The sequence below is a fragment of the Cohaesibacter sp. ES.047 genome (assembly GCF_900215505.1).
Classification (GTDB): Bacteria; Pseudomonadota; Alphaproteobacteria; order Rhizobiales; family Cohaesibacteraceae; genus Cohaesibacter.
In genome coordinates this window covers 2,819,316-2,925,000 of the sequence record NZ_LT907844.1, presented here as the reverse complement: position 1 = coordinate 2,925,000, position 105,685 = coordinate 2,819,316, and the positions used below count along the sequence as shown (strand labels likewise).

At 54.7% G+C, this 105,685-nt stretch carries 88 protein-coding genes and 10 pseudogenes (1 of these 98 running past the window's edge); 29 read left to right on the top strand and 69 right to left on the bottom strand.

The window, feature by feature from the left end:
• Positions 1-188 precede the first annotated feature (188 nt).
• Positions 189-677 carry a fasciclin domain-containing protein gene (locus CPH65_RS13370; RefSeq protein WP_096173900.1) on the top strand — a complete coding sequence of 163 codons (489 nt, stop codon included), beginning with the start codon at positions 189-191 and terminating at the stop codon, positions 675-677.
• A 116-nt stretch (positions 678-793) separates the two neighbouring features.
• On the opposite strand, the gene clpB is transcribed toward CPH65_RS13370, so the two are convergent.
• A complete protein-coding gene (clpB, locus tag CPH65_RS13365; protein WP_096173899.1) occupies positions 794-3,382 on the bottom strand; it encodes an ATP-dependent chaperone ClpB in 2,589 nt (862 codons plus the stop codon).
• A 235-nt stretch (positions 3,383-3,617) separates the two neighbouring features.
• On the opposite strand from clpB, the gene CPH65_RS13360 reads away from it, so the two are divergent.
• Entirely contained in the window at positions 3,618-4,391 is a 774-nt protein-coding gene (locus CPH65_RS13360; protein ID WP_096173898.1) for an MOSC domain-containing protein, read from the top strand.
• 118 nt (positions 4,392-4,509) lie between these two features.
• On the opposite strand, the gene CPH65_RS13355 is transcribed toward CPH65_RS13360, so the two are convergent.
• From CPH65_RS13355 to CPH65_RS13335, 5 genes are all read right to left on the bottom strand, one after another.
• Positions 4,510-5,196 (bottom strand): DUF4167 domain-containing protein, encoded by a 687-nt coding sequence (locus tag CPH65_RS13355; RefSeq protein WP_096173897.1) that lies wholly within the window; start codon positions 5,194-5,196, stop codon positions 4,510-4,512.
• A 380-nt stretch (positions 5,197-5,576) separates the two neighbouring features.
• Positions 5,577-6,443 carry a peptide chain release factor N(5)-glutamine methyltransferase gene (gene prmC / locus CPH65_RS13350; protein WP_096173896.1) on the bottom strand — a complete coding sequence of 289 codons (867 nt, stop codon included), beginning with the start codon at positions 6,441-6,443 and terminating at the stop codon, positions 5,577-5,579.
• Positions 6,444-6,449: 6 nt separating this feature from the next.
• Positions 6,450-7,541, bottom strand: coding sequence for a peptide chain release factor 1 (gene prfA / locus CPH65_RS13345; protein WP_096176401.1), 1,092 nt, complete (start codon positions 7,539-7,541; stop codon positions 6,450-6,452).
• A gap of 139 nt (positions 7,542-7,680) precedes the next feature.
• Positions 7,681-9,972, bottom strand: a complete 2,292-nt coding sequence (ptsP, locus tag CPH65_RS13340; protein WP_096173895.1) for a phosphoenolpyruvate--protein phosphotransferase — start codon at positions 9,970-9,972, stop codon at positions 7,681-7,683.
• A gap of 251 nt (positions 9,973-10,223) precedes the next feature.
• Positions 10,224-11,477 (bottom strand): aspartate kinase, encoded by a 1,254-nt coding sequence (locus CPH65_RS13335; RefSeq protein ID WP_096173894.1) that lies wholly within the window; start codon positions 11,475-11,477, stop codon positions 10,224-10,226.
• 244 nt (positions 11,478-11,721) lie between these two features.
• On the opposite strand from CPH65_RS13335, the gene ubiG reads away from it, so the two are divergent.
• Positions 11,722-12,474 (top strand): bifunctional 2-polyprenyl-6-hydroxyphenol methylase/3-demethylubiquinol 3-O-methyltransferase UbiG, encoded by a 753-nt coding sequence (gene ubiG, locus CPH65_RS13330; RefSeq protein ID WP_096176400.1) that lies wholly within the window; start codon positions 11,722-11,724, stop codon positions 12,472-12,474.
• A 345-nt stretch (positions 12,475-12,819) separates the two neighbouring features.
• Here the strand turns inward: ubiG and CPH65_RS13325 are convergent, their stop codons facing one another.
• From CPH65_RS13325 to CPH65_RS13310, 4 genes are all read right to left on the bottom strand, one after another.
• Positions 12,820-14,139: a short-chain fatty acid transporter gene (locus CPH65_RS13325; protein ID WP_096173893.1), complete on the bottom strand. Its 1,320-nt coding sequence runs from the start codon at positions 14,137-14,139 to the stop codon at positions 12,820-12,822.
• Positions 14,140-14,257: 118 nt separating this feature from the next.
• A complete protein-coding gene (gene pcaF / locus CPH65_RS13320) occupies positions 14,258-15,460 on the bottom strand; it encodes a 3-oxoadipyl-CoA thiolase (protein WP_096173892.1) in 1,203 nt (400 codons plus the stop codon).
• Positions 15,461-15,470: 10 nt separating this feature from the next.
• Entirely contained in the window at positions 15,471-16,148 is a 678-nt protein-coding gene (locus CPH65_RS13315; RefSeq protein ID WP_096173891.1) for a 3-oxoacid CoA-transferase subunit B, read from the bottom strand.
• Positions 16,145-16,852, bottom strand: coding sequence for a 3-oxoacid CoA-transferase subunit A (locus CPH65_RS13310; RefSeq protein ID WP_096173890.1), 708 nt, complete (start codon positions 16,850-16,852; stop codon positions 16,145-16,147). Before CPH65_RS13310 ends, CPH65_RS13315 begins: the two co-directional genes overlap by 4 nt.
• Before the next feature lie 123 nt (positions 16,853-16,975).
• Between CPH65_RS13310 and CPH65_RS13305 the strand changes: the two genes are divergently transcribed.
• Positions 16,976-17,737 carry an IclR family transcriptional regulator C-terminal domain-containing protein gene (locus tag CPH65_RS13305; RefSeq protein ID WP_096173889.1) on the top strand — a complete coding sequence of 254 codons (762 nt, stop codon included), beginning with the start codon at positions 16,976-16,978 and terminating at the stop codon, positions 17,735-17,737.
• Between the two features lie 162 nt (positions 17,738-17,899).
• Here CPH65_RS13305 and CPH65_RS13300 read toward each other — a convergent pair whose 3' ends face one another.
• The 8 genes and pseudogenes from CPH65_RS13300 to CPH65_RS13265 all read right to left on the bottom strand — a co-directional run.
• Positions 17,900-18,712, bottom strand: coding sequence for a DNA-binding transcriptional regulator (locus CPH65_RS13300; RefSeq protein WP_096173888.1), 813 nt, complete (start codon positions 18,710-18,712; stop codon positions 17,900-17,902).
• Between the two features lie 35 nt (positions 18,713-18,747).
• Entirely contained in the window at positions 18,748-19,590 is an 843-nt protein-coding gene (locus tag CPH65_RS13295; RefSeq protein WP_096173887.1) for a fumarylacetoacetate hydrolase family protein, read from the bottom strand.
• Between the two features lie 31 nt (positions 19,591-19,621).
• Positions 19,622-21,088: a bifunctional 3-(3-hydroxy-phenyl)propionate/3-hydroxycinnamic acid hydroxylase gene (locus CPH65_RS13290; RefSeq protein WP_096173886.1), complete on the bottom strand. Its 1,467-nt coding sequence runs from the start codon at positions 21,086-21,088 to the stop codon at positions 19,622-19,624.
• Positions 21,089-21,090: 2 nt separating this feature from the next.
• On the bottom strand, positions 21,091-22,071 hold the full coding sequence (locus tag CPH65_RS13285; protein WP_096173885.1) for a VOC family protein: 981 nt from the start codon (positions 22,069-22,071) through the stop codon (positions 21,091-21,093).
• A gap of 107 nt (positions 22,072-22,178) precedes the next feature.
• The gene (locus CPH65_RS13280; RefSeq protein ID WP_096173884.1) at positions 22,179-23,177 is read right to left on the bottom strand and encodes a TRAP transporter substrate-binding protein; all 999 of its coding nucleotides are present in this window, start codon (positions 23,175-23,177) and stop codon (positions 22,179-22,181) included.
• Positions 23,178-23,198: 21 nt separating this feature from the next.
• Positions 23,199-24,500 carry a TRAP transporter large permease gene (locus tag CPH65_RS13275; RefSeq protein ID WP_096173883.1) on the bottom strand — a complete coding sequence of 434 codons (1,302 nt, stop codon included), beginning with the start codon at positions 24,498-24,500 and terminating at the stop codon, positions 23,199-23,201.
• Positions 24,497-24,991, bottom strand: coding sequence for a TRAP transporter small permease (locus CPH65_RS13270; protein ID WP_096173882.1), 495 nt, complete (start codon positions 24,989-24,991; stop codon positions 24,497-24,499). Before CPH65_RS13270 ends, CPH65_RS13275 begins: the two co-directional genes overlap by 4 nt.
• A 277-nt stretch (positions 24,992-25,268) precedes the next feature.
• Positions 25,269-25,766 (bottom strand): annotated as a pseudogene (locus CPH65_RS13265) (IS630 family transposase); the annotation flags it as partial.
• Between the two features lie 62 nt (positions 25,767-25,828).
• Between CPH65_RS13265 and CPH65_RS13260 the strand changes: the two are divergent.
• Positions 25,829-26,140 carry a transposase gene (locus tag CPH65_RS13260; protein WP_096173881.1) on the top strand — a complete coding sequence of 104 codons (312 nt, stop codon included), beginning with the start codon at positions 25,829-25,831 and terminating at the stop codon, positions 26,138-26,140.
• Between the two features lie 265 nt (positions 26,141-26,405).
• On the opposite strand, the gene istB is transcribed toward CPH65_RS13260, so the two are convergent.
• Entirely contained in the window at positions 26,406-27,188 is a 783-nt protein-coding gene (gene istB / locus CPH65_RS13255; protein ID WP_096173880.1) for an IS21-like element helper ATPase IstB, read from the bottom strand.
• Between the two features lie 220 nt (positions 27,189-27,408).
• Positions 27,409-27,567 carry a hypothetical protein gene (locus tag CPH65_RS23915; protein ID WP_157747680.1) on the bottom strand — a complete coding sequence of 53 codons (159 nt, stop codon included), beginning with the start codon at positions 27,565-27,567 and terminating at the stop codon, positions 27,409-27,411.
• 121 nt (positions 27,568-27,688) lie between these two features.
• Here CPH65_RS23915 and CPH65_RS13250 point away from each other — a divergent pair, with 121 nt between their 5' ends.
• Positions 27,689-28,900 carry an IS256 family transposase gene (locus tag CPH65_RS13250; protein WP_096173879.1) on the top strand — a complete coding sequence of 404 codons (1,212 nt, stop codon included), beginning with the start codon at positions 27,689-27,691 and terminating at the stop codon, positions 28,898-28,900.
• Between the two features lie 61 nt (positions 28,901-28,961).
• On the opposite strand, the gene CPH65_RS13245 is transcribed toward CPH65_RS13250, so the two are convergent.
• Positions 28,962-30,059, bottom strand: a complete 1,098-nt coding sequence (locus tag CPH65_RS13245; RefSeq protein ID WP_244574398.1) for an IS110 family transposase — start codon at positions 30,057-30,059, stop codon at positions 28,962-28,964.
• A gap of 151 nt (positions 30,060-30,210) precedes the next feature.
• Between CPH65_RS13245 and CPH65_RS13240 the strand changes: the two are divergent.
• Together CPH65_RS13240 and CPH65_RS24300 are read left to right on the top strand one after the other, a co-directional pair.
• Positions 30,211-31,154 (top strand): annotated as a pseudogene (locus tag CPH65_RS13240) (IS481 family transposase); the annotation flags it as partial.
• 3 nt (positions 31,155-31,157) lie between these two features.
• A pseudogene (locus CPH65_RS24300) lies at positions 31,158-31,364 on the top strand (transposase); the annotation flags it as partial.
• Between the two features lie 311 nt (positions 31,365-31,675).
• Here the strand turns inward: CPH65_RS24300 and CPH65_RS13235 are convergent.
• The 9 genes and pseudogenes from CPH65_RS13235 to CPH65_RS13190 form a co-directional block, all read right to left on the bottom strand.
• Positions 31,676-33,637 (bottom strand): methyl-accepting chemotaxis protein, encoded by a 1,962-nt coding sequence (locus CPH65_RS13235; protein ID WP_096173878.1) that lies wholly within the window; start codon positions 33,635-33,637, stop codon positions 31,676-31,678.
• A protein-coding gene (locus CPH65_RS13230) for an IS630 family transposase (RefSeq protein WP_096171592.1) occupies positions 33,638-34,704 on the bottom strand; the annotation gives its coding sequence in 2 pieces (ribosomal slippage) (positions 33,638-34,200 and positions 34,200-34,704; 1,068 coding nt in all).
• Positions 34,705-35,495: 791 nt separating this feature from the next.
• A pseudogene (locus tag CPH65_RS13220) lies at positions 35,496-36,334 on the bottom strand (IS3 family transposase); the annotation flags it as partial.
• 125 nt (positions 36,335-36,459) lie between these two features.
• Complete coding sequence (locus CPH65_RS13215; RefSeq protein ID WP_096173877.1) at positions 36,460-37,911, bottom strand: FGGY-family carbohydrate kinase; 1,452 nt, start codon at positions 37,909-37,911, stop codon at positions 36,460-36,462.
• Positions 37,912-37,936: 25 nt separating this feature from the next.
• Positions 37,937-38,716, bottom strand: a complete 780-nt coding sequence (locus tag CPH65_RS13210) for an SDR family NAD(P)-dependent oxidoreductase (protein ID WP_096173876.1) — start codon at positions 38,714-38,716, stop codon at positions 37,937-37,939.
• Positions 38,703-39,665 carry an electron transfer flavoprotein subunit alpha/FixB family protein gene (locus tag CPH65_RS13205; RefSeq protein ID WP_096173875.1) on the bottom strand — a complete coding sequence of 321 codons (963 nt, stop codon included), beginning with the start codon at positions 39,663-39,665 and terminating at the stop codon, positions 38,703-38,705. Before CPH65_RS13205 ends, CPH65_RS13210 begins: the two co-directional genes overlap by 14 nt.
• A gap of 12 nt (positions 39,666-39,677) precedes the next feature.
• Positions 39,678-40,472, bottom strand: a complete 795-nt coding sequence (locus CPH65_RS13200) for a hypothetical protein (RefSeq protein ID WP_096173874.1) — start codon at positions 40,470-40,472, stop codon at positions 39,678-39,680.
• Positions 40,472-41,767, bottom strand: coding sequence for a nitrate/nitrite transporter (locus tag CPH65_RS13195; protein WP_096173873.1), 1,296 nt, complete (start codon positions 41,765-41,767; stop codon positions 40,472-40,474). Before CPH65_RS13195 ends, CPH65_RS13200 begins: the two co-directional genes overlap by 1 nt.
• Positions 41,768-41,871: 104 nt before the next feature.
• Entirely contained in the window at positions 41,872-43,368 is a 1,497-nt protein-coding gene (locus CPH65_RS13190; RefSeq protein WP_096173872.1) for an FAD-binding oxidoreductase, read from the bottom strand.
• 222 nt (positions 43,369-43,590) lie between these two features.
• Here CPH65_RS13190 and CPH65_RS13185 point away from each other — a divergent pair, with 222 nt between their 5' ends.
• Positions 43,591-44,295, top strand: a complete 705-nt coding sequence (locus tag CPH65_RS13185; protein ID WP_096173871.1) for a MurR/RpiR family transcriptional regulator — start codon at positions 43,591-43,593, stop codon at positions 44,293-44,295.
• Between the two features lie 338 nt (positions 44,296-44,633).
• Here the strand turns inward: CPH65_RS13185 and CPH65_RS25055 are convergent.
• Positions 44,634-45,585: pseudogene (locus CPH65_RS25055) on the bottom strand (IS630 family transposase).
• Positions 45,586-45,690: 105 nt separating this feature from the next.
• Here CPH65_RS25055 and CPH65_RS13170 point away from each other — a divergent pair.
• The 4 genes from CPH65_RS13170 to tnpB are packed head-to-tail and all read left to right on the top strand — an operon-like array spanning position 45,691 to position 47,333.
• A complete protein-coding gene (locus tag CPH65_RS13170; RefSeq protein ID WP_157747679.1) occupies positions 45,691-46,173 on the top strand; it encodes a helix-turn-helix domain-containing protein in 483 nt (160 codons plus the stop codon).
• Positions 46,170-46,775, top strand: a complete 606-nt coding sequence (locus CPH65_RS13165; protein WP_096173868.1) for an IS30 family transposase — start codon at positions 46,170-46,172, stop codon at positions 46,773-46,775. Before CPH65_RS13170 ends, CPH65_RS13165 begins: the two co-directional genes overlap by 4 nt.
• The gene (locus tag CPH65_RS13160; RefSeq protein WP_096171753.1) at positions 46,705-47,109 is read left to right on the top strand and encodes a transposase; all 405 of its coding nucleotides are present in this window, start codon (positions 46,705-46,707) and stop codon (positions 47,107-47,109) included. Before CPH65_RS13165 ends, CPH65_RS13160 begins: the two co-directional genes overlap by 71 nt.
• Positions 47,106-47,333 (top strand): IS66 family insertion sequence element accessory protein TnpB, encoded by a 228-nt coding sequence (gene tnpB / locus CPH65_RS13155; RefSeq protein WP_096171754.1) that lies wholly within the window; start codon positions 47,106-47,108, stop codon positions 47,331-47,333. The genes CPH65_RS13160 and tnpB overlap by 4 nt, the downstream gene beginning before the upstream one ends.
• A gap of 249 nt (positions 47,334-47,582) precedes the next feature.
• Here the strand turns inward: tnpB and CPH65_RS13150 are convergent.
• Positions 47,583-48,806, bottom strand: a pseudogene (locus tag CPH65_RS13150) (IS256 family transposase).
• Between the two features lie 285 nt (positions 48,807-49,091).
• Here CPH65_RS13150 and CPH65_RS24630 point away from each other — a divergent pair.
• Positions 49,092-49,241 (top strand): annotated as a pseudogene (locus CPH65_RS24630) (IS3 family transposase); the annotation flags it as partial.
• Between the two features lie 176 nt (positions 49,242-49,417).
• Here CPH65_RS24630 and CPH65_RS25050 read toward each other — a convergent pair.
• The 6 genes and pseudogenes from CPH65_RS25050 to CPH65_RS13110 form a co-directional block, all read right to left on the bottom strand.
• Positions 49,418-50,369, bottom strand: a pseudogene (locus CPH65_RS25050) (IS630 family transposase).
• A 232-nt stretch (positions 50,370-50,601) separates the two neighbouring features.
• Complete coding sequence (locus CPH65_RS13135) at positions 50,602-51,489, bottom strand: NAD(P)-dependent oxidoreductase (protein WP_096173866.1); 888 nt, start codon at positions 51,487-51,489, stop codon at positions 50,602-50,604.
• Between the two features lie 467 nt (positions 51,490-51,956).
• Positions 51,957-52,668: pseudogene (locus tag CPH65_RS13130) on the bottom strand (IS5/IS1182 family transposase); the annotation flags it as partial.
• Positions 52,669-53,097: 429 nt separating this feature from the next.
• Positions 53,098-53,346 (bottom strand): annotated as a pseudogene (locus CPH65_RS13120) (transposase); the annotation flags it as partial.
• A 143-nt stretch (positions 53,347-53,489) separates the two neighbouring features.
• Positions 53,490-54,824 (bottom strand): anaerobic sulfatase maturase, encoded by a 1,335-nt coding sequence (locus CPH65_RS24615; RefSeq protein WP_096173863.1) that lies wholly within the window; start codon positions 54,822-54,824, stop codon positions 53,490-53,492.
• Between the two features lie 444 nt (positions 54,825-55,268).
• Positions 55,269-56,192 carry a LysR family transcriptional regulator gene (locus tag CPH65_RS13110; RefSeq protein ID WP_096173862.1) on the bottom strand — a complete coding sequence of 308 codons (924 nt, stop codon included), beginning with the start codon at positions 56,190-56,192 and terminating at the stop codon, positions 55,269-55,271.
• A gap of 130 nt (positions 56,193-56,322) precedes the next feature.
• Here CPH65_RS13110 and CPH65_RS13105 point away from each other — a divergent pair, with 130 nt between their 5' ends.
• The 5 genes from CPH65_RS13105 (at position 56,323) to CPH65_RS13085 (ending at position 61,979) form a co-directional block, all read left to right on the top strand.
• Positions 56,323-57,903: a sulfatase gene (locus tag CPH65_RS13105; protein ID WP_096173861.1), complete on the top strand. Its 1,581-nt coding sequence runs from the start codon at positions 56,323-56,325 to the stop codon at positions 57,901-57,903.
• Between the two features lie 100 nt (positions 57,904-58,003).
• Positions 58,004-59,002 carry a tripartite tricarboxylate transporter substrate binding protein gene (locus CPH65_RS13100; protein WP_096173860.1) on the top strand — a complete coding sequence of 333 codons (999 nt, stop codon included), beginning with the start codon at positions 58,004-58,006 and terminating at the stop codon, positions 59,000-59,002.
• A gap of 27 nt (positions 59,003-59,029) precedes the next feature.
• Positions 59,030-59,572, top strand: a complete 543-nt coding sequence (locus tag CPH65_RS13095; protein ID WP_096173859.1) for a tripartite tricarboxylate transporter TctB family protein — start codon at positions 59,030-59,032, stop codon at positions 59,570-59,572.
• Between the two features lie 3 nt (positions 59,573-59,575).
• A complete protein-coding gene (locus tag CPH65_RS13090; protein ID WP_096173858.1) occupies positions 59,576-61,108 on the top strand; it encodes a tripartite tricarboxylate transporter permease in 1,533 nt (510 codons plus the stop codon).
• Positions 61,092-61,979: an SMP-30/gluconolactonase/LRE family protein gene (locus CPH65_RS13085; protein WP_096173857.1), complete on the top strand. Its 888-nt coding sequence runs from the start codon at positions 61,092-61,094 to the stop codon at positions 61,977-61,979. The genes CPH65_RS13090 and CPH65_RS13085 overlap by 17 nt, the downstream gene beginning before the upstream one ends.
• A 236-nt stretch (positions 61,980-62,215) precedes the next feature.
• On the opposite strand, the gene CPH65_RS13080 is transcribed toward CPH65_RS13085, so the two are convergent.
• The 8 genes from CPH65_RS13080 to CPH65_RS13045 form a co-directional block, all read right to left on the bottom strand.
• Positions 62,216-62,845 (bottom strand): class II aldolase/adducin family protein, encoded by a 630-nt coding sequence (locus CPH65_RS13080; protein ID WP_096173856.1) that lies wholly within the window; start codon positions 62,843-62,845, stop codon positions 62,216-62,218.
• 50 nt (positions 62,846-62,895) lie between these two features.
• On the bottom strand, positions 62,896-64,464 hold the full coding sequence (locus tag CPH65_RS13075) for an FGGY-family carbohydrate kinase (RefSeq protein ID WP_096173855.1): 1,569 nt from the start codon (positions 64,462-64,464) through the stop codon (positions 62,896-62,898).
• Positions 64,465-64,524: 60 nt separating this feature from the next.
• Entirely contained in the window at positions 64,525-65,559 is a 1,035-nt protein-coding gene (locus CPH65_RS13070) for an NAD(P)-dependent oxidoreductase (RefSeq protein ID WP_157747676.1), read from the bottom strand.
• A gap of 74 nt (positions 65,560-65,633) precedes the next feature.
• Positions 65,634-66,848: an S-methyl-5-thioribose kinase gene (gene mtnK, locus CPH65_RS13065; protein WP_096173853.1), complete on the bottom strand. Its 1,215-nt coding sequence runs from the start codon at positions 66,846-66,848 to the stop codon at positions 65,634-65,636.
• A 42-nt stretch (positions 66,849-66,890) separates the two neighbouring features.
• Positions 66,891-67,943, bottom strand: coding sequence for an S-methyl-5-thioribose-1-phosphate isomerase (locus tag CPH65_RS13060; RefSeq protein ID WP_096173852.1), 1,053 nt, complete (start codon positions 67,941-67,943; stop codon positions 66,891-66,893).
• 128 nt (positions 67,944-68,071) lie between these two features.
• Positions 68,072-69,385, bottom strand: coding sequence for a Na+/H+ antiporter NhaC family protein (locus CPH65_RS13055; RefSeq protein ID WP_096176399.1), 1,314 nt, complete (start codon positions 69,383-69,385; stop codon positions 68,072-68,074).
• Between the two features lie 172 nt (positions 69,386-69,557).
• A complete protein-coding gene (locus CPH65_RS13050) occupies positions 69,558-70,724 on the bottom strand; it encodes an iron-containing alcohol dehydrogenase (RefSeq protein ID WP_096173851.1) in 1,167 nt (388 codons plus the stop codon).
• 36 nt (positions 70,725-70,760) lie between these two features.
• The gene (locus CPH65_RS13045) at positions 70,761-71,546 is read right to left on the bottom strand and encodes a DeoR/GlpR family DNA-binding transcription regulator (protein WP_172891518.1); all 786 of its coding nucleotides are present in this window, start codon (positions 71,544-71,546) and stop codon (positions 70,761-70,763) included.
• 697 nt (positions 71,547-72,243) lie between these two features.
• Here CPH65_RS13045 and efeU point away from each other — a divergent pair.
• The 3 genes from efeU (at position 72,244) to CPH65_RS13030 (ending at position 76,394) form a co-directional block, all read left to right on the top strand.
• Positions 72,244-73,878, top strand: coding sequence for an iron uptake transporter permease EfeU (gene efeU, locus CPH65_RS13040; RefSeq protein ID WP_157747675.1), 1,635 nt, complete (start codon positions 72,244-72,246; stop codon positions 73,876-73,878).
• Entirely contained in the window at positions 73,868-75,064 is a 1,197-nt protein-coding gene (efeO, locus tag CPH65_RS13035; RefSeq protein ID WP_096173848.1) for an iron uptake system protein EfeO, read from the top strand. Before efeU ends, efeO begins: the two co-directional genes overlap by 11 nt.
• Positions 75,065-75,140: 76 nt before the next feature.
• Positions 75,141-76,394: a Dyp-type peroxidase gene (locus CPH65_RS13030; protein WP_096173847.1), complete on the top strand. Its 1,254-nt coding sequence runs from the start codon at positions 75,141-75,143 to the stop codon at positions 76,392-76,394.
• 330 nt (positions 76,395-76,724) lie between these two features.
• On the opposite strand, the gene CPH65_RS13025 is transcribed toward CPH65_RS13030, so the two are convergent.
• From CPH65_RS13025 to CPH65_RS12970, 12 genes are all read right to left on the bottom strand, one after another.
• The gene (locus CPH65_RS13025) at positions 76,725-77,747 is read right to left on the bottom strand and encodes a TRAP transporter substrate-binding protein (protein WP_197703844.1); all 1,023 of its coding nucleotides are present in this window, start codon (positions 77,745-77,747) and stop codon (positions 76,725-76,727) included.
• 312 nt (positions 77,748-78,059) lie between these two features.
• Positions 78,060-80,000, bottom strand: coding sequence for an FAD-dependent monooxygenase (locus CPH65_RS13020; protein WP_096173846.1), 1,941 nt, complete (start codon positions 79,998-80,000; stop codon positions 78,060-78,062).
• 399 nt (positions 80,001-80,399) lie between these two features.
• On the bottom strand, positions 80,400-81,254 hold the full coding sequence (hpaD, locus tag CPH65_RS13015) for a 3,4-dihydroxyphenylacetate 2,3-dioxygenase (protein ID WP_096173845.1): 855 nt from the start codon (positions 81,252-81,254) through the stop codon (positions 80,400-80,402).
• Positions 81,255-81,315: 61 nt separating this feature from the next.
• On the bottom strand, positions 81,316-82,629 hold the full coding sequence (locus CPH65_RS13010) for a TRAP transporter large permease (RefSeq protein WP_096173844.1): 1,314 nt from the start codon (positions 82,627-82,629) through the stop codon (positions 81,316-81,318).
• 1 nt (position 82,630) lies between these two features.
• Entirely contained in the window at positions 82,631-83,128 is a 498-nt protein-coding gene (locus CPH65_RS13005) for a TRAP transporter small permease (protein WP_157747674.1), read from the bottom strand.
• A 267-nt stretch (positions 83,129-83,395) separates the two neighbouring features.
• Positions 83,396-84,157: an aldolase/citrate lyase family protein gene (locus CPH65_RS13000; protein ID WP_096173842.1), complete on the bottom strand. Its 762-nt coding sequence runs from the start codon at positions 84,155-84,157 to the stop codon at positions 83,396-83,398.
• Positions 84,158-84,168: 11 nt separating this feature from the next.
• On the bottom strand, positions 84,169-84,969 hold the full coding sequence (hpaH, locus tag CPH65_RS12995) for a 2-oxo-hept-4-ene-1,7-dioate hydratase (RefSeq protein ID WP_096173841.1): 801 nt from the start codon (positions 84,967-84,969) through the stop codon (positions 84,169-84,171).
• Positions 84,963-85,841 carry a fumarylacetoacetate hydrolase family protein gene (locus CPH65_RS12990; protein WP_096173840.1) on the bottom strand — a complete coding sequence of 293 codons (879 nt, stop codon included), beginning with the start codon at positions 85,839-85,841 and terminating at the stop codon, positions 84,963-84,965. Before CPH65_RS12990 ends, hpaH begins: the two co-directional genes overlap by 7 nt.
• Positions 85,842-85,852: 11 nt before the next feature.
• Entirely contained in the window at positions 85,853-87,304 is a 1,452-nt protein-coding gene (locus tag CPH65_RS12985; RefSeq protein WP_096173839.1) for an NAD-dependent succinate-semialdehyde dehydrogenase, read from the bottom strand.
• Positions 87,305-87,364: 60 nt separating this feature from the next.
• Positions 87,365-88,345, bottom strand: coding sequence for a 3,4-dihydroxyphenylacetate 2,3-dioxygenase (gene hpaD / locus CPH65_RS12980; RefSeq protein ID WP_096173838.1), 981 nt, complete (start codon positions 88,343-88,345; stop codon positions 87,365-87,367).
• A 128-nt stretch (positions 88,346-88,473) separates the two neighbouring features.
• Positions 88,474-89,982, bottom strand: coding sequence for a 5-carboxymethyl-2-hydroxymuconate semialdehyde dehydrogenase (hpaE, locus tag CPH65_RS12975; RefSeq protein WP_096173837.1), 1,509 nt, complete (start codon positions 89,980-89,982; stop codon positions 88,474-88,476).
• Positions 89,983-89,992: 10 nt separating this feature from the next.
• Positions 89,993-90,382: a 5-carboxymethyl-2-hydroxymuconate Delta-isomerase gene (locus tag CPH65_RS12970; protein WP_096173836.1), complete on the bottom strand. Its 390-nt coding sequence runs from the start codon at positions 90,380-90,382 to the stop codon at positions 89,993-89,995.
• Between the two features lie 168 nt (positions 90,383-90,550).
• Between CPH65_RS12970 and hpaR the strand changes: the two genes are divergently transcribed.
• Positions 90,551-91,015, top strand: coding sequence for a homoprotocatechuate degradation operon regulator HpaR (hpaR, locus tag CPH65_RS12965; RefSeq protein ID WP_096173835.1), 465 nt, complete (start codon positions 90,551-90,553; stop codon positions 91,013-91,015).
• Between the two features lie 626 nt (positions 91,016-91,641).
• Positions 91,642-92,280 (top strand): hypothetical protein, encoded by a 639-nt coding sequence (locus tag CPH65_RS12960; RefSeq protein ID WP_096173834.1) that lies wholly within the window; start codon positions 91,642-91,644, stop codon positions 92,278-92,280.
• A gap of 8 nt (positions 92,281-92,288) precedes the next feature.
• On the opposite strand, the gene CPH65_RS23900 is transcribed toward CPH65_RS12960, so the two are convergent.
• From CPH65_RS23900 to CPH65_RS12940, 5 genes are all read right to left on the bottom strand, one after another.
• The gene (locus CPH65_RS23900; RefSeq protein WP_157747673.1) at positions 92,289-92,468 is read right to left on the bottom strand and encodes a hypothetical protein; all 180 of its coding nucleotides are present in this window, start codon (positions 92,466-92,468) and stop codon (positions 92,289-92,291) included.
• A 6-nt stretch (positions 92,469-92,474) separates the two neighbouring features.
• Positions 92,475-92,972, bottom strand: coding sequence for a DUF1178 family protein (locus CPH65_RS12955; RefSeq protein ID WP_096173833.1), 498 nt, complete (start codon positions 92,970-92,972; stop codon positions 92,475-92,477).
• A gap of 133 nt (positions 92,973-93,105) precedes the next feature.
• Complete coding sequence (locus CPH65_RS12950; RefSeq protein WP_096173832.1) at positions 93,106-93,951, bottom strand: carbon-nitrogen hydrolase family protein; 846 nt, start codon at positions 93,949-93,951, stop codon at positions 93,106-93,108.
• A gap of 4 nt (positions 93,952-93,955) precedes the next feature.
• A complete protein-coding gene (gene grxC / locus CPH65_RS12945; protein WP_096173831.1) occupies positions 93,956-94,210 on the bottom strand; it encodes a glutaredoxin 3 in 255 nt (84 codons plus the stop codon).
• 89 nt (positions 94,211-94,299) lie between these two features.
• Positions 94,300-95,127, bottom strand: a complete 828-nt coding sequence (locus tag CPH65_RS12940; protein ID WP_244574396.1) for a ComF family protein — start codon at positions 95,125-95,127, stop codon at positions 94,300-94,302.
• 35 nt (positions 95,128-95,162) lie between these two features.
• Between CPH65_RS12940 and CPH65_RS12935 the strand changes: the two genes are divergently transcribed.
• Complete coding sequence (locus tag CPH65_RS12935) at positions 95,163-96,101, top strand: methyltransferase domain-containing protein (protein ID WP_244574395.1); 939 nt, start codon at positions 95,163-95,165, stop codon at positions 96,099-96,101.
• 51 nt (positions 96,102-96,152) lie between these two features.
• Here CPH65_RS12935 and CPH65_RS12930 read toward each other — a convergent pair whose 3' ends face one another.
• Complete coding sequence (locus tag CPH65_RS12930) at positions 96,153-96,311, bottom strand: Flp family type IVb pilin (protein ID WP_244574394.1); 159 nt, start codon at positions 96,309-96,311, stop codon at positions 96,153-96,155.
• Between the two features lie 271 nt (positions 96,312-96,582).
• On the opposite strand from CPH65_RS12930, the gene CPH65_RS12925 reads away from it, so the two are divergent.
• Positions 96,583-97,533 carry an IS481 family transposase gene (locus tag CPH65_RS12925; protein WP_096172710.1) on the top strand — a complete coding sequence of 317 codons (951 nt, stop codon included), beginning with the start codon at positions 96,583-96,585 and terminating at the stop codon, positions 97,531-97,533.
• Here the strand turns inward: CPH65_RS12925 and CPH65_RS12920 are convergent.
• From CPH65_RS12920 to CPH65_RS12910, 3 genes are all read right to left on the bottom strand, one after another.
• Positions 97,530-97,958: a (deoxy)nucleoside triphosphate pyrophosphohydrolase gene (locus CPH65_RS12920; RefSeq protein WP_096176396.1), complete on the bottom strand. Its 429-nt coding sequence runs from the start codon at positions 97,956-97,958 to the stop codon at positions 97,530-97,532. The genes CPH65_RS12925 and CPH65_RS12920 overlap by 4 nt on opposite strands.
• Before the next feature lie 75 nt (positions 97,959-98,033).
• Positions 98,034-99,278 carry a bifunctional glutamate N-acetyltransferase/amino-acid acetyltransferase ArgJ gene (gene argJ, locus CPH65_RS12915; protein WP_096173828.1) on the bottom strand — a complete coding sequence of 415 codons (1,245 nt, stop codon included), beginning with the start codon at positions 99,276-99,278 and terminating at the stop codon, positions 98,034-98,036.
• A 142-nt stretch (positions 99,279-99,420) separates the two neighbouring features.
• Positions 99,421-100,245 carry a peptidylprolyl isomerase gene (locus CPH65_RS12910; RefSeq protein ID WP_096173827.1) on the bottom strand — a complete coding sequence of 275 codons (825 nt, stop codon included), beginning with the start codon at positions 100,243-100,245 and terminating at the stop codon, positions 99,421-99,423.
• A 275-nt stretch (positions 100,246-100,520) separates the two neighbouring features.
• Here CPH65_RS12910 and secA point away from each other — a divergent pair, with 275 nt between their 5' ends.
• Positions 100,521-103,199, top strand: coding sequence for a preprotein translocase subunit SecA (gene secA, locus CPH65_RS12905; RefSeq protein WP_096173826.1), 2,679 nt, complete (start codon positions 100,521-100,523; stop codon positions 103,197-103,199).
• 290 nt (positions 103,200-103,489) lie between these two features.
• Positions 103,490-104,185 carry an HAD family hydrolase gene (locus tag CPH65_RS12900; RefSeq protein WP_096173825.1) on the top strand — a complete coding sequence of 232 codons (696 nt, stop codon included), beginning with the start codon at positions 103,490-103,492 and terminating at the stop codon, positions 104,183-104,185.
• A gap of 13 nt (positions 104,186-104,198) precedes the next feature.
• Here the strand turns inward: CPH65_RS12900 and CPH65_RS12895 are convergent, their stop codons facing one another.
• Together CPH65_RS12895 and CPH65_RS12890 are read right to left on the bottom strand one after the other, a co-directional pair.
• Positions 104,199-104,882, bottom strand: a complete 684-nt coding sequence (locus CPH65_RS12895) for a GNAT family N-acetyltransferase (RefSeq protein ID WP_371359339.1) — start codon at positions 104,880-104,882, stop codon at positions 104,199-104,201.
• A gap of 66 nt (positions 104,883-104,948) precedes the next feature.
• Entirely contained in the window at positions 104,949-105,332 is a 384-nt protein-coding gene (locus CPH65_RS12890; RefSeq protein ID WP_096173824.1) for a GFA family protein, read from the bottom strand.
• 177 nt (positions 105,333-105,509) lie between these two features.
• On the opposite strand from CPH65_RS12890, the gene CPH65_RS12885 reads away from it, so the two are divergent.
• Positions 105,510-105,685, top strand: the 5' portion of a protein-coding gene (locus tag CPH65_RS12885) for an SLC13 family permease (protein WP_096173823.1). It continues 1,615 nt past the right edge of the window; 176 of the gene's 1,791 nt are visible here — the first part of the coding sequence; its start codon is at positions 105,510-105,512; its stop codon lies beyond the right edge, outside the window.

Here is a 105,685-nt window from a genome sequence, read left to right as displayed (position 1 = left end):
TAATCAATCGTTTTTTCTGATCCACGATCAGTTTAAATGCGTAGACAGAACATCAACAGCGCAACGGAAACCGTTTGTCTCTTGATCAAAAAAGTTTTGCGAGTGGGAAATCTCCCGCCGCTTGAAGCTTATATTTGATCAAACCGGCATCCCCTTGCCTTTTGACTGTCAAAACGAGGAGATTACTGATGAAACTTGCTTCTACACTGCTACTTGCATCCACTCTTGCTTTTTCTGCCCTGCCAGCATACGCCGACAATATCGTGGAGACGGCCAAGAAAGCAGGCACGTTCGAAACGCTCCTGACCGCTGCAACCGCCGCAGGTCTTGCGGGTGCCCTCGCTGATACGGAAAACCTCACTGTCTTCGCACCCACTGATGAGGCCTTTGCTGCCCTTCCTGCCGGCACCGTCGAATCTCTTCTCAAGCCGGAAAACAAGGATCAGCTTGTCGCGATCCTGAGCTATCACGTGGTGCCAAACCAGATTGCTGCATCGGACATCAAGATGGGCAGCACCGAAGTCCAGACGCTCAAGAGTTCCGGCGACCAGACCATTACCGTGAAAAAGTCCGGCATGGACGTGATGATTGACGACGCCAAAGTGATCAAGGCTGACATCAAAGCCGACAACGGCGTCATCCATGTCATCGACAAGGTCATCATGCCGTCGAGCTAACTGGCGCGCTTTGCAAGCACCCCAAAACAAATACTAGTCCCCCAAAGAAAGAAGCCCCGGCGCTGTCGCGTCGGGGCTTTTCGGTTTCCAAACCGGTTATCGGTCTCGAGAAGCCTTTAGAGGTCTTCGATGCCGAATGTCAGCGCGTCATCCTTGACGATCACATGTACCCGGCTGCCATCGAGAATATTCCCGGCCAGCAATTCCTCAGCCAGTGGATCCTGCATATATCGCTGGATCACCCGCTTGAGCGGGCGGGCACCGTAGGCTGGATCATAGCCCTTGTCCGCCAACCAGTTGAGCGCGTCCTCCTCGAGCACCAGTTCGATCTTGCGATCGGCCAAAAGGCGGGAGAGATAGCGCATCTGGATCTCGACAATCGAGGCCATATGCTCCCTGAGCAGCCGGTGGAAGATGATCACATCATCAATACGGTTGAGAAACTCGGGCCGGAAGGCCACCCGAACCACATCCATGACCTTTTCCTTGTCCGCCTCGCTTACATCTTCCTCGCCCTTGCCAAGCAGGAACTCGGCCCCAAGGTTCGAGGTCATGATGATGAGCGCGTTGCGGAAGTCGACAGTCCGCCCCTGCCCGTCGGTCAGCCGACCATCATCGAGCACCTGCAAAAGCACGTTGAAGACATCGGGATGCGCCTTTTCGATCTCGTCAAAAAGAATCACCTGATAGGGACGACGCCGGATGGCTTCGGTCAGAACGCCCCCTTCTTCGTATCCGACATAGCCGGGAGGGGCTCCGATCAGGCGAGCCACCGAGTGCTTCTCCATGAATTCCGACATATCAAGCCGCACCATGGCCTGTTCATCGTCGAACAGGAAATCGGCAAGCGTCTTGGTCAGCTCGGTCTTGCCCACCCCGGTGGGGCCAAGGAACATGAACGAGCCGATCGGCCGGTTCGGATCCTGAAGCCCTGCGCGCGATCGCCGCACGGCCTTGGAGACGGCTGCAACGGCATCCGCCTGACCGATGACACGGCGGGCAAGTTCATCCTCCATGCGCAATAGCTTGTCCCGTTCCCCTTCGAGCATCTTGTCGACGGGGATTCCTGTCCAGCGGGAGACCACATGGGCAACATGATCGGCGGTTACAGACCGCTCGACCATGGCAGTTGCTGACTGCGCACGTTCTTCCACTTCGGACAGGGCTGTCTCAAGCCGAGGGATTTCGCCATAGGCCAGCTGACCGGCCATGGCCAGATCACCCCGGCGCTGTGCCTGTTCAAGCTGCACCCGTGCTTCGTCGAGCTGCTCCTTGAGCTTTGTGGCATCGGAAAGCTTATCCTTTTCCGACTGCCAGCGCTGGGTCATCACAGCGGCGTCCTCTTCGAGCCCGGTCAGATCGTCTTCGATGTTGGCCAACCGGTCCTTCGAAGCGTCGTCTTCTTCCTTCAACAGGGCTTCGCGCTCAATCTTGAGCTGAATGATGCGGCGGTCCAGCTCATCGAGTTCTTCGGGTTTCGAATCCACCTGCATGCGTAGACGCGACGCTGCCTCGTCGACCAGATCAATGGCCTTATCGGGCAGGAAGCGGTCCGTGATGTAGCGATCCGAGAGCTTTGCGGCGGAAACAATTGCATTGTCACCGATGCGCACACCGTGGTGAAGCTCGTATTTTTCCTTGAGACCACGCAGGATCGAGATCGTGTCTGCCACCGTGGGCTCATTGACCATCACGGGCTGGAAACGCCGCGCAAGGGCTGCGTCCTTTTCAACATATTTGCGATATTCATCAAGGGTTGTTGCGCCAACACAGTGAAGCTCACCGCGTGCCAGAGCCGGTTTCAAGAGGTTGGAGGCATCCATGGCCCCGTCCGACTTGCCCGCACCAACAAGCGTGTGCATCTCATCGATAAACAGCACGATCTCGCCGGCCGCGTTTTCCACTTCCGACAGAACCGCTTTCAAACGTTCCTCGAACTCGCCGCGATATTTCGCCCCGGCAATCAGGGACCCCATGTCGAGGCCGAGCAGGCGCTTGTCCTTGAGTGACTCGGGTACGTCACCGTTGATGATGCGCAGGGCGAGCCCTTCGGCGATGGCGGTCTTGCCGACGCCAGGTTCCCCGATCAGCACCGGGTTGTTCTTGGTCCGGCGCGATAGCACCTGAATCGTGCGGCGAATCTCGTCGTCGCGACCAATGACCGGGTCTAGCTTGCCATCCCGTGCATCCTGTGTCAGATCGCGGGCATATTTCTTGAGGGCCTCGTAAGAATCCTCGGCAGACGCCGAGTCGGCCGTACGCCCTCCGCGCAGTTGCTCGATTGCGGAATTGAGGGCCTGCGGTGTGACGCTGGCCCGCTTGAGGATCTTGGCGGCTTCTGTGTCGCTGGTCAGGCTGAGCGCGAGCAACAGTCGCTCGGCAGTCACGTAGGAATCACCCGCCTTTTTTGCGACCTCTTCAGCCTTTTCGAACAACTTTGCCATTCCGGGGGACAGGTAAAGCTGTCCGGCTCCCGAGCCGGATACGGCAGGAATGGTTTGCAGATGCAGTTCCAGCAAACGCCGGACCTCATTGGACGAGCCACCCGCACGGTCGATCAGACCGGAGGCAAGCCCCTCCTTGTCGTCCATCAGTACTTTAAGGATGTGTTCTGGCAGGAAGGACTGATGCCCCTGCCCGATTGCATAGGTTTGCGCCGACTGCATGAAGCCGCGCGCCCGCTCTGTATAGCGTTCCAGATTCATGTTTACTCTCCTTGTGCCCGACCGGATCATCCATTTCGGCATGATCAAGACGTCACTTTTAAAAATCGACTATTACGCAGCCCCCGGTTTATCCAGCAAGCCTTGATAACAGCCCCTAATTTCAACCTCTTTAACACTTTGCCTAGAAACTGAAATTGGTTTCACATTGAATATAGTGTTGCATTTTGATCACAAAAGGGGCAGTGATGAAAAATAGTGAAGCCCCTTGGCAAAAATGATGAAGCGAGAGAGCATGACGATCCAGTTGCAAGCAATTTACCGATATCCGGTCAAAGGTTTCTCGCCTCAGCGGCTTGATGCTGCGGATGTGACGGCAGGAAAGCCCCTGCCCTGGGATCGGGCTTTCGCGATCGAAAACGGACCAAGCGGATTTGATGGCACGGCACCGGTTCATCTGGGCAAGATTCATTTTCTGATGTTGATGCGGCAGCCGGAACTGGCGGCGCTGCGGACCGATTTCGATCCGCAAACAGGCGCGCTGTGCGTTGTTCTTGCTGACAAGATGAAGGCAGAAGGAAATCTTTTTGAAGAGGGTGGAATGGAGGCTGTCTTTGCCTATCTCAAGACCTATCTAGCCAAGCCCATGCGCGGAGAGCCCAAGCTTCTGCACGCCAGCGGCCATGCCTTCACCGATGCCAAGACTCAGGATATCTCGCTGATCAATCTGGCGAGCGTCAGGGCAATCAGCGAGAAGGCGGGAGAAGAGCTTGACCCAATCCGGTTTCGCGGCAACTTCTATGTCGATGGCGCGCGCGGTTGGCAGGAGCATGACTGGGTCGGCAAGGAGATCACCATCGGAGATGTGAGCTTCATGGTGCGCAAACGCACGCAGCGGTGCGCGGCAACAAACGCCAATCCCGTAACCGGAGAACGGGACCAGCAGATCCCGAAGCTTCTGATGAGCCACTTTGAGCACATGGATTGCGGCATTCACCTGATGCCGCTCGGCTCCGGTGAGGTCAAACCGGGCGATGCGCTGTGCTTCTGATTCCGTTTCCTGCAAAAAGGTACCTCAAAGAAAAACCCGCCGGATGGCGGGTTTCTTCTGAGAAGCACTCGTCCTGAATGGGATGGCGCGACCCAATTTGCGTAGAAGTCCTCAGTCCTCAGTCCTCAGCGGCGACCTTGGCCACGTCTGCCTCGCCACCTTCAGACTTGCCGCCAGCGTCCTCATTTCCATCACCACCCGTCGTGCGTTTGCGTGAACGATAGGTCGTGCGACGACGACGACGCGGTGTCGGCGCTTCTTCATCATCAGAATCCTTGGTCGCCTTGGGCTCCTTGGTCTCTTTGGCGTCGCTGTCATTGGTCGCTTTGGCTTCCACATCGGGCTGCGGTTTGTCATCGCCGTAGGGCTTAATCACAGCGACTTCCATTTCAACGGCCGTATTGCTGAAGTCGACGTCCGGCTGAGGCTCATCGCCAGTGATGTCCTGCGGGGCCGAATTCTGATTGTTGCGGCGGTTGTTGTTGTTGCTGCGATCCTGAGATCCCTGCTCGTTGTTGCCATTGCCGTTGCCAGCAGGTTGGCGACCTTCTTCACGGCTGCTGGTCTGCGCTGCAGCAATGATGCGCAAATAATGCTCTGCGTGTTGGTAATAGTTTTCAGCCATCACGATGTCACCGGACGCCAAAGCATCGCGTGCCAGAGACTGATATTTCTCCGAAATGTGGCTGGCCGTTCCCCGAATTTTCACATCCGGCCCATTGCTGTCGAATGACCGTGTGAGCGGATTGGACGGCTTGCGGCCACGACTGCGGGGCCGGTTGTTGTTCTTTTGGCTCTGGCGCATTGCTTTTGTCTTTCGTAACAAGTGCATTTGATCTGCACGATCAGCAAAACTAACTGATTGGAATCCTGTCAACGGGAAGGCAAATCGGCCCGTTCCATCAGGCCATGGTTCCGCGTTGTCAACCTGTCTGAGAAGTCACGAGCGTTCCCATTCCGAAAGGACGGTCAACTGCTGGGACTAAAATAGTTTGAAATTCCGCTATTCGGGCGCCTTAAGCAGGCCCATCCGATAGTCATTTTCAAAACCGACCAAAATGTAATAAATCAGTCGGATTTCCATTGATGGGTATAACTTATCTTGTTGGTGAGCAAATTCAAGCCCATCGGACCGCTTTCTGTCAAAACCAGACAGCGCTTTCAACAGAAGTTTGACGAAATTGCTCAGATCTCCCGAAAATCAAGCATAAGAACCCGGTTTCGCCCTGCCAGATCCTGTAAAATTTCAGGATGCCCAGATGACGGACCAACCAAACCATGACGCGAAGCAAGCTCCAGAACGTCGTTTGACTGGGTGGAACCGAACTCAAGCGCCATCAGTCCGGGCTTTGTATGCCATGTGGCAACGCGTTCGAAGATCGCCTCATAGGCTTCCAGACCGGAGGGACCGGAGACCAGTGCCCTGTGCGGATCATAATGGGCGACGTCCGCATCAAGATCGGCCATCTCAGCTTCTGCAAGATAGGGCGGATTGGAGATCAAGATGTCGATAGGGTCGGTCAGCGGTTCCGCATAGTTGCCGATTTCAAAAGAAGCGCGGCTCATCAGCCCCAATGCCAACGCATTGGCCCGGGCAATGTCCAGCGTCGGCTCATGAATATCGATGCCGATCCCGCGCGCATTCGGCAATTCGGACAAGAGTGAAATCAGCAGACATCCACTTCCCGTCCCGATGTCGGCGATGACATGAGGGGCGGAGACATCCTTGATTGCTTCGAGCACGCCCGAGACCAGCGTCTCGCTATCAGGCCGTGGCACCAACACATCAGGCGATACCTTGATGGACAGGCCCCAGAATTCTCTCATGCCCAGAATGTGTGCCACCGGCTCACGCTTGAGGCGACGGGCAACAAGCGCCTCAAGGCACCGCATCTCATTTTCGCTTACCTGCCGGTCGAAGTGAAGGATGAGATCCGTCTCTGAGAGGGACAATCCATGGCCAGCAATCAGCCGTGCGTCCAGACGAGCCGTGTCGATCCCATCGGCTTCAAGCGTTCGGGCAATGTCTGCAATGACCTGATCGAGCCGCATCCGGTGCTAAACCACGTCAGCTTCAACAGCGGCAAGCAATTGTGCCTGACTTTCGGCGATCAAAGCATCGATCAATTCGCCCAGCGCTTCGCCCGTCAGAACCTTTTCGAGCTTGTAGAGGGTCAGGTTTATGCGATGGTCTGTGACGCGTCCTTGGGGGAAATTGTAGGTCCGGATGCGTTCGGAGCGATCGCCCGAGCCCACCTGCCCGCGGCGGGCATCAGCGCGCTCATTGTCGGCGCGGTCACGTTCCGCCTCAAGAAGGCGTGACTGCAGCACCTTCATCGCATTGGCACGGTTCTGGTGCTGGGATTTTTCGGACGATGTCACCACGATCCCGGTTGGTAGGTGCGTGATGCGCACCGCAGAGTCGGTGGTGTTGACGTGCTGGCCACCGGCACCGGATGCCCGCATGGTGTCAATGCGAATGTCGTCGGGGCGGATATCGATGTCGACTTCCTCGGCTTCGGGCAGCACCGCCACGGTCGCAGCAGAGGTGTGGATGCGCCCACCGGATTCGGTCTCCGGCACGCGCTGGACCCGGTGCACGCCGGATTCGAATTTCATCTTGGCAAACACACCCGTTCCGGAAATGCTGGCAATGATCTCCTTGTATCCGCCGACATCGCCTTCGCTGACCGACATCAGTGACACTTTCCAGCCGTTGTCCTCGGCATATCGCTGATACATGCGAAAGAGATCGCCCGCGAACAGCGCCGCTTCGTCACCACCTGTCCCGGCACGCACTTCCAGAATGGCGCTTTTATTGTCGGCGGCATCCTTGGGTAAGAGCAGGACCTGCAACTCTGAAGCAAGCGACTCAATCTTTTCCTCGACCGGCTTGTAATCCTCCTGCGCCAGCTCGCGCATGTCGGAATCCATTTCCGGATCTTCGAGGATTTCCTTGAGATCATCGAACTCCTTGAGAGCGTCGATATATTCCTGAGACTTTTTCGCGACCGGCTCCAGTTCCGCATAATCACGGCTGAGCTTGACGTAGACCTCCGGTTCCGGCCCAGCGGCCATCTCCGAGGAAATCGCGTCAAACCGCTGTATGAGGGCCTCAACCCGACCCAGTGGAATGGAAACACCTGCCATCTTGCTTGTCCTGCCTTGCAGCAACCCGGTCCTCTTTGAGGCAATCCCGCGCATGCATTCATTATGTGTTGATACCAGCATCAGCAAAACGTCCGGTCACAGCAGAGTGCATCTCTGTCGCACCGGTCCGTGAGCTTTGCTATACGTTGCCAGCTGGAACCTGAATATTGTGTTTTTCGGCGAAGTCCGCAAGGAAATCCTTGATTTCCTTGTCGTTGACCGCCGTGTCGAGTATGTCCCCGAAAACCGCCGACAATTCGCCCAATGGCAAGTCAAGCACCATGGCCTTGACCGGCCCGATCGCCGACGGGACCATCGACAAGCGTCGATAGCCGAGGGCAAGCATGGCCATTGCGCCAAAGGGTTTGCCCGCCAGTTCACCACAAATGGTGACCGGCACGCCTTTTTTGTCGCCTTTTCGGATCACATGACGCAGCGCCCTGAGGAAGGGAGGAGAAAGCGAGCTGTAACGCCCCGACAGTCGCGCATTGCCCCGGTCACTGGCCATCATGAACTGGTGCAGATCGTTCGTGCCGATGGACAGAAAATCCACCCGATCCATCAGTTCATCGAGTTCGAACAGCAACGACGGCACTTCCAGCATTGCACCAAGAAGGATGCTAGATGGCTTTTCATAGCCATGCCGTTCGAGATGGGTCATCTCGCGGTTGAACAGATCAATGGCCGCATCATATTCGCCGACGTTGGTGATCATCGGGAACATCAGCTTGAGGCTGCGTCCGGCAGCTGCATGCAGCAATGCCCGGATCTGGGTGCGCAGCAGTCCGGGACGATCCAGTCCCAGCCGCACGGCGCGCCATCCCATCGCGGGGTTTTCCTCAGCGGCCATCCTGAGGAAGGCAAGAACCTTGTCACCGCCTACATCAAGGGAGCGGAAGGTCACAGGCATGCCGTTGGTGCTGTCGAGCACCTTGCGATAGACATTTTCCTGTTCGCGCATCCGCGGGAAGTTCTCAGCCACCATGAATTGCAGCTCTGTGCGGAAAAGGCCAATCCCTTTGGCCCCTGCATCAGCCAGATTGGGCAGATCGACAAGAAGCCCGGCGTTCATCATCAGATCGACGTCGACCCCGTCCTTGGTGACCGCAGGTTTGTCGCGAAGCTTGCGATATTGTTCCTGACGCTTGGCACGGAATTTGACCTGATCCACATAGGAGGCTTCGACATCGGACGGCGGGCGCAGATGGACTTGCCCCATATCGCCATCAACGATGATGGAATCGCCATCCTCGCACAGGGACACGACCGCTTCTGCTTGCCCCACCGTGGGGATGCCAAGCGCTCGCGCAACGATGACCACGTGACTGGTGGGTGCGCCCTCTTCGAGCACCAGACCGCGCACATGATCCCGGCCATAGTCGAGCAGTTCGGCGGCACCCATGTTGCGCGCAACGATGATCGCATCGGATGGGACAGTGTCCTCTTGCCCGTCACCACTGCCCTGACGATTGCCGACCAACTGGCGCAGCAGGCGGTTGGCGAGATCATCAAAATCGTGCAGCCGGTCGCGCAGATAAGGATCCGTCGAGCGCAGCATACGGGCGCGCGTGTCGCTCTGAACGCGTTCGACCGCGGCTTCTGCCGTCAGGCCGCTGTGGATTGCCTCGACCATGCGGCGTACCCAGCCCCGGTCGTAGGCGAACATGCGGTAGGCTTCGAGAATTTCGCGGTGCTCACCGCCATGCGAAATGTCGTCGCGGCTCAAAAGGTCATCGACAGACAGGCGCAGTTGCTCGATCGCGGTTTCGAGGCGTTGTTCCTCGCCCGGCAGATCCTCGGCAATCAGATTGGTTACAACGATCCGGGGTTCGTGCAGGACAACGCGCCCAAGCCCCAGCCCCTCGGCCATGGACAGGCCATTGATCCGCATCGGCCGGACCAGATCGAGGTCGCCGCCGGGGCCAGACAATCCCTTCAGTTCACCAGAGGCGATCAGTTCGGCCAGAACCATCGCCGTGGTTTGCAGCGCTTCGACTTCCTCGTCGGAATAGATCCGCTGGGACTTGTTCTGAACCACCAGAACGCCGAGAACACGACCGGCGCGCAAGATTGGCACACCAAGGAACGCATGATAAATTTCTTCGCCCGTCTCGGGACGATAGGCAAAAGCAGGATGCTCCTGCGGCTCGGAGAGATTGAGGATGCGGGCTTCAAGGGCGATGTGACCGACAAGGCCCTCACCCACGTTGAGCTGGGTCTGGTGAACCGCATTCGGGTTCAGACCTTCGGTCGCATAAAGCTCGAGCAGATTATCGGCGCGCAGAACATAGACAGAGCAGACCTCGGCCACCATGTTGGCCGCGATCAATCGCACGATCTCGTTCAAACGCTCCTGCGCATCTGTCGGTTTTGCCATCGTCTCGCGAAGGCGTCGCAACAATATGCGCGGACCCCCCAGATTTCCCCGCATTAGGGATACTCCGATTTTCCGCTACAGCAAGCATGACCATTGACATAGGCGGTCGGCCACAGAACTCCCGATGCCAGATGGAAAAGGCCCGAACGTGCGGGACTCACCGGGTATGGAATCTTGTTTGTGGCACTATGGCACGAGGCTGACAGGCAGATCAATGATCCGCCACGCACTTGGGCAAAAACACATCGTCCATGCGCCGTGCCCGAAAAGCCGGCCCGAAACCGGGCCAGCAACCTTGGCAAACTCTATTTTCCATCAAGCCCATAAAGAGAGTGAAGGGTTCGTACCGCCAGTTCGGTATACTCGCTGTCGATCAGGATCGAGATCTTGATCTCCGAGGTCGTGATGGCACGGATGTTGATGCCGCGTTCAGCCAACGCCCGAAAGGCCTTGGCGGCAACGCCAGCATGACTGCGCATGCCGATGCCGATCACCGACACCTTGACCACGTCCGTCGAGCCTTGCAGCATCTCGTAATTGATATTGCCACGCGCGTCTTCAAGCACAGTATTGGCACGATCAAAGTCGCTTTTCGGCACGGTAAACGTCATGTCTGTGATCGTGCCATCTTCAGAGATGTTCTGCACGATCATGTCGACATTGATGTTGGCCTCTGCCAGAGGACCGAAAACATGCGCAGCAATGCCCGGCTTGTCTTCCACGCGGCGCAGAGAAATTTGCGATTCATCCCTAGAGAAGGCAATCCCGGTTACAACCTGTTTTTCCACAATCTCTTCCTCGTCACAGATCAAAGTTCCAATTGGCTGGTCACTATTGAGCAATTCCGGCGCATCGGGCTCTACAAAGGAAGAGCGAACGAAGGTGCGGACATTGTGAACCATTGCCATTTCGACCGAGCGGACCTGCATCACCTTGGCACCCAGCGAGGCCATTTCCAGCATTTCCTCATAGGAAATCTGTTCGAGCCGGCGGGCGTCGGGAACGATCCGCGGGTCTGTGGTATAGACCCCGTCAACGTCAGTGTAGATATCGCAGCGGTCAGCGTGGATCGCGGCTGCAATCGCAACAGCGCTGGTATCCGAGCCGCCACGCCCAAGGGTCGAGATCCGATGGTCAGGACCGATGCCCTGGAAACCGGCAACAACAGCAACCTGATTGAGCTCAAGGCGTTCGATCAGACGCGAGCCGTCGATTTCCTCAATCCGGGCTGCGCCATGTACGCCATTGGTTTTGAAGGGAATTTGCCACCCCAACCAAGACCTGGCATCGACGCCCATATTCTGAAGGGTGAGCGCCAACAACCCCGACGTCACCTGTTCACCAGATGAAACCACCGTGTCATATTCGCGTGCATCATAAAGGGGGGAGGCCTCCTGAACCCACCCAACCAGCTCATTGGTCTTGCCGGCCATTGCCGAGACGACCACAGCAACCTGATTGCCCGCATCCACTTCGCGCTTTACGTGGCGGGCCACACGCCTGATTCGATCAAGATCGGCAACAGACGTGCCCCCGAATTTCATGACAAGACGAGCCATCAAGTCTCTCTTTCTGCCATTATCCTGTTCTTTTCCAAACGGCGGGACAAAGTGCTTTTTTCGCCCTGCCGCGATTTCGGGCCTAGTCATACTCGGCAGACGCGCGGCTTGCAAGCATTCAAAGCCTTGACTTTTTCTCTTCAGCAGAGGAGCTATGGGAAAACCAACCGGGGGTCGTCCTGCGTATAGGTAGACATACAGAAAATTGACAGATCCCCATCAGGAAAACTTGGCAGGCACCATCATGACATCCCGTCCAACCTTCTCAGGCAGCACGATCGACGAGGCTGAAGTCGCACGCTTTTCAGCCATGGCCGCGGAATGGTGGAGCCCGACGGGCAAGTTCCGCCCCTTGCACAAGTTCAATCCGACACGGGTTGCCTATATTCGCGAAAAGCTGGTGGAGACCTTCGGGCTTGATGCCAAATCCATGCGCCCGCTTGAAGGCCTGCGCATCCTCGACATCGGCTGTGGCGGCGGTCTTCTTTGTGAACCACTGCATCGCATGGGTGCCGACGTCGTCGGCGTTGATGCGTCCGAGACCAACATCGCCATTGCCTCCACCCATGCTGCAGAAACCGGCCTTGAGATAGACTATCGCGCCGACACGGCCGAAGCTCTTGCCGAAGCGGGCGAGACCTTCGACGTGGTGCTGGCCATGGAAGTTGTCGAGCATGTCGCCGATATCGAGCTGTTTTTGCAGTCCAGCGCCAGCATGGTCAAGCCCGGCGGCCTGATGGTGGTCGCCACCCTGAACCGCACCCTCAAGTCTCACGCCCTTGCCATCATTGGCGCGGAGTATATCCTGCGCTGGCTGCCCGTGGGGACGCACTCCTGGGACAAGTTCGTCACCCCCGACGAACTCGAACGCGCCATGGCCCCATCGGGCCTAGACCTCGTCGAACGCGTCGGCGTAACCTACAATCCCCTGACCGGCAAATGGTCCAGATCAAAAGACCTCGATGTCAATTACATGGAATTGTTCAAGCGGGGATGATGGGCTGGTTGGCGGACGGAGGTGACATTAGCTTCACCGCAACTATGTTGAGAGCTTCGAAGGTTGGGCCCTAACGACGCCTCAATGCGTAAGTGGTTTGAACCTAAAGCATGTCGCAATTAATGAGATTCAGGGAGCAAATACATGTCAGGCAGTAAAGCGCAATACAATTAGCGATCCGGACATTCCGTGAAAAACAGCTTTGATGGGCGCTCAGAAAACTCAGGAAATTCAAAGATTAGAAGCAAATAGGGGTGATCCATGATTGATGGACCACCCCTGTCAAAACAGGATCTAGCGTAGATTAAGGCCCTTTTCGACTGCCCCCACTACCACTCTGTAGCCTCAGCCACTCATCGCAGCTACGAAGACGAAGGTGCCAGAGATGGCCAATCCCGATATCAGCAACCAGATCAGTAGATACCCCATGATGTCTCTGGCTGAAAGGCCCGCAACACCAAGCAAAGGCAGGGCCCAAAAGGGTTGAATCTGGTTGGTCCAGCCATCACCCCAGGTAAAGGCCATGATCGTCTGGGCCGGGTCAGCACCCAACGCATGAGCGGCTTCCATCATGATCGGCCCCTGAATGGCCCATTGCCCACCGCCTGAGGGAATGAAGAAATTCACCAAACCGGCGGACAGGAAGGTCAAAAGCGGGAAACTTGTCGGTGTGGCCACCGCAATGATCGCTTCGGAAAAATCCTGCACGAGGCCCGATTGCGTCATCATACCCGCAATACCGGCATAGAGCGGGAACTGCAGGATGATACCTCGCGCCGCACCAATCGCCTTGGCGGCAGCGCCCTGATAGGCGTGTGGGCTTTTGTGCAGCAAGAGTCCGAGACCAAGGAAGATCAGAATGACCGTGTTGAGGTTGATGCTGAAGCCTTTGGTGATGATCTGGCTGATCAGGAAGACCGCAACCAGAAGCCCAAGGAACAGGGTCGGGATACGGCTGTTCTCGATCCGGTCCGAAGGTGTCATCTGCGACCGGTCGATCTCCTCATCGGCACTGGCACCCTCCTCGGAACTCGTGAACAGATCAATCTTCTCTGGCTGCTTCTGGAACATGAAGAAAATGATCAGCAGCGCCAGCAGCAGAACGGTCAGAAAGATATTCCACGGTGCATAGAGCGTCTCGGTGACGGGCACAATACCAATCGCCTCTTCCATGAAATGCTTGGGCGTCGCAATGACCAGCGGGATGGAGGAAGATGGACCGCGCACCAACTCGCCGCCATAAGCAGCCGCCACGATGAGCGGGAAGTGAACCTTCACCCTCCGCCCCATTTCACGCGCCAGAATGGCACCGGCGACCATGCCGAAGCCCCAGTTCAGGTAATAGCATACGAAACTGGTAACGATGGTGATGATGATGGCCTGACGCCAATTGCCTGCCAATTTGGTCAGGCCCGTGAAAACCGTTTGCATGATCGGCGTCATCGCCAGAACATAGCCCGTCATCAGGACCAATGTCATCTGCATGCCGAATTTGAACAGTTTGGAAAAGCCGGTCCCCCAGTAATTGGCCATATCCAATGGTGAATGCCCTGTTGTGAGCATGCCAAAGAAAAACACAAATGCTGTCAGGATCAATGCCAGCACATAGGCACTGGGCAGGTAGCGTTGCACAACGCGTACCGAAAAATTGGTAATCGCTTCCATCTTTCTCCTCCTTAATTTCCTCGGCTGACGCTTTGGAAAAGCCGGTCAGATGACCGACACGGCAGGGCACTGTCTCCCCGGCGCCCTGAACCAGTCGCATGCTTGAGCAATAGAGCGGTCAGACCCTCTCAAGTGCGATGGCAATGCCTTGTCCAACACCGATGCACATGGTCGCCAGAGCCCGCTTGCCTCCCGTATTGGCCAGCTCCAGTGCCGCAGTTCCCGTTATCCGGGCGCCAGACATTCCCAACGGATGGCCAATAGCGATTGCCCCCCCGTTTTTGTTGACCCGGGGGTCGTTGTCGTCGATCCCCAGATCGCGCATGGTCGCCAGCCCCTGACTGGCAAAGGCTTCATTCAGTTCAATGACATCGAAATTGGATTGCTTGAGACCCAACCGCGCCATGAGTTTCTTTGACGCAGGCGCCGGACCAAAGCCCATGATGCGCGGCGGCACCCCGGCAGCAGCACCTCCGACGATCCTTGCGATCGGCACCAGACCATGGCGCGCAATCGCTTCCTCACTGGCGATCAACAGAGCCGCTGCGCCGTCATTGACGCCACTGGCGTTGCCTGCGGTCACGCTGCCCCCGTCTCGGAATGGCGCACGCAATTTTGCCAAGGCCTCCAGCGTCGTTGAAGGGCGAGGATGCTCGTCCTTGTCAACCACGATTGGCTCGCCTTTTCGCTGAGGGATGGTCACGGACGTGATTTCCTGCGCCAAGCGACCATTTTCCATGGCGGCTGCCGCTTTCTGCTGACTGTTGAAGGCAAACAGGTCCTGATCCTCGCGCCCGATGCCGAACTCATCGGCCACATTCTCGGCTGTCTCCGGCATGGAATCGACGCCATATTGGGCCTTCATCAGAGGATTGACGAACCGCCAGCCGATGGTGGTATCATGAATTTCGGCGGCACGGGAAAAAGCGGTTTCGGCCTTGGGTATCACCAACGGCGCACGGGACATGCTCTCCACACCACCGGCAATCATCAGGTCTGCCTCACCGGCTCGGATTGCCCGCGCCGCGCTGATGATAGCGTCCATGCCCGAGCCGCACAGGCGGTTGATGGTCGAGCCTGGGACAGTGTCGGGTAGTCCCGCCAGTAAGGATGCCATGCGAGCGACGTTGCGATTGTCCTCACCCGCCTGATTGGCGCACCCCAGCAGCACATCGTCGACCTCTGACCAATCGATGGCATGCTTTGCCATCAGAGCCCGAAGCGGGATGGCCGCAAGATCATCGGCCCGAACCGAAGAGAGAGCGCCGGCAAAACGGCCAATCGGCGTGCGTACGTAATCGCAAATAAAAGCTTCTGGCATGATCTTCCCCTTACAGGACCGGCACAGCGAGATCGGAGACATCCCCGTCAATGATGAGTGGCGCGCCCGTCATCGCTTGCAGATCATCAAAGGAAAGGGACGCAAGCTTTTCGCGCAGGATGAAATGCCCATCGCTAATGTCGACCACTGCGAGCGAGGTATAGATGCGCGTCACACAGCCCACCCCGGTAAGCGGCATGGTGCATTTGTCCACGAGCTTCGGGCTGCCATTCTTGGCAACGTGGTCGGTGACGACAGCCACCCGCTTGGCGCCATGCACCAGATCCATCGCGCCACCGACGGCGGGCACGCCTCCCTTGCCGGTCGACCAGTTGGCCAGATCACCAGTTTGCGCGACCTGATAGGCCCCCAGAACCGCAAGATCAAGATGACCACCACGCACCATGGCGAAGCTGTCGGCATGATGAAAGAAGGCAGAGCCCGGCTTCAGCGTGATCGCTTTCTTGCCAGCATTGATCAGATCCCAGTCTTCCTCGCCCTCGGGCGGCGCTTTGCCAAAGCCCAGTACGCCATTTTCAGTGTGGAAGACAACTTCACGATCCTCTGGTTTGAAGCGGGCGACCATTTCGGGGAAACCGATGCCGAGATTCACATAGGCACCATCTTCCATGTCTTGCGCTGCACGCCATGCGATTTGAGCGCTGGAAAGCTTGATATCGTCCATCATGGATAGACCGCCTCCATACGGTTGAGCATTTCTTCCTGAGCGGGATCGCTGATTTCGACGAGCGAATTCACGAAGATACCCGGCGTGATGACCTGTTCGGGATAGATCTCCCCGGCCGGAACCAGTCGGGTCACCTGCGCGATGCTGCAGCTCGCTGCCGAAGCCATCAGAGGATTAAAATTGCGCGCGGCCATGCGATAGGTGAGATTGCCCATGGGATCGCCCACCTCGGCCTTGATCAGAGCATAATCGGCTTTCAGGCACCGCTCCTGTACGTACATCCGGCCGTCAAACTCAGCCACCGGCTTGCCCTCGGCCAGTTCGGTTCCATAACTCGTGGGCGTGTAAAAAGCGGGAATGCCTGCACCACCGGCGCGGATGCGTTCGGCCAGCGTGCCTTGCGGGACCAGTTCCAGCTCGATCTCTCCGGCGAGATATCGCTCGGTAAAGGCTCTGGGATCGGCAGACCGGGGGAAAGAACAGACCATTTTCCGGACCATGCCCTGTTCGATCATCGCAGCAATCCCGACGTGACCATTGCCCGCGTTGTTGTTGATGATGATCAGGTTTTTTGGGCCATGGTCTACCAGGGCATGAATTAACTCAATGGGCGCACCCGCCCCCCCGAAGCCGCCCACCATGATGGTTGCCCCATCTGGAATGCCTGCGACGGCCGCAGACGCAGACGCACATGTCTTTTCCATTCTCTATCCTCCCTCGTCGCCATGGTTTGCTTGGCGCCATCAGGATAGGACTCGATTGAAAATCCTTTCAATAAATTTGTTCAACATTTGACATTTGTTCAAACTTGAAATAGATTTGTGCGCATGACAAACAAATCCACGGACTTTGTGACATCTCTGGCCAAGGGGCTGCAGGTCATCGAGGCTTTCAGCGCTGACTGCCCCCGATTGAGCATCACGGATGTGGCGCGACAGACTGGGCTTGATCGCGCCACAGCCCGGCGCTGTCTGTTGACCCTGCACACGCTGGGCTATGCCGATTATGACGGCAAGTATTTCACCTTGGCTGTCCGTTCCCTGCGCCTGGGGCTTGCCGGTCTGTCATCAATGCCTCTGCCGCATATTGTGCAGCCATGGCTCGACAAGCTCTCCGAGCGCATCGGCCAGTCCTGCTCCGTTTCCATTCTCGATGGCAATGAGATCGTTTATATAGCCCGCGCCGCCCAACGCCGGATCATGTCCATCGGGCTTATGCCCGGCTCCCGCCTTCCCGTCCATTGCACATCGATGGGGCGGGTCCTGTTGTCATCTCTGCCCGAGGATGAAGCCCGCGCCCTGATCGAAAGCTGCGAGCTGGTCCCGCGCACCCCCTTCAGCTTGACGGATACCGAATTGATCCTCGAGGAGTTGGCCCGCGTTCGTGAGCAAGGCTATGCCCTGCTCGATCAGGAGGTGGAAATCGGACTTCGCGCCATCGCCATCGGTCTGGTGGGACAGCGCGGCAAAGTCTGCGCTGCACTCAATGTCGCGGTCGCAGCCGTCCAGCCTGACGCCGCAGACCTGATCGATATCTATCTGCCAGAAATGCGGCGCGTTCAGAGCGGATTGGCGCGTGTATTACCCTAAAAGACTGATAACCGGTCGTCTTAGTTGGAGGCATCTTGGCATGCTGTCCGGGTTCTCAAGGCCACTTCTACCTCAAAAACCACTATCCGAAGTGTTCTGACAAATCTGGATAGACTGAAAAAACCTGCCCATGCAAGGCCTCAAACTTTGAAAGACCGTGGTTTATGCTATAGATCCCGGCAGGGAACTGCCCACTCGTTCTGCAATTTGCTGCAAGATTGGCCCGAAATCCAGCAGCGCAGTTTCTGTGTCCATTGCGCTTCTGATCCAAATAAGGGAAACACATCCCAGCAGCGTGCCTTCCGTTCGGACAGGAACAGCCAATGACGCCGTTCGAGACCGGAACTCTCCACCGTCCCTGACAGCGATGCCCCGCTGTCTTGTTTCGGCCAAGAGGCTATTCAGTCTGTTTGGCTCCAGAAAGGGTCTATCCTCTGGTGCATCCAGTCGACGCACGTGATCAAGAATAATTTGGCACTCTTCCTCAGGGCAAAAGCTGAGATAGGCTCTCCCTGCCGACGTGCGCAACACCGGCAAGCGATAGCCCGTCATGCCCCGATCAATGGACAAGGGAGAGCGATCGTGTGTCGTCTCCTGGATGATCATGGCCGCATTGTTGTAGACGGTCAGATCAAGCGGCCAAATAACTTTGTTCGCATATTCAGCAAAGAGCGGCCCTGCGATCTGACACAATTCTGATGTGATCACATAGCCGTCGCCAAGCGATGCAGCTAGTCGCGTGATACGAACTTGGCTCGTGGTTGCTGAGAACACGACATAACCAAGCTCTTCAAGCGTTTCAAGCATGCGATAGACGGTCGGGCGAGGAATTCCAATATCTCTGGCAATATCAGCAGGCCGCACCTCTCCCTCCCGGTTGATGTATCGCAGAATGGCAAGACCGCGCACCAAAGATCGCACGCCATTTGTCTTGTCATTCCCTTTGCGATTTTTGATTGTCAATGCGGTTGTCATTCTGCCACCTTTTCACGGGTCTTCAGCATACGCAATTAGACCTCTGCTCGAACCGGATTTCTCAGGATACCAATCCCCGAAACTTCGACTTCGCAGACATCGCCTTCCTTCATGAAGAGAGGAGGCGTACGTTTGCTGCCAACTCCGCCCGGGGTGCCCGATACAATAACATCACCCGGCAACAAGGGCAGGATGGTGGAGCAGTAGGCAATAAGTCGAGGGATCGACGTAACGAGCCTGGACACATACGTATCTTGCACGAGCTCGCCGTTGAGGCGGGTTTGCAAGTGCATTTGTTCAGGGTCAACGATCTCATCACTGGTCACCATCCATGGACCGAAGCTGCCCGTGTTCGCAAAAGTCTTGCCCGGCATAAACTGATGCGTGTGTTTCTGCCAATCCCGCACAGACCCGTCGTTGTAGCAGGCATACCCTGCGACATAGTCCAATGCATCAGCCTCTGGGATCCTGCGACCTTGTTTTCCGATGACGACAGCAACTTCGCCCTCATAATCAAACATGTCGGATTCCAGTGGTTTGATCAGTGGAGCTTCATGGCCGATCTGCGACCCAGCATAGCGCGCAAACAACACGGGATTGGTCGTTATCTCACGACCGGTTTCCTCGATATGTGCATGATAGTTCAGGCCGACGCAGATGATCTTGTCGGGGTTCGGGATTACTGGATCATGATCGACGTCGTCAAAGGCATAGTCTGCCTCTGCCGATACAAGAGTGTTTGCCTCTTCCATTTTGTTCGCTGCAAGAAAATCTCGCAGCGTTCGCGCTTCAAAGTGTTTGCCGAGATCAACGATTCCAGCATCGTTGACAAGACCGTATGAGGATTTACCATCCTTTGAGAATGAACACAGTTTCATGGGATTATACTACCTTCGCGTTTTTGTAAGTCTAGGGATTTGGGAATGTCAGACCGATCAGGGCTTCAAGTTCTGCAGACGTATTTGCCGCGCCGAGAGTATGCCGATCCGGACGCAGCAGAGTTGCTCGCGCACCAAGACGTGCGAGGTGTTCAGATGCGTTTGACATGTCCGTCGTCACAACGCCTATCGAGGCAGGAACAGTCAGATCACCTAGCAAGTCCGGCTCGGACACGATCACAAATTGGTGCCGAAATTGATCGTCCATCAGCGTACCATCCGAAAGGCGCGGTTGACCGAATAACCGCCCGGCTTTCTCGCCCTTACCAAGGCCCGGGCCAATGGGTGGAGCGATGCTTTCCATGCGGGCAGTGCCATCTGGTGCAGGCAGTGCGGAACGCAGGGCCTCCTCGGTTCCAGCTGTGTTGATCAAGCCACCCAACCTCACCGCGGTCTGAATATATTCACGTGCGTTGGGTTTGCGTTCACTTTCATAACTATCAAGAAGATGCTCGGCTTCGGTGCCTTGGACAAGGCCCTTGACGACCAGCGCCAGTTTCCAAAACAGGTTGGCGACATCGCGTGTGCCGGCACACATGCCCTGTCCCATGAAGGGCGGGGTTTGATGACAAGCATCTCCAGCTAGGAATAATCTGCCTTTCCGCCAGTGCTCGGCTACGAGAGAATGAAAAACATAGACCGCAGCTCGTTCGAGTTCCGCCTGTTCGGGCTTCAGCCAGTCCGAAATCAAGTCCCAAACGCGCTCGGGTTTGATAATTTCGTTGCTGTCTTCGTCTGGAAGAACTTTGATCTCCCAGCGCCTCCTGAGGCCCGGTGTCCTGACATAGGTAGCAGGCCGGTCCGGACGACAATACTGGATAGAATGATCGCCGAGTTCAGGCATGTCTTCGCGCAGAATGACATCGACCACAAGCCAACGCTCATGGAAGCCGTAGTCTTCCATGTCGCTTTCGATATAGCGCCGAATGAGGGAACGTGCGCCATCGCAACCGACAACAAAACCAGCTTCAATGCGGCGGATCTTCCCACAAGACATGTCCTCATAGCGAAGCTCTACCGAGTTGCCCTTTTCCTCAACATGAAAGACTTCGCATCGTGCGCGGATCGTCGCATTGGATCGTTCGGTCAGGCTCGAACGTAGCAGATCTTCAAGATCCGGCTGATGGAACCGATAGTTTGCTTGCCACCCCTGAGGGCCTTCCCCTTGAGGTCTTGGCCAGTCCAGGAGCAAATTGCCGTCGCCGTCAACAAACCGCATGCCCGGATGCCTGTGAGTCTTTGCTTCCATTGCATCGGCAATGCCGATCCATTGAAAGACACGCATGACTTCCGCGTCAAAATGCACGGCTCTTGGCAGGTGGTAGTGCGCTGCCTCCTTGTCTAAAACAAGGGTTTTCAGGCCGCACTGTGCCAGAAGATGGGCGAGCGTCGCCCCCGCGGGGCCATAACCCACGATCGCAACATCAAATTTTTCCATGTTTATTTTCCCTGTTTTGCCAGTTCAGCAAACAGCCAAGGGCAGTCCGCAACCTGAGGCGCTCGTTTCCCTCGCTGGGCCGCGTCCAATCGCATATCGCGCAGCCGCTTCCGGCCACCTTCTTCTGTGAGATAGAGTCGCTCGTGGCCCCAGAAACTTGGACCATCGTGCGTTTGGTGTGGTTCCCAGCTCTCAGGGTCGATGACCCGTCCACCCCAGCCATTCTCGACAAAGAAGCCGGAAGGGGAATGCGCATAATATGAAGTCATGTAGTCATTGGTATGCCGTCCGAGCGTGTAGGCGACGCGATCTTCTTCCTGACTGGCGAGGTCAAACCCCTGTCCAACATCGTCAAGATTCTGAAATTCGACCATGAAATGATGGAAACCCAATTGGCCGGACCCCACCATCGCAAAGCTGTGGTGTCGGCCGTTGACGTGGAAAAAATACAAACCATATGGCTCAAGCCCAAAATCGGAGACATGGAAGTCCAGAAGATCTCTGTAAAAAGGCAGCATTACTTCGATATTCTTGACATGTAGCACGGCATGGCCCATGCCCAACGGTCCTGTTTTAAAACCATCTATTGGTCGCCCCGGTATGAACGCGTCGTTTGCAATCATCGGGCCGTGAAAAAGCTCAATCCGGTTACCACCCGGATCCTCGAACCAGATCAGATCCGTCACGAAGCGACGGTCGCACAATTCGCCTGAACCTGTGTGCACCACGACGCCTGCACCGTCCAATCGGTTGGCATAGACCTGCAGATCATCGCGATGCTCGACTTCCCAGCCCATGAAGGCCAATGTTTCGCCTGGTTCATCTGAGACCAGAAGACGCTGTTGACGATCATCCATACGAAAGGCAACGGCCTTTCCGCCACGATCGATTTTTTGCATGCCCAACAATTTGCCTGCAAAATCGCCCCAATCATCAAGCTTGTCTGATCTTACGCCGAGATATCCTAGTGCATTGATTGCCATAGCACGCACTCTCCGTTTGATTTGTTCCTGCGTCGTCAGCCCTGCCGGACGAGGCATAAGAAGACTTGTCCGGTTCTGCTGCGGCAACGCCAAGTGACAAGCTTCGATTACTTTGTCGAAAGCTCGGAGGCGCGCTTGAGCACCGCTTCCGCCGCTGCGGCGTCTGGCTGTGCCTTGACCCACGCCTTGGGCGCTGCCAACAGCGCTGCTTCCCAAGCCGCTTTCGAATCGTCGTCGAGATCAACGAAACTCACCTTGTTGTCTGACCGGAAAGCCGCTTCCACTTCCGCATCCGTGGTATCGACGACGGAGGCAATCCACTCAGCAGTCTTGCGGCCTGACATGGCGTCAATCACGGCCTTGTCTTCATCGGACAACGCAGTGTAGGTGCGCTTGTTCATCAACACAGCCATCGGAGATGCCGTGAAGTGCGTCGACGTGATGTAGGGCGCTACCTCATTCAGTCGAAATGTGCGGTAGGCATCCATTACCCAAACGGCGCCTTGAACCACGCCTCGTTCCAGATTTTCGTAGACCTGAGGAGCCGGAATGCCGACAGCGGACGCGCCAACCATGTCAAACAAGGTTGAACCGAATTTCGAGGGAGAACGCAGCTTCAGGCCTGACAGATCCTCAGGTGCTTTTACGGCCTTGTCGGTCATAAAGAGCCGGTAGCCTGGTGTGGTAAACAGCGCAATGATTTTATAATCGGCATATTCGGCATCCAGCGCCCCGTCTTCGGAGAGGCTATTCAGGATGTTTGTACCCTTGCTTGACGTCTTTACCATTCCCGGGATTTCAACCACACCGGTCATTGGAAACAGACCGGGCGTGTAAGTGGGCACGACCAAAGCCATGTCGGCCACACCAGCCTTTACCAGCTCGGCCTGCGCTGGTGGAGCGCCCAGCATTGAGCCTGGATACAGTTTGAACTTGGCTCCCTCGGAAAGCTTTGGATTGATTTCGTCAATCCATGCCTGCAAGATTTTTGAAGAGTAAAAGCCTTGGGGCGGCTCGAAAGACGACACCCGCATTTCGCGCGCTTCAGCGCTTATTGCGAAGAGTGAGATAGCCACGGTGGTGGCCTTTATAATAGATTTGATCATTTCGTTTCCTCCCATGAACGATCAAAAAGCATTTTGTGGTAGCCAGATCACAATCGCGGGAACCGCGATGATCACTGCAACTCGAATGAGATCAGCGATGACAAAGGGGGTCACGCCCTTCCAAAGCTCAGCCAGTGTTATGTCGGCGTGAACACTCTTGAGTACGAAGAGATTCATGCCGATCGGAGGCGTGATGAGCCCCATTTCAACGACCATAACGGCAAAGATTCCGAACCATACCGGATCGATCCCGGCGGCATTGGCAATCGGTACAAACAATGGCACCGTCAGAAGCAGCATTGCCAGGCTATCCATCACTGTGCCAAGGCCCAGATAGATCACCAGCATCAAACCAATGACCATAAGCGGCTGATCAAGAATGCCCGAGAACATGGATGTCAGGGAAAAGGGCAGACCTGACAGGGCGAGAAAAAAATTGAAAAGATTGGCCCCAATCAACACCAGATAAAGCGCACCACAGGTCAACGCCGTGTCTTTGACCGCCGCTACAAACCCCCGTAAGGTGAGACGCCCTGAAAGGATGCCGTAGACAAGAACAACGCCGGCACCGATTGCCGCTGTCTCGTTGGCAGTAAACAATCCAGTGTAAAGCCCCCCCATGATAAGCCCGAAGATCCCGACAGGGGGAAGCAGTTCCTTGATTGCAAAGAACCGTTCGTGTTTGTCGGCTCGGCGGTTCTGCGGCGCGTGTGAAATCCCCAGCCAGATTGGGATCCAAATAGCGAGGCAATAAAGCGAGAGCGCTAGAAGGATTGGTCCTGCGGTGGCAAGAATGAGGTCCCGGATCGATTGTTCCGCAATGAAAGCATAGATCACCAACACAGTGGATGGGGGAATGAGAATTCCCAGAGTTCCACCCGCAGCAACCGAGCCTGCCGACAGAGACCGGGAATAGCCCGCTTCTTGCATCTCCGGCATCGCGATGCGCCCCATTGTGGCGGTGGTTGCAAGAGAGCTCCCCGAAATCATACCAAAGCCAGCCGATGCGCCGATTGTTGCCAGCGCAAGTCCTCCTTGCCGATGGCCTATGAGTGTCGACATGGAACGATATAGACGGGAGGATAAGCCACTTTGAACTGCCAAATTTCCCATCATTACGAAGAGTGGCAACATCGTCAGTGTATAGTTTGTGACACTGTCCCATATGGTCGTTGCACCGATCGCCAGAGCACCCGTCATGCCAATAATAAAGCCTGAACCGACAATGCCGACGAGACCCAACGCCACAGCGACAGGTATTTCCAGAAAGATCATGGCAAGGGCTGCAAAAAAGCCAACTCCACCGAGAAGTATCCCACTCATCGTTTGAGCTCCTTGCGACCTGAACGCCATTCGGACCTCAGGCCGATGAGCGCGCCCACAAACGAAATAGCAAGTGCGAAAGTCACGACCGACAGAGCGACGGGCATCGATAGGCCAAGGTCTGACGTGGTTTCAGGGGATCCCACTTTGGACGCGGTGTTTTCGCCCATAATGACCAGCAAAAGCAGGGCAAAACCAACAGAAACGACTGCACCCAGCAATCCCAAGGGACGACGGAAACGCCGTGGTGACATCTCCGACAAAAGTTTGGCGTTTACATGGGAGCGATTTGCGTAGCAGACCGGCATGGATAGCAGCGCGCCGAGACCTATAGAGAGCGACGTCAGCTCAATTGCCGCTGGCAAGTTGGTCCCTGTAACAGATCGCAGAAAAACGTCCGCAACGGTTACTGAGGTACCCAACAAAAAGCATGACCCGGCAGCAAAAAGCAAACCGTCTTGGACCGAGGTTCTTCGTCTCCGTTCCACCATCTCATTCTGCTCCAGACGACGTTACTCGTTGGGCTAGTGATGCGACTTGGCTGCGAGACCCCTGGCTTCTTTCCGACAAGAAAATATCAGCAACAGACTGCATTTCAACGCTCCTCCCCAACGCGACATGAGTATTGATACCTAGGTATCAGGCCGGTGCGCGACAAAAAAGCGCAGAAGAGGAATTGTCCGCTGTACGGACAGTGCTTTTATCGAGACCTAGAAAATCGGGTACAGGACGAAGAAAAAGCCAAGTTCTCATACCATCGAGCAGAATTCAGAACCGATATGCCCATTCTCGCAATCCGATGGACATGATGATCCAAGGTTGACCGACGAGTTTGTTCCAAGCTTCGCAACATATCGCGAGGATTTCCTCGTAGGATGAAAAGATCCGATTGGAAAGCCAGTTTTCCCGCATGAACTGCCATATATTCTCGAACGGGTTCAATTCGGGAGACCTTGGTGGTAGCGGGAGCAATGTGATGTTGTCCGTTACGTCGAGATTTTGCGTTGTGTGCCAGCCGGCCTGATCGAGAATGAGGATTGCGTGGGCTCCATCAGCGACTTGGCGGGAGATTTATTCCAGATGCCACTGCATGGCTTGGATGTTGCAAAAGGGCAGAACCAATCCTGCCCCGACACCACGGGCCGGGCAGATAGCCCCGAAGATATAGACTGACTTTGTCCCTTGATCTTTCGGTGCAACAGGGAGGGTTCCGCGCTATGCCCAACGACGTGTGATCTTGGTTTTCTGTCCGACACGCGCCTCGTCTTGTGGCATGGTTCGCCTCCTTCCTTGCGGATAGAATATCGGCTGAACATAGGAGGGAACAAATGACTATCAAACAGATCGGCATCGATATTGGGAAAATGAAATTTCACATGGTCGCACTCAGCGCAGGCAATGAGATTGTAATGCGTAAGCAGTTTAACAGAAGCCAGTTACTCGCGTTTTTCCAGAAGCAGAGCGACCTCAGAATGCAAATTGCTTTGGAGGCATGCTCTGGGTCCCATTGGTTGGCACATCAACTGGTCGCGATGGGACACGAAGTGACTTTGTTGACGCCTGAGAGCGTGAAGCCATTTGCCAAACCACAGAAGAACGGCTGGATATGCAGGCGTTGCATCGCGTGCGGCAAAGGCTAGTGACAGCCCGAACAGCATTTATCAATCAGATACGGGCCTCCTGCGAGAACGTGGCTTGGTTTTTCGATCTGGGCGGCTACAGTTCGAAGCCTTTATTCATGACAAACTATTGTCAGGTGATATCGAGCTAAACCCGGTCTGCCGAACATTGTTTGAGGCGCTCGTAGTGCGGATTTCAGAAATACCGGACAACGATTTCACAAAACCCGGACAGCGATTTCAGTAATTCGCGAACAGCTGAGTAATGGCTGATCCTTTACCTGGTTCAGGTTTGTGGATTGATGGTTTTCTGTTCTGTTTGTTGGGTCAAGTTCTGATTTTCTTCTGATCGCCTCATACTTTCCCCTTTGAGCTCTATTCGGTGCGCATTGTGAATAATTTGATCAAGGATGGCATCGGCAATTGTCGGCTCGCCGATCATCTCGTGCCATGCCGAAACGGGAAGTTGAGCCGTGATGATGGTTGATTTGCATTGGTATCTTTCCTCGAAGAGCTCGAGCAGATCGAGGCGCTGCTGGTCTGTGAGCGAATGGGTTCTCCAGTCATCCAGGATGAGCAACTGGACGCGAGCAAGTTTGTCGACCAGCCTTGGAAAGCGCCCATCGAGACGGGCCATGGCCATGTCCTCAAACAGGCGGGGCATTCTGACATAAAAGACGGAATAGTCGAGCCTGGCGGATTGGCGTCCGAAGGCGCAGGCGAGCCATGTTTTGCCGGTTCCGGTTTGCCCTGTGAGAATGATTTGTTCATGAGCCTTAATCCAGTCTCCTTGAGCGAGAGAAAGGATTTTGCTCTGATCAAGGCCACGATTGGCAGCGAAGCTGATGTCTTCGATGCATGCATCAGGAAAGCGCATTTTTGCATTGCGCAGCCTGTTGGCAAAACGCTTGTCGGCTCGGGATGCTACTTCCTGGTCGAGCATAAGGCCAAGCCATTCATTCCGATCTAGGGATTGCCCAGGATCTTGTTCATTCAGGCTCTTCCAAGCTTGTGCCATTCCGGTCATGCCGAGTGCGGCCATTTGGTTCAATGTCGGGTGTGTCAGCATTCTTTCTCTCCTGTTTTGATGTTTGTTGATTACTGGTAGTAGGTTGCGCCTCGGATATTGTCGTGGCTCGGTGCTGGAGGGGCGGCTTCCTGGTGCGCGGGTGCCTTGTCGAGACCGGATACCAGGATGGATTGAACGGATTTGTATCTGACCGTCTCGCATGTCAGAGCCCTTTGACAGGCTGCTTCCAGTCTGTCTGTTCCGAACCGGCGTTGTAGGCTCACCCCCCCCCCAGTGCCGAGCGGAAACCCTGCTCGGGGTGTGGCCGATCTCGCATCAGGCGTTCCACCAACAGGGCGGTGTGATATCCAATGCGGGCAGCCTGAGCGACGAGGGTTTGAGGCGTCATGCCTGCGTGACGCTGGTGGGCCTTGGGCATATGCTGTGTAATCGTGGAATGGCCACCCCGATCCCGCCTGCGCTGATGAACTGCAACCCGCTCGGGACTATGGAGAATTTTGTGCCCTGGCGTGGTAACTCTAATATGAGGAGACCCACGTATGAGCATCGACAAAGCCCTTTTGGATCATCTGATGGAAGGCCGCAAAGCGGGCGATCTGTTCGGAGAGGACGGGATTCTGCAAGAACTGACCAAGGCGCTGGCCGAACGAGCCCTGAGCGCCGAACTGGACGAGCATCTGACCGAAGAACGCGCCGATGCGCCGCCTGAAGGCGCGAACCAGGCGCCAAATCGTCGCAATGGCCGCAGCCAGAAGACGGTGACCACCGACAGCGGGAAGGTCATTCTCGACATTCCCCGTGACCGCAACGGCAGCTTTGATCCTCTGCTGATCGCCAAGTATCAGCGCCGCTTTCCCGAGTTCGACACCAAGATCATCAGCATGTACGCGCGCGGGATGACGACCCGCGAGATCCAGGGGCATATCGAGGATATCTATGGTATAGAGGCGTCCCCGAGCCTGATTTCGGCGATCACCGATGCCGTGATGGAGGAAGTGACCGCCTGGCAGAACCGCCCGCTGGAACCGTGTTATCCGATTGTGTTCATGGACGCGATCCGGGTCAAGATCCGCACCGACGGCGTGGTTCTGAACAAGGCGGTTTTTGTGGCCCTGGCTGTTCTCCCGGACGGCACCCGCGACGTTCTGGGGCTTTGGTTCCAGGCCAATGAGGGTGCCAAGTTCTGGGCTAAAGTTCTCAGCGATCTGCGCAACCGTGGCGTTCAGGACATTCTCATCGCCGTCGTGGACGGTCTGAAGGGCTTCCCCCAGGCCATCGAGGCAGCCTTTCCTCAGACCCAGGTCCAGACCTGTATCGTGCATCTGCTGCGCCATTCCATGAGCTTTGCCAGCTACAAGGATCGCAAGGCCGTCGCAGCGGCTCTTAAGGCTGTCTACACCGCTGTGGACGCGACTGCGCTGGCGGAGTTCGAAAACAACGACCTTGCCGCCAAATACCCGGCAATCGCGCCGAGTTGGCGCCGGGCTTGGAACGAGGTGATCCCGTTCCTCGACTATCCGCCCCAGGTGCGCAGGCTGATCTACACCACGAACGCCATTGAAGCACTGAACTCGAAAATCCGCCGGGCCGTTCGCTCCCGCGGGCATTTCCCCAGTGACGAGGCAGCTGCGAAATTGATTTATCTCGCCCTGAATGCTACTTCTGTGGAATGGAAACGCTCCGTGCGCGAATGGCACTCAGTGAAAAGCCAGTTCGCAATAATGTTCGAAGATCGTTTCCAAATGGCGTAATCAAAGCGCCAGGGCACAAAATTCTGCATAGTCCCGGGGCGTATTTTTCCGTTCCATGCAGTCAGTCTATCGCGAACTCCTTTGAGGCCGAAAATGGTTTCAGATTCCAATCTCGACCGCATTTCTTGGGCGCATCAAACGCCGTTTTGTGTCTGAGGATACTCCAAGCCATCCGGGCCAGTTTGTTGGCCAAAGCTATCGCCAGCTTGTTCTGGTTCATGCGTTCTGATGCCCTTATCAGCCATTCACCAAAACTGAAGTCTGGCCATCGATTGGATCGCATCAGAATAACCCTCGCCGCTTGCACAAAGAGCATCCGCAAATATCGGCTGCCCCGTTTCGATATGCGTCCAAGTATTGTTCGGCCCCCTGTGCTGTGTTGACGGGGAACCAAACCGACCCAGGCGGCAAAATCGCGCGCTCGATCAAAGGCTTCTCCAGTTCCGACAGCAGCAACCATCGCAGTCGAGATTACCGGACCAATGCCGGGGATCGTCATCACGTTGATGCAGTTTTCTTCCCTTTGGCTGATCTCTTCTATCTCCTTGGAGACAGCCTCAATCCTGTCATCAAGCCAGAGCCAGTCTCCATAGAGGCCAAACAGGATACTGCGCATTCGGGGCGATATCTCATCTTTGCGCTGTTCGAGAATGGTTTCGAAGGAATTTTTCAAAGCCCGCAGCCCCTTGCGAACCGTAATGCCCTGTTCAATCAAAAATGCACGGATCTGGTTTATCGTTGCTGTGCGACGGGACACCAAGCGGGACCTGACACGATGGAGTGCTTGCAGGTCGAGCTGGTCCTGGCTTTTCTCTGGCACTGTCGGCAAGTTCGGCCGCAAGGCTGCCTCCGCAATGGCCTCAGCATCATTGTAGTCATTCTTCTGGCCCTTGATGAAGGGCTTCACATAAATGGCAGGGATGATCCGAGGTTTGAACCCGAGTTTGCGCAAGCATCGACTGACAAAGTGGGCGCTGAGGCACGCCTCCATGCCGACAACGCATCTTGGAAGCTTGTCGAAAGTCTGCAGCAAGCCAAGTCGTTTTATCTTCTTGCGCAGAACAAGCTGGCCATCGGAATCAAAACCAACCAAATGGAACGTGTCCTTGCCGATATCGATGCCAATCGACATCAAGGTATCAATTGCTTTCTTCGTCATGCCGCTTCTCCTAATCTGCAGGTGAAACAGTCAAACTATAACCTGCTGAGTTGGGGGAAGCAGCCGGTACATCCCATTAGCCGACACTCGTCTAGGTGTTTGCTCCCAAGCTTTGATGGTGCCCTTTCTCATTTGAATGGAGGGAAGCACTATGGGCCGTGTTCTACACGGCAGCGCCACGACGACAGAGGCAGTCCGTCGAGCAATACAAAATAGTCAAGAGAGCCTGAGAGTGCTTTCCAAGCGATACGGCATCAATCAGAAAACGGTCGTCAAGTGGAAGAAGCGCACCTCACAAGCGGACTTAAGAACCGGACCGAAGGAGCCACGTTCGACGGTGCTTTCGCGGCAAGAAAAACGACCATTGTCGCCTTCCGCAGGCATACCTTGTTGCCTCTCGACGATTGCCTTTATGCATTCCAGCCGACAATCCCGCATCTGACGCGCTCTTCACTGCACAGATGCCTGCAACGACTCGGAATTTCGCGACTACCGAGTGTCGAAGGCGACAAGCAGCCAAAGAAGCGTTTCAAGAGCTATGCGATCGGCTATTTCCATATCGATATTGCCGAGGTACAGACAGCTGAAGGCAAGCTCTATCTCTTTGTGGCTATTGACCGGACTTCCAAGTATGCCTTCGTTGAACTCTATACCAAGGCAGGAAAGATGAATGCTGCACAGTTCCTGCGCAATCTGGTCGCCACGGTGCCCTATACTATCCATACTGTTCTGACCGACAATGGCATCCAGTTCACCAATCGGTCTCGCGATCTCCATGAGTTCCAGCACATCTTTGACCGGGTCTGCACTGGAAACGGCATTGAACACCGCCTGACAAAAGTGAAGCACCCAAGGACCAACGGTCAGGTCGAGAGGATGAACCGGACTATTAAGGATGCCACCGTCATACGGTTCCATTACGACGATCACGAGCAACTCCAGAAGCATCTGGCTGTTTTCATAGATGCCTACAACTTCGCTAGACGATTGAAGACGCTAAGGGGCCTGACCCCATACGAATTTATCTGCAAAAAGTGGACAGAGGATCCGGAAAGATTCAAAATGAATCCGATCCATCAAATCCCGGGACCGAACAAGACCCTCAAGGAGATGATCCCATCGCCCCTGGAGATGGCCAAGGCCGAATTCTCTACCATCCGGTTACGCCTTCTGAAAATTGCAGTCCGAGTGCAGGAATTTGCAAGTCGTATCGGTCTTGCATATGCAGCAGGCTGTCCCGAGGCCGACCTCTTCACAAACATTGCCAACAAACTCAGAGCACCCAGACAGTCGGCACCGCCCTGAAACCAAGGGCAGCAGGTGCCCTGATGAACCCGTAACTGTCAACTCTAACGCGTTCCAAAAGTACAAGCATTCTCAGCGCACTTGATCCGCAACCAATCAATGCGGCCAAAATCGGGGCTGGAAAATGGGAGGGCATCGTGAATAATACGGGCTAGGTCAATTTTTGTTCAGCGGTTATCATTGGTTGCTGCAAAAAACGCATAATCGTTCAAGCCTTCCGACATTCTTCACGATCAGTTGCCGCATCCCGTTCGCTCAACTATCGGAAAGATGAAAGAGGGAGTTGAACAACCTCAACTCCCTCTTTCAGTTCAAGCAGCCCTGACTTCTGCCAGGAATTTCTCGACCTGTGCCTTGAGCTGCTCTGACTTGTTGCTAAGCTCAGACGCGGTCGCTGTGACTTGAGATGCTGCGTCTCCTGTCTCACCGGCTGCGCGTGTTACTTCCTGAATGTTGGAAGTTACCTCCCCAGTTCCTGCTGCCGTATGTTCAACACTGATCGCAATTTCTTGAGTAGCAGCGGTCTGTTCCTCGACTGCCGATGCAATTCCGGAGGCAATTCCGTTGATGTCTGCAATCGTTTTACCGATATTCTGAATCTCAGCAACAGCACCTTCTGTCTCAGCCTGGATATTTGAGATCTGCTGACCGATTTCCTCCGTCGCCTTGCCGGTCTGGCTCGCAAGCTCTTTCACTTCAGATGCGACAACTGCAAAGCCCCTTCCAGCTTCACCAGCCCGGGCTGCCTCAATTGTTGCATTGAGCGCAAGCAGATTGGTTTGTTCTGCAATATCGGAGATCAGTTTGATGACATCTCCGATCTTCTGAGCAGCAACGGCAAGGCCCTGAACCTGCTGGTCCGTACTTGCAGCCTGTTCAACTGCCCTTTCAGCAATTTCCGCAGATTGGGATACCTGACGGGAGATTTCCTGAATTGAAGAGCTGAGCTCTTCGGTTGCGCTCGCCACAGTTTGAACGTTGGATGAAGCGTTTTCCGCAGCTTCGGCCACTGTCGAGGCTCGATTGTTTGTGTCACTGGCAATGTTCGACATGGATTGCGCAGTTGTTTCCATTTCTGTCGAAGCGCTGGCAACAGCGCCCAGCAAATCGGAAATGTTAGCGTCGAAGTCCTGTGTCAATTGCTCGATCAGACGGGAGCGCGTTTCCCGAGCCTCTGCATCTTTCGCTTCACGCTCGGCAAGTTCGTCGGTCCTGATCATATTTTCCTTGAAAACCTGCACAGCAGCAGCCATCAGGCCAACCTCGTCCTTGCGGTTCTGATCCGGAATCTCAGTCGCTTTGTTGCCTTCCGCCAGTGACTTCATGGAAAGGGTGATTGACTGGATGGGTTTGGAGATCCCCATACCGATAAACCAGACAGTAAGGGAACCCAGAAGTATGCTGATTGACACAATTGCAATCGTGATTTTCACTGCAGTTTCCAAGGCAGCTGTCGCTTCGGGACCTAAAGAGTCCTGCTCCTTCTGCACACCGAGCTTCAACTGCTCCATCTCGGAGGCAATTTTGGGCCCAATCGTATCAAGCGTGTCGGCAATGATCTTATTTCTCTGACGTATGGTTTCATGAACTTCTTTGAACGCAGACACATAATCAGTAAAGAGTTTCACAGCTTCTTGGGACCGCATTCTTCTCTCAGAGTTTTGCAATGAGGCGATCAGGGTTTCGTAATTTGCCCTGAATTCTTCAGATTCGCGCATTGCCCGTTCAAAGTCTGCCTGCTTGTTGGAAATCAGAAACTTGCCTGAGTACAAACGCATCAGCAAAAGATTGCGTTGTAAGTTACCCGCATAGTAGGCGGCAGTGGTATCGCTATCTTCGTAGGCACTTTTCATCACGGCCGTCAGATTTTGCTCAATCTGCGGCCCCAAGACATCCAGTGAATCATGAACAAGCTTGTTCCTAACCTCCTGCAAGGAGGTGACTGTACCAAACGCCTGAATATAAGTCCGCATTGCTTCTGAAGCGACCTCGACGGCCTTATTCTTCGCATCGGAGTCGACCTGCTCATCCAATTTTCCGGCAAGTTCAAGCGTACTGGACGCTCTCTTTTCGACCATCGCGATGGCTTCTTTAGAACCATTGAGAATGAAGTTCTTCACCGCAAGCCGCGTTTCCAAAAGATTGGCCTGGACGCGACCAGCCATAGTGGATTGCAAAGCGATTGAGCGATACCGTTTGAATTGATCGTTGCCATTGCTGAGGTTCAGCGCACCGGTTGCCCCGGTCACTACCAAGAGTAATACCAACGGCATTTAATTCTGACCTTCTTGAGCCCATTTTCTCATACCTATTGAATGGATGATGGTTGGGTTGGCGGAGAGGCTCTTCCATGCTTGGCAACCAGCATCAAGAATGGCGGCATAGTCTTCGAAGACCCGATTGGACAGGAAGGTACCGCGCAGATACTGCCAAATATTCTCAACTGGGTTCAGTTCCGGTGATTTGGAAGGCAACAGGAGGATGGTGATATTCTTGGGCACGTTGAGTCTGCTTGTCGTATGCCATCCGGCACGATCCATCAGCACCACGGCATGAGCGCCGCGCGCCACTGTCCTTGAGACTTCTTCGAGGTGCATTTGCATGGCCTGTGTATTTGCAAAAGGCATCATCAATCCCGCGCCAACGCCACGCGCTGGACATATTGCACCGAACAGATAGGCATTTTTATATCGCTGATCGGCTGGCAGACGTGGTCTGGTTCCCTTTTTTGCCCATAGTCGGGCCAGTCCATTCTTCTGACCAAGCCTAGCCTCATCTTGCCACCAAATCTCGATGGGCTTGTTCTTTGGCAAATGGCCTACATGCGCTGCCAACGTTGCGGAGAAGTTTTTTTGAAAGCATCAATGACTTCAGGCTTTTGTTCTGGATGTTGAGGTCGACCAGATATGCGCACATACCCCATGCGGCGCAAAAGATCCCGTACTCCACGTTCCTTGTAGGAGACCCCAAACCGCTCTTGGATCACACGCACCAGATCCTGGCTACGCCAGACAGAGACGCCGTCCTTCTCAGGATCAGGACCGGTTTCAACGATAGCAACAAACTCTTCGAGCTGTTCTGGGCTCAAGCGCATGGGAGCGCCGGTTGCTTTGATGTCGACAAGACCATCGGTGCCTTGCTCATTGAAGCGAAGAACCCAATCTCGCAAAGTCTGGCGGTCCATACCGCCGACTTTGGCGGCATCAGCACGGTTCATGCCGTCATAGACAGCCGCAATGGCCAGTAGGCGGCGGCTCTGTTTGGCATTGCGGCATCCTTTGGCAAGACGGCGCAAACTATCGGCGTCAAAAGCATCGCTAAGAATCAAAGCGGCAGACATGGCAAAATCTCCTTTGCCATGTTGAATCACGCCAGTGCTAAAAATGGAATCCCTAAAGAGTCAGAACTTCACGCCCTTGGTATAACAATATTATTCCTAAGCCGCCAAATATCTTCAGCGTGACAGGTATGTTCTTGAGCATGATTTTCCACCTTGGAATACAACAGTCTGAATAACGCACTCAGCGAAACGACATTGTTTATGGTTTTTCTTGTATCGTGTTCGAGCAAATAAGGTGGTAGGCGATTAAAAACTGATTAAAAACAAAACTAACCAATTTGTATATGAAATGACCTTTGGAAATATAGATAACAGACTAAATTGAGAAAGCTAGAAAGTACAGAATGCCTGTTAAGGAAAATTTCAGAGACTCCAATTTCGAATGCTTGAAGAATCCCGTTTCCTTGATGATGCCGTTTGAATTCGTAGGCTTAATAGCCTGTCTTTGCTGGCGTTCTTTCGTTTGGATTGTAGAAAATCTCGATGTAGTCGAACATCTTGCCTCTACCAAATAGAGGCAAAGCCCGTCGGGTAACCCTGGCGGGCACTGTCAGACAAACTTGAACTTGGCCAAAGAGGACCAACATCTTCGACGGTTATGCCGCACAAAGACCTCGCCACTCTGCGAGAGCGGCGTTACGGTTTAGCTTGAAATTTGGTCTGCTGTAGAGGCCTCGCTCCTGATTGAAATGGTTGTAAACTGATGCGTGAATGGAAACAAACTTCTGTAAAGTCCTCATACGCCTGAAGCGGATCTGAATTGCCCCTAGAATTGTAGACACCTTGGGGCTTCAAATTTTCTGTCGCTCGTACTCGGCTGGCGAGAGCATTTCGTTTGTAGCGTGTTTGCGTTTTGGATTGTAGAACATTTCGATGTAGTCGAAGATGTCCTGTCTGGCATCAGCCCTTGTTTTGTAGTCTCGTCGCCGGATGCGTTCTCTCTTGAGCAGGTTGAAAAAGCTTTCGGCAACAGCATTGTCATGGCAATTGCCCGCCTGCTCATGCTGTGCTCAAGATTATGCTGCCGCAGGAATGTCGCCCAATCAATGCTTGTAAATTGTGAGCCTTGATCGGAATGGATCAGAACCTTCTGTCTGGGTTTACGACGCCAGACCGCCATAAGCAGAGCTCTCAGCACAACATCCGTCGTCTGGCGCTGCTGTAGAGACCAACCGACAACCATGCGGGAGAACAGGTCAATCACGACTGCCAGATAGGCAAAGCCTTCCTGCGTCTTGATATATGTGATGTCCGTCACCCATACCATATTCGGAGCCTCGACTTCGAACTGCCAGTTCAAGTGATTGTCGACCACAAGGGACGGTTTGCCGCCATATTTTCCATGCTTCCGTTTATAGCCAATTTGAGCTCGGATCCCGGCCAAGCTGGCTAGCCGGGCAACACGATTGGGGCAGCTGCTCTCGCCCATATCCAGAAGATCATCATGGATCTTGCGATAACCATAGACTTTGCCACTATCATCCCAGACTTGCCGGATCAGATCCGTTTGCCTCTGGTCTTCAAGTGCTCTGTTGCTCGAGGGCTGCTTCAGCCAGGAATAGAAACCACTGGGATGAATGGACAGACACCGGCACATAGCACGGACTGAAAACACAGGCCGATGCTGGGCGACGACCACCTTTTTTTTGCGCTCGGTCATGAGATCCTCCCTTCAAATGCCAGCCCCGAATGCGAAGGATGCGGGGCCTGTTTGCCCCGCATCCACAGATGAGTTTTTGAACGCGTTTAAACGGCTCAGGCATCGCCATGAAAAATGGCGTGGGATTTGCGCAGCAAGTCCTCCATTGGAGTTCCGAGATGCCGGTAGACCGTCTCGTTGATCGACTTGTAGAGCGCGACATTTTCGGGAATTGGATCAAAGACATCCTTGCGGCGCACCATGTTGGTAATCGCCTCATCCTTGTCTTTGTAGACCCCGAGCGCCAGCGCCGTGCACATGGCCGCCCCCAGACTTGCCGATCCGTTCACCTCATTGCGGCAGGCGGGTACACCGAACACGTCGGCAAAGATCTGCATGAACAAATCCCCGTTGGAACCGCCTCCGCTGACAATGATACCGGTCAGATCGCATCCCCTTTCATCGACCATGGCCTGAACATTGTTCTTCATGGTCATGGCAATGCCCTCTAGCACCGACCGGAAGATATGGATGCCCTCGTGACCGCCATTGAAGCCGACAAACATCCCGCGTTCATAGGCGTGGGTGGGACGGGCCAACCAGTGAAGCAGCGTATAAAGCCCATCAGATCCGGGTGCGGTCTCTTGCTTTGCCTTCTCGTTGAGAAAGGCTTCCGGAGACATCCCTCGCCGTTCCGCTTCGCGAACGACATCACCACCCAGCAACTCCTTCACCCACGTTACTGTGGACATGCCGCGTCTTATGCCGTTGCTTTCATAAAGGAACTCTCCGGCAATGGCGCCCGGATTGCTCCAGTAGTCGACCGTATCAAGGCGGTTCTCGTCCCCGACCATCATCGAGGTGATGTAGGTACCCAGCGAGACAAGGGCTGTGCCGTTGTTAAGCAGCCCGGCGCCAAGTCCCTCAACCGCCTTGTCATTGGCCGTCGACACGACCGGGATACCTTGAGGGATTCCGGTCGCCAGTGAGGCTGCCTTGGTCACAGCCCCCAGAACGCTTGCAGGATCGACCAGATCAAACAGCATCTCTCGCGGCGTTGCGTAGGCATCAAATTGTCCCCGGTCTTCGAACCAGTCCAGAGTCACGGGATCAATGGGCCAGGGGCCGACATAGTTGGCACGGGTATCACGCGTCTCACCAGTCAGCCGATGGGTCAGATAACCGGTCGTGGTGGTCACATATCGAGCGGCTTCGTCCTCATGCTCATAGGGGCGGGAAAGACGGATATCCATCCAGCTCTGAACCGGAGAGGCAAGGGATCCGTCCGCCTTCATGATTGCACGACAGCAACGGATGGAGCCAAGCCCGACGCCGAGAATATCCGCCCGGTTGCCATCAAACTTGTCGAACATCTTATAGCAGGCTTCCTTGAGGCTGTCCCACAGATCGTCGTCAGGGTGCTCGGCCCGACCCTCTCCGTAGAGATGCATCGGGCGCAAGGCGACGCTGTGAGAACAGACTTCATGTCCGAGCAGATCGAACAGAACGACCTTCGTGCTTTGAGTGCCGCCATCAATGGCAAGTATGAGCTTGTCGTAGTTATTCATTGTCACATGTCCTTGTTCCTCAGGTTCAGCGCATCATGTATCCGCCATCCACGGTCAGAACGGTCCCGTTGATATAGTCCGAAGCTTGGCTCGCCAGAAAAACCGTGGCTCCCATCAGATCAGCCGTCCAGCCCCACCGGTTCGAAGGGATATGGGCAAGGATCTGCGCGTTGCGATTTTCATCCTTGCGGGTCATTTCCGTCAGAGGGGTGGCGAAATATCCCGGAGCAATGGCATTGACCTGGATGTTGAACTGGCCAAGTTCGTCGCACATGGATTTTGTCAGGCCCACGATGCCGTGCTTGGTGGCGGCGTAGGCCGGAGACCACTGCCCGCCAAGGAAGGAAAAGAGCGAGGCGATATTGATGATCTTGCCACTCTGTTGCGCGATCATGTGCGGACAAACCTCGTGGATCATCTCAAAAGCTGCGGTAAAATTGACCGAAACCATCTTGTCCCATTGAGCGCGCCCGAATTTGGTGACATCCCGCTCGTTGATGCTGATGCCGGCACAGTTAATGAGAATATCGACGCCTCCAAGCGCACGGGCGCATTCATCGACGATGTGCTTGCACTCGCCCTCTGCGGTGATATCCGCAAGCATGAACTGATATTTCGTGCCGCAGTCTTCAACCAGCTTGCGCGTGGAGCCATCGTCGTCAACGATGCTTGGCACAAAGACATTGGCACCCGCCTTTGCCAGTGCGGTGCAGAAAGCCTGCCCCAGCCCGCCATTGCCGCCCGTGACGATTGCGTTCTTCCCCGCAAGGGAAAAGAAGTTCATGTTGAAGTCAGACATTTCCATTGCCTTTTTCCTCCTTGATCATTTTGAGCAATGCGTCAACAAATGCGAATGCATCTCCCACGACGACAATGTCGGATAGGCTGCAAATTGGTGCATTCACATTGGTGTTGACGGAAATGAGATAATCAGCGCTGCTGATCGCGGTGACATGCTGGATCGCGCCGTGAATGCCAAGTGCGATGTAGAGGCGCGGCGCGACACGATTGCCCGACAGCCCCACCTGAATGCTTCTGGGCGCGAGCCCCCGATCCACGATGGCGCGACTGGCGGCCACGTCTCCGCCCAACGCGTCCGCCAAGGGGCGCAGAGCAGCGAAGTTGGCTGCAATACCACCTCCGCCAGCAACGAGCACCGCGCTTTTGCGAATGTCGGGATCGGTGACCTCGTGCCTTGCGCGTTTGCGCAGGCGTGCCGGCGCATCCGGGCAGGCGGCATCTGTGACCTCAACGATCCGGGTCTCCCTTACGGGCCTATTCTCTTGCGGGCTGAAGGCATCGGCTCGCACCGTGAGCAACGAAGGCGCATGCTTGCTCACTCCAATTCCGACCCTCGTGCTGCCACCATAGGCCAGCCGGAAACATGTGAGTTGCTCATCCTGCCATTTGATTTCATCTACATTGGTTACCAACCCGAAATCGCTGCGAACTGCAAGCCTTGGAGCCAACATGACGGCGGATGGAGTGGCTGCCATCACGATGCAATCGAAGTGAGTGTCTGCATGCAGCGCGCTGATCAGCGCAGCCATTGCAGCCGCATCAAATGGGTCAAGCCTCTCGCTGCGTGCATCAAATATGCAATCAAATGCGCCATAGAGGTGATCCGTGGGGCCTGCGGTGATCAGGGCACAGCTCTCAAAGGGAGCGTCCCCCAGCACTGCGCTTGCTGCCTGAAGCAGGCTCGGTCCCTGCTTATCATGTCCGTCTTCGATATAGATGAGTGCCCGTCGCATGTGACTAAAATCTCAAATGAAGTGCTTTTCTTTGAGGAAGGAGACGACGGTCTCTATCCCGTTCGGATCCACCGACACAACACTCCGTTGACGTGTGCGTGGCGGTAGGTCCCTTGTCTCGACCTGTCTGGTATGCCGTTCGGGTTGCCATCCATGAGCTCCGGCCAAAGCCGCATCAGTCGGCTCCATCAGGCGAACCTGATCACCCACGGACCGGCGTTTGTCTTTCAGGCGAATGTAGGGCAGCTTGTGCCCCCCCATTGCCGTGAAGCCCACCATTGCAGGGAGCTCGGCTTCATAGTCCGTCACCCATCGCTCATCGGCCAATTCAAAACGCGCGAGGCCTTTCTCGCCTTCAGGCAGCTCAAGCGATGAGGCGAAGGAAATCTGAGGCAACCCAAGCAGCTCCGCCAGCATCGGCGGCACGCAACCGGAGCCGCCGTCATGGCTCTGGCTGCCAGTCAGGATGCAATCGGCCTCTGCTTCTGACAGATACCGGCTCAGCAGCCCGACCGTTGTAAGCGCATCGTTGCCCATGGTTTCCCGATCTTGAATGACGGTCGCATGGTCAACTCCGAGCCGCACCGCGTCTTCAACCAGCGGACGAACAGCCTTCGTCGAGACGGTAAGCAGCTCCAGTGTGATGTCCGGCCTTTCCTTCTTCAGACCCAATGCAAAGGCTAGAGCACAGGCATCATCAGGATTGATCGTGAACCGCGTGGTCCCGTCGTCAGGGGCGGACTGTCCCGTCCCCGACGCGCTCCGATCACTTTCGGAAATATACTTGATGAGACAGACGAGCTTCATCAGCTTTCCAGAATGGTCTTCGGTTCAACATGACTGCTTCTGCCGTTGATGCGTCCGTAGATCAGGGCAAAGACCGCCCCGAGCAGTGCAAAACCGGCGCTAACCAGGAAGTAGGCGTCATACCCTCCCACTTCGCCAAAGGTCGCGGTGAGGTAGGTGTTTAGCTGCGGCAGGATGATGTCTGGCAGATAGCCGATGAAGGAGATGACCCCTATCGCCGTGCCCATGAGGACCGCGTCGATGCCGCACTGGCCCAGCAGCGACCAGTAGGTGCCCCGTATCGCATAAAGGAAGAAGCCGAGAAGCACGATCACCACATAAAAGGTCTTCACCGAGGTGATTGGCAGCATGGTGAGCAGGATGAGCAGAACCGCCGCACCAACCACCGCGCCTGCAACGGTTTGCGGTCGGCCAATGCGGTCGGCGAGGAAACCGCCAATGAAACCGCCAACTGGCCTCATCCACAAAACGATGGTCGTGATCGTGCCAACGGTCACGGCATCTACCCCGACCTTGGTCTGCAGGAAGCCGCCTAGATAATAGACGGTCCAAAAGGTTGCGTAGCCCATGAAGATGACGCTGCCCATGAGATAGACGTTGCCATTGATGAGCAATTTGCCAATGCTTCGGAAGTGGAATTTCTCAGCCTCGGAGCGTTCTCCCGCATGCTCTTCGTGCTCGGTCAGCTTTTGATCGCTGTCGACTAGAATGGCGATCAGAACAGCACATGCCATGACAATCGCGGAATAGAGATTGATCACCGAAACAAGGGCTGTAGTCTTGGTTGCCAGTGCCGTGCTGGAGCCAAGAATGGCAGCAAAGACAGCCAGCCCGATGGTTCCCATCAGAGCTTCGACAACACCTCTGCCGCCATCAAGAATGCCGAAAAACCGCCCTTCTTCGGACGACCTGGCCAGTATTTTGACCAGCTTCATATGAGCACTCCAGAAGGTGAAGACCGAAAAGAAACCCCACAGGAAGAAAATGATGCGCACCTGAGAGATATCGGGCACCGTTGCGAACCAGAAGCCGCAGAATGCGGTACCGGCAAGAGAAGTCGAGATCAGCCATTTGGCCGAAAAGCGGTCGCTCAGGATCCCGCTCGGGATATAGCCGATGACATAGGCCAGCCCCAAAAAGGAATAGAAGTTGTTGAGGTCGGACGATGTCAGACCAAACACTTCCAGAATAGTCACCTGATAGTTGGTGCGCAGATAGATCACCGGATAGATGGCACCAGCTGCCAGAACGATCAAGAAAAACTGGAAATATCTCTTCAGGTTGTTTCCAGACATGATATTCCTCCAAAACATCGTGTTGTGATTAGGCTGGCAGACCTTCCTGTCTCCCAACAGTCCGTCAGCCCTGTCCTTGAGTCACTCCTTGAGTCAGGCAGCGATCACCGGTCGCTGGTTTCATCGTCCTGATAGATGTATTTGTTGACCGCTTGCTGAGGGAAAATGGTGCCGTAGTTCATGATCCCTTTCGGGTCGAAAGCTTCCTTGAGCTTTTCGAGCATGTAGAAGGCAGAGCCATGTTCGGCCTTGGTCCATTCGCTTCGATATTTCCCGATGCCGTGGTGATGGCACATGGAGCCACCATGTTTGAGCGTCTCTTCGACGACGATCGTCTGAAGCGGATGGTGATAGACGAGCAACTCATCTTCCGGTGCGCAGTTGATCCGGTAGTTGTAGACGAAATACATGTTCGTCCCGTTCAGATAGCTGTGCGAAGAATGACCGCCGAGCATGGTGAGATCTTCAGCGCGATGAAATTCCTTGCGCACCCGTTCCATGACCGCATCATAGATGATGGGGATGGTCTCCCAATCGGCCGAGATTTCCGTGGTGAATCCGGCGTGAGAATCTTGCGCTTCCATTTCCGCAACTTCGTCATCGATATCCTGCTGAGACCAGTTCAGATGGTTGAACCAGTCTTCGATCAATTGGCTGTCGACCTGACGGATGATGCCACCCTTGAAGGTCTCGACGGCTTCTTCGATCCCCGCGCCTGTTGCCTCGGCAATCCCCATGGGGCCTTCGGCCATGAAGAGCAGGACGCATTTGTTGTCATGGAAATGATAAAAATGCTGGGCCGCATCCTCTTCTGAGTAGACGCGAGCAACAGAGGGGCGGAAGCCATTGACCATCACTTCGCGCAGGATCTTGATGCCGCTCTCGACATCCTTGACCAGATAGCCATAGAACTTGTTGTTGTCGGGATAGTATTTAAAGATCTTCACCGTCACTTCGGTGATGTAGCAAAGCGCCCCTTCGTTGCCTATGACAATGTGCCGAATGTCCGGTCCACCAGCGCGGCGGGAAACATTCTTGACACGAGAGATCTGACCATCGGGAAACACGCATTCGAGCCCGACAACCATGTCTTCGATGCCGCCATATAGCGTGGAGAACTGGCCGATGGAGCGTGTGGCAACAAGACCGCCATATTTTGCAACAGGCTTTGACTGGGGCGAATGGCCGGTGGTGTAGCCGATCTTGCGCAGCTCGTCTTCAAGGGTTTGAAGGGCAACGCCGGCCTCAACGGTAGCCTGGCTGTTGTAAGGATCGATCTTGATGATTTTGTCGAGACGCACGGTATCGATAACCAGCGTCGTCTCTTTCCAGTTTTCTAGCCCACCTTCGGTTGCCGTCATGCCCGAGCGAGGGATCACATTGATTCCATTGTCGTTGCAAAATTTCAGCAAAGAGCTGACTTCATCAGCATTGTTGGGATAAACGATGGCGATTGGAGCCGGAACATCAAGGACCTTTCTGGCCTTTGCATATTTCTTGTATCTGTCAGCCGAGGCTTCGTACAAATCCTCTTCATTCTGATTGATCTGGTCGGCGGCAACCAACTTAGCCAATTGGTCCAAAATCGTCGCGGAATCCAATTTCTTTCCTCCTGTCTGGATTGGAAAATTATCTTCTGATGTTGACAGGAGCTTACTGCTGTGAGGGAAAATCTTTCAATTCCCCCGGCATTATTTTCCGAATTATGCACCGATATTAGAATATATTGGAAAATTTTCCATATCGGGTCTGGAAAATTTTCCAAATAAGAGTAAATTGCGCGGACAATCATCAGCACAGCAAGAGACCGTACAAGGCTCACCATGTTAAACATAGATTTCGACGCACTGAACCCGCTGGAACAGCAGATCCATACGACGCTCAAAGAAGCCAGCCGAACAACCGAAACGATCCGTATCACCGACGCGGCACAAATGTGCAGCTGCTCGATCTCCAAGATATCGAAATTCGTACAGAAACTTGGATTTGCCAATTACAAGAAATATCTCGACTATCTGTATGGCCGCGCGCAGCTTGAAGCCAATCAGCCAAGCGAGTTGGAGCGGATCGGGCGCTTTCTTGAGGCCTTTGATCAAAACAAGGTCAAGGAGCTGGCCAGCCTCATCCATGAAAACAACAAGCTTGTGCTGTTGGGATACGGCCCGTCCTATCTTTGCGCGCAGTATTTCGAGTATAAGTTCAAGACCTGTACCAACAAGATCTGCATTGCTGTTCCCGATGATCTCACGGCTTCCTCAATCATTGATGCCAACACGCTGCTTCTTGTTTTTACCGTAACAGGCGCATTCAAATCCTTTGAAGAGATCCATCGGGAAACAAAAATGAAAGGCGCGGACGTCGCCATCATCATGGAAGAATATAATCCCTCAACCTTGAAGCTATATGATCGCATCTTCTGCCTCACGGATAGGTGTCAGCCCAGCACCCTCAAACCCTTCCAAAAGACTCGAACTGTTTTCTTCATTTTCATGGAGGAGGTCATCAGGGAACTTTCCCGACTTCAATAATGCCCAAGAAGGTATCCCAATTTAAAACATCGGTACTATTTGGTTTTTTATCGGTAAGCGCTTCGTTTCACTCCTCGTTTGCGGAGATTGGATGCTATGTTCCAGAGTCAATCATATCCAGAATGCAATATTTGAGAGTTGCCATTCATGCCTTCTGCTGCCAAGGCGTAAATTGGCCACCTCCCGAGCATCTCGGCTGTCGCTCCCTTTTCCTGATACGCAGCCCCGAATTCCGTTGTGAAGTGCAACACTCCCGCCTCGATATGGTATCGAGGTGGTTGCCGAGCGCGCAGCCGCATGGCAGACGTATCGCGCATCGTAGCTAAAGCATATCGCAATTAATTAACCTCATACCCGGCAGCTTTGAAGTAGTTCAGACACTCCTTGGCAGAATAGAGGTCACAAATGTCACCGATCGCGTCTGAGATTGTATCGAAGCTTCTGGCTGCTCGCTTGCGCAGCAGTGTCTTGAGTTTGGAATATGCCATTTCGATGGGATTGAGGTCCGGTGAATATGGCGGAAGAAACAGCAGCCATGCTCCCTTTGATTTGACGAGCTTTTGAGCTTTCTCACTTTTGTGGAAGGCGACATTATCGAGGATGACGATGTCGCCAGCAGACAGGGTCGGCAGTAGTTGAGTTTCAATCCAAGTTTCAAAGATACGTCGGTTCATCGGAGCATTGACGATCCAGGGCGCAACCATCCCACGGGATCTCAAACCAGCGATGAAGGTCTGGGATTTCCAATGACCAAAAGAAGCGTGGGTGCGATAGCGCTGTCCTTTTGGTGACCATCCAGACCGTTTGGTCAGCTTCGTGTTGGTTGATGTCTCATCGATAAAGATCAATCGGGACAATGCTTTGTTGAAGAAAGGCCGGCGCTGATTGATCCATACATACCGATCATGAGCAATCGCGGCCCGTAGCTGTTCAGTGGCTACCAGACTTTTTTTTATGGCTCAGGCCGAGCCTGTGAAGCACGCGCCCAACGCTAGAGCGATGCACATGGACCCCGCGTTCAGCCAATTCCAGACAAAGCTCATCAAGCGTCAGATCGCCATTCTCAGACATGCGCCTTGTGATCCATTCATGATGCACACCCAACTTGCCTTTGTCTGGTCGGCCTTGCTTGCGAGGCTGCACAGAACCCGTCTCTTTCTTGAGAAGCATCAGGTTATTGACAAACCGTGGTGACACGCGGAAATGGCTGGCGGCCGCCCGATGCGAATGACCGGCATCAACAAATGAAGCAACACGTTCGCGCAATGCAATAGGAAGTGATTTGCCCATGATGATCCCCTTTTCTCAAAGGGAATCACAATTGGCAAAAAATGGGAATCCTGAATCTCATTAACTGCGACACGCTTTATCGATGAAAGAGAACAGATTTCCACCTTGAGACATTCCGGTCACTCGATCGGTTCAATCGGCGAGCTTGTTGGTCGTTGCAAATCCACGATCAGTCGCGAGTTGAGCCGTAATCGGCTGCCCTCAGGTCGCTATTCACCCAGCCATGCCGATGGGAGCTATATGCTTCGTCGGCAGCGTCTTGCCATTCTTGAGGATGATGAGAAGCTCGGCCAGTTTGTTCGGGACCGACTGTCGGAAGGCTGGATGCCGGAGCAGATTGCAGGCTGGCTGAAGGCAGGTAACGAGGAGGGTTTGCGCCCTATATGCTTTGAGACGATCTACGGCTTCATCTATCGAGCTGGCCAGAAAAGTGAAGCATTGTGGAAGCTTCTGACCCGTGGACATCGCATCCGCAGGCCTATGCGTGCCCGCCGTTCACGCGACAGGACCAAGGATCGGGCAGCCATTCATGATCGGCCAGAAGCGGCAAAAACCGCCAGGAGGCAGGGCATTGGGAAGCGGATCTGATCATCTGCAAGCGAACCCGCCCTGTGCTTGTGATCCACGAGAGAAAATCCCGGGTTACCCTGGCTGCTCGCATGACCGGCAAGAGCGCGGCCGAAACAGTCTCGGTGATGATGTCTATCTTCCGTCGCCTAGATCCGGCCTTGCGCAAGTCAGTCACATTCGACAATGACACAACCTTCGCCCAGCACAGCCTACTGCGCTCCATGTTCAACATGACGACATGGTTTTGCGATGCCTATGCCTCTTGGCAAAAGGGGGGAGTAGAGAATGCGAATGGTCGATTGAGGCGATGGTTGCCAAGGGACTTCGATATTGACGCGATGGACGACGAGGAGCTGCAGGACATCATCTTCACCATGAACCTCACCCCGCGGAAATGCCTCGGATTCAAAACCCATTCCAGGCGCTGCTGCAAGACCTTGGTAAAGACGCCAAAATCTGCTTTGCTTAAACCTGTTGCACTTCGCGATGGAATCCACCCTGGCGTGATCTGCGATGAGATCTTCATATTGATATTTATGGAGTATCTCCATGGAGAGTACGGCGGAGTTTCTCACTCCTTCGCGGAGTGCGCGCGGGAGGCCACGCAAGTGGACGGATGAAGAGAAGGCGCAGATCGTATCGGAAAGCCTACAGCCGGGTGCTCGTGTTCGTGATGTTGCCGCGCTGCATGGGGTTCGGCCAAATCACCTTTCCGCATGGCGCACGCAAACCCGTCTTGGCAAGCTTGTGTTGCCGGAGCCTGAGGGCGCAATCGAGTTTGCCAGCCTGATTGTGGAAGAACCCGGCAGCGATTTGGAACCAGAGAGTGGCGGGCCGGTTACGAGCCATGACCGTCCGGAGATCGAATGTGGCTCTGTGATCGTTCGGCTCGAAGCAGGAGCAAGCGCAGGCAGGATAGTCGCTGTGGCGCGATCTCTTGCACGTTCGTCATGATTTTTCCTTCGAACCGGGTGAAGATCCTGGTGGCCAGCAAACCGGTGGACTTCCGAAAGGGCCATGATGGCCTCGCTGCGCTGGTCAGGAACGCGCTGAACAAGGAACCCTTCACTGGCACAGTGTTTGTCTTTCGCTCCCGCCGGGCAGATCGGCTGAAGCTTCTCTATTGGGATGGTACGGAGCTTGTGCTCGCCTACAAGCGTCTTGAGGAGCAGAGGTAATGGGATGAACTGCCTTTCCGCCAAATTCAAGCTATATTAGCTGAGATTGAGGGATAGGAGGATCATCATGATGAATATCGCGATCTTGGGCATAGATCTAGGCAAAACTGTATGCAGCCTCGCCGGTTTGGACAAGGATGGGGCCGTCATTTTCCGCAGACGCATTAAGCGTTTTAAATTGCTAGATTTTCTTGATGAGCTTTCCCCTTGTATTGTGGCTATGCAGAATTTTGTGCCCTGGCGCATTAATTACGCCATTGGGAAACGATCTTCGAACATTATGGCGAATTGGCTTTTCATTGAGTGCCATTCGCGCACGGAGCGTTTCCATTCCACAGAAGTAGCATTCAGGGCGAGATAAATCAATTTCGCAGCTGCCTCGTCACTGGGGAAATGCCCGCGGGAGCGAACGGCCCGGCGGATTTTCGAGTTCAGTGCTTCAATGGCGTTCGTGGTGTAGATCAGCCTGCGCACTTGGGGCGGATAGTCAAGGAACGGGATCACCTCGTTCCAAGTCCGGCGCCAACTCGGCGCGATTGCCGGGTATTTGGCGGCAAGGTCGCTGTTTTCGAACTCCGCCAGCGCAGTCTCCGCGGCTGCTGCGTCCACAGCGGTGTAGACAGCCTTAAGAGCCGCTGCGACGGCCTTGCGATCCTTGTAGCTGGCAAAGCTCATGGAATGGCGCAGCAGATGCACGATACAGGTCTAGACCTGGGTCTGAGGAAAGGCTGCCTCGATGGCCTGGGGGAAGCCCTTCAGACCGTCCACGACGGCGATGAGAATGTCCTGAACGCCACGGTTGCGCAGATCGCTGAGAACTTTAGCCCAGAACTTGGCACCCTCATTGGCCTGGAACCAAAGCCCCAGAACGTCGCGGGTGCCGTCCGGGAGAACAGCCAGGGCCACAAAAACCGCCTTGTTCAGAACCACGCCGTCGGTGCGGATCTTGACCCGGATCGCGTCCATGAACACAATCGGATAACACGGTTCCAGCGGGCGGTTCTGCCAGGCGGTCACTTCCTCCATCACGGCATCGGTGATCGCCGAAATCAGGCTCGGGGACGCCTCTATACCATAGATATCCTCGATATGCCCCTGGATCTCGCGGGTCGTCATCCCGCGCGCGTACATGCTGATGATCTTGGTGTCGAACTCGGGAAAGCGGCGCTGATACTTGGCGATCAGCAGAGGATCAAAGCTGCCGTTGCGGTCACGGGGAATGTCGAGAATGACCTTCCCGCTGTCGGTGGTCACCGTCTTCTGGCTGCGGCCATTGCGACGATTTGGCGCCTGGTTCGCGCCTTCAGGCGGCGCATCGGCGCGTTCTTCGGTCAGATGCTCGTCCAGTTCGGCGCTCAGGGCTCGTTCGGCCAGCGCCTTGGTCAGTTCTTGCAGAATCCCGTCCTCTCCGAACAGATCGCCCGCTTTGCGGCCTTCCATCAGATGATCCAAAAGGGCTTTGTCGATGCTCATACGTGGGTCTCCTCATATTAGAGTTACCACGCCAGGGCACAAAATTCTGCATAGTCCCACAATACAAGGGGAAAGCTCATCAAGAAAATCTAGCAATTTAAAACGCTTAATGCGTCTGCGGAAAATGACGGCCCCATCCTTGTCCAAACCGGCGAGGCTGCATACAGTTTTGCCTAGATCTATGCCCAAGATCGCGATATTCATCATGATGATCCCCCTATCCCTCAATCTCAGCTAATATAGCTTGAATTTGGCGGAAAGGCAGTTCATCCCATTACCTCTGACAATAACCATCGGTACCACGAAAGTTTGAACAAGGAGACACCGACACACGTCTATTTTGGAAGGAACAAAGCCATTCTGAGACAAAGAGAAATCATAAAAAAGCAAACGCTCGAAAAACAGCGCTTGCTTCACTGCAAAACAGCCGCATAAAATCCAAAACCATATGAAGCAAACTCTCTCCTATTTTGAAGCCACCTTGGTCCCATTTCTTTTGAGGACGGTCACACCTCCACAAATCACGGAGGTGAGTGAATCACGACTACGCGCTTGTGGGAATTATGGAAATAACTCTGTGTTCAGTCAATTTGCTCTAGAGCGTGATGCGATTAATTGACCTCATACCCGGCAGCTTTGAAGTAGTTGAGACACTCCTTGGCAGAATAGAGGTCACAAATGTCACCGATCGCGTCTGAGATTGCATCGAAGCTTCTGGCTGCTCGCTTGCGCAGCAGTGTCTTGAGTTTGGAATATGCCATTTCGATGGGATTGAGGTCCGGTGAATATGGCGGAAGAAACAGCAGCCATGCCCCCTTTGATCTGACGAGCTTGTCAGCTTTCTCACTTTTGTGGAAGGCGACATTATCGAGGATGACGACGTCGCCAGCTGACAGGGGCGGCAGTAGTTGAGTTTCAATCCAAGTTTCAAAGATACGTCGGTTCATCGGAGCGTTAACGATCCAGGGCGCAACCATCCCACGGGATCTCAAACCAGCGATGAAGGTCTGGGATTTCCAATGGCCAAAAGAAGCGTGGGCGCGATAGCGCTGCCCTTTTGGTGACCATCCAGACCGTTTGGCCAGCTTCGTGTTGGTTGATGTCTCATCGATAAAGATCAATCGGGACAATGCCTTGTTGAAGAAAGGCTGGCGCTGATTGATCCATACATACCGATCGTGAGCAATGGCGGCCCGTAGCTGTTCAGTGGCTACCAGACTTTTTTTTATGGCTCAGGCCGAGCCTGTGAAGCAGGCGCCCAACGCTGGAGCGATGCACATGGACCCCGCGTTCAGCCAATTCCAGACAAAGCTCATCAAGCGTCAGTTCGCCATTCTCCGACATGCGCCTTGTGATCCATTCATGATGCCCACCCAACTTGCCTTTGTCTGGTCGGCCTTGCTTGCGAGGCTGCACAGAACCCGTCTCTTTCTTGAGAAGCATCAGGTTATTGACAAACCGTGGTGACACGCGGAAATGGCTAGCGGCCGCCCGATGCGAATGACCGGCCTCAACAAATGAAGCAACACGTTCGCGCAATGCAATAGGAAGTGATTTGCCCATGATGATCCCCTTTTCTCAAAGGGAATCACAATTGGCCAAAAATGGGAATCCTGAATCTCATTAATTGCGACATGCTTTAGGCCTTAGACTCATGTTCATCAATCTTTCATCGAGCGGATTGTAGCTCATTTTCTTGATGACACGCCCAATCCCTGTAGCGCCGCTGAAGGTCGCTTGATATCAGAGCTAACCAACTCGGTTTCAAGAGGCTGTGGGCTCCTTACCTTGCAGCCTAGCCGCCCAGATACATGCGCCAATTATATTCTGGCTGGAAGCCAAGCAACCTCTTGGCTTTGTCGTTGGAATAAAAGGTCTCCGTAGGGCCCATCTCTCGACAAGGCACACCCTGATAATATGTCTCGATCAGTTCAGATGTGCTTGCTGCAACCGAATGATCATCATTTGAGACGTTGAAGATCTCAAAGCCGAGCCCGTCAGTTTTCAGGCAGCGGTCAACCATCTGCCCCAGATCCCGCGCATCGATATAGGCAAAGATATTGCGCCGCCGCAGCGAAGCATCGGCCAGATAAGCCGGGAAATCCTGCTCATATTCATGAGGCTCGATCACATTGTTGATGCGCAGACCATAGATATCGAAACCACTACGCCGCTGAAACGACCGGGCCGTCACTTCATTGGCAACCTTCGACATGGCATAGCTGTCTTCAGGAATGACTGGATGCTCTTCATCAATCGGTAGATAATCCGGTTTGCGCTCGCCGTCGGCAAAGCAGATGCCATAGGTCGTCTCGGATGATGCAAAGATGATCTTGCGCACGCCGAATTTCACCGCCGCATCGATGACGTTATAGGTTCCGATCGTATTGACCCGATAGCATTCATTGTCCGAGGTCAGCAGCAAGCGCGGTATCGCTGCGAAATGCACGACAGCATCGAACTTCGGCACCCCTTCGCCCGGCTCCAGTTCGTCAAATCCGGCATAACTCGCCATGACATCGAACACTTGCCCTGCATCGGTGACGTCAGCCAAGCGGTTCTCAATACCGGGCAGATTCAGCGGCACCCGGTCAACATTGAGCACGCGATGGCCCTTTTCGACAAGATAAGCGATCGCATGACGCCCAGCCTTGCCAGACCCGCCAGTAAACAAAATACGCATGAGAGTTCCCCTCCAATTTTCCTGACAGCAACATACGCCCAAATCCGTGGTCATTCAAATAGATGCATCAAGAGAATGAACGAATTGGTGAGGAAGATGCCAGCATGCAGCCTTTCGAAATGTCGACCCCAACAAGAAATTGGCGTTGTTCCATCCCTCCCCCCCCCATTTGCCATTCAATCTAATCACCCAACGGATCGATGGCGGCTTTGTGAAAGTGGCACTGCAGCACCCGTCCATCGACTTTTTCAACGAACTTGGCCGAGGCTGTATGGAACTTCATTCCAAAATTCTACGAAACTCGGATTTTAATCCGCCTCATATCGATTGTGCGAAATCACATTCCAGGATTTCAGCGAGAATTCTGACTAGACCCCATCTTCAACGGATTTCCTATATCATCAGGACCGCCTTGCCTTGTTCGACGGGTGAAAGCTTTCAAATATCGAGTCCGCACTGAACAACGGCTAAGCTATTGATGTTGCGAGAGGCCGAAGCAATACCCAAATATTCGTTTTGACCGTTTTGGGGATGGGTTTGCTGGTCCAGAGCAGAAAAAATATCCGGGCATTGAGGATCAGACGCAGGTTATAACCCGCTGCGACCAACAGTGCATTGTTGGCATCGCCATTTTGCCATTGAGGAAGTTCCGGTCAAGTCGTCCATCTGTTTTCATATGACCGATGGTGACTTCGATCGCTAATCGTCGCTTCAGCTCACGTTTCATTTGTGCCGTCAGTACGCGCTTCTGACCTGATATCATGACCTTGGCAGCGCCTTATAGTCATGGCACCAATAACCACGGTCCACATAGACACGCTCAGCTTTGGTTCCGCACACTTTCTCAGCCTGACTGATGGTGCCATTCAAGGTGTCCATCGTAGGGATTGCCCTAGGCAATACAGGCTACTTCCGGTGCATGCATGGAATAGAGCTTGTTCTTGTCTTTTGGCTTCTGGATCAGAAGCCGCTCTACCAGCCCAAAAGACGGGAGAAACGATGCTCAAGACCTTCGTTGCCTGCAATCTTGCGACTGATGTCGCGGTAGACCCGACCCAGATAGGTATTCAGCTTCTTAAGCTCCCGGCGCATCCGCTTGAACTGTTTGGCATGGGCATAACGGCCTGCCATCAAGGCCGCCTTTTTGGCAACTCTGGTATGGCTGCAACGCAAAATGATGCTAGGTGTTCGGTCCCGGGATTTGATGGATCGGATTCAATTTGAATCGATCCGGGATGAGTTGACGCTTTCCGAGCTGTCCATGAAATATAATGTTCACCCGATCCGGTACCAAAATAGGCTTTCTGGCGCCCAGAGCGCGTTTGCGACTTCCATGCTTGCGAACCTGAAGCTTCTCTTCCCGATAAAGCCTCCAGAGTTTCCTATGGTTTATATGAATGCCTTTGCGAGCCAGCATAGTGGCAAGCCGTCTATGTGCAAAAGGGTGACGTCTCGCCGCCTCCATGTTGATTGCTTCTCGAAGAGCCGCTTCATCATCCCAATGCTTTTGCAACGCACACCGGTTCGTTCAACTTGTAGAATGGCACGCCCGCCCGCCCCCTCTCAGCGTTTGCTCGCAATCGCCTACCAGGCAATGTATAGTTCACATCATGCTCTTTGCAGGCATGAGCCACAGCATCTCGCTTGCCGACAGGCGCTAACTTTTTTTGATGCGATATCCTTCAGGACGGCATTGTTCGGCATCAGCTCGGCCAACAACTTTTCGAGCTTGGCATTCTCTTCTTCGAGTGCCTTCAGCTTGCGAGCATCAGAGGCATCCATGCCGCCATACTTGGCCTTGTATTTGTAAAAGGCTGCAAAAACTGATCCCGTGCTTGCGGCAAACTTCCGCCGCCGGAATCCCGGTTTCCTATTCTTTGATCATGCCGAAGATTTGGTCTTCTGTAAAACGCGAACGCTTCATTATCTGTCTTCATTGGTTGGAACGGGTTAAAAAATCACATGTTCCTGCCCTATCCCCCGCATAGTTCTGGCGAGGCCTAGCCGCCTAGACAGCAGTCCTTGTATTTGCGGCCGCTGCCGCAAGGGCACGGGTGGTTTCGGCCAACCTTTGCGGCAGCCTTCGGCACACGCGCGCCATCCAGCTTTCCTGTCCGCATCATCTCCATGATATCCGTTGCCGGACGTCCTTGCTGAACAAGGCCTTTCATGATCTCGAGCTTAGGTCCGGCATGCTTGATGAAACGCTTCATCGACCGGCAGTAATAGTTGAGGCCCGGCTCGCCATCGTCGGTTTTCAAAAACCGGTGCTTGGGGCAGCCGCCGTTGCAGGTAAAGCGGATATCGCAGGTCTGGCATTGCTTGGGCAGGCTGGTCCGCTTCTCCTCGCCAAATGCGATCTGCTTTGGTGAAGTCGCCAGCGTACCAATCGGCGTGTCGAGGATGTTGCCAAGGCGGTATTCGGGATAGACATAGTGATCGCAGGCGTAAAGATCGCCATTATGCTCGATTGCGAGCCCTTGCCCACAGGTCTCGGAAAACCAGCACAAGCTGGATGGCGCACCGAGGAACAGGCCCAGCTGGACGTCAAAGAACTGCACAAAGACCTTGCCGACATCCTGTTTTATCCATTCATCGAAAATGGTCGACAGGAACGAGCCGTAAGCCCGCGGCAGAACGCTCCATGGTGTGACTTTATATTCGGTACCATCCTCGTCAAGCTGCGGTGCCGCAGCCAAGGTCTGCCCGTCCGAGGTGCGTTCGACGATGGGAATGAATTGAATGAATTCCGCCCCGATTTCGCGCAGAAAGCGATAAACCTCGCGTGGCTGTGCCGCAGTGTCGCGATGCACCACGGTGAGAACATTGTACTCAACCTTGTGTTTCTTGAGGGTCTCCAGGCCAGCCATGACACTGTCAAAGCTAGCGCGGCCAGCTCGGTCAAGCCGATATTTGTCGTGCAGCGCACGCGGTCCATCAAGGCTCAACCCGACAAGGAAATCCCCTTCAGCCAGCAGCACGCCCCAATCGTCATCAAGTAAAGTGCCGTTGGTTTGCATGGCGTTGCGGATGCGTTTGCCATTTGGAGCATATTGCTTTTGCAAGTCGAGGATGCGGCGGAAATAATCCACCCCGAGGATAGTCGGCTCCCCGCCCTGCCAGTTGAACCAGATTTCCGGATCGGGCAGATCGGCCTGTGAGGCAATGAAATCCCGGATGTAGGATTCCAGCACGGCGTCCGGCATATCGAAGCGCTTGGTTTCCGGATAGAGCTGTTCTTTTTCCAGATAATAACAATAGGTGCAATCAAGGTTGCAGCGCGGTCCGATGGGTTTCGACATCACCTGAAATGGGCGGGCGGTTTGTGTCGCCATTGACTACGGTCCTCTTCATTGCTGTTCGCTTGACTGGTCTCGCTCGCGCCTGGGACAAAGGCCCATCATCCCGCGCCGAAAGATTAGGAGGACAAGGGGCTAAGGTCCAGTTCCGAAAAGGCTATTTGCCCCTATCGTGGCCACCGCATGCTGGTCCCGGTCCGCGCATATAGTGCTTTTCCGGGCGATACTTGGATTTGATAGTGTCTATAAAACGATGCAGAAATGCTCTCACAAACACGGGGTTTGTCCTTGATGCTGAAAGCCGGAGGGCAAAGAGGTTATCCGCATAGCGGCTTCCTCTGATCAGCATCATGAATAGCAAGGAGCGGCAATTAAGAAAAATAGATAGCAAGGGCGATGGATATAGATTTTGGCGATAACGGAATGCCGGGCCAAAACGAGGGCCTGTTCTGAGACCATCAATGCGCTGCCTTGATCGCTCTAGAGTTTAGGCGTCAGTTGGATCTGCAATTCGTTTGCCTTTTGCCGGATCAGTTCGAGCAGTCTGCGTACAACCGGATAAGCCAGCGTCGAGCTGCGCACATAGGCGCCGGAGATGAATCGGTCAATCGGCTCATCCAGTGGCAGAACCCGCATGCCCGAGGGTCTAAGGAACTGATCGAGTTCAGCTGGAATGGGCATAATATAGTTGCCCTTCGCCACCATATCGAGGCCGAACTCATAGGACGAAGTGCGGATGGAGAAGGTCGGAGGCGTCAGTCCGTTGCGGACAAAATAGCCGCGCACCATGGACGAGGTATCCTTGTCGTTGGAATAGAGGATCCATGGACAGGCAGCCAGATCGCGGATCGTTACACTTGTTTTGCCGTGGAGCGCGTGATCGAGGTGTGCAAGAGCACCCAGATGGACCTTGAGCAAACCAATGGCTTCGATGTCGTCCTCATCGATTTCGGTTATCAGGGCGCCGAAGACCACGTCGAGGTGCCCATGCCTGAGCAAGGGCAAGTTCTGCTCATGCACATCAGCACGCAATTCCAACAGGGTTTCGGGAAATTCCTGCCGCAATGTATCAAAGGCATTGGCCAACAAGGCACGCTGAAACAGCGGACCTGCGCCGATTTTCAGCCGCTCCAGCTTGTTTGTCTTCTCCGCGTCGATCGCCTCGCGAGCCTGAATATAACGTTGTTCAATTCGTTTGGCATGATCCATCAACACCCGCCCGACGGGGGTGAGTGTCATGCCGCGAGGATGACGCTCAAACAGGCGCGCCCCATATTCATCTTCCAATAGTTTCAATCGCTTGGTCAATGAAGGTTGAGCCAGATGCAACTGCTCGGCCGCTGCGGTGAGGTTACCTGTCTCAGCGACTGCGAGGAAGGCGAACAGATTTCTATCGATAGCCAATTTCTATTTCCAGTTACCGGTCTTTCTATTTTCTTTTATTGTTGACCCTTGCTAGCGTGCCGTCAAGCCAAACCTGAAAGGCCCGGCCTCCAAGTGATTGTCGTCATAAGACCGGATGGAAACACCTGCCATGCGCACGATTTTTGTCATGTTCGATTCTCTGAACCGCGAGGCGCTTGAAGCCTACGGCGGAACTGCTGTGAAGACACCCAATTTCAACCGTCTTGCAGCCAAAGGTGTCACTTTTGACAATCACTATGGTGGGTCTTTGCCGTGTATGCCGGCTCGGCGGGACATTCACACTGGCCGCCTCAATTTCATGCATCGTCCTTGGGGGCCTCTGGAGCCGTTTGACAATTCCTTTGCGCGTCAGCTTGGCGAAGCTGGCATCTATACCCACCTCGTGACCGATCACATGCACTATATTGAGAATGGCGGCACCGGTTACTGCTCTGCCTATGAAAGCTTTGACATTATTCGGGGGCAGGAGCATGACGCGATCAAGGGAGTGGTGCATCCTCCGCTGGATGCGTTGTCGGCACAGTTTGACGCCCGCCATTATCCTCTGGACAAGTTGGCATCCAATCATGCGCCGACCATGCAAACCAGCGAAATTCTGGCATGGCGGCGCATGCGCCACGCAGTCAACACGATGTTCGTCAAAGAAGAGAAAGACTTTCCCACCCCGCAGGTGTTCGCGAGCGCATTCGAGTTTCTCGATTTGAATAAGGAGGCAGATGAGTTTTTCCTTCAGATCGAGTGCTTCGACCCGCATGAGCCATTCTGTGCGCCGGATCGCTTTCGCGAGGCGTATGCAACAACGCCTCAAGGCAAGGTGCTCGACTGGCCAGCCTATGAAAAAAGCTCCAATGACGAGGGCGAAATCAATGATGTCCGGGCCAACTACGCAGCGCTCGTTGCCCAATGCGATCATTATCTTGGAAAGTTGCTCGACTGGATGGATGAAGAAGGGGCATGGCACAACACCTGCCTGATTGTCACGACCGATCACGGTTTCCTTCTGGGAGAGCACGAGTGGTGGGGCAAGAACAAAATGCCTTACTACGAGGAAATCTCACATATCCCGCTTTTTATCTGGCATCCCGACCATGCGAAGCGCGGAGGGACGCGCAGTCAGGCGGTCACCCAGACACCGGATCTGGCCCCGACATTCCTTGATCTGTTCGGACAGCCCAATTTTGCTGAAGCCTGCGGTCACTCTCTGCTGCCAGCCTTGACCGGCGAACGGGATCAAGAGAGCCGAAGCGTCATCTTTGGCATGTTTGCTGGGCCGATTGGTGTGACGGACGGGAGCCATGTCTACTACCACTATCCGGTGAAGGCCGACGGCGAGGGCTTCCATCTTTACACGCTTGCTCCTTCGCATATGGTGCGTATGTTCAGTCCCGAAGAGCTGCAACAGGCGGAGCTGGTGTCCGGTTTTGATTTCACCAAGGGCGCACCGGTCTTGCGGCTTCCCATGGCGCCTGACAACGGTGAGGCCGGGCTTGATGCCGTACGCAACCGCCCCAAAGAAACCCAACTTTTCGCGCTTGAGACCGATCCTGAACAGCGCGAGCCCATCTCAGATGACCAACTGGTCGAGCGCTTCTGTCAGGACATCACCGATGAGCTGATGCGTCACGATGCGCCCGAAGAAATTTACACCCTTTACGGGCTTGAGAAATACCGGCGTGAAGGCGCGCCATAAAGCAGCAATGCCGGTCCGGGCGCGAGGAGGCGCACTGACAAGGCAAAAACAGCGAGGCCTTGTCCGAAACGGGAAGGCCCCGGATCCAAGGGAGGACCAAATGAAGCCAATTTCATTCATTCGTACGGCCGTGATCGCCGGAGCAACCGCGGCTGCCTTGTGCAGCCCCGCGTCAGCCGAGTATCCAGATCGCAACATCCAGAACATATTCCCGTGGGGCCCGGGGTCCGCTATGGCGGTCAGCCAGATCATCTCCGAAGCCATCAGCACGGAACTGGGGGTGAACATCAATGTTGTTTCCACGCCCGGCGCGGCAGGGGTCAAGTCCTTTGATACGGCCATGAAGAAACCAGCAGATGGCTACACCCTGATTGATGGCTGGGTCGCTCCGCTTGTCCTTCAGCCGATGGTTGGCAATGCCGATTGGACGCACAAGGATTTCATCCCCCTCTGGTCAGCAACCGCGGTGCCTTTTGCCATCGTGACCCGCAAGGACGAAACGCGCTGGACCGATTTTCCCAGCTTCATCCAGTATATGAAGGAAAATCCGGGCAAGCTGCGTTATTCTTCCGGTTCCATCGGCAACATTCCGCATATGGTGCTCGCCAAAATGATGCAGGCCAATGATGTATATGCCCGCAACATTCCCTATCCGCAGGATGGTGATGCTTTCAAGGACCTGCGCGGCGGACTGCTTGACTTTACCTTCAACAACCCCACCACTTACCGCTCCAACTCCGATGCCTTTCAGGTGCTTGCTGTCCTGACGGAAAACGAGAAAGATCGGGAGATGTTCGACAATGCCCCCCTTGTTGGTGAATTCGGCACCGAGCTGGGACTGTCCGGATTGTCTCCGACGGGTTGGCATTGGTATCTGGTGAAACAGGGCACGCCTGATGATGTCGTTGCAAAATTGCGCGATGCCATGAAAGCGGCCCTGTCGCGTGAGGATATTCAGAAGAAGCTGAGGGACACCGGCTTCGTGCCCACCATGTATCCGCCGGAGAAATACGACGAGATCGTGGGTGCTGTTGGTGAACAACTGAAATCCGCCAAAGAAGCCATTGCCTGGGAACAGAAGAAAATCTCGGGTAAATAACCACCGAAGCGAAGGGAGGGAGCATCAATGACGGACAAACGCCTGAAAATATGGGGCCACTGGATCGTCCTCTTGACCATGTTCGGTATTGTTGGACTGGTGTTCCAGCAGATTGCAACCTCCCTTACAGAACAGGGAGTCGCCTCCGGTGATGCTCTGTTCAATGCGGCGCTCTTTCCGCGCTATGTTGCGCTTGTCATGGCCGGCCTTGGAGTGATCATTGCCTTACAAATGCTGATTGCCGGTGTGCCTGAGGATGAGGAAGTAGCGCAAGATGAAATGCTGGACGTTCCCGAACCCAAGAGGCGGCTGAGATTTCAGGAGATCATCATTTTCGCGCTGGTGCTGCTGTATCTTCTGGCCCTAGAGCCTTTGGGCTTTCATCTCACCTCGGTCCTTGTCATTGGGGCGATGTTCTATGTGCTCGATGCAAGGCCTTGGTATCGGGCATTTCTGGCCAGTGTGGCACTGACCCTGATCAGCTCCTTCATTTTCGAAGGTCTGCTGAAGATTGTCCTGCCGCTCGGATATTTCAGCTTTTCCATCCCCTACCACTTGCTGGGTCTGTAAGATATGTTTGATCTTCTACTGTCCGGTGTTGATCTGGTTGCCACTCCGTCGGTCATTCTGTTAGTTGCGCTCGGCTGCGCTGGTGGTCTTCTCGTTGGCGCACTTCCGGGTCTTGGCCCCCTCATGGGCATCATCCTGTTGTTGCCTGCTGCATTCTATCTGCCGCCCGTTGCCGGCATGGGCATGTTGATCGCCATTTACGTCGGGGGCTCCTGTGGTGGTGCCATCTCGGCGATCTTGCTGCGTATTCCCGGCACGCCTCTTGCTGCAGCGACGCTCTTGGATGGTTACCCTCTTGCCAAAAAGGGACGCGCAGGGGATGCCATCGGCGTCGCCATCTCAGCGTCCGCCATTGGCGGTATGTTCGGTGGGGTGATCCTGGTCTTCTTTGCACCGATGCTGGCCAGCATCGCCGTGAATTTTGGCCCGCCAGAATACTTTGCCCTCGCCGTGACGGGGCTGATGGCTATAGCGGTGGTCTCTTCGGAATCGACAACTAAAGGACTGCTGACCGGATGTCTGGGCATCCTGATCGCCGTGGTTGGCACCGACCCCATGTCAAACGCCCAACGCTTCACCTTCGGAGATTCCAACCTGTCGGGCGGCATCCATATCGTGGCCATTGTTGTTGGTCTGTTTGCCATCTCCGAGGCCGCTTATCAGATCGAAGAAGGCCGATTGTCAGCGACACCAAAGGTGCTCAACGCCAAGGTCTCCTTCCGATCTCTGTTTCTGACCTTAGGCCATCGCTGGAACCTGCTCCGCTCTTCAATCATCGGCACCTTTTTTGGTGCCTTGCCCGGCGCCAGTGGCATCATCGCGTCCTTCACCTCCTATGCCATCGCCAAGGCACGGGCGAAGCCCGAAGAGGCTTATGGGCAAGGCGCTATAGGCGGCGTGGTCGCGACCGAATCCTCCAACAACGCCTGTTGTGGTGGTGCGCTTATTCCCACATTGGCACTGGCGATCCCTGGCGATTCTGCCTGTGCCGTTCTGATGGGCGCCTTGATGCTGCTTGGGCTGCAACCCGGCCCGCAGCTCTTCTCACTCAGTGGCGATGTGGTCGGCGGGGTGTTTCTGGCTTACCTACTCGCCAACGTCTTTCTGTTTGTGCTCGGCATTCTGATGACGCCGATCTTTGTCTCCGTGCTCAAACTGCGCAAGCAATATCTGGTGCCCTCGGTGCTTCTGATGTCGATGATCGGCGTCTATGCGATCCAGTCTTCGGTCTATGATCTCTGGATGGCCTTTCTGTTCGGTATCGTCGGATATGTGCTGCGCAAGTTCCAGTATCCGCTTTCGCCTATCGTGATTGGTGTCATTCTCGGCCCCATCGCCGAGGGAAATCTGCGGCGTTCACTTCTGCTCTCACAAGATGGCCTCTCCATTTTCGCCGAACGTCCGATTGCCATGGCCATTTTGTTCATTGATCTCATCGTGATCCTTTGGGCGATTTTGCCAAAGGAAACAAGACGCAGACTTCTTCCCGGAAGGCGACTGTCGCCCTCGGAGATGCAAAATGCTTCAGCAGACTGAAGCTCCTTTCGAGCTGCTTTCCCAGCCTATGGCGATCACGGGCAAGTCGCCTCTGTGGGATGAAGCCCGCTGCTGTGTCTGGTGGATCGACATTCAGGCTCAGCGGTTGCTTGCTACGACGCAAGACGGGTCCAGCCGAGTTGTTCCTACGCCCTCACAGCCCGGTTTTGTGACATTCGCCGATAGCGGGCGACTGGTTCTGGGGCTCGAAGACGGTCTCTGGACCTATGCTCCCGAAAACGGGAACTGGGAACAGCAATCGGATACGGAAAGTGACCGCCCAACAGTGCGCCTCAATGATGGCCGGCCGGACCGACTCGGTCGCCTATGGTTCGGCTCTATGGATATGACCCTTTCCGGGAAAGCCATCGGACGGCTCTATCGGCGCGATTTTGATGGCAGTATTCACGTGGTCCGTGAGGGAGTGCAGATTCCCAATGCGATTGTTCCGTGCGGGAGCGGGCAGGATCTATTGTTCACCGATTCCCCGAGCGGTGTTTTGGAAATGCTTGAAGTCGATCCGGCGACCGGTGCGGAAATCAGCTCCCGAACAATCTACCGCACCAATCCGGGTGATACGCTTGATAGCGCCTGCATGGATGCAGATGGAAATTTCTGGGTTGCGGTGGTTGGCTCGGGTGCGGTGTTGCATCTCTCCCCATCCGGTCGTCTCCTGGGGCGGCATCAGGCCCCTGTCTCGCGCCCGACGGCGGTGACAATCGGCGGCAAAGACGGCTCGAGCCTGTTCGTGACATGTCAGCGGCGTTTTCTTGGACCAGAGGCACTTGATGAGCAACCCGCCGCTGGTGGCCTTTTAGTCAAACAGCTGCCCGTGCGTGCCGGACCAATCTGTCGAGTGTCCGGGTTTTGACGTCATGGAAGACTTAGTCAATTCGAGCAAAGTGCAACAATTTCAGCAACCAGATGATCGATGGGCGAAAGAACCCGGCATCATAACCTCCTGAAACAGATATCAATTACGATACCTATTTCAGTTCCATATGAATAATTTCTCGCGGGTCAGTTCTCAGTGGCATTCGACCTCTCTTCGCAAATTGCCCTATTTGGAGCCACACGCGCTGACGGGGAACAACTCACTGCATGACCCTACCAGTTATCAAGTTGTGCACGTTGTTCAGCAGTGAGCGGGCTCACTCCACCAAGAATGGCGGCATTGATGGTCATTTTGGCGGAGGCTTCCAACAACTCCATTTTGTCGAAAGCGTCGAGCATGGACTTGCCGACGGTGGTAATGCCGTGGTTTTTCATGACGATAACATTGCTGTTCTCGGCAGCTTTACCAACGATCACTGAAAGCTCTTTGGATCCCATCAGGGCGTATGGGGCATTCACAACATTCCCCAAGACCAAATAGGATTCTGCGGTGAGAGTCGTATTGATGTCCTTATCGACCGCCGCAAAGGTGGACGCCATCACCGGGTGTGCATGCACAACGGCTTTGACGTCTGGACGACGGCGAAAGATTTCCAGATGCATGCCCGTTTCAATGCTGGATTTGAGATGCGGTGTCAGGTTCTCGCCATCAATGGTCACAAGCCCGATTTCACCGGCTTCGATCACCCCCTTATCCAAACTGGACGGCGTGATGATCACATGTTTTTCATCGAGCCGCATACTCAGGTTGCCACCCGAGCACGTCGTCAACTGGTTCTGATAAAGACGCCGCATGAAGTAGGCAACGCACTCTCGTTCAGTTTTGAAGTCATTATAATTCATTGTATTTCCTCGTCTATTGCCTGCTTCTCTCGTCGCAACAGTTTAAGATTTCAATTAAGCGGAAACGAGACTTGTTCGCTCGCATTTGTTTGCTTCTCAGTCCTCAGTTTCTGCTGATACCGCTGGTGTTGCCGCCATATACCGTCCAGTTGCTCACGGATTCCCCTGTAGAATGGGAAATGAGCCTCGTAGATCCAGTGGGCGTTTGATTGCGGCTGATACGTCTGGTTGGAGCATTCGAACCGGCCTGCGATGTCGCCGAACGACAACTCGGGGTGAGCGCACTTGCAGGCGAAGAAGGCAGCCCCCTTAGCGCAACTCTCCGCTTCATCGAAGGTCAAAACGGGAAGGCCCGTGCAATCCGCGATAATCTGGGGCCATACGCCTGATCGTGCTCCCCCTCCCGACAAAAGCAAGCGGCCCTTCAAGTCGCCGATACAATCCTGAATCGAGAAGGCGACACCTTCGTAGACAGCCTTGAGCATGCACCACTTGTCAGCGCTCTGGTTCAGCCCGAAGAACTGAGCTTTCGCACCGGGGTTATTAAAAGGCGCACGTTCTCCTGCTTCGCTGATATAGGGATGAAAGATGATTCCTTCCGGCACGGGCGGCAGTGCTTTGACGCGCCGATCAATCTTTTCGAACAGGTCAGTGCTGCTCTGCTCTTCAGCGCTCAGAAGGGTTTTGATGGCCCAGTCCAAACTTGGTCCGCCAGCCATGGATGCTGTAACTTTGATATATTTTTCACCAATCGCAAAACACTCGAAACCACTTGTGGAGCCTTGTTCAGTCTCCGCCAATCGGGTCACCGTCTCACAACAACAGGTCGTTCCGAGGATAACGCAGCTATCGCCCTCCGACTGCGCCCCCATGCCAATGGCGGTTCCGACGATGTCGAGAGCGCCAACAGCTATCGGCAATCCGGCGGGAAGACCGGTTCGTTCAGCCACTTCCGGCAGAAGGTATCCGCCGCATTCATAGCTTTCCTTCAGATCCGGCAGCCAATTGGCGGCCTCGCTGATACCAAGCTGGCTAAACAGGTCCACGGCCCAATCGCGCTTGCCCAGATCCAGCGTTGACGTTGACGCATCCGTATAGTCACTCAGAATCTCACCACAGAGGCAGAACCGTATCCAGTCTTTGCACCAGAATACATGTCTGACTTTATTGTAGGTTTCGGCTTGATGCTGTTTCAGCCAAGCGAGAATGACACTGGTCGCACCACTGAAGGGCACGCTGCCTGTCGCCGCTCGAAAGGCCTTGAGTATTGGTTCGTTGGCGCTCCATTCGCGCGCGGTTTCATTGGCTCTGCTGTCATTCCATTGAATGGCGGGCCCGACGGGCTTTTTGTCTTCGTCCAGTGCCCAGAGGCCTTCTCCTTGGCCATTCACACCAAGTGCGCATACCCGCGCGGCGTCGACATCGGCAATCGCCTCAACAAGAACTTCACAACAGCGTTCGAATAGGCCGACCATGTCGGTTTCCGAATGGCCCGGAACACGGGTCTCTTCAGGGTTGCGCCGGGAGGCAACGCTGAGCACGTCCCCGTGATCGGTAACAAGCAGGGCTTTGACATTTGTCGTGCCGACATCCAGTCCAAGTACCAAATCTTTTTTCATTGTCCTGACCCAGTCATTCTCGTTGCGATTGTTTTTCCGTTCCCTGCCGCCTTCGATTTTTCAGAAGACCGCGAACTTCGGCTTTTCACCATTTTCAAAATCGTGGATCGAGCGCATGACCATACGCGTGTGATGCTGAACCACATTGCGGCTGGCGCCTGCGATGTGCGGGGTCATCGTGAGGTTGGGGGTATTGATAAGCGGATCATTGGACCGCAGTGGCTCATAGGGAAAGACATCGACTGCAGCGCCGGCAATCTGCCTGCTTTTGAGCGCCTGCCTCAGATCATCGTAATTGACCAGTGACCCGCGGGCCGTATTGATCAGGTAGGCCGAGGGCTTCATGGTTTTGAAAACTTCGGTGTTGATGATATGCCGGGTCTGCTCGGTTTCCTTTGCGTGCAGGCTGATCACATCGGAGCCTTCGATAAGCTCCTGAAATTCAACGAGCCTGTAGCCCTTTGATGCCAACGCTTCCTTGTTCTGGTACGGGTCATAGACCAGTATTTCCATACCAAGGGCCTTGGCCTTTTCCGCCACAAGGCCACCGATAAAGCCAAGCCCGACAAGTCCCAGCGTGGCCCCGGCGATCTCCAGCGAATTGTAACGCTCATAGGGGATGTAGGGCAGATCCGAGTGGATCCAGGTTACATCCTTGCTGCCGCCGTCAAGAGGATCTCCCTCAAGGACAATCGTGTGATCCCTGATTGCTTCCATGGATTGCGGGATCTGTCTCGTTGCTGCCATCATCAGCCCGATCGTGAATTCCGCGACAGAATTGGCATTTCTGGAAGGCGTGCTGCAAAGAAGCAATCCCTTGTCTCTGCAGTAGTTCAGATCCACATTGTTAGGCGTTCCACGCGCACATATGACCAGCTCGAGACAGTCTGACGCAGCCAGCACCCGTGCTGTTGCCGGTGATGAATTCACCAACAAGATGTGGGGTTGGTGAGATGCCATCAACTCAGCAAGAGCAACCTCGGTCAGCTCATCGCATTCTCCCGTCGCCGCCCCTGCCATCAGCAGATCGTAGTTCTTGGAAAGATACTCTTTCCCGTCTTCTTCCAACTCGCAAACCAGTAATACGCGTCTCATTTTTTTCATTCCCTAAAACACAAGCATGCAGTGACGCTCTCCGGGGCCGAAAGCACCGCCCCGGAGAGGCCGTCTCAAACGCGCAAGCTTGCCAGTTGCTCGCGGCAGAGCTCGGTGGCTTTTGACAAATTCTTTTGCAGGATCAGGTCTTTTCCGATGCGTATCAGTGACCGTTCGGCAGTAAGGCGGATCTCGCCTTCCCCGATCGAGGTGAGGTCGAGAACCTTGGTGTCACCCACAACGCGCCTGATGATCTCCATACCCATGCTCGCGGCAGCATCCCGAAGAACAGACGCCGTGTACCATTCCCTGAAGGCGGACGAGCGGGCCGTTGGTTCAACCACGTTCTTCTCGAGCGAAGCCATGAACTTGGCGGTAAAGAGGTTGATGATGTCTGTGATCGTCTGGGACGACCAAGCAGCAAAGGTCTGGCGGATGGCCTGATCAGCCTCGGTTGCTTCTGCATTCGCCCATGCGAACACCAGATGCGCCAGCACATTGCCCAAGTCGTATCCAATGGGGCCAAAGAACGCGAACTCGGGATCAATGACCTTGGTCCCCGCCTGATTGCAGAAAATCGAACCGGAATGAAGATCGCCGTGAATGAGAGCTTGCGCGTTGTTCTTGAAATTGTTCTTCAGTTTGCCGACGTCCAAAAGCAGGGCTTCATCGTCATAAAGATGCTCTTGAACAAACTGCTCATTGCCAACGGAAATGATGTTCCGGCTCTTGTAATCGATATATGGCTCGGTAAAGACAAGATCCTCGGAAATATCGCACAGATCGACATTCACAAACTGCGCAGAGAGGCGTTTCTTCTCACCTGAATTCATCACCAGGTCCGTGGTGGGGACCATCGTATCCACCATGAAAGTGCTGATGTTTTCGGCCAGATGCGGAAAGGTAATCCGCTTGAGCAGCTCATAGCGCAGATTTTTGAATTCAGAGATATCCTCCATGACCAGAACACACATGGTCTCATCATATTTCAAGACCCGCGGCACAAGATCAGGGGCCAGCTTCGATTGAATGTCGAGAATCCGGGCCTCGATCCGGCTTCTGGACACATCCAGCGGGCGCCCGGATGAACGGAGCAACACGTCGGCGTGCTTGAGCACGAGGGACTTGCCGCTCTTCTCATCGACGACACGAAAAACATAATTGATATTGCCGTCAGCAATCATGCTGGAGGTGAGCTGCGCATCTTCATCAAAATAATCCAACTGTGTCCGGGCATATTCTATGGCGTCGGTGTCGGTCATTTTGAAATGGGTTTCGAACTTGGTCATTGCGTCTTCTTCTTTTCAAAGATGAGCTTGCGAGAAATTTGATTACCAGTAAGCGGTATCGGAAAGGCTGAAGTAGCGGTTCAGATCCTGAGGAGCGAACGGCCCCTTGTCCGTGATAACCGCACTGACGAGCCCTGCTGGCGTCACGTCAAAGGCCGGATAAAAGCCCTTCACGCCGTCAGCGGTATTCTTGACGCCATTGAAGCTCAGGGCCTCGGTAGGATCACGTTCTTCTATTCGGACATCGTTTATGGTGAGCAGTTCTTTGTCAGGAATGCCCGTGACGAAATAGGGAACGCCGAAATGATGGGCGACGATGGCAATCTGCAGCGTACCAACCTTGTTGACGATATGGCCGTCTCTGCAAATGCTGTCGGCGGCGGATGTAAAGACATCAATGCCCTTGGTTGCCATGACCGTGGCCGGCATGTTGTCGGTGATCACCGTCACATCAACGCCCTGATCATTCGCAACGCTTGCAGTCAGCCGCGCCCCTTGAAGGAAAGGACGGGTCTCAGGGCAGAAGAGTTTGACATTCTTGCCCTTGTTGCGAGCCTCCCGCAGCATCGTGCCAACGATTGTTTCGCCATAGCACTGGGTCATTACTGTGCCATTCTGAGGCCACAGAGAAACCAGATACTCGGCCACCTGACTGATCTTGGCATAGCGCCGGTTCATTGAATCAATCGTGTGGTCGAGCACGGCCTGATCTGCCGCCCTGCCCTCTTCCAAGGCCGTTCTGGCAACGTCGAGACAGCCTCCCGTTATGAGCGTCATCCGATTGACGGTGGTTGGGCGCGCATGGGAGAGCGTATAGGCCGCCTTTTTCAGGTGGCTTAGTTGCTCGGCTTGTGGTCGGCCACGAACCTCATGGCAGGCAAGGGCCATCCCCATGCTGGCTGCGGTGTAGGGCCCTGCGCTTTGGGTCACCATGTCGGCAATCGCCTGGGCAACCTCTTCGTGCCTGACGCATTCGACAAATTCGATTTTTCTGGGGTAAACGCGCCGGTCTAGAATACGGACGGATCCATTTTCGTACCAAGCAACATTTTCAAAACGCAAAAGGAAACCGAGGTCTTTATCTTGTCTTTCCAAGACGAACTCCTTTCTGCAAACTTGAAGCGATCACGCAAATTGCGGGATTTAAAATCCTGTAGGCGGGGAAGGACGCGGGAGTTATTAGTCTCAAAGCCGCGTCCTTTTTTCTTAAGACGTTCAGTCGTCTAGGCACCAGCAGCCGGTGTCGGCTTGATTTTGGGTGCTGAATTGCCAAGGAAAATTGCAAGGCTTGCAAAGACGATCATCAGGATCTGATAGATGCCGTAAGGCATGATCTCGACCGGTGAAATTTTCGCCAGACCTGCAGCCAGAAGCAACTGCCCGCCATAAGGCAAGAGCCCCTGAAAGCCAGCCGCAAAGATATCAAGCAATGCCGCCGTTTTCGTTGGATCGATCTCATATTCCGCAGAGATGTCCTTTGCCAGAGGGCCCGCGGCCAGAATAGAGATGGTGTTGTTGGTCGTGGAGACCGTGATCAAGGACACAAGAGCACCAATGCCGAACTGGCCGCCGATCTTGCCTTTGACCATGCTCGTTACTGTTTTCAGAAGGTAGTCGATCCCGCCGTAGTATTTCATCAGCCCAACGAGACCACCAACGACAACGGCGATGATCGCCAGATTTTCCATCCAGCCCATGCCGCGCTGAAGAACGTCGAGCATTTCAACCAGATTGAAACTGCCATTGAACAGGCCAACCGCAACACCCAGTCCAATGCCGATCCCCAGCACAGCCATGACATTCCATCCGATCAAAGCCGTGATGATAATTGCTGCATAGGGTATGATGTTGACGAGGCTGTAAGATCCGGATTCAACAGATACGCCTGAAGATATTGGAATCATTGCCAGAATGATAACAGTACAGATAACAGCGGGTAGGACGATAAGACCATTCATCTTGAACTTACCGCGCAGGCTTACGTCCTGCGTTTTCACGGCCGCGATGGTCGTGTCCGAGATAAAGGACAGGTTGTCACCAAACATCGCCCCGCCGATAACGGTAGCCATGACCAGCGGCATATTGGCACCTGTCTGCTCCACAATCCCCACGCCGATCGGGGCGAGTGCCGTCACCGTTCCCATGGATGTCCCCATTGAGAAGGACAACACACAGCCAATCAGAAACAGGCCCGGCAAGATCATATTGCTTGGCATGGCCGACAAACCAAGATTGACGATTGAACTCACCGCCCCCATGGCATCGGCTACGGAGTAGAATGCGCCAGCCAACAGGAAAATAACGACCATCAGAATGATGGTTTCCTCGCCACCAGCCTTTGAGAACAGCATGACTTTTTCATCAAAACTGGTTTTTTTATCCAGACGGTCCAGGCAAAGAGCCACACCGAATGCAGCCATGAACCCAACCAACAAAGGCATCGCGCCAAAGTTGCCGGTCGCAACACCGGTAAAGATGTAGATTACCAAGAAAAACAGCAGAGGCAGTAGCCCCTTGGCATTGGATTTTGGTGTCATGATTTCCTCCCAAGACACGTCCATTTTGGTCACCACGCACAATTGTCTTTGAGACGAAACGTGCGTGGTTATTGATTTATTTTTGAGTTCGGAATTGATTCACCGGGGATTCTGGCCTGCCTTTCAGCGGTTCTATTCGCTAAAGTTTCACAGAGATTTCCAAGTCTGGTGCCTAGACGGCCAGCTTGAGTATCGCGACAATGTCGTCGTGAGCGAGCTTCCTGAAACGGCCGATCGCATCGCTGCGGCCCAATGCCTTGGATGCCATTTCATCAAATCTGTCCGTTGGCACTTTTGCATCGGCCAACGAGATCTTCAGATTCAGGGAAGCAAAGAAATCTGCTACGGCCTTGATGGTCAGATCAGCGATTTCATCCTTGCTCCGACCGTTTGGATCAATTCCGAATACTCTGGTGCCAAGGCGCGCAAAACGATCCAGATCGGTGGACTTCACATGCTTCATCCATGCAGGGAAGATGATCGCCATCCCCGCACCATGCGTGATATCGTAAAGGGCACTAATCTCGTGTTCGATCCGGTGCGAAGCCCAATCTGACTGTCGACCGGCGTCCAGAACCCCATTGTGAGAAATTGTGGCCAGCCACATAAATTCAGCGCAATAATCGTAGTTTTGCGGCGCCTCAAGGATCTTTGGAGCAAGGGCAATAACCGCCTGCATCGCCCCTTCGAGGAGATGGTCACTGAACAGACAGAATTTTGTTGGCGTAAAGTAACGCTCGAACTGATGCGAGAGAATATCTGCAAGCCCGCTGGCCATGAAGAATGGCGGAATGGTGAAGCACATCTCGGGATTGAGGATCGAGAATTCAGGCACGATCAGGGCATTGTCGATACCGTATTTGGTATCATCAGCCTCATTGGTGATGATGCTGCTTTCGGACATTTCCGAACCAGAGCCCGGAATGGTCAGAATGGTCCCGACTTTCAGGGCCGTTTCAGGCTCAGCCTTGCCGGTATAGAAATCCCACACATCCCCTTCATAGGGCACGCCGAGCGCGATGGCCTTGGAAGAGTCAATGGCACTACCGCCACCAATTGCGAGAATGAAGCCAATCCCTTCCTTGCGGCAAAGAGCGATGCCTTCCTTCACAACAGACAATCTAGGATTGGGAACCACACCATCAAACAGGACAGGTTCAACACCGCTTGCTTTCAGAGAGCCAACAATGCGATCGAGAATTCCATTCTTTTCCAGATAATCGCCACCATAATGAAGGAGAACCTTATCCGCGAATGGCTTCACCTGAAGGCCGACTTCATTCTCTTTTCCTCTACCAAAAACTATTTTCGTTCTACTGCAAAAATTGAAGTCTTCCATGGCGTTTCTCGATTTTTCGGTTGCTTGTTGAGCGGCTTATTCTTCCGGCTTGGCGTCAGAACAGACGTGCAGTCCAAGCCCGGTTTGTCGAATTGGTTCCAGCAGATCTTCCGCGACGGCAGAATCCAGAATGATCTCGTCTAGCTCGTCGAACTCACAGATTTTGTGAGTGGCAGGTTTTTCGAATTTGGTATGGTCGATAACAAGCGTCGATCGACCGGATCTTTCGATCATGAGCCTGCGGATTGCGGCCTCACCTTCGTTGTTGTCCGTCATTGCGAACTGCGGGTGGATGGATGTGCAACTGACAAATGCCATGTCCGCCGCGAGCCCTCGAAGCGCGTCGAACGCAGCTGGGCCGACAAACGACCAGGTTTCTTTTCTGAGATGTCCGCCAATGCAAATCGCCTCGACACCCCCTGTTTCGGGAACTTCAGAAATGATCTTTTGGGAGTTGGTGATAAGAAGGACGTTCTTTTTCTGCCTGAACAGCTCACGCGCGATAAACAATGCGGTTGTGCTGCTGTCGAGCATGACTGTGTCGCCGTTTGAAATGTCGCCCACTGCCTTCTGACTGATGAGACATTTCTCTGCTGTAAAGAATGTTTCCCGCAACGTGGCTGGGACTTCTTTGTCAGATCCCTTCAAGAGATAGGCGCCACCATGCACTCTCCTGAACGAGAGGGTTTGGCTCAGGCTGTCCAAGTCTCGGCGGATCGTTTCCTCCGAGACAGAAAACTGCGCGCTGAGCTTTGAGACGACGATACTTCCGTCTTCTTTCAGGTGGCGTTCGATTTCCTTGAGTCTGTCTGCTTTCAGCATTTTGGTGAATACCGTCCGTTTGCTCTCATTTCTCACATTTGCACACATTTTCCCACATTCTCCTATTCGCAGATTCCCTTATTCGGGCATATATGCGACAAATTCCCACATTATGCCAACGTACATATCAACAGTTCTAAATATATTTTGGGTGAAACAGAATAGTTTTAGGTGTCAAATCGCGCACTAGAAGCCATCTGGGCGCGCGAAACTCGGCCCACGGCGCGAACGGCAACATGGTGCCGATTGCCCGAATGGAATTGGAATACGCATCCAACCAATTTTGCTGATTTGGTCCGTAGACCTCTGCTTGCTGACGGGCAGAAAATTTGGGGGCGCTTCTGCATCAATCTCCTGAACGATGGGGTCATTAAGCAACTCGGCAGCAAATCGGGACGGAAAATATGAAACTCTTACTCATATTTCAACAGCCATTTTTTCCCAGAAATGCGCCGATGGCGTTCGTTCGTAGAAGCGTTCTAAATCATATAGATTGACAGAGCGGCACCCTTTCCTAATTTATGAGTACGTAACTCATAAATAACTCACAACCAACAGCACTGTCAGAACGTGCCCAACTGCCTCCCTTCCCGGAAGGCGGAACGGAGAGGCTTTGTCTTGTTGGTTGGGGTGTTAACCGCTGATCAGATGAGCTGCGCTTTCTGTCAGCCACTTGTCTGGTCACAAAGGACGCAAAATGCTGGCTACTCTCGTCATTGGCCTGCGTGAAGGGTTGGAAGCCTCGCTTATCGTTGGGATCATCGCGGCTTTCCTCAATCGAAATCATCAAAGCATGCGGCCGATGTGGATTGGCGTCCTGTTGGCTATCTTGATTTCCCTTCTGGTCGGCGTAGGCCTGCACATGGTCGAAAAGGCCCTGTCCCAAGCCCAGCAGGAGGCGCTGGAAACGCTGATTGGCGTCGTCGCAATCTTCTTTGTGACTGGCATGATCGCGTGGATGAACAGCCAAGGCGGCGCGATGAGAGGCGAGCTTGAAGCAAGGGCCGCCGCGTCCCTTTCCAAACCGGGCTCCTACGCACTGGCCAGCATGGCCTTCCTCGCAGTCCTCAAAGAAGGTTTTGAAACCAGCGTATTTCTTCTGGCGACCTTTTCCGTGGCGCAATCCGCAGCTTGGGCCGCAGTCGGCGCAACACTGGGGTTGTTGCTGTCAGTCGTGATTGGTTGGGGCATCTATATCGGTGGGGTCAAAATCAATCTCTCCCGATTTTTCCGCATAACGGGTGCCTTTCTTATTCTGGTGGCCGCGGGCCTGTGTGTTTCCACCTTGCGAACGGCGCATGAGGCTGGTTGGCTCAATGCGGGCCAGCAACAGATACTCGATCTGTCGTGGCTTGTCGCAGCCGGGACCATGCGCTCTGCGCTGATAACAGGAATGCTGGGCATCCCTTCCGATCCCAGACTGATCGAGGGACTTGGCTGGTGTCTCTATCTGGTGCCTGTTGCGCTCTTCATCTATTGGCCGCAATCCCATCGACCGGGTCTGGTTGGTGCAGGCCGGATCAAGATCGCTGTTGCTCTGCTATGCCTTGCTGTTTCCGCATTGCTTTTCCTTCTCTCGCCAACCCCTTCGATCCGACTTCCGAACACCGCAGCAAGAGTGATGGTTCGCAAGGCTGATGTCGCCAGCGCCAGCCTTTCGGATCAGGGCGCTCTGGTTCTGGCACGACCCGACAACACCGGCAAGCTGACGCTGCCCCTCCCCCAGTCTGAGGCCACCCGCGGTGAGCATGACGGGCTGGCATCCCGGTTGTGGGATATCATCAACAAAAGCGAGCCGTCCGGTTTGCCTCAAGAGTTGACCTATTCTGAAATCGTCAAATTGTCAGGCGGCCGCAAGCCCATCGGCCTCAACCCGACGCGTTATCCCGGCCCCTATCATGTCAGTTGGGTGCACACGCTCAAGGCAACCGTCTGGACGACCAACGGCATTCTGCTCGATGCCTCTGGGCGAAATGCGCTGACGATGACCCTCTCCGATGGTGGATTGCAATCCCCCAGAACCCTGAGCGTGCGCTCGATACAGCAGGATCTGAAAACCGATCTGGTTCTGCCTGTGGGGCGTTGGCATGTCAGCGAAGACCACATCTCGCGTGTCCAGACAGCTCTCATCAAGTTCAAGATCGATCAGGATGAGTGGATGTTCTGGGCTCGTACTCTGCCCTCCATTCTAGCCTTCATTTCCCTCTTCCTGGCGTTGTTTGGCGCCCGGAATCTCGTTCAAGCCCGACGCCTCGCTCCGGAGCGTTTTCATTCCAACATTGGCCAAGACGCCGAAGCCACTGCAGCAAAAGGACATCATCATGCAGCGTAATTCTTTATCCAAAACCATTCTTGCCACCACATCCCTATCCACGTTTCTGATCCTCGGCGGCTTAAGCAGCGCACTTGCAGCCGCGGAAGTCGAACAGGTTGCCGTCACCCTGACAGATGACAATGGCGGTGCCTGTGTGCTCGACAAATCCAGCGTCGAGGCAGGTCCCGTCACCTTCTCCGTTACCAACAAGACAGCCACGGCTCTCACCGAAGTCGAATTGCTGAACGGCAACCGCATTATCGGGGAGAAGGAAAACCTTGCTCCGGGCCTACCGACTGTGGCCTTCACGGTCACCCTTGGTGGCGGCAATTATGAAATCTATTGCCCGGGTGCGAAAGAAGACAAGGTTGCTTTCAGCGTAACCGGTGAGGCAGCTCCGCGCCCAACCGGCACGATCTCCAAGATCCTTGAAGAAGGCACCGACGGCTACGCCCAATATGTCAATGAAACGATCGACGCCATGGTTGTTGCCGTTTCCCGCCTCAAGGACGACATCGATGCAGGCGATCTTGAAAAAGCCAAACACGACTATCCGCTGGCGCGCCCATTTTATGAACGCGTTGAATCCGATGTCGACGGCTTCGTGCTCGATGGCTTTGACGCGACAGACAACCACGGCAATCTTGACTATCTGATCGATATGCGTGCCTCCAATATCGACCCCGAAGTTGGCTGGCATGGATACCACGCCATCGAACGGGATCTGTTCGAGGCGGGCAAGATCACGGATCAGACCAAGGCCTATGCTGCCGAGTTGCTCAAGAATGTGCAGCTGCTCGACGACGTGTCTCCGACCCTTGAGTATCTGCCTGAAGATCTGGCCAATGGTGCAGCGGACCTGCTCGAAGAGGTTCAGAACACCAAGATCACCGGCGAGGAAGAAGCCTACAGCCACTTCGATATGCTCGATTTTGCGGGCAATGTGGAGGGCGCGCAGCAGGCTTTTGCCTATCTGCAGCCGGGCATGGAAAAAATCGACGCCGATCTGTCCAAGCGGGTCAGCGCAGAGTTTGAAAAGGTCCGGACCCTTCTGGACGGATATCGGGATGCCTCTGTTCCCGGTGGCTACAAGCTCTATTCCGACGAGCTGAGAGCGGAAGACACCGTCAAACTGAGCCAGGCAATCCAGTCACTGCAGGAGCCTCTTTCCCGTATCGCGGAAAAAGTCGCAACCGCTGACTGATTGCGCCCTAAGGCTGCCGTGTCCCCCGGCAGCCTTTCCGGCCCTGCGAGACCTGCTCCAAAAGGAACATCAGACCATGACTAGTAAGAAAAAACTTTCAACCCCGAAGACGGGTTTGTCGCGGCGCAATCTGCTCGGGGCTGCGGCAGCCGCACCCTTGGGAGCCGTTGTCGCCAAAACGACCCAAGCTTCGGCAGCGGTGCCCGATGACCACGTCGACCTGGGCAAGTCCTATGCCTTTTATGGCGAAGGGCCTCAGGCAGGCATTCAAACAGCTCCTCAGCGCTATTCCCAGTTCATGACGTTCAACCTTACGTCATTGAACCCGCGAGATATCCAGATCCTGCTCGCCCGATGGTCGGCCGCCATCGCGCAGATGATGGCGGGCAAACCGGTCGGCCTTGTGGATCCGGAGCGGGACAATGCTGTGGTTCTGGAGACCGGAGAGGCGCTTGATCTGGGCCCGGCATCGCTCACCGTCACAGTCGGGCTCGGCCCGAAGGTCTTTTCTGACGTCAAGGGGCTTGATGCCTATAAGCCGCCCCTGATGCGCTCACTCCATGATCTGCCCGGAGATGCCCTGAAGGCCGAGCTTTCTGGCGGCGATCTGGCCGTACAAGCCTGTGCGGATGACCCGCAGGTTACCTATCACGCCGTTCGCATTCTGGCGCGCATCGCCAAGGCCGCGGGTGTGGCCTCCACCCGTTGGGCAATCATGGGCTTTGGCCGTGCATCCGCAGGACCGGGGCAGACCACTCCGCGCAATCTGCTCGGCTTTCGGGATGGCACGCGCAACATCACCACACAGGACGATTATGACCGCTTTGTCTGGATCAAGGATGGTCCAGAATGGCAGCATGACGGCTCCTATATGGTCTCCCGCAAGGTTCGGATGTTTATCGAAAGCTGGGACACGGACCGTGTTGATGACCAGAATGACGTATTTGGACGTTTCAAGGTGTCCGGCGCTCCTCTTTCCGGAGAGCATGAGTTTGACGAACCCGATTTCGAGGCCGTGAAGAAAAATGGCGACACGGTCATACCGAAGACGTCGCACATGAGCCTTGCAGCGCATGAAAACATGGGAGGGCTCAAGCTTTTGCGCCGGTCCTACAATTATACGGACGGTATCAACGAAGTCGGGATGCTGGATGCAGGGCTGCACTTTGTCAGCTATCAGAATGACCCAGCCATTTTCGAGGCAATTCAGAGCCGGCTGGGATCACTGGACCGCCTCAACGAATATATATCTCACATCGGGTCAGCGATCTTTTTCGCCCCTCCAGCCCCACAGAAGGGCTCTTATATAGGCGCCTACATGTTCACCTGATTTAAGCGACAGCAAAAGCATAGTCACCCGCTGGAAGCCAGCCAAAATCGCCTTGGGTTTGGCTTTCAGCAGAGTTGAAATGAACCGCAGCGGACATGACAGCCACAGGAGGTTTCCAAATGGCTATCGTGGTTGGCTTTCAAACTCGGTTGCGCGAACCGCCACGGATACGCTTGACGCTTGGCGGCTCGCTCAAGCCGGCATAAGTGGTAGCCCGATTACGTAGGCTTGGAGCGTTCGGCCAAAACCCTAAATCACAGCTTTTGGTCGAACGCTTGGCAACAAAGGCAGTTGCACGTCCCCTGCCTTTGTGTGGTACTTCGGGTTACACTATTTAGAAGGCTTCGCGGTCTGCATATCGGCTAATGCGCCTGCAGCGTCGAACCCTTGTGCTTTGACCGCTTCAACCCATGCCTCTTCCAACGGGGTGGCAACGGACAGGAGATGATCAAGCACCGCGTCATTTGCCGGATAGACATTGATCCCGGCATCGCTGGCTGCTTCGAAGCCCTCTGCATCTTTCTCGTCCCATGCTTTGCCCGCCAGCTCCGAGAAGGCCAGACCGGAAACGGACATGATTGCCTCCTGATCTTCAGGGGAAATACCTTCCCATTTCGCTTGGTTCATAACAAGGAACCAGGAGGTATTGTAAAGCCCGCCACTGACGGTCATTACATCAGTGAGATGTTTTTCGAGTTTGAAGGCCAGAAGCGAGTCAAGCGGCATGCAAACACCGTCAATCACGCCGCGCGTCAGCTTTTCATAAACCTCGCCCGAGGACATAAACAGCGTGGTGGCGCCCATACCCTTTAGCAGGTCGGCTGGGTAGCCGCCCGGTGTCCGTACTTTGAAGCCGGAGAAATCATTCGCAGCTTCGAAATGTCTGTCTTTGGACAACAGCGCACCCGGGCCGTGGGTGAAAAGACCAAGGACGTGCGTGCCTTCGTGTTCAGCCGCGGCATCAAGGTCTTCGGTGTAAATGGTCCAGAAATTTTTCGACACGGTCACGGCATCATCACCAAGGAAAGAAAACTGACCGACGCGTGAGCGGAGAAACCGCCCATCGCTTATAAAGCTGTGCAGACCATAGGTGATATCAGCGACACCATCACGTGCCATATCAAAATGTGCGGGCGGTGCGCCGAGCGGTTTTGTCAACACGCGGATGGTCACACGGCCTTCGGTGACCTCTTCGACCTGTTTTGCCCAAGGCTTGATCGCCCCCACGACAAGTTGATGGCGCGGCGGCAGCCAGCTTGACAAGACAAGCTCAGTTGCTGCGAAAGCGGGCATGGCTGCCAGAGTGGCGGCAAGACCAGCCCCGGCAAGAATGGTGCGTTTAAAAATGTTCATGTCTGTTCCTCCCAGATTGTCAGTTGGAAAGCCGTGTGTTCACGAGTTCCTCTCCTCGTACACACACAACAAGCTCCCTCTGACTTAATACTTAACATGTTAATTTAAAATTGGGCAATGTCAACCTTCGCTGTAGAGCTATGACACTGAGAAAGGTGGTTAAAACCGCAAGAATACCAGGGAATAGACGAGGCAGGCGAAAGGCCAACGCCCCTCTAGGCTCATTGCAAAAGCAAGGGCCATATCATGCAGATCCCCTCCTATCTGAAGAGATCTGCATGCCCAATAGACGACAGTTCACGCCGACAAATCTTACTGCCCTCGCTGATCGAGCATGAACACATCAAAGAACTCCGTGAGTTGTCCATGCGCGGCGAGAGGCAGGATGGCCGCAATGTGCTGGTCTGGTCTGACCACCACAACACAGCCCCGAGACCGATCAATACCGCGCATCTCGTAGATGTCCTTGTCTGTATCGGATTGGAACACTTTCTCGTAATCTCGCAGCCCGTATTTGCCTTTTGCTGGCCACAGGAAGTCCGGCAGGTCGTGCATGGACAAATCCTGTTGCTGGAAGACGGCATAGGTGTCGATGACCGCGTCTATATCCGCCCCTTTCTGCGTATATTTCTTCACCGGCGAGTTTTCATCATTGGCAAGAAACTCTACCAACCGGGCAGACGCTGAAGTCGGCTCCATAGGAGATTGGCTGTCGCCAAATACAAACAGGCGCCAACGTCCGTCCGCCTTGACCAGATGACCCAGATGCTGGCTCCGGCCATCCGCCACACGCGTCGCTTCTGCGGAGTGGAACCGCTGACCGATTTTAAAGCCGGTGGCCAATTCCTGATTTTCCTGCCCGGTGCAAATGTATGAGGGGTAGTACTCGATGGACGTCCCTGCCACAAAGCCGCTTTGACGCTTCATAAAAGCCTCGATCTTGGCGGTATCAATCTTGGATTGCTCGGACGCTTCACCGGTGGCAGGGCGGGTGGCAACCAGTTTCGACAACTCACGATCAGCATCAATCAGTTGCTGCGCAACCTTGCGGCGCTCCGTGGCATAGGTGCTCAAGAGTTTGGGATCGCTGCGCCCTTGCAGAACGGCAGCCAGTTTCCATCCAAGATTGAAAGTATCCGGCAGGGATGTGTTCAATCCCCATCCGCCCTTCGGGCTATGGGTGTGACATGCATCTCCGGCTACGAACGCACGGGGAATGATGCCATCAGAACTGCCACTTGGTCGGTTGTCAAAGCGTTCTGCAATGCGTTGGCCCACCTCGTAGATTGACCACCAGGCCACCTCTTTCACATCGAGCTTATATGGGTGAAAAACCTTCTGCGCCTTGGCGATCAGATCTTGCTCGGTCAGTTTGACATCCGCCACGCGTTTGTCTTTGCCGAGAAAATCCAATTCCACATAAAACCGGCATAGATATCCGCCTTCCCGTGGAATCGTCATAACGGCCCCGTGGTCGTGGGATTGAAGGAAACTCTTCACGCGGATATAGGGGAAATCCGTTTTGAGAAGAAGGTCCATGACGCCCCAGGCCTTGTTGGCAGATTCCCCCTGAAGCGGAATCTCCAATGCTTTGCGTACGCTGCTTCTCGCCCCATCGCATCCGACGACATAACGGGCCTTGATGACCTCTTCTGCTTCGTTGCCCTCTTTATCGGTGCGCTTGAATGTGGCGGTGATCGGGTACGCATCCAGATCCTGTGTCAGGCTGTCGTCTGTCTCCAATTTAACCAGCTCACGGCAATAGTGGGGGCGCAGAGCAGCGATCGAATTTTCCATACCATCCAGCAAGAGCTCATGAAGGCGCGCCTGATTGACGATCCCGTGGGTAAACTCGGACAGTCCGGCCCTCGCATCAGGGATTTTATGGGTCAGCTTGATGTTCTGAGGGTTTTCCGGATCCGGTTCCCAAAATGTATTTTGCTTCAGCTGATAGGTTTCTTTCACGACCATTTCGCTGCTGTTGAACGCTTCCATAATTTCCATCGTGCGCGAAGAAATGCCATCAGCACGTCCGAACAGAAGCGGGCCCGGCTCTTTGTCGACAATACAAGTTGTAATGTCAGCAAACTCGCTCATCTGGCGCGCCATGGTCAACCCGGCCGGGCCGGTCCCCACGATCAGCACGTCGACTTGGGCCGGCAGATCTTCGACCGGAGGATTCGGGTATGGTTTCCTTGCGGCATCCGGAACTTGATAATTGCCCGGTTTGAAGCCATTTAGATGAAATTGCATGAATTCTCCTCCTAAATCATTGCCGCTTTCTGTTGGCGAACTTATTTCATATGTTAACTAAACTAAAACGCAGCTTTGGATGGGCGCTTCTGCTGCATAGGTTCTGCTTGTCAAACAGCGAACGCCCCAGACCTGCTTAAAGAACAACACCCTCGCTTACAGGAGGACCAGCTGGGATCACGGCATCCTCGTCGCCCGAGACGAGATCTTTCTGGCGACCAAGGTTCGGGGTATGAAACAGGATGCAAAGTGACTCTGACTCACGTTTGCTGAAATTCGCCGAGTTCGCTCGAATGCTGACCTGAACGAGATTGCACGAACGCCATCTGCTCAGGTCTTCACTTGCGTATCGGCCTGAGCCCCATGTCCCACGCAGCTGTTTTTCTTTAAGTCGCCAAATCAGTCGAGAGAAAAAACGACATTGGTTTGGCCGGTGCCGGACGAAGGGAAATAGTCGGTGACCACCTCACCCCTCCCCTTATAATCCTTCCAGCCAAGCGCGCCGAACAGCATGATGGTGTCGTGCATATCGCCCTCACCGTCACAGTATTTGGCATAGTCCGGCAGCATATCGAGGAAGAGCTCATTCTCTCCATTTTGCCACATCTCCAGAACGCGGCGATCCACCACTTCATTGAATTTCGAGGAAATGGTAAAGGTGCCGTTGTTCTCCGCGTAGATATCATTGGGCCAGATCTGGTGGCTGAGAGAGCCGGAAGCGATCAGCGCAACCTTTGAATCGGACTTCTCAATCGCCTTGCGGATCGCCAGTCCCAACCTGCGCGAGCTTTCAAAGCTGTGCACGGTACACATGGCTGCGACGGAAACGACTTTCAGAGCGCCATCTGCATTCATGTAGCGCATGGGCACCAGTGTGCCATACTCGAGATCAAGACTATCGACCTGATGGCTGAGTGTGTAGACATCGTCTTCGCGCGCGGTTTCCGCTATGAGGTCACCAAGGGCTGCATTCCCCGCATATTCATACGGCAGATCCTTGATGAACTGGGGAAACTCATGGGACGTGAATATGCCTTTGAAGCGATGATTGGCGTTGACATGATAAGCCGCGTTGACCAGCCAATGGGTGTCGAGCACAACAAATGTGTCCGCTCCGGCTTCTCGTGCACGACGGCCGATCTCTGCGTGCCCGTCAATTGCGGCCTGCCTGCAGCCTTTCAAGTTTCCGTCCTGTTCGGACATGACCATGGTTGGCACATGAGTGACCTTGGCGGCCAATACGATTTTACCCATAGGTTTTCCTCCCTCTATGGTGAATGGCGATAGATGTTGCCTCTATGCCGCAACCTGGTTGTTAGCCGGCGACCAACAACAACGATATCGCCGGAAAAAAGATCAGCAGCAAAAGCCGCAGAATATCAGCAATCCAGAACGGCAGGATGCCCTTGAAGATCGTCTTGAGCGATACATCCGGCAATGTCGCCTTGAGTACGAAGACATTCATGCCGATGGGCGGCGTGATCAGAGAAATTTCGGTGACGACCACCACAATGATGCCAAACCAGATCAGGGCAAATTCAGTGTCGGACAGAATCTCCAAGCCGAAGTCGAGCTGATACATCAACGGATAGAAAATGGGGACGGTCAACAGGATCATCGAAAGGCTTTCCAGCACAGTCCCAAGAAGCAGATAGATGATGATGATCAACGCCATGACGATCCATGCATTGACCTCAAGAGAGTCGATAAAATAGGCCAGTTCATCGGGCAATCCGGCAAGGTTGATATAGTTTGAGAAGACCTCCGCGCCGATGATCACAAGAAAGATCATTGCCGTGCTCTCGGCTGTGTCCATGAGCGCGTGCCAGACTTCGGGCACCTTGGCGTGACCAGTCACGACAACCATGACCAGCGCCATACCAGAGCCCATGCCAGCGGCTTCGATCGGGGTAAAAAAGCCGCCGTAGATGCCAATCATGATAAAGGCGAACAGAGCAACAGACAGGATGACACCATAAAGCCCTTCGACCGGATGGTCATCCACGTCAAAGGATTGCGGCGCCAGCGAAGGGTTCAATTTGACAGCCACCCACACGGCAAGAACATAACCCAGCAACCCGATCATTCCGGGAATGATGCCAGCCAAAAAGAGCAGCCCGATATCACTTTCCGTCAAGATACCGTAGATGATCAGGATAACCGATGGCGGAATGAGAATTCCAAGCGTACCACCTGCTGCAATTGCCCCAGAGGACAGGCTGTCGGCGTAGCCAAATTTGCGTAAGGACGGCATCGCGACCTTGGACATTGTCGCAGCTGTCGCGAGCGATGACCCAGATACGGCTGAGAACCCGCCGCAGGACAAAACCGCAGCCATTGCCAGCCCGCCCGGCAGACGGCGAACAAGACGCTGGGTCGCCGAGAACAATCCGGAAGCAACCCCGGAATAGGCAAGCAGGTTGCCCATGAAAATGAACAGCGGAATAACCGAAAGGGAATAGGAAAACACCGTATCGAATGCGGTCGTTGAAACCATGATCAGAGTAGCATTGATCCCGCGCAAAAGCGCAAATCCAATGGTACCAATAACAATCATGGCGATTGCGATAGGCACACGAAACATGGCAAGCGCCAGCAACAAGGCCGTCGCAATGAGAGGTTCGGTCATGTCAGAACTCCCGCCGTTTGCGCATCGGAACAAGCACAATCAGGCCACTGACCAGATAGGTGATGGCCCCAAGCACGGCGGCAGGCCAAATCGGCAAAGAAAGATCATTGGTAACCGCGCCGTCTTCGAACAATTTCATGCCGTGCACCCCTACATTCCAGCTGAGAACAAAGAACACCATCGCCGTAACCGCGGCACCGAAGCGTCCTATCCGTAAATAAGTCTCGGAACTCCAGAAATGGCTTAAAAGGTCTACTTCCACATGACTGTCCTTGAATGTTGTCATGGGCAGAGCGGCCAGCACCAGATCGGCAAGCAGAATTTGCGTCAACTCAAATGCTCCGGGCAACGGCGCGTTAAAAAAGTAACGCCCTATGACGTCGATCACCGTTACCGCGACAAGAGTGAGCAGGAAGGCCGCTGCCATGGCAGGCAGGACGCGGACAATGATGAATCGAAGCCCTTTGAGGGGTTTCGAGTGTTTTCGGTGTGCAGCCATCATTTGTTCGGCTTTGCAGTTTGCATGCTTGCCAGAGTCCGGGCGGCATCGCTGCCGAGCATGGAGACCGCGAGCAGTGCTGCCGCAATGAAATTATGTCTGGAAATGGTCATTGATATTCCTCCCCCTGTGACCGTCCTTGATCAAATCGGCTTGTTGTACGATCTCTCCCCTGAATTCTGCCGCTTACCGATTTTGAAAATTTATTTAACTTGTTAACAATATAGCAGAGTTGGTTCTGCTTTCCATTGCCTACATTCGTCGAATTCAGGCAAAATTCCGTTGCAAGGCGACGAGTCCCCCGCGCAAAACGCCGACGTCGGAGCCAACCGCCAGAAACTCGACGCCCAGTTGCTTGTAACCCTGAGCAAGTGATTGATCAGACGTCAAAATTCCGGCTGCTTTTCCTTTAGCCCGAATGCGATTGAGCGTGTCGTTGACGATTTTCTGCACCTCCGGGTCACCCGGCCGTCCCAAATATCCAAGGTCCGCGGCCAGATCAGCCGGCCCGACAAAAACGCCATCAACGCCATCCTGAGCAAGAATATCATCAAGAGCATCAAGTCCGGCCTTGCTCTCGACCTGAAGCAGAACGCAGACCTCTTTGTTGGCGGTCTGCAGATAGTCCGCAATGCCATTGTAATCAGACGCGCGGGCCAGAGCGGCCCCCACGCCCCGCACCCCATGTGGCGGATACTTGGCTGAACGAACGACCTCCTCGGCCTGCTTACCGCTTTCAATCATGGGAACAAGCAGTGTCTGCGCACCGATATCCAGCATCTGCTTGATTTCGGCCCGATTGTCATCTCGCGTTCTGACCACAACCTGCGTCTTTGACCCGATTGAGCGGAGCTGTGAGAGCGTATCGCGCAGACCGTTAGGGCCATGTTCGCCATCAATCAGCAACCAATCAAATCCGATTCCGCCGCATAATTCTGCAACAGACGGATCGCCCAGACCAAGCCAGAGCCCGATTTGTGTTGTCCCTTCTTTGAGGCGGATCTTGAAGTTATTCAATGGGGCTGGCATGCAAGCCTCCTTCATTCGAAATTCACTGTTACATGGCCGAAATTGCCATAGTCGGCATCAATGCGCGTGCCAGACGGGCACTCGATGGGCGCGATGAAAGACCCAGCCAGAACGACCTGCCCAGCCTCGATGCGCTGCCTATATTGCCCCATCCGTTCCGATAGCCAGACTATGCCCATAACCGGATCATTCAGAACCGCAGCACCCAGACCCGTGGCCGTGACTTCGTCATTCTTGGTCAGGATAGCCCCCACCCATCTGAGGTCGAACGCGTCGGGTGCATGGCGTTGTTTTCCAAGCACGATGCCGCCATTGGCAGCATTGTCCGAGACCGTATCAAAGATTTTTCTGGTCTGGCCGGTGCTGGCGTCTTGCCGAGCGATCCGCGTATCCAGGATCTCAAGAGCAGGCGCGACACACTCTGTCGCTGCCAGAACATCCTCCCGGCTGACCTTGCCCTCCAGCGGTGCCTTCATGATGAAGGCGATCTCCGCCTCAATGCGTGGCTGGATGAAGCGCGTTGCAGGAATATGAGACCCATCGGCAAAGTCCATATCGTCATACAAAACACCGCTGTCCGGCGTAGCAATCCCCAAGGCATCCTGCATGACCTTGGATGTCAGTCCGATTTTCCAACCGATGATGGAGCGGCCCTGCGCTTGCTTCTGTGGCATTTGAGCGGCCTGAATTGCATAGGCATCATCCAGAGTGATGTCTGGGTGGCGCACAGAGAGCAACCCGATCTGCTCCCGCGTTCGCTCCGCCTCTAACAAGTCTGCTGCGGCGGTTTGAATGTCATGGTCACTCAGCATTGTTCATCCTCCACACCATTGCGAAGCACGCCAATGCCTTCAGCTTCCACTTCAATTACATCCCCTGGTTGCAGCCAGATAGGCGGGTCAAACCGGGCTCCGGCTCCGGTGGGTGTACCGCAGACAATGACATCGCCGGGAACCAGCGTGCAGAAGGTCGAGACATAAGCGACAATGTAGCGGAAGCTGAACATCATGCGGGACGTGCGGTCTTGTTGGCGAACCTCACCATTGACCCGGGTTACCAGCTCAATGTCATCAAGCTGGTCTGCAGACCGAAAGGGAACGAGCCACGGCCCAATCGCTCCGGATTGATCCCAGTTTTTGCCTTGGGTCACGTTGAATTTGGCGTGGCGCACCCAGTCGCGGATTGTTCCCTCGTTGCACAGGGTCAACGCGGCTATGTGGTCATAGGCATCTGCCTCCGCAATTCGGCGTCCACCCTTGCCAATGACAATCGTGACTTCGCCTTCATAGTCGAGTTGCGGGCTTTCCGGCGGGCGAACGAGATTACCGCCGTGACCGGTGAAGCTGCGAGGAAAGCGAATGAACATGGACGGTTTGGACGGCAAGGCCTGACCATCCTTGTATTCGGCGTTGCGGTCAGGAAAATTGACGCCAATGCAGATCAGCTTTTCCGGCTTGTCTATCGGAATGAGAAAGTCGACATCCTCTTGCCGATAGCTGGCGGCACGCCCTTCGGCTGCCTTGATGATCTCTTCGAGTGCGCCTGCCTCGATCACCTGTTTGAGGCTTCCAAAGCGAGCACCGAACTCGGGTGTCAAATCGACAATGCCGTCATCGGTTACAAGACCGTAGCGGTCGGCACCATTGGCACGGAAGGCCACAACGCGAGCGGGAATGGATTTCATGGTCAGCCTCCTCAGGCAATTCCGCCGAAGCAGAGATATTTGATTTCAGTGAATTCCTCGATGCCGTAGCGGGATCCTTCCCGGCCAAGGCCGGAGGATTTGATGCCGCCGAACGGTGCTTCAGGTGTCGAGATCAGGCCGGTGTTGATACCGACCATTCCATATTCAAGCTGTTCCCCGACCTTCCAGGCCCGAGCCAGATCACGGGTATAAAAGTAGGAAGCCAGACCGAACTCGGTGTCATTGGACATGGCGACGACGTCTGCGTCCTCTTCAAAGCGGAACAGCGGGGCGACCGGGCCGAAGGTTTCCTCCGACGCGATGGCCATATTCTGGGTCACGTCAGTCAGAACTGTCGGTTCAAAGAAGGAGCCACCGAGCGGATGAACAGAGCCTCCGCACATCAGGCTTGCTCCTTGGCCGGTCGCATCCGCGATATGCTCTTCGACCTTGGCGATAGCCTTCTCATCGATCAATGGTCCAAAGATCGTGTCTTGCTCCAGACCGTTACCAACCTTCAGGGTCGACAGCTTTGCCGCAAGCTTTTGCGCAAAGGCATCATAGACCCCGGACTGGACATAGATCCGATTGGCGCAGACACAAGTTTGGCCATTGTTTCGAAATTTCGAGATGATCGCCCCTTCGACGGCGGCGTCCAGATCCGCGTCATCAAACACGATAAATGGCGCATTGCCCCCCAGCTCCAGTGCCAGTTTCTTGACCGTTGGCGCACACTGTCGCATCAACTCCACCCCCACCGGCGTCGAGCCGGTGAAGGTCAGTTTGCGAACTGTTTCACTGCCCGTCATCACAGCACCGATGTCCCGTGCAGGCCCGGTAATGACCGACAGCAGGCCATCGGGCAGCCCCGCACGTTGTGCCAGAACGGCCAGCGCAATCGCGGAAAAAGGTGTCTGCTCGGCCGGTTTGAGCACCATGGCACATCCGGCGGCAAGCGCAGGGCCCGCCTTGCGGGTGATCATAGCGTTGGGAAAGTTCCAAGGTGTAATCGCAGCGACGACCCCAATCGGCTGCTTGATGACGACAATCCGCTTGTCCGCAGCATGCCCGGGGATGACATCACCGTAGACCCTGCGCGCTTCCTCGGCGAACCACTCAATGAAAGAGGCACCATAAAGGATCTCGCCCTTTGCTTCTGCCAGCGGCTTGCCCTGTTCCAGCGTCAGGATCAACGCCAGATCATCGACATTGTCGATCACAAGATCGTACCAGCCTCGCAAAATGACAGATCGTTCCTTGGCGGTCCGGGCTGCCCATTGCTTCTGCGCACGATCTGCCGCCTTGATGGCAACTTCTGTTTCGGCGGCACCAAGGCTTGGCACATAACCGATGGTCTCGCCCGTCGCCGGGTTGGTGACTTCTATTCCCGTTTCATCGGCAGGGATCCAGCGCTCCCCCACGAGCGCTGCCTGCCTGAGCAATTCCGGATCTTTGAGCATCAGACATTCCTCATTTAGAGCTGTCCGGGACGAGCCTTCAATGGCCCATCCCGAACCGTCAGCTCATGGAGCAATGATCGGGCTTGCTGCCAGATCGCTCTGTTTCGGCTCAAGGCCATCGAACAGCGAACCATGCTCGAACCAGGAGCGTGGTGCTGGCGCGCCCCAGAGGGTCTGGCGCTGCGGATCCTTGAGATCCCACTTGATTGCCTCAAGATCGGGATCAACTGTCTGATAGTCGGAGCAATAGATCTCGATGCGGTGCCCGTCCGGATCAAGAATATAGAGGAAGAAGGCATTGGATATGCCGTGCCGACCCGGCCCGCGTTCGATGTTGCTTACATATCCAGTGGTCGCCATCAGATCGCACAAATCGATGATGTTGAGCGGGGTCGGAACCCAGAAGGCAGTGTGATGAAGGCGCGGCCCCAAACCGTTGGTGAAGGCAATGTCATGCACGCCGCCCTTGCGGTGCGTCCACGCAGCCCACAGTTTGCCACTGTCCTCGTCCTCGGTATATTCGGTCACACGGAAGCCAAGCTCATTGTAGAAAGCCACGCTTTCATCAACGGAAGAAGAAAAGCAGTTGAAGTGATCTATGCGCAGCGGCTTCACGCCTTTGTAGAGCTCATATTTCTGATGGATGGGAGCAAGCCGATCCATCTTGAAATAGAACTCGATCGGCATGCCGAAATTGTCGACCGTTGCGAGCGTGCGTCCCTGATAATCTCGCTCGACCCACTCAACAGGATGGCCTTTCTGCTCGAACCAATCATGTGCCTTGTCGAGTTCTTCCTCGGCAAACACCTTGAAGGACAGGCTTTGCACTTCGCTTTTGGGTGCTTTGCTCAAGACAAGGCAGTGATGGCCGCGCTCTTCCAGAGCACGCAGGTAGATTGCATTGTCTGTCTCATCCGTTACCTGCAGGCCGAGAGTATCGACATAGAAGCGGCGGCTGGCACTTAGGTCCTTGACCCCGAAGACGACATGACTAAGGCGCAGTATGTTGAACGGTGGATACAGATTGGGTGCTGGAATTGGCATATTTTCTCTCCCCTAGACACATGTCAGTGTCCCGAATTTTGTTATGAGGCTCTCATTTGCTGGAGCATGTGTTTGACTGTCGATTGGGGCAGGCTTAGCCGCCCCAAAGAGCCCTCGGCCCGGGCTGATTAACCCAATCGAGGCACCTTGTGGTGCTGCCTCGGGAAGGAAACATTGACGGTCTCCATGTAGAAGTCGAAAGACCAGTCTCCACCGTCGCGCCCGATGCCAGACGCTTTGACGCCGCCAAACGGCGATGGCAAATGCCGCACGTTTTCGGAGTTCACCCACATCATGCCGGCGTCAAGATTGTCAGTCATGCGCATGGCGCGATCGAGATCGGCCGTCCAGAGATAGGCGGCGAGGCCATACTGGACATCATTGGCAAGGGCCAAAGCCTCCTCTTCGTCCTTGAAGGGAATGGCCGTTAAAACCGGACCGAAGATCTCTTCCTGTGCAATCGCCATGCTGTTGTTGGCACCGGTGAACAGCGTCGGGCTGACAAAGCAACCGGCGTCACCGACCTTCTGGCCACCAGCGGCAATGACAGCGCCTTCTTCACGCGCCTTGTCAAAATAGGACAATACCTTTTTCTCATGCACCGGGTGAATGAGCGGGCCAACGACGGTTGCCGGATCAAGCGGATGACCGACCTTGATGCTCTTGGCGACGTCAGCCACCTTGGCGGTGAACTCTTCATAGATGCTTTCCTGCACCAAGAGACGCGAGGAAGAGGTGCAGCGCTCGCCATTGAGCGAATAGATCATGAAGGTTGCTGCATTCACTGCGCGCTCAAGATCGGCATCATCAAACACGATCACCGGGTTCTTGCCACCAAGCTCAAAATGGAACCGCTTAAGGGTGTCTGCCCCCTGGCGCATGATGTGAGAACCGGTGCGGCTCTCACCAACAAAGGCAATGGCCTTGATGTCTGGATGCTCGGTCAAGGCTCGGCCGGCGCTGTCGCCAAACCCGTTGACGAGATTGAGCACGCCTTTAGGCAAGCCGGCTTCTTCTGCAATCTCAACAAGAAGCTTGGCCGTCATGGGCGAGAATTCGGCTGGTTTGTGCACCACGGTGCAGCCGGCGGCCAGTGCCGGGGCGATCTTCCAGGTGGACAGCATGAAGGGCGTGTTCCAGGGCGTAATCACTCCGATCGGTCCAATTGGACGACGAGATGTGACATTCATCTGGTTCGGGTTGCGCAGCGCCAGTCCGTCTTCGGCAGAAGGAGCCTGATCGGCAAAGAAACGAAAGTTTGCAGCACCGCGAACAGCAGCCTTCGACATGAAACGCAAGGCCTGCCCCGTATCCATGCACTCGGTGAATGCCACCTCTTCAGCCCGCGCTTCGATGGCTTCGGCCACCTTGATCAAAATGGCCTTGCGGTCCTTGCCGGGCATCTTTGACCAACTGACAAAAGCTTCCTTGGCAGCGGCCACAGCCGCATCAATGTCAGACGCCCCGCCTTTGGCAACCTGTGCCAGCACAGATCCGTCGACGGGCGAAACCGTTTCGAAGCTATCACCTGAGTGCGCGGGGACACTGGCCCCGGCAATATGGTTCATCACACCGGTCTCACGGAATTTCGCAAGATAGCCTTGGGCTTTGGATAGGTTCTCGTCAAGAGCGCTCATAGATCTTCCTTTAATTCTGGCCTGATAGGCGGGCATGAATAGGGGTGTCTTTCCAACTCAGGTCCGGGTTGATGACACGAATTTCGAGGGAGAGCGCGAAATGCGTCGTAGCCAAAGGGTGCGCGAGGGCGCCGCTCACCGCCGCAAAAATTGCATCCCCAGCAGACTTGAGCTGTTCGACCGATCGACCGGACCCAACTGACAAGGTCAATGCAGCAAAATCATTCTCGTTCAACCCGTCACCAACGATGGCGTGGTTTGCCTTGAAGGCACGAACACGAACGCCAGCAGTGGGAAAGATCCCTGTTTTGAGCATCGCCTGATAGGCCGCTTGACACAGCTCCGCCATGTCAGCACGGTTTTCCAGCCCCGCTGAATATTCAATCCTTAGGTGTGGCACGATTTCCTCCCAGATATTTACTTAACATGTTAAATTTTTGTGGTATTGTCAATCGGGCCACTATTCAATTTTAGTCTAGTGTTACAAAGTCTGATAATTTGCGCTCTTGCTTTGATTTCTGAATATTTCTAGACAGCAGAAGCAATCACACCGAAGGAGTTTGGGGAGATGCCAAAACAACCGTCCCGCGAAGGTCTGGAACTAAGCCAGACTCAAAGAACGTTGCCAATCGCCCTCTTGAGAGCTCGTGAAGCGGTGATGGATTATTTCAGACCTTTGCTCGCGGAACATGATGTCACGGAGCAGCAATGGCGCGTGATGCGCGTGCTGGATGAGGAGGGAACTGTGGACGCCAGTTTTCTGGCTCGGCAAGCTTGCATTCTTGCCCCTTCCCTCACGCGCATTATGCGTACGCTGGAGGCTCGAGGCTTTGTGGAAATCAACCGGGATACCGCGGATGGCAGACGCACATTGGTGAGCCTTAGCAAGGAAGGCGGTCAATTCATCCGAAAGTTGGCTCCAGCAAGTGCTGAGATTTATCAAGACATTGAAAGCAAGATTGGATCCGAAAGAATGAGAACCCTGCTCGATGAGATCGAAATCCTGCTCGAATCCCTCAGTTCGGAATCGTGACCAGTTAGGAGGCAGCCTTGTTCCTGTGATTGTCTCCGTCACACCAAAAAGCTGGCGAAACGCCTATTCGTATTCATCAGACAATTCAGCAGCAAATTTGTAAAAACCAATAATCGAGCAGCCCGGTTCTCTCGTCACGGCAATGAGACCGGCAACTTCATCCGGTTACAGCTCTTGGCACCGCATGCAACTGCCACCAAGCTCTGGACTCAGACACCGGATCCCATGCTGACACAAAGGTCTTTCATAGCAACGTCTCCATTGCTTGGTTGTGAAGATATGATGGGGTTATTCGTTCTTTACCAGCTCAACAAGAGCGAAAGATACGGGTCTGACATTCGCCGTAAATTAAACCAAAGTCGGCTTTGAGCTGCGCTTTCCGGTCGCTCTTTGTTGCGACCGCGGATACACTTTCATTTCAAGAGTCCCGAACAGGATCGGCCCCGTCATTTGTAGCCCAATGCACGAACTCACGCTTTGCGGATGGTGTGGATGGCTCCTGCACTATCTGCGTTTAGATGCGTCATACTGCAGTTGTCTGCTTTTGGGTGTTCGCGGCAAGAATGGTGGCCTACAAAGATCCATGCAAAGCGCAGTGCTAGAGTTTGTCTATTATGAGGCAGTAGATGTTTGAATTGTCAGCGGCTAACATTGAGCAGGGTTATAAGAAGTCCGGCAATCAATTGGGATGGCGCTTTTTATCTTGCCCTGCTACCAATCTTACTGGAGCGAAAGTTGCTTTTGTCGGGTTGAATCCAGCCGGTAATGTACCCGAAGATCGAGACGGGTTTGCAATGCCCGAAGGCAAAAGCGCCTACCGAGACGAAAGCTGGGGTGGCAAGGCTCCTGGTCAGTCTGTCTTGCAACAGCAGGTACTGGCGTTATTCGACCGTCTTAAACAGCGGCCTGAAGATGTACTCTCTGGGCAGTTCATCCCGTTTCGATCACCGAGGTTAAACCAGTTGAATAACCTCCAGTACAGCTTGAAATTCGGCGAAGAACTCTGGGCACAAGTGTTTGCTACCGCAAAACCGAAACTCGTTGTAACATTGGGATTTGATACGCTCCCCTACATGCAACGGATTTTGGGTGTAGACCAAATAGAAAAAGTACCTGTCAACTGGGGAAACTACTGCGCCCGTCGAGGACGGTTTAGTAGTGGTTTGCTCATTGCAATGCCTCACCTTTCAACATTCAAGATTATGAAGCGGAAGAAAAGCACTCCGGCCTTGGATGCACTTTTTGATGGAGTGCTTGATGACTGAGGATAGAACTATGTAAGGGCTTTTTTTATTGGCTGACGGAAAACAGAAAAATTTGAAACATCATTTTCAAAGTTCACTTGGCAAATCATTCTATATGCCTGACATAATTTTTGTGGAGAGCGGGAATTCATATATATCGCAGCATCTGTCGCTTCGGGCTCAAACCAGTCATTTAAAATGTCGAGCATAATCGCTCAGTTCTGATCTTCGGGCAGGGTTGGCAGGGGGAGGCAGTCGATGCCGTCTTCGACGAGGGATTTCACATCATCAATGGTTGCTTCGCCATAGATGCCGCGTTTTTCGCTCTCCTCAAAATGCATCTTGCGCGCTTCTTCGGCAAATTTGTCGCCGACATAATCGGCATTGTTCACCACATGATCGCGATAGGCGCGCAGCATGGCCTGCAGCTGGCGAGGGTCCGGCGCATTGTCCCTGAGGGCGACGGGCTGGCTGTCGCTGCCCGCCTGACTCTGACCTTCGGATACGCTTTCGGCTGCGGCGTCATGCGCCATGACATCCTGACTGCGCGTCCCACTCACCCGGGGCGTCATGAGTGACTTCGAAATCCGGGTTGATCCACACACCGGGCATTCCAGATGCCCATCACGGGTCTGTGCCTCGCAATCTTCACCATTGCGAAACCAGCCTTCGAATTGATGATCAGAATCGCAGCGCAGCGAATATTTAATCAAGTCAGTCCCCTGATATACTCAATATGATGAATGGAAAAACACACCGTTCAATCACCCAACGCGTCGGCACCAAAAGGTCCAACTGCGTTTGGCAGGCGCTCTATGACGGCCCGTTCAATATAGAGCATGATCGTTAAATTTCAAAAGCCTTGTCGTGTTTGAGCGAAGGAACCGCCCCTCGGCTCTCAGCAACAAGCCCCATGTTGATGTCGGCCGCGATGAAACAGGGTTCATCCTCCGCTTCTGCCAGAATGCGTCCCCATGGATCGATGATCAGCGAATGGCCATAGGTCTTGCGGCCATTCTCGTGCTCACCGCCCTGCGCTGCGGCGAACACGAATGCGCCGTGCTCAATCGCCCGCGATCGTAACAGCACATGCCAATGTGCCTCTCCCGTGCGTTTGGTGAAGGCGGAAGGGACGGCCAGAAGAGTGGCGTTCTTTTGCTGGCAAAGGGCGCGGTAGAGATAGGGGAACCGCAGATCGTAGCAGATCGTCATCCCCAGGGTGCCCCATGGCAGGGTTGCTGCCACCGCTTTGGTGCCAGCCTGAAAGCTGGCAGATTCGCGATAGCTCTCACCATTTTCAAGATCGACATCGAACATGTGGATCTTGTCGTAGCGGGCGGCAATCTCTCCGGCCGGCGCGATCAGCAGGCTTCGGTTTGCCGCCTTGTCTCCCTCGTGGGTGGACACAACAAAAGACATTGAGCCGATATGCAGCCAGATGCCAAGCTCCTTGGCAAGCGCCTGCACGCGCTTTACGCCCTCATCGCCAGTCTCGTCCCCGATCGCGGCCATCAGGGCCTTGCGATTCATTTCCATCGTCGCGGTCTGCTCGGGGGTCTGAACATAATCCGCCCCATCGCGTGCTGCATCGCGGATCAACCGTTCGGCTTCATCGAGGTTGGCACCCCGTTCGCGTCCAGAGCGAAGCTGGACGCAGGCGGCGCGGAAGGATGAGGAGTTGGCGGCGGTCATGGGATCAGCTCGCCAACATTTCGTCGAGCTTGCCTTGCTTGTCGAGGGCGAACAGGTCATCGCAGCCACCGACATGGGTTTCGTCAATGAAGATCTGCGGGAAGGTGCGGCGACCGGACTTTGCGATCATCTCCTGCTTGAGATCAAAATCAAAGGTCGCGTCGAACTCGCGAAACGCCACGCCCTTGTCGCCAAGCAGCTTTTTCGCAGCCGTACAGAAGCCACACATCTTTCGGGTATACATCACAACATCAGCCATCAGGCATCTCCAAATCCGCCGCCGGCAAAGGGTCATTGATGACCAGAACGCGGCACTCTTGTTTGCAAAAGTGAAAAGGTTTCCACTGGTTATATGGTCATTTTGCTCCGATCGACAACCCGAGCAAATGTGATAATGCCAATTTCCTGTGCCTCCGCCCGGCGCAAAACCCGTACGCAGGCATCAAGGGTTGCCCCGGTGGTCCAAACGTCATCCACCAGCACAATCGTTCGCCCTGTAAGCGATAAGCGGTCGGAAAGATTGAGTCTGAAGGCCCCATCGACATTGCTTCTGCGGTCCGCTTCGCTCAGGCCGACCTGTTGCCGTGTGCGCCGAACGCGGAGCAGCAGATCTGGCTTGAAGACAGCCCCGCTCTCGCGCGCAATGACGCGGGCCAAAAGAGCCGCCTGATTGAACCGTCGCCGCCACAATCGGCCGCGATGCAGGGGCACCGGCACGATCCAGCTCTCCGGATCCGTCAGACAGTCGGCCCCTGCCCGCACCATCCACCGCCCCATCACGTCAGCCAGATCCGTGCGATCATAATATTTGAGCTGATGCACCAATCGGCGGGCCGTGTCGTCAAACGCCGCAACAGATCGCGCCCGATCGAAGAGCGGCGGCTCGGCTACAATGTCGGGATGCACCATGTCCGGCCCCAGATCATAGGAAAATGGCAAACCGGATACAGAGCAATAGGGACGATCAATCCACTCCATGCCGGACCAGCATGTGCCGCACAAATGATTGGCTTCGCTAATGATCTTGCCGCAAGCGGCACAGCGCGGCGGGATAATGAGATCGAGACCGGCCCGGGCCAGCTTTTTCCAACCGGACGGGCCAGCCGAGGTGACGGCTTTGCCATCAGGCAGAGAATCCGGTGCAGTTCGTCGCGAAAAGCGCATATTGACTTGCATCCCCCGATGCGATTAGCACTCGTTGAAGCTCCACAGTGCCGCAAGCGCAGGACACGATCAACCAAAACCGGACCATTGCCATGTCATCCATACCGCATCTGTTCGACAGTCGGCTGATTGCCCAGCGGCGGCTGCGTGCATTCGATCGTCACGGTCGGGACGGCGAATTCCTGCTCACTGAGGCGATTCAGGACATGCTGGACAGGCTGTCGATCGTGCTTCGCAGCTTCCCACGCTGTGCCGAAGTTGGGGGGCATACAGGCCTGTTGGCGCAAGCCCTCAGCGCGCGGGAGGGGACAGAGACGGTCGTCCGGCTCGAGCAGGATCCCTCTTTTCTGTTTGGCCATCCGAATGGCGTTGTCTTTGATGGTGAGACATTGCCTCTCAAGCAGCAAAGCTTCGATCTCGTCACCTCGCCGCTTTTCCTGCACTGGGTCAATGATCTGCCCGGCTGTCTCATCCAGATACGGCAAAGCCTGGTTCCAGATGGGCTGTTTCTGGCTTCGCTTCTGGGGCGGAAAACGCTTTCAGAGTTGAGATCTGCTTTCCTTCAGGCCGATAGCGACGTGACGGGCGGAGCAAGCCCGCGCGTGGCTCCCCTGCCCGATCTCAGGGACATGGGGGGATTATTGCAGCGGGCCGGTTTCGCGCTACCTGTTGTGGATCAGGATACGCTCACCGTTCGTTATGATTCCATGTTCGATCTGATCAAGGATCTGAGACGGATGGGCGCAACCAACGCGCTCGTTGACCGCCCCAGAGGGGGGCTGCGGCGCGATGTTCTGATGCGTGCTGCCGAGATCTATCAACGGGACTTCTCTGATCCTGACGGGCGGGTGCGTGCCACGTTCCAGATCCTGTCCCTTTCCGGCTGGGCACCGCATGAAAGCCAGCAGAAACCGCTCACCCCGGGCAGCGCAAAGGCCTCTTTGGCGCATGCGTTGGGAGATAAGTCGACGATCATGAACAAGTAGGGCATGAATAAATAGGGATGGACGAGAAGAGGCAGATCAGCTGAGATAAGACTAGCTGAGACCGGCGGCTTCACGCACGCCGTCGCGAATTTCGCTGAACAGGTCAGCAAGGTCAGAGACCAAGCCGGTCATCGCCGTCACCATACCCAACCCGATCAGGCCGACGATCAGGCCATACTCAAGTGCGGTAGCCCCGCTGTCGTCTTGCAAAAATGCTCGCAAAGCCTGTCGCATCGTCTGACCCCAAAACCGTTTTGCCCAGCCTCAATGTTCGCAAACATCAGGGCAAAGCCGTGCACCTTGAGCCGAATATCAACGCAATTGATTAAAAAAACGCTCAAACCATTAAACCAACCGAAAAATTCGGTCTCATATATGAACGGCAGGTTAACGGTGCCCGGTTACGCGCCCAATTGCTCTCTAGATGTTTGATCCCATGCTTTGATGGTGCACCTTTCTCATTTGAATGGAGGGAAGCACTATGGGCCAAGTTCTACACGGCAGCGCCACGACGACAGAGGCAGTCCGTCGAGCAATACAAAATAGTCAAGAGAGCCTGAGAGTGCTTTCCAAGCGATACGGCATCAATCAGAAAACGGTCGTCAAGTGGAAGACGCGCACCTCACAAGCGGACTTAAGAACCGGACCGAAGGAGCCACGTTCGACTGTGCTTTCGCGGCAAGAAGAAGCGACCATTGTCGCCTTCCGCAGGCATACCTTGTTGCCTCTCGACGACTGCCTTTATGCACTCCAGCCGACAATCCCGCATCTGACGCGCTCTTCACTGCACAGATGCCTGCAACGACACGGAGTTTCGCGACTACCGAGTGTCGAAGGCGACAAGCAGCCAAAGAAGCGTTTCAAGAGCTATCCGATCGGCTATTTCCATATCGATATTGCCCAGGTACAGACAGCTGAAGGCAAGCTCTATCTCTTTGTGGCTATTGACCGGACTTCCAAGTATGCCTTCGTTGAACTCTATACCAAGGCAGGAAAGATGAATGCTGCACAGTTCCTGCGCAATCTGGTCGCCACTGTGCCCTATACCATCCATACTGTTCTGACCGACAATGGCATCCAGTTCACCAATCGGTCTCGCGATCTCCATGAGTTCCAGCACATCTTTGACCGGGTCTGCACTGGAAACGGCATTGAACACCGCCTGACAAAAGTGAAGCACCCATGGACCAACGGTCAGGTCGAGAGGATGAACCGGACTATTAAGGATGCCACCGTCAAACGGTTCCATTACGACGATCACGAGCAACTCCAGAAGCATCTGGCTGTTTTCATAGATGCCTACAACTTCGCTAGACGATTGAAGACGCTAAGGGGCCTGACCCCATACGAATTTATCTGCAAAAAGTGGACAGAGGATCCGGAAAGATTCAAAATGAATCCGATCCATCAAATCCCGGGACCGAACATCTAGACGCCAAGCAGATCGATGAGCGGCGGGATCAGGGGCAGATCAGCCGGCGGCATGGGATAGTCGCGCAAGGCTCCCGGACGCACCCACTTGAGCGCCTGCCCTTCCCTTGAGGCGGGGACTCCTTCCCATTTGCGGCAGATGTAGAGCGGCATCAGAAGGTGGAAATCATCATAGCCATGGCTGGCAAAGGTCAGCGGTGCAAGACAGCTTTCCTTGGTCCGGATCCCCAGCTCTTCTTCAAGCTCGCGGATCAGGCCGACCTCGGGTCGCTCTCCGGCTTCCAGCTTGCCTCCGGGAAACTCCCACAGACCTGCAAGATTCTTGCCCTCCGGGCGCTGGGCCAGCAGGATGCGGTTGTCCGCATCCACGAGGGCAACGGCAACGACGAGAAGAAGTCTGATGTCACCTGATGCGGATTGCGTCATCACTCTTTCTTTCCAAGCTTCGGGCTTTCCAAACTTCGGGCTTTCCAAGCTTCGGTTTTTTCAAGCGTCCGGCAATCAACTGCGGTAATCGCCATTGATGGAGATATACCCATGGGTGAGATCACAACTCCAGACCGTTGCGGTGCCATCCCCCATGCTCAGGTCCACGGTGATCTCGATTTCCGGGTTTTTCATGTAGGCACTCGCGGCCGCTTCGGAATAGTCGGGATCACGCTGCCCGTTGACCGCAAGACGCATCGGGCCGAACCAAATGGACAGCCTGTCCCGGTCGGCGGCTTCACCCGCCTTGCCCACCGCCATGACAACGCGGCCCCAGTTGGCGTCTTCGCCAGCTGCTGCGGTCTTGACCAGAGGACTGTTGGCAATGGACAGGGCGATCCGCTTTGCAGCCGCATCATTGGCCGCACCATTGACAGTAATGGACAGGAACTTGCTCAGTCCCTCGCCATCCTTGACGACCATCTGTGCGAGATCCTTGAGCAGCGCAGCCAGCGCTTCGGAGAACAGGGACAGTTGCGGATCCGTGATGCGGGAAATCTCAGGACAGCCGCGTTTGCTGGCCGCTCCAGATGCAAACACCATCAAGGTGTCCGATGTCGACGTGTCGCTATCGACCGTGATCGCATTGAAGGAGGTCTCGACATGGGTGGACAGCATATGCTGCAGCATTCCCGGCGCGATTGGCGCGTCGGTGAAGACAAAACTGAGCATGGTTGCCATATCCGGCGCAATCATGCCCGAGCCCTTGGCAATGCCGCATAGGGTTACATCGATGCCGTCGATATCGACGGTCGCTGTGGCCATCTTGGGGAAGGTGTCCGTCGTCATGATGGCCCGCGCCGCATCCAGATAGGAGGCGTCGGTCTTGGTCTCATCAAAAAGCGCGTCGAAATGAGCAACAATGGGGGCCGGATCAAGCGGCTCGCCAATCACGCCGGTGGAGGCGAGAAAGATTTCCGACGATTGCACGCCAAGTGCCTTGGCTGCCGCATCCGCCGTGGCAAGCGTCGTGGCATCGCCAGCAGAACCGGTGAAGGCGTTGGCATTGGAGGCATTGATGACCAGCGCGCGGGCTGAGCCATTGCCCGCATGGCGCTTGCACCAGTCAACCGGCGCAGACGGGCATTTGGATTTGGTGAAAACCCCGGCAACACTGGTTCCCTCGTCCATGGAGACGACCAGAAGATCGTCGCGCCCCTTGTACTTTACACCGGTCGCGGCGACGCCAAGCCGAAAGCCGTCGATTGACTCCAGTTCAGGATAGTCATCTGGCGCAAAGGGAGAGGGTTTGAGATCCATTTTGGGTGTCCTTCAAAATTCAAAAGGAGAGAAACGTCGCCCCACCGGCTCGATTGATCCGGTGAACGGTTTCTCTCCTTATACCGCTACGGTCGTAAATTCCAGCGTCTTTTTGAAGGAAATACAACCGTACTTGTCGCCGTTACTTCACCGGCTCAACCTTTGCTTTGGCTTTCAGCTCGGCAAGCTTTTCGGCAAACATTTTCTGGGCAAGCACGGTGCGCAGCTGATCCCGAACCTGATCGAAGCTGGGCTTTGGCTGCTCGCGCTTGTCTTCAGCCAAAATAACGTGCCAGCCAAACTGGGTCTTGACCGGTTCCTTGGTGTAGGCACCCTTTTCAAGCGCAAAGGCAGCAGCCTCAAACGGCGGAACCATTTGGCCCTGACCGAAAAAGCCAAGATCACCGCCGTTGGTGGCCGATGGGCCGGTGGATTTCTCTTTCGCCAGTTCGACGAAATCCTTGCCCTCATCGAGTTCCTTGATCACGTCCTTGGCTGCGTCTTCATCCTCAAGGAGGATGTGCCGTGCCTTGACCTGCATGCGGACCGGAGCTGAACCGATCTCGGCGTCATAGGCTTCTTTCAGCTTTTCATCGGTGATGGCTTCGTCGATGTTGGAGCGGAAAAACTCATTCTGCAGCGCACGAAGCCGCAAGAAATCCATCTGTTTCTTGAAACGATCATTCTCATCAAGGCCCTGCTTTTCGGCTTCTTCAGCCACAAGCTTGAGGTCGATGAGGAAACTGAGCATACGCTGCTGCTTCTGCTCGGGAGGCAGCTTACCAAGGCGCGCACCGATTTCATCTTCGATGAAAGCCATTTCGCTGCTGGTGACGTCCTCACCGTTCACGGTGGCAAGAACTGTCTCTTTCTTGGTGTCCTGGGCGTGAACCGCACCGGCTGCACCGAGCACCAGAAGAGACGTCATGGCGGCCATAGCAGACCGGGTAATAATGGTTCGAACCATCTGTATCTTTCCTATGTTTGTTCACTTCGGAACGAAAATCGCATAAAAACTGCCCTCACAGGTGACCTACCTGCGATACTTGGCGTTGACAAGGCATTGACCCAATCTTATCTCTCTGCCGAGTTGTTTGTTACCAAATGGGCACATGGCCTGTTGACAGCCACCATTCATTTCGGGACTGGCACAACCTGTTCAGCTAGTCTTGCCGCAATTGCGTTACAAATATGACGGTCACAATTTTCTTGTGGCGGCAGTAAAGAGGAAGGATCCGGTCAATGGTCGGTCTTGGAGCCATCGCTCGCAAAGTTTTCGGTACGGCAAATGATCGCCGTATCAAGGGATATCACCCGACAGTCGCAGCGATCAATGCACTGGAGGATGAGGTTTCCAAGCTCTCCGATGAAGACTTGCGCAACAAGACCGCCGAGTTTCGCCAGCAGTTGGCAGACGGAACAAAACTTCAGGATCTTCTGGTCCCGGCCTTTGCTACAGTGCGCGAAGCTGCAAAGCGGTCTCTTGGACAGCGCCATTACGATGTGCAGTTGATCGGCGGCATGGTGCTCAATGATGGCGCCATCGCGGAAATGCGTACCGGTGAGGGTAAAACCCTCGTGGCGACGCTGGCTGCCTATCTCAATGCCCTTGAAGGCAAGGGCGTGCATGTGGTCACGGTCAACGACTATCTGGCCAAACGCGATGCCGAATGGATGGGGCAGGTCTACAAATTCCTTGGCATGACCACCGGTGTCATCATTCACGGCATCGAAGATGGTGACCGCAAGGCCGCTTATGACGCAGACATCACCTACGGGACCAACAACGAATTCGGCTTTGACTATCTGCGCGACAACATGAAATACGAGCTCGACCATATGGTTCAGCGCGGACACAATTTCGCGATTGTCGATGAGGTCGACTCGATTCTCGTCGATGAAGCGCGGACCCCGCTGATCATTTCCGGTCCGCTGGATGACAAGTCCGAACTCTACACCAAGATTGATGCCTTCATCCCGAGCCTGTCGGCAGAGCATTACGAGATCGACGAAAAAGCCAAGTCCTCAACCTTTACCGAAGACGGCACCGAGTTCATTGAGCAGATTCTCAAGGAAGCAGGCATGTTGCAGGGCGAAACGCTTTACGACATCGAGAATGTGACCATCGTTCATCATCTCAATCAGGCCCTGCGCGCCCACAAGCTTTTTGCCCGCGACAAGGATTACATCGTCAAGAACGATCAGGTCGTGATCATCGATGAGTTCACTGGCCGCATGATGGAAGGGCGTCGCTATTCCGAAGGTTTGCATCAGGCGCTCGAGGCCAAGGAGCGCGTGTCGATCCAGCCGGAAAACCAGACCCTTGCCTCCGTCACCTTCCAGAACTACTTCCGTCTCTACAACAAGCTTTCGGGCATGACCGGTACGGCGCTGACCGAAGCGGAAGAACTGGCAGACATCTACAATCTCGAAGTGCTCGACGTTCCGACCAACCTGCCGGTCCAGCGCGTCGATGATGATGACGAAGTCTATCGCACCACCCGAGAAAAGGATGACGCCCTTGTCACCCTGATCAAGGAATGTTCCGAGAGTGGCCAGCCCATGCTGGTTGGCACAACCTCCATCGAACGCTCAGAGGAGCTGAGCGCCAAGCTCAAGAAGGCAAAGGTCGAGCATCAGGTCCTGAACGCCCGCTTCCACGAACAGGAAGCCGTTATCATTGCGCAGGCAGGTGCGCCCGGAGCTGTCACCATTGCCACGAACATGGCCGGTCGCGGCACCGATATCCAGCTTGGCGGCAACCTCGACATGCGCATTTCTCAGGAAGTGCCCGCGGAGCTGGAAGGCGAGGCCCGCACCAAGATGATCGATGAAATCAAGGCCGACATCGAAGCCAAGAAGCAAGTTGCCATCAAGGCGGGCGGTCTGTTCGTGATTGGCACCGAGCGCCACGAAAGCCGTCGCATCGACAACCAGTTGCGCGGTCGTTCCGGTCGTCAGGGTGACCCGGGACGCTCCAAATTCTTCCTCTCGCTCGAAGATGACCTGATGCGCATCTTCGGCTCCGAGCGCATGGACGGCATGCTGACCAAGCTCGGCCTGAAGGAAGGCGAAGCCATTATCCATCCGTGGATCAACAAGGCTCTAGAAAAAGCACAGAAAAAGGTTGAGGCACGCAACTTCGACATTCGTAAGAACCTGCTGAAATTTGATGACGTCATGAACGATCAGCGAAAGGTCATTTTCGACCAGCGCATCGATCTGATGAAGGATGCCAGCGTTGTTGAAACCGTTTTGGACATGCGTCACGAGGTCATCGAGGACATCGTCGCCAAGCACATCCCGCCCAAGGCCTATGCCGAGCAGTGGGACGTTGAAGGTCTGCATGACGAAGTGCAGGAAATTCTCAATCTCGACGTGCCGGTCAAGGACTGGGCCGCAGAGGAAGGCATCGCCGACGAGGAAATCCTCGACCGGTTGAAAAAGGCTGCTGACGAGGCATCCGCCGCCAAGACCGCCAATTTCACCCCTGACCTGATGCGTCAGGTGGAAAAATCGATTCTGTTGCAGATCCTCGATCATCTGTGGCGAGAGCATCTGGTGGCGCTTGATCACCTGCGCAACGTCATCGGCTATCGTGGCTACGGGCAGCGTGATCCGCTGCAGGAATACAAGACCGAGAGTTTTGAGCTTTTCCAGGCCCTGCTTGTCAATCTCAGACGGATGGTCACCCAGCAGCTTGCCCATGTGCAATTGCGTCAGGAAGAACCGAACCCGTTCGAGCGCCCCGAAATGCCTGAAATGCACGAGCAGCGCATTGACCCGGACACAGGCGAGAATGTCGCATCGGGCGATGCTGCAGACGGACAGGACGGCGCCTTTGGCAAAGTGCCGCGCAACGCCCCCTGCCCTTGCGGCTCTGGCAAGAAATACAAACATTGCCACGGCAAACTGAGCTAAGCTTAGTCCTTGATCCAGATTGCAGCCTCGGTCGGCACAGCCCGACCGGGGCTTTTTTGCATCGATTGGAGCAGGACCGACCGACTTTATCCCGTCACGGCTTCTTACGCGCGGACCTGCCAGATGCCTTGGACAGACAGACATAAATCGCCAATAAAGCGTCGGCTCACTCCACAGGGACAAGCCTATTGTCGATCTCCTTATCCTCGCATGGGCAGTATAGACTTGAGGCATGGACAGGAAAGCGCTGGACACATTTCAGCACCTTGGCAAACGGGATACCAAGCACCATGATCAAAGTGATCGCCTTCGATGCCGATGACACGCTTTGGGAAAATGAGCAATTCTACCGCCTGACAGAGAACGAGTTTCATCGTCTGTTGTCCGACCACGCCGAGAGCGATCATCTCGAAGAAAAACTGCTGGCAGCCGAAAAACGAAATCTTGAGCTATATGGCTATGGCATCAAGGGCTTCATGCTGTCGATGATTGAAACGGCGCTTGAGGTCACCAGAGGGGATATCTCCACACAATCCATCGGCGCAATCCTTGCTATAGGCAAGAGCCTCCTGGCCCATCCCATCGAGTTGATACCCGGTGCCGAGCAGACCCTTGATGCCCTCGCCGAGGACTATCAATTGTGGCTGATCACCAAGGGCGACCTGTTTGATCAGGAGCGCAAGATTGCGCAGTCAGGTCTTGCAGAAAAGTTCGACACCATCGAAATTCTGGCGGAAAAATCCACTCACGCCTACGAGCGCATTTTCTCGCAACACAGCGTCTGCGCGGACGAAATCCTGATGGTAGGGAACTCGCTGAAGTCGGACATCACTCCGGTGCTGGAGGTTGGTGGCTGGGCGGTCTTCGTCCCGCACGATCTGACATGGGCGCATGAGCATGTTGACGAGCCGATTGCTCACCCGCGCTATCGCCGGATTGCCGCCCTTGCCGAATTGCCCGCTCTTGTTGAGACGCTGACACCCTGATGCTCTGGATGCATCAGGTCCGATCAAGATAGGCCGAAAGCCCGCGGCGCTGACCACCCTGATCGTCAAAGTTGGCCAGATCCAGCCAAGCCTCGAAGCCAGCTTTCAACTCCGGCCATTCCTTGTCGATGATTGAGTACCATGCCGTATCCCGGCTCTTGCCCTTGATGACCATGTGCTGGCGAAACAGACCCTCATAGGTAAAGCCGAAACGCTCGGCAGCCCGTTTGGATGGCGTGTTGTCATTGTGACACTTCCACTCAAAGCGACGATACCCCAGATCCTCGAAGACATGCTTCATGAAGAGGTAGACCGCCTCGGTTGCCCCTTGTCTGCGCGCGATGCGCGGCCCCCAATAGATCGCGCCAATCTCGATGCCCCCGTTGTTGACATCAATGCGCATCAACGACTGGCGCCCGGCAACCTGGCCACTTTCCAAGTCAATCACCGCATAGGGCAAGCAGTCACGCCGCGCGGCTTCCCGCCGCGTCCACTCGATGAATGACGCTTCGTCCGAGGGCGGGCCTTCGAACAGCCACCTGAACTTTTCTTCCTTGTCCGTCACATTGGACGCAGCAAACAGCTCGGCGCCATGTCGGTCTGCATCCAGCGGTTCAAGGCGAACATAGCGCCCCGCCAGCACCGTGTTGGGAGGCCAGTCGCGGGCGGACCATTGGCTCAAATCCTGATCAGTCAAAATCGAAATACCTTTTATTGTTTCTTGTTTATTGGTTGGACAGGTCACGAGACCAAAGCAGAGCGGTCAATAGCGCTCGATCTGCTGCGCACCGTCGGCAATGTCATAATAATCCCCCTTGTCCTTCACGAAAATATGCTTGCTGACATGAAGGTTGGTTGGCAGGTCAAGGCACCCAGCCGCAATGCCGATGCCATCTTCGTCATTCATCCGGTAGAACAGCGAAGACCCGCAATGGCCACAAAAGCCGCGCTTGGCCCAATCAGAGGATTCATACCAGCGCAAGCCTTCATCTGCGGTAAAGCGCAAGCTGTCAAACGGGGCATGCGTCGACGCCCAGAGATGACCACTGGTCCGTCTGCACTGGCTGCAATGACAAATCGTGACGCTCTCCCTTACGGCATCAACCTCGAACTGCACATGCCCACAGTCACAGCGCCCCTTTATCATCGAACCAGCCCTCCTTTATACGGAATTTGTTATTTGGCCAATTTAGCAACACAGAATGCTTCGAGACAAGATCGATCTCACAGGCCAAGCGAAACCGGATTGGCAAGACGGGACTGGTCAGCGGCGCGGCGCATGGATACAGTACCGGGAATTGCCCTCGTTGAAAAAGTTGTATTTATGACCGCCCCAACACTCACCTTCGACCAGATTTCCCTTTTCTGCCTGTTTGGCCTCGTCTTTGCCATGCTGCTGTGGGGGCGTGTCCGTTATGATCTCGTCGCCTTTGGCGCTCTGGTGATCGCGCTGTTGCTGGGCCTTGTCCCAAAGGAAGAGGCTTTTTCGGGTTTTGGCCA

What these genes read in the sequence shown, in the direction of transcription:
- CPH65_RS13290 (WP_096173886.1), bottom strand. Translation starts at nt 21,088, where the DNA reads ATGGAAAAATTTGATGTTGCGATCGTGGGTTATGGCCCCGCGGGGGCG.
- hpaE (WP_096173837.1), bottom strand. Translation starts at nt 89,982, where the DNA reads ATGAGCGCTCTTGACGAGAACCTATCCAAAGCCCAAGGCTATCTTGCG.
- CPH65_RS13030 (WP_096173847.1), top strand. Translation starts at nt 75,141, where the DNA reads ATGACTAGTAAGAAAAAACTTTCAACCCCGAAGACGGGTTTGTCGCGG.
- CPH65_RS13000 (WP_096173842.1), bottom strand. Translation starts at nt 84,157, where the DNA reads ATGCCAGCCCCATTGAATAACTTCAAGATCCGCCTCAAAGAAGGGACA.
- CPH65_RS12940 (WP_244574396.1), bottom strand. Translation starts at nt 95,127, where the DNA reads ATGCAAGTCAATATGCGCTTTTCGCGACGAACTGCACCGGATTCTCTG.
- CPH65_RS13045 (WP_172891518.1), bottom strand. Translation starts at nt 71,546, where the DNA reads ATGCTGAAAGCAGACAGACTCAAGGAAATCGAACGCCACCTGAAAGAA.
- CPH65_RS13360 (WP_096173898.1), top strand. Translation starts at nt 3,618, where the DNA reads ATGATGAAGCGAGAGAGCATGACGATCCAGTTGCAAGCAATTTACCGA.
- CPH65_RS13200 (WP_096173874.1), bottom strand. Translation starts at nt 40,472, where the DNA reads ATGAAGCTCGTCTGTCTCATCAAGTATATTTCCGAAAGTGATCGGAGC.
- CPH65_RS13075 (WP_096173855.1), bottom strand. Translation starts at nt 64,464, where the DNA reads ATGAAAAAAGATTTGGTACTTGGACTGGATGTCGGCACGACAAATGTC.
- CPH65_RS13025 (WP_197703844.1), bottom strand. Translation starts at nt 77,747, where the DNA reads ATGAACATTTTTAAACGCACCATTCTTGCCGGGGCTGGTCTTGCCGCC.
- CPH65_RS12920 (WP_096176396.1), bottom strand. Translation starts at nt 97,958, where the DNA reads ATGACGCAATCCGCATCAGGTGACATCAGACTTCTTCTCGTCGTTGCC.
- istB (WP_096173880.1), bottom strand. Translation starts at nt 27,188, where the DNA reads ATGCTGACACACCCGACATTGAACCAAATGGCCGCACTCGGCATGACC.
- CPH65_RS13020 (WP_096173846.1), bottom strand. Translation starts at nt 80,000, where the DNA reads ATGCAATTTCATCTAAATGGCTTCAAACCGGGCAATTATCAAGTTCCG.
- CPH65_RS13095 (WP_096173859.1), top strand. Translation starts at nt 59,030, where the DNA reads ATGACGGACAAACGCCTGAAAATATGGGGCCACTGGATCGTCCTCTTG.
- CPH65_RS13050 (WP_096173851.1), bottom strand. Translation starts at nt 70,724, where the DNA reads ATGGAAGACTTCAATTTTTGCAGTAGAACGAAAATAGTTTTTGGTAGA.
- CPH65_RS13335 (WP_096173894.1), bottom strand. Translation starts at nt 11,477, where the DNA reads ATGGCTCGTCTTGTCATGAAATTCGGGGGCACGTCTGTTGCCGATCTT.
- CPH65_RS23900 (WP_157747673.1), bottom strand. Translation starts at nt 92,468, where the DNA reads ATGCTCGACATTTTAAATGACTGGTTTGAGCCCGAAGCGACAGATGCT.
- prfA (WP_096176401.1), bottom strand. Translation starts at nt 7,541, where the DNA reads ATGGCAGGTGTTTCCATTCCACTGGGTCGGGTTGAGGCCCTCATACAG.
- CPH65_RS13205 (WP_096173875.1), bottom strand. Translation starts at nt 39,665, where the DNA reads ATGCGACGGGCACTCATCTATATCGAAGACGGACATGATAAGCAGGGA.
- CPH65_RS13260 (WP_096173881.1), top strand. Translation starts at nt 25,829, where the DNA reads ATGACTATCAAACAGATCGGCATCGATATTGGGAAAATGAAATTTCAC.
- CPH65_RS13315 (WP_096173891.1), bottom strand. Translation starts at nt 16,148, where the DNA reads ATGATGGACGATATCAAGCTTTCCAGCGCTCAAATCGCATGGCGTGCA.
- CPH65_RS12900 (WP_096173825.1), top strand. Translation starts at nt 103,490, where the DNA reads ATGATCAAAGTGATCGCCTTCGATGCCGATGACACGCTTTGGGAAAAT.
- CPH65_RS24615 (WP_096173863.1), bottom strand. Translation starts at nt 54,824, where the DNA reads ATGGCGACACAAACCGCCCGCCCATTTCAGGTGATGTCGAAACCCATC.
- ptsP (WP_096173895.1), bottom strand. Translation starts at nt 9,972, where the DNA reads ATGCGGGGAAATCTGGGGGGTCCGCGCATATTGTTGCGACGCCTTCGC.
- CPH65_RS13160 (WP_096171753.1), top strand. Translation starts at nt 46,705, where the DNA reads ATGGAGAGTACGGCGGAGTTTCTCACTCCTTCGCGGAGTGCGCGCGGG.
- secA (WP_096173826.1), top strand. Translation starts at nt 100,521, where the DNA reads ATGGTCGGTCTTGGAGCCATCGCTCGCAAAGTTTTCGGTACGGCAAAT.
- CPH65_RS13135 (WP_096173866.1), bottom strand. Translation starts at nt 51,489, where the DNA reads ATGCGTATTTTGTTTACTGGCGGGTCTGGCAAGGCTGGGCGTCATGCG.
- CPH65_RS13325 (WP_096173893.1), bottom strand. Translation starts at nt 14,139, where the DNA reads ATGGAAGCGATTACCAATTTTTCGGTACGCGTTGTGCAACGCTACCTG.
- CPH65_RS13245 (WP_244574398.1), bottom strand. Translation starts at nt 30,059, where the DNA reads ATGACGAAGAAAGCAATTGATACCTTGATGTCGATTGGCATCGATATC.
- CPH65_RS12960 (WP_096173834.1), top strand. Translation starts at nt 91,642, where the DNA reads ATGTTTGAATTGTCAGCGGCTAACATTGAGCAGGGTTATAAGAAGTCC.
- prmC (WP_096173896.1), bottom strand. Translation starts at nt 6,443, where the DNA reads ATGCGGCTCGATCAGGTCATTGCAGACATTGCCCGAACGCTTGAAGCC.
- CPH65_RS13100 (WP_096173860.1), top strand. Translation starts at nt 58,004, where the DNA reads ATGAAGCCAATTTCATTCATTCGTACGGCCGTGATCGCCGGAGCAACC.
- argJ (WP_096173828.1), bottom strand. Translation starts at nt 99,278, where the DNA reads ATGGATCTCAAACCCTCTCCCTTTGCGCCAGATGACTATCCTGAACTG.
- CPH65_RS13195 (WP_096173873.1), bottom strand. Translation starts at nt 41,767, where the DNA reads ATGTCTGGAAACAACCTGAAGAGATATTTCCAGTTTTTCTTGATCGTT.
- mtnK (WP_096173853.1), bottom strand. Translation starts at nt 66,848, where the DNA reads ATGACCAAGTTCGAAACCCATTTCAAAATGACCGACACCGACGCCATA.
- CPH65_RS12950 (WP_096173832.1), bottom strand. Translation starts at nt 93,951, where the DNA reads ATGACCGCCGCCAACTCCTCATCCTTCCGCGCCGCCTGCGTCCAGCTT.
- CPH65_RS12925 (WP_096172710.1), top strand. Translation starts at nt 96,583, where the DNA reads ATGGGCCAAGTTCTACACGGCAGCGCCACGACGACAGAGGCAGTCCGT.
- CPH65_RS13055 (WP_096176399.1), bottom strand. Translation starts at nt 69,385, where the DNA reads ATGACACCAAAATCCAATGCCAAGGGGCTACTGCCTCTGCTGTTTTTC.
- hpaD (WP_096173838.1), bottom strand. Translation starts at nt 88,345, where the DNA reads ATGCCAATTCCAGCACCCAATCTGTATCCACCGTTCAACATACTGCGC.
- CPH65_RS23915 (WP_157747680.1), bottom strand. Translation starts at nt 27,567, where the DNA reads ATGCCCAAGGCCCACCAGCGTCACGCAGGCATGACGCCTCAAACCCTC.
- CPH65_RS12910 (WP_096173827.1), bottom strand. Translation starts at nt 100,245, where the DNA reads ATGGTTCGAACCATTATTACCCGGTCTGCTATGGCCGCCATGACGTCT.
- CPH65_RS13185 (WP_096173871.1), top strand. Translation starts at nt 43,591, where the DNA reads ATGTTAAACATAGATTTCGACGCACTGAACCCGCTGGAACAGCAGATC.
- grxC (WP_096173831.1), bottom strand. Translation starts at nt 94,210, where the DNA reads ATGGCTGATGTTGTGATGTATACCCGAAAGATGTGTGGCTTCTGTACG.
- clpB (WP_096173899.1), bottom strand. Translation starts at nt 3,382, where the DNA reads ATGAATCTGGAACGCTATACAGAGCGGGCGCGCGGCTTCATGCAGTCG.
- CPH65_RS13310 (WP_096173890.1), bottom strand. Translation starts at nt 16,852, where the DNA reads ATGGAAAAGACATGTGCGTCTGCGTCTGCGGCCGTCGCAGGCATTCCA.
- CPH65_RS13215 (WP_096173877.1), bottom strand. Translation starts at nt 37,911, where the DNA reads ATGAATAACTACGACAAGCTCATACTTGCCATTGATGGCGGCACTCAA.
- ubiG (WP_096176400.1), top strand. Translation starts at nt 11,722, where the DNA reads ATGACATCCCGTCCAACCTTCTCAGGCAGCACGATCGACGAGGCTGAA.
- CPH65_RS13250 (WP_096173879.1), top strand. Translation starts at nt 27,689, where the DNA reads ATGAGCATCGACAAAGCCCTTTTGGATCATCTGATGGAAGGCCGCAAA.
- CPH65_RS13105 (WP_096173861.1), top strand. Translation starts at nt 56,323, where the DNA reads ATGCGCACGATTTTTGTCATGTTCGATTCTCTGAACCGCGAGGCGCTT.
- CPH65_RS13295 (WP_096173887.1), bottom strand. Translation starts at nt 19,590, where the DNA reads ATGAAACTGTGTTCATTCTCAAAGGATGGTAAATCCTCATACGGTCTT.
- pcaF (WP_096173892.1), bottom strand. Translation starts at nt 15,460, where the DNA reads ATGCCAGAAGCTTTTATTTGCGATTACGTACGCACGCCGATTGGCCGT.
- CPH65_RS13090 (WP_096173858.1), top strand. Translation starts at nt 59,576, where the DNA reads ATGTTTGATCTTCTACTGTCCGGTGTTGATCTGGTTGCCACTCCGTCG.
- CPH65_RS13010 (WP_096173844.1), bottom strand. Translation starts at nt 82,629, where the DNA reads ATGACCGAACCTCTCATTGCGACGGCCTTGTTGCTGGCGCTTGCCATG.
- CPH65_RS13300 (WP_096173888.1), bottom strand. Translation starts at nt 18,712, where the DNA reads ATGACAACCGCATTGACAATCAAAAATCGCAAAGGGAATGACAAGACA.
- hpaR (WP_096173835.1), top strand. Translation starts at nt 90,551, where the DNA reads ATGCCAAAACAACCGTCCCGCGAAGGTCTGGAACTAAGCCAGACTCAA.
- CPH65_RS13270 (WP_096173882.1), bottom strand. Translation starts at nt 24,991, where the DNA reads ATGGTGGAACGGAGACGAAGAACCTCGGTCCAAGACGGTTTGCTTTTT.
- CPH65_RS13080 (WP_096173856.1), bottom strand. Translation starts at nt 62,845, where the DNA reads ATGAATTATAATGACTTCAAAACTGAACGAGAGTGCGTTGCCTACTTC.
- CPH65_RS13370 (WP_096173900.1), top strand. Translation starts at nt 189, where the DNA reads ATGAAACTTGCTTCTACACTGCTACTTGCATCCACTCTTGCTTTTTCT.
- hpaH (WP_096173841.1), bottom strand. Translation starts at nt 84,969, where the DNA reads ATGCTGAGTGACCATGACATTCAAACCGCCGCAGCAGACTTGTTAGAG.
- CPH65_RS13355 (WP_096173897.1), bottom strand. Translation starts at nt 5,196, where the DNA reads ATGCGCCAGAGCCAAAAGAACAACAACCGGCCCCGCAGTCGTGGCCGC.
- efeO (WP_096173848.1), top strand. Translation starts at nt 73,868, where the DNA reads ATGCAGCGTAATTCTTTATCCAAAACCATTCTTGCCACCACATCCCTA.
- hpaD (WP_096173845.1), bottom strand. Translation starts at nt 81,254, where the DNA reads ATGGGTAAAATCGTATTGGCCGCCAAGGTCACTCATGTGCCAACCATG.
- CPH65_RS13210 (WP_096173876.1), bottom strand. Translation starts at nt 38,716, where the DNA reads ATGGAAATGTCTGACTTCAACATGAACTTCTTTTCCCTTGCGGGGAAG.
- CPH65_RS13285 (WP_096173885.1), bottom strand. Translation starts at nt 22,071, where the DNA reads ATGGCAATCAATGCACTAGGATATCTCGGCGTAAGATCAGACAAGCTT.
- CPH65_RS13280 (WP_096173884.1), bottom strand. Translation starts at nt 23,177, where the DNA reads ATGATCAAATCTATTATAAAGGCCACCACCGTGGCTATCTCACTCTTC.
- CPH65_RS13085 (WP_096173857.1), top strand. Translation starts at nt 61,092, where the DNA reads ATGCTTCAGCAGACTGAAGCTCCTTTCGAGCTGCTTTCCCAGCCTATG.
- tnpB (WP_096171754.1), top strand. Translation starts at nt 47,106, where the DNA reads ATGATTTTTCCTTCGAACCGGGTGAAGATCCTGGTGGCCAGCAAACCG.
- CPH65_RS12890 (WP_096173824.1), bottom strand. Translation starts at nt 105,332, where the DNA reads ATGATAAAGGGGCGCTGTGACTGTGGGCATGTGCAGTTCGAGGTTGAT.
- CPH65_RS12990 (WP_096173840.1), bottom strand. Translation starts at nt 85,841, where the DNA reads ATGAAATCCATTCCCGCTCGCGTTGTGGCCTTCCGTGCCAATGGTGCC.
- CPH65_RS13235 (WP_096173878.1), bottom strand. Translation starts at nt 33,637, where the DNA reads ATGCCGTTGGTATTACTCTTGGTAGTGACCGGGGCAACCGGTGCGCTG.
- CPH65_RS13305 (WP_096173889.1), top strand. Translation starts at nt 16,976, where the DNA reads ATGACAAACAAATCCACGGACTTTGTGACATCTCTGGCCAAGGGGCTG.
- CPH65_RS13005 (WP_157747674.1), bottom strand. Translation starts at nt 83,128, where the DNA reads ATGGCTGCACACCGAAAACACTCGAAACCCCTCAAAGGGCTTCGATTC.
- efeU (WP_157747675.1), top strand. Translation starts at nt 72,244, where the DNA reads ATGCTGGCTACTCTCGTCATTGGCCTGCGTGAAGGGTTGGAAGCCTCG.
- CPH65_RS13070 (WP_157747676.1), bottom strand. Translation starts at nt 65,559, where the DNA reads ATGAGACGCGTATTACTGGTTTGCGAGTTGGAAGAAGACGGGAAAGAG.
- CPH65_RS13275 (WP_096173883.1), bottom strand. Translation starts at nt 24,500, where the DNA reads ATGAGTGGGATACTTCTCGGTGGAGTTGGCTTTTTTGCAGCCCTTGCC.